The following is a 104,932-nucleotide window of genomic DNA, read 5'->3' on the forward strand; positions in this document are numbered from 1 at the left end:
AGTGAAATTCGTAAAACAATGAAATTCGTAGGAATGTGACTTTTACAGCAGAATATCGATCTTTGAATAAATCCTCCTCAGAAACTTAATGAGGAGGATTTTTCAAAAACCAGTAATATAACATCAGTAATAAGTTGGATAACAGAAGATGAGTCGAATCATTTGATCTACAATTGCTTTGTCAGCAGATGCAATTGTAAGAAAGGAGTGGGTATTGATTCAAGAAAACGCCGAGCAATAATTGAATAAACTCTGTATTTAGAAAAAGGAGGATAACGATGAGAAAATTAAGAATGGGATTTATAGGGTTATTAATAAGCTGCCTTTTACTAGCATTTTCGGGAGTTGCTGCTGCAAGTTGGGCGCCTATACTCGAAGTTTACCCGGAAAGTGACACTAAGATTATTAATGTAAATAAATACCTTGGCAAGAAAAATCTCTATTATGATTCCGGTGCGGATTATGGTCAAATCGATTGGTATGCCGGTTATTATTTTCCAAACGACGAAATATATATTCACAAAGTGTATGTTACTGTCGAGAGTACATCTCCTGGTAGTACGTTTATCCCGTTAGCTGTCTATGATGATAATCACTTTTTAGGATATGCATATAATAGTGCTCAAAGTCAAGCAACGACTTCTTTCACAGTGAATAGCAACACAACTCTAATTTCTGTCAAAGCGAGCTTATTCGAGGGTAAAACTCGCGTAGTTTCTATAAGCTATGACTAATGCTTAACAAAAAATAAGCTGCTATACAAGCTCGGAAGAGTCCTTTCGGACTCTAGGACTGTCGAGAAAGTGTCGATGGTCTTTTTTTTTGTGTATTTTTTATTTGACGTAGCATTACAATAATATTGTAATAATTCAAAAAAAATTGTAACATAAATTACATATCAAAGTAAGAAAAGATAACGATGAGGGGGATGTTGAGGTGGCAGATAAGCGTAAAGTTAATGGGAGTAGAAAAGACGATCACATATTCGATCAAGCCATTCGTACGGCTAATATCTTAGTTAATATGTTTGGTCCACGGTGTGAAGTAGCCGTTCATGATTTTAGCGATCTCCATAGATCGTTAATTCACTTAGCGGGAACAATTACTAATCGTGAAATAGGGGCTCCGATAACTGACTTGGTTTTAAGAGAGCTTAAGAAACCAAGTTCCGAAATAAAGGATATTCAAAATTATACAACCACGACTAATAAAGGATTATTATTAAAATCTTCGACGGTTTTTTTACGTGACAAAGAGGGGGTTATCATCGGTGCGCTTTGCATTAATTTTGATATTAGTTTATTAATGCAGTTGAATGGCGAATTGCAACAATTTATTAATTTTGAAGCCAATCAAACGACTGTTGAAAATTTTTATACTTCCGTCAAAGAAATAATCGAGGGCCTGGTAAGGTCGGTTCTGCAAGAATTTAATAAAGCGCCAGGTCAACTGGATTTGGATGAGAAAATTGAGTGCGTAAGAAAATTAGAACAAAAAGGCACTTTCTTAATTAAGGGAGCACATGAATATATCGCAGCGGTATTAAATGTTTCTAAATTTACAATTTACAATTACCTTCAGAAAATACGAGCTCAAGATGAATATAATCTCGATTGAGGAAGTCAAAGTGTTAAGGAGCGGGTCTGATGAAAACATATCCTATCTCCTTCAATGAGTCTGCGGGAGTATCTCCTTTATATCGAAGGCTGCATTGGCACGATGTCTTGGAGATCAATTTAATCATGAAAGGTACAGGTTACTACATCATCAATGGCCAAATGATAGAATTTCATGAAGGTGACATTCTGCTCATTAATTCCAATGATCTCCACCGGGCGTATGAGCGAAACGGACTGGAAATTCTGGTCGTTTCCTTCGATGCTTCCTGGCTTTTGACTGATTTGCGCTATGATCCCGGAATTTTATCCCCCTTCAAAGAGATGGGTATTCATTATACGAATCTGCTTGATCGCGATCATCCGAGAATGGAAGAGCTCCGTTCCATTCTGTTAGATATGTGGAATGAAAATCTGCGCCGGGAGTCTTCCTATGTTTCCGTAGTCCGCTCGCTTCTGCTGCTCTTTCTGGCTTATATCGGGCGTGAGTTTAGATGTGATGTTATGGCAGGCAACAATAATAAAAGCACTAAGGTAAGCGTCAAACAATTGAAAAAAATAAGTTCCGTAATTACGGTAATGGAACAGAATTATGTTAAAGCATGGGATCTAGTAACCTTAAGCCAACTTGTTTTCCTTAGGCCCTCCCGCTTCAGCGTCATATTTAAAAAAATAGCGGGGGTTTCACCGCTGGAGTACTTGATTCAAATTCGGCTAACTCATGCGGTTAGGTTGCTCGAAGATACAGAAATGAAAATCGTGGATGTCGCTTACGAATGCGGATTTCATAATTTATCTAATTTTAACCGTCATTTCAAGTGTAATTTAGGTTTTTTGCCAAGCAAGGTAAGGGAACGTGGTCTGACATAAAAATAACCCACTCGAAATTTCTTGCACGTCGCCCTTCCGTATCCACGCAAATCTCTTCCACATCCATTCCAATCCCTCCGTTTCCGAAATAACAGTAAAATTACATATATAAACCAGCAATATATCATTAGTTTTTAGTTAGATAACAGGAGTTGAGTCGAATAAATAGATCTACAATTTCTTTGTCAACATTTTCAAGTTGACCGATTGCAATCATTAAAAAAGGAGTTGAAATTGAGCAGATACGATCATAGAGAAGGAGATCAAATAATTCAATTAAGGAAGAATGTATTCAAAAAAATGAAAACGGAGCGTGAAATGGAATGAAAGTATTCATGAAATCGAGACGTTTGATAGGCATGAGTTTAGTCATTGCAATGTTTATGGCAATGCTGAGTCAGATCAATATCAGCGTAACCCATGCAACACTCGCAATAGAAGGCAAGGACAATACGCCTATGCCAACCGGAATGCTAAAGCCAGCCAAAAATGTGCCCTATACGGACCCGACTTACGGCACTAGTATTACGCGTGTGACAAATGCGGCGGCTGATGGAGTAGGCACATTTGCAATTAACAACTATTCCCGAATACAATCATTCAACAGTGATAATACAAAAATATTGATTTATGGTAGTGTGGAAAATCATTGGCATATATATAATGCAGCCGCGCCATATAACATGATTACTACATTACCTTTCAGTTTTGGCGTAGCTGACACAGAACCCCAGTGGCATCCCACGAATCCAAATATCTTATACTACTTAGGTGACTGGGGACTAGATAGAAAACTTTACTCAATTGATGTAACGGCTAATCCAATTACACCAACAGTCGTTGCAGATTTTGTACCTCTAATCGCAAATGGGACACTTCCTTGGCCAACTTGCGCTGGTGTGACAACGAAAACAGAAGGCTCACCTTCTGCGGATGGACGCTATTGGGCTTTCGTTTGTAGTGATGCATCTTGGAATAAACTTGGCTACTTCACTTGGGACAATCAGACCAAAACTGTCATTGCAACCATAACCTCTACGGCAGCCAATGGCTTAGGTGCTGCAGATCACGTCAGCATGTCTCCTTCAGGAAACAACGTAGTCATTAGTGTTCATAATTCTGCAGGAACTACCGGCGCCGTGCAATACACCCGTAATCTTCAATTCGTACGCAAATTAGCAGATAGTGGCGAACACTCCGATATTGCTTTACTTCCAAATGGCAACGATGCTTATGTGAGCATTGATTACGAAAATGGGGAAGTGTATTTTGTAGATATGGGTACCGGTGTCAAGACCGTTCTTTTCAATATCTGGGAGGTTAGTGGCGCTGACACAGCGATACACTTCTCAGGTAAAGCCTATAATAAACCAGGATGGGTGCTTGTATCGACCTATCAGCATGGAAGCCCTGTGCAATGGTTCAATGATAAAGTATTTGCATTAGAGCTTACAGCTAACCCGAGAATATATCCTCTTGCACACAATCACGTTGCACAAATGCCTCAGAGTCAAACTTATTGGATGGCACCAAAGGCTGTACCGAATCGTGACTTTACAAAAGTCTTATTCAATACCAACTGGGAAGTGGTCGACGAGTTGGCCGCTGACACCTATATGATTAACCTGAGCGCGAGCGATATTCCGCCTGCCGGTGGGGGAACACCAACACCAACATCCGTTATTGTTGATAATGCTGATGCAACCGGAGTAACAAAAGTGGGAACATGGACTACGAGTACCTTTGACACTGCTAGATATGGCGCTGATTATTTGCATGACGGGGGTACGCATAGCGTAACATTCACTCCTACTTTGCCGTCGGCAGGAACGTATAGCGTATATATGATGTGGCCTGCAGGTTCCAATCGGGCATCCAATGTTCCGGTTGATATTCTTCATGCAGGCGTAACGTCAACGGTAACCGTAAACCAGACAACAGGCGGAAACCAACAATGGAACTTGTTAGGCACCTATACCTTCAGTGCAGGAACTGGAGGGAATGTGAAAATTCGCACCACCGCCACGAATGGGTATGTCATGGCTGATGCAGTGAAATTCGTAAAAGATACGTCCGTCAGCGTTATTGTTGATAATGCTGCTTCAAGTGGAGTAACAAAAGTGGGCACATGGACTACGAGTACCTTTGACACAAATAGATATGGCGCTGATTATTTGCATAACGGAGGTATTAAAAGCGTAACATTCACTCCTACTTTGCCGTCGGCAGGAACGTATAGCGTATATATGATGTGGCCTGCAGGTTCCAATCGGGCAACCAATGCTCCGGTTGATATCCTCCACGCAGGCGTAACGTCAACGGTAACCGTAAACCAGACAACAGGTGGAAACCAACAATGGAACTTGTTAGGCACTTATACCTTCAGTGCAGGAACTGGAGGGAATGTGAAAATTAGCAACTCCGGCGCAAATGGGTATGTCATGGCCGATGCGGTGAAATTCGTAAAACAATGAAATTTGTAATCATGTAACATCACTTGCAGAATATTGAAATTGATTAAATTCTGTACTTCAAGCGCTATGTGAAAATCCTCCTCAGAAACGAAATGAGGAGGATTTTTCATGGGTGAATGGTATTAGTGCCACTCCGAATCCATGTAAATAAAGGAGATGCTCATTTGCGTGAAAATCTAAACGTTAGGACTTTTATCGGAACACATAGTCACGACTGGGAAGATTCGACGATGTTTCAGCACGCAAACGTGGAGCTCGCGATGATTCTGGAGGGAAGGGGGCTTTTCCGATGGAGGAGTGAGGAGCACACGGTCGAGACCGGGCAGGTTGTCCTGATCCCTGCCAATATCCCGCATTCGTTTCATGCGGTAACTCCGATTCGGTTCGGCGTCCTCTTAATGGATGGCTTGCCTCGCGAACCAAAGGCGATGTTTGATTCTCTTGTACCGGAATCGCATCCCAGGGTCATTACGTTATCCCGGATGGATCAAGAGCAGATTGAAACCCTCTTTCATCAATGGATGAGAATAGCGTCTTCGTCTTTGAAGGACCCGCAGAAAAGCTACTCGGCATGGATTCAAGTCATCCTGTTATTTTTGTGCGAGCATTCCCAGACAGGGCGTGTGGCACTTTCTGTCACTCATGTGGCGGACTATATGCGCCAGCATTTGCGGGAAAGCTTTCTAATCTCCGAGTTGGCGGAGCGGGCGGCTTTATCCGAAGAAGGGTTTCGCAAACGATTTTATGGCGTTTATGGCATGACGCCAAAGCAGTATCAGCAAAAATACAGGTTGTCAGAGGCGAAGTGGCTTCTGAGCTCAACGGATAAAGATATGCAGACGATCGCGGAATCGATCGGATTTGTGCAACTGCACTCTTTTTCTTCATGGTTTAAAAAACGGGAACGGTACTCTCCTAGTGAATGGAGAAAGCAGCAGCGTCTCTATCATGAGTAATAGAAAGTGCGGGTTTGCGTAAATTCCAGAAGCTTTTGGCTAAAGACGTTAAGCGGCTCTCCCGATATGATTAGTCTAACAACAAACGCTAATCTATAAGGGAGGAAATGAACAGATGGGATATCAAATGGGACAAAGCAACTTGGAAATGGGAAGCAAATATTTGACGAAGCTGCGCGATTCAAACGACATTTCAGGTGATTTCGAAGCGCTTGCAGCCCGACTGCAAGAGGATGGTTATTTATTGCTTAGAGGCTTTCATGACCGGGAGCTTGTGCTAAAGGCAAGAAACGAGTTTTTGGCACAGCTGCAGAAGATGGGAAGGCTTGACCCGAATGCCCCGTCTGAACAAGGCGTCATCGGAAACGAGAATAAATCAGCGCTCTGGAGTAATGGAGCGGAAGATTTGAGTGCGGATTTCCCGAGTTTCTTGGAAGTGGTCAACAATCCCGCGGTTATGACGTTTTTTGATCAATTGCTTGGGGGGCCGGCGATGACTTACGATTTCAAATGGCCGCGGGCGATTGCCAAAGGAGGCAATACGGGAGCCCATTACGATATCGTTTACATGGGACGAGGCACGAAAAATGTCTATACGATGTGGACGCCCTTCGATGACATTTCGTTGGAAAAAGGGACGCTAGCCATGTGCCTCGGATCACAGCATTTCGATAAGATTAAAAAGACATACGGCGAAATGGATGTGGATCGCGACAACGTGGCGACCGGTTGGTATTCCGAAGATCCGATCGAGATTGTGGACACGTTCGGCGGACAATGGGCCACAACAGAGTTTCATGCGGGGGACGTCATTATTTTCGGCATGTATATGATGCACGCCTCGTTAAATAATACGACAAATGAATACAGGATTAGTTCGGATACGCGCTACCAGCTTGCTTCTGAACCTGCTGACGAGAGATGGGTTGGCAAGAAGCCGAAGGGGCATTATGCATGGGGGAAAACGAAGGAGAAGCCGGTTGCGCAAGCACGCAAAGAATGGGGCATATGACAACGAAGAATGACGGAAAGGCCTTAATATGGATTAAATCGCTTTGGGGTATGGAAGGGTCTCTGGAGGAGCAGTTCGAACGCATTCATTTAGCCGGCTATCAAGGAATTGAATCCGGGCTGCCTACCCATGAGGATACGAACCGTTTTAAGGAGCTGCTGCACCGGTACCGAATGGAATATATTCCTCTGATCGGTACAACTGGTGGCGATCATTTGTCTTCATTTTGTCACCAAGCAGAGCGGGCTGCTCAATTCAAGCCAATGCTGATTAACTGTCATAGTGCGAAGGATTCAATGCCTTTCCGGGAGCAAGTTTTCTTTTTCGAGAAAGCGGTCAAGGTCGAATCGGAGTTGGGAGTCGCAGTTGGTCACGAGACGCATCGCGGTCGGGCTCTGTTCAACCCCTGGGCTACATCCTCCATGCTTCGGGAAGTTCCGGATTTGAAGCTGACCGCCGATCTCAGCCATTGGTGCTGCGTATGCGAGTCGCTATTAGAGGATCAACTCGAGTACCTGACGCAAGTCTTTGAACGAACGATATACATTCACGGACGCGTCGGTTATGCGCAGGGTCCACAAGTTCCGCACCCTGGTGCTCCCGAATATGCTTCAGAACTCAGAAGTCACCTCATCTGGTGGAGGCAAATCTATCGCATGCATGCGGCCCGCGGCCAACAGTCCGTTCCTTTTTGTCCCGAATACGGACCGCCGGGTTACATGCACACGCTCCCTTTTACGAACGCGCCGGTTTCCGATGCATGGGAGGTTTGTCGATGGATGATCGCTTGCATGGAGGAAAACATTCAGAGCTGATGAACATTCCAATGTTCCGGTCAGCTCGGCTATTCGTTCGGAAGACCGCCGTGAAAACGACTTCGAGATAGATAGGCTTCTCGGTCCGCATGCAGTCCGCGCTTTCGCGGGCTTTTTTGTTTTTTTATGTGTTATTATCGATCAACCTTGATCAAAAAATCGTAAATTCGATCATGTAAAGCGATGCGAACGACGGTTATTCTAAAGTGGCAAAGAAATTCTAACTAAGAAAAGGGGAGCAGCAACGGTGAACAAGAAAAAATGGTTATCGGGCACGGTATTAAGCACGGTTCTACTGACGACGGTATTAACGGCTTGCGGACAAAACGACAACAATTCGAACGCCGGCGCTTCTTCCGGCGCGGTCGCGAGCCCGAGCGCATCGGCATCCGCGTCGCCTTCCGACAGCGGAAGCAGCGGGGAAAAAGTAAAGTTGACGGTCGCGGTGTTCGCCGAAGAATTGGATTTCTGGCAACAACAAATCGCGGCCCCTTCGTTCGCGGCGGCTTTGCCTAATGTGACGGTGGACTTGCAGTCTTTCGCTAACGCGGACGAATTGACGAAGACGATGAAGATCCGGCAAGCGGCCAATGAGTTTCCTGACGTTACCTACCTGAAGGCTGCGAATCTGATTGATTTTCAAAACACGGTTGCTCCTTGGAAAAAGGATGATCCGCTGGTCACGAGCAACAAGTTCGTTGGCGTATACGACAACAACAAAGCAACGGGAGGCGACTACTACGGTCTTCCGATGAAAGTAATGAGCGACTGGGTTTATTATCGCAAATCCGTCTTCGAGGAACTGGGTCTCCAAATTCCGAAAACGTGGCCGGAGTTCGTTGAATTGGCGACAAAAATCAAGGATAGCGGCAAGTATACGCCGATCGCGATGGGCGGCAAAGATAAGTGGCCCGTCTACCCGTTCGTGGAGTGGCTGCCGGAGGCGATCGGGAAATCGCAACCGACGTTGTTAAGCGACTTGGCCAAATCCGACAGGCCGTTTACCCCTGACAGCCCGTTCTCGAAAGCATTCGGAAAGTTCGAGCAATTGATTAACGCGGACGTCTTGGGCAAGGCGCTTGATACGAGCTGGACGGATGCCGAGAATATGCTCGTGAACAAGAAAGCGGCCATGTTCGTTGCGGGTAACTATTTCTATCCGGACTACGTACGCCTCGGCGGCGACGTAAACGATCTTGGCGTGTTCCCGATTCCCGACGTTGATACGGAGAGCGAAACGATCACGCAAGTCGGGCAGGTCGATTTGTTCTTCGTGCTCGGTAAAAACTCCTCTCACCCGAACGAAGCGCGCAAGCTCGTAGAATGGTTCTTGAGCAACGACGTATACGGTCCTTATATCGAGAGAACCGGAATGGTTCCAACGGTAGACGTTCAAACGACCGGCAAGAAGACCGTATTCCAAGAAGCGGCGGACACGTTGAAATACGAGCAAAAGATGCTGATCCCGGGCGACGAGAACTTCAATAAAATCCGCAACGAAGTCCAATTCGACACTCATGTGATCGGTCAATACATGCTCACGGGCAAAGATTACCAGAAGCAATTGGACGCCTTAAACGACAAATGGGAAAAGGCGCGCAAGAAGCTCGGCATTCAATAAGGACGACCGGTAATCCGGCTAGCGGGGCCGCGCTGCGGGTACATAGCAGCGCGGCCTTCTTCGTCACCATAACAGAGAGGAGATGCCGGCATGAGCTACAAAACGCAGAGGAAAATCATCATTACCGCGTTCCTGCTCGTCCCAATGGCATTGCTGCTGATGTTGCTCGTCTATCCGACTCTCAAATTGTTGCAAATGAGTTTTACGGACTGGGACGGGCTGACAAGCGGCCTTCATTACGTCGGATTGGATAATTACAAGGAATTAATGCATTCCGACGAAGTATGGGTATCGCTTAAGAACAATGCGACTTATTTCGTCATCCACTTGTTGGCGATCCCCTTGGAGATCGTCGTGGCGTCCGTGCTCGTTAGTCGGTTGAGGGCGGCGAAGTTCTATAAGGTCGTCACGTTTATGCCTTACATCATCAACGGCGTGGCCGTCGCTTACATGTTCACCTTCTTCTTCTCGCCGGAAGGTTCGATGAATCAGATTCTTCATTTATTCGGATTGGACCGGTTAAGCCAAAGCTGGCTCAGCGATAATCATGTGGTTAATTTTACGCTCGTGTTCATCTCGTTATGGAAGTACTCGGGTCTTCATGTGATCTTGTTCATCGCCGCGATGCAATCCATTCCCGCCGACTATTACGAAGCGGCGACGATCGACGGCGCGAATCGCTTTCAGCAACTACGGCATATCACGGTACCTGGAATTATTACGGTCATCGAGCTGATATTGTTCCTTAACGTCAGGGGAGCCCTCCAAGTATTCGATATTCCTTTCCTCGTGACGAACGGCGGACCGGGTTATGATTCTTCTACCTTTATGGTGTATACGATCAAAACGGCATTCCAATACAATCACTTCGGATTAGCGGGGGCTATGGCGATTACCTTAATGTTGCTCATTGCCATCATCAGCTTCGTGCAAAGTAAATTGATCACGATAAGAAGGTAAGGAGGGAACGCTATGAGCAGCTTGAAAATCGAGATCAATGGACGTTATCGCAGGCGATTGCCGGTAGCCTTTACGAAACATGGCTTGTTGATCGCGATCGCGGTAATCGTACTCGTTCCGCTCGCCACGCTATTATTCGCGGCGTTCAAGACGACGTCCGAAATTACGAGCGGCAATCCGTTGGCGTTGCCGAACGGCTTCTATTTCGATAACTTGATTTCTTCCTTCCGCAAGGCCGACGTCATCCTGTCTTTGAAGAATACTTCCATCATCGGCATCGTCAGCGTCCTCGCGAACATGATTATCGGCTCCATGTTGGCCTACATTATCGCCAGATTCGACTTTAGGTTCAAGAGGGTCGTGTTGGCGCTGTTCGTCTTCGGCATCATCGTTCCCTTCTATACGACCGAAATCGCGCGGTTTGGATTGATTAAAGATCTGGGGATCTATAATTCTCTATTGGCGCCGATTCTAATCTACACCGGCGCGGATATGGTCCAAATCTTTATCTACAAGCAGTTCATGGACAAGATTCCGGTCGAGCTGGACGAAGCGGCGATGATGGAAGGAGCTTCATACTTCAAGATCTATTGGAAGATTATATTCCCGCTCGTCTTGCCGGCCTCGGCGACGCTGGCGATCATTAAGTTCGTCGATATCGCCAACGATATGTACATTCCTTACCTGTACATCCCTTCGGAGAAATTCAGGACGTTATCGACCTCGCTGATGTTGTTCTACGGAGACAGGACGCTCAATTGGGCGGGCATGAGCGCCGGTATCCTCTGGATCATGCTGCCGACGATAATCGTGTACTTCTTCTTGCAACGGTACATTTTTGCCGGGTTGGTAGCCGGCGCGGTGAAGGAATAGCTCGTCGCTCAACGCCAAAAGCCTCGATCGCATGCGATCGAGGCTTTTTAGGGAGTTCTAATTGCGGTATGCGCTAGGGGACTGGCCTTCGACTTTTTTGAATACGCGGCTAAAATGCTCTTGGTTGGCGTAGCCGATCGCTTCGCTGATCTCCCCGATCGGAAGATCGGATTGTTTCAGCAACTCCTTCGCTTTCTGTATTCTTGTACGGGTTAGGCAACTGATGAACGATTCTCCCGTTTCTTTAGTGAACATGCGGCTCAGATGATTTTCGCTCAGCTGTAGATGTTCGCTTAATGAACGAAGCGTGATTTCCTCGGCGTAATGGGCTCGAATATAATCGATCGCTTTTTTGATCTTGCTCGAAGTGCCTTCGTTGTAGGTTTTCATATCGGACATGTGTTTGAGCAACAGTTGCTCGATGTAACCGTTGATCTCGTGTATCGTATCCATCCGGTTGAGGGCATGGAAGGCATTGCGTTGACCGATCGTGTCATCCGTGCCGAAGCCTTTGTCGCGCAGGAACGTAAAGATCAAGTACAGCAATTCGTAGTACAACCCGTGAACGTTGGAACTGCCGGTAGGACGGCTGCGGATGATGTCCTTCATGATCAGCTGCAATTCGGCTTTAACCGCGCCTTCATCCATTCGTTCGATGGCCTGCAGCAGCTTCTTTTCCCTTCCGAAAATCGTAAAGTCCGATATCACCTCCATTTGACGTGCTTCATTCTCGGTAATGAGCGATCCTTTGCCATACAGCAGCTTTAAATCAGCGAACTTCAGCGCTTGCTGATAAAGGGAGTGGAGCGCTCCGAAATCTTGTTTGAAGGAGCTCACGCCGATCGTGACGGACAAATTCAGCATACGTGCGAAAGCGCTCTGCAATTGCTGGAAGAACATCGCGCGTTGTTGCAATAAAGCGGATTCGCCGTGCGCGTCGGGGAAATGCAAAATAAGGGCGTAACGGTCTTGCGAGAGCGCCAGGCACTCTCCGAGCTTGAATTCGTTCAGCTTCTGGTTGATCAGTTGATGGGAAGAATCGACGATATTCATCAGAATGACGGGATCGAATTTGTCTTGCAGCATTCGGAAGTCGTCGATGCACAGTAAGGCAACGGCTAAATTACGGGCTTTAATGCGAAGTCCCAGTTCTTGAACCGTTTGGGTGACGTCGCCCTTCAGGACGCCGAACAACAGCTTCTCTAGCGCTTTCGATTTGTCGGGGACGAGCGTAGACGACTCGGAAGGGTTAGCAGGCTCCAGCCGTTGTTTCTCTTTCATGAATGAGCCGAGCTGAGCGACCAGCGCTTCGAAATTCATATTGGATTTCAGCACGTAATCTCTGGCTCCGAGCCGAAAGGCTTCCCGGACGAATTCGTAATCCTTGAATCCGCTAAGCATCAGGACGACAAGGTCGGGGCGACGGTTTTTGATTTCGCCCAGCAATTCGATGCCGTTCATTTTGGGCATGTTAACATCGGCAAGCACGATATCGATGTCCGGCGAGTCGCTCAACCATTCGAGCGCTTCGAGTCCGTTGGAGGCTTCGCCGACGATGCGGAACCCGCAAGAGTCCCAGTCGCCCAATGCGCGAATCGACATGCGAATGAGCGGTTCATCGTCGACGATCAATAGGTTAGGCATCCGCATCCTCCTTCGATTGACGCTCTAAATAAGGCAATTCCAAGCTGACGGTCGTTCCCGAACCCCATTCGCTGCGAATGCGAACGCCGTACCTCTCGCCGTAAGTCAGACGAATGCGACGGTGGACGTTATGAATGCCGATTTTGTTGAACGCGTCGGATTGATGTTGCGAACTTTCGAGCAACGTATCGACTTTATCGGCCGTCATGCCTTGCCCGTCATCGGTAATTTCGATCAATAGCGATTGATCCGCACGATGGACCCTCACTTGGATATGCAGTTTGCGGAACGGATCGTCGGAAGCATGAATGATCGCGTTTTCCAGCACCGGCTGCAGCAGGAACTTGAGGATAACTGCATCCTGAAGCTCGACCGGCACGTCGAAAGCCACTTCGAACTTGTCTTGATAACGAAACGCCATGAGATACGCGTAATGATTCAGCAACTGCATTTCTTCCTCGATCGTGATGACGTGATCGCCCTTGTCCATGGTGTTGTGCAACAAGTTCGTCAGCGATTCCGTCATCAGCCGAATATTGTATATGCCGAACGTCTTCGCCATGACCGAGATCGAATGAAGCGTATTAAACAGAAAGTGGGGATTGATTTGATACTGCAAAGCGCGGATTTCCATTAACAGCTTTTCTTGTTTTTCGTTCTCGATATTGCGAATGAGCAATTGGATTTCGGTAACCATCGAGTTGAACGCGCCATGAAGATGAGCGAATTCGTCGTTACCGTTGATCGTCAGCGCGGCTTTGAAATTGCCTTGTTGCACTTTGCGCATCTGACGGATCAATCGTTTGATCGGAACGAGCACGGTCGTCGTCGCCGATATGACGAATACGATCAGGTAAAGCAACGTCACGGCCAGCAGGACAAGCGAAGTGAGTCCTACGATCTTCTGAACGCTGTTCGTTAATTCCCCGTAAGCGATCGTACTGACGACTTTCCAGCCCGTGTTCTCGACCGTGTAGTAGTTAATCAGCAAATCCCGTCCGCCGCTCCGATAGCGGAACGAACCGTATTTGCGCTCCCAGACGGGCGAATCTTTCAACAGTTCCAGCATGGGATCGCTTCGGTCGCCGCGCGTCAGCGATTGTCGCTCGGACGTGAAAATATCGACTTGGCCGATGTGGGAGAGCTTTAAGTCCGTGTATGCGGTTTCCAACCAATCCGTCTTGAACGCGAAATAGATGAAATCGATATTCTGATTGCCGGTATCCGGCGGATAGGCGGCTACTCCGATCGTATATTCGCCTTGCGTCAGCGGGTTCAGGGTGTTGCGGACTTTGCCGGCGACGGATACGCTGCCGGGACTTCCGCCTTTGAGCTTCCCGTACCATTCCATCACGCGCAGTTCATCCGGCTCGTTCGGAATGGAGTTGCGATAACCGTAATACCGGTTATCGGGGAAGACGAAGAACGCGCCGAGCAAGTCGGTCGTGTAATTGAAGTAATAGTTCATTTTTTTATTGATCTGGTCGGAGAGCTGCAGCTTCTCGTATTCGTCCTTGGCATCGTGCCATCGGTTGAGGGCTGGAATAATCGTATCCTCGTAATTTAATCCTTCGCTGTCGAAGTTGACGCTGGCCGCGGTGAAGATGAATTTGCGCATCGTTTCCTCGATGTTGGCCGCGATTTGTTCGGTTAATTGAAGGTTTTTGTTTTGGTTCGTTTTCACGAGCTCGTCGACGATTTTGCCGGACAAATAGCTTTTGGCCAAGAACATCGGCAACGGTATGAACAGCATGAAGATCAACAGAAACTTGAACATGAAGCTTTTACGTAATATCGGCATGATGTCGAACCACGCTCCCCTTGCGATAAAACGCTTACATTTACGTATGGAATCATTTTATCACACAATATAGCGTGCCAGCAGGGTGAGGTCATAATACATCAAATATTCGTAAGTTAGATCATGTCGCCGTATGTCCCTCGCCGGTATCCTTAAGTGGAAGTCGCGACTAGAGCATGCGGGGAGAGGGATTAAATGCAATTAGGAGCTTGTTATTATCCGGAACAATGGCCGCGAGAATTTTGGGAACGGGATGCCCGGATGATGAAAGAAGCGAATTTCAACGTTGTTCGGATGGGCGAATTCGCTTGGGCGAAATTAGAGCCGGAACCGGGACTATACGATTTTGCATGGCTCGATGAAGCCATCGGATGCATGGATAAGGAAGGGATTAAAGTCGTATTGGGTACCCCGACGCCGACGCCTCCCAAATGGCTGATGGATCGGTATCCAACGATTTATCAGAAGGATAAGTTCGGCAGAACGAGGGGCTTCGGCAGCAGAAGGCATTACTGCGTCAATCATCCGGACTACCTGGCGCTGACCAGAACCATTGTCCAAGCTGTCGCCGTACGTTACGGCAAGGATGAACGGGTTAAAGCTTGGCAGATCGACAACGAATTCGGGTGCCAAGACACGACGTATTGCTATTGCGAAAAATGTCTTGCAGCGTTTCGCGACTGGTTAGAGGATAAATACGGCACGATCGAGCGGTTGAACGAGGAGTGGGGGACGGTGTTCTGGAGCCAAACGTACCGCGATTGGTCCGAGCTTATCCTGCCGGCCTACAGCGTATGCGACGGCGCGGATCCGGACTACCACGGACACAATCCTTCGCTCGTGCTCGATTACAAGCGGTTCTCGTCGGATGCGGTCGTCCGCTATCAGCAGCTTCAGATCGACTTGATTCGAGAGCTGAGCGATAAGCCGATTACGCACAATTTAATGGGGCATTTTCCGGAGATCGATTATTATAAGTTATCGGAGCCGCTCGATTTCGTATCGTGGGATAACTACCTCGATTACCCTTGGGATGTACCGTCCTATCGGAAGGCGGCCATGGCGCACGACTTGATGCGAGGAGTGAAGAACCAAAACTTCTGGGTCATGGAGCAGCAAAGCGGTCCTTGCGGATGGAACGTGCTCGCGGATACGCCGAAACCGGGACAGCTTCGCCTATGGACCTACCAAGCCGTCGCCCACGGCGCGGACGGCATCGTCTATTTCCGGTTCCGCGCCGCCCGTTACGGCGCCGAACAATACTGGTACGGCATTCTGGATCATGATTCGGTACCGAGGAGAAGATACCGGGAGATTCAGACGACTTGCGGGGAGCTCGCGCGATTATCTCCGGTATTGGAAGGCGCGAGAGTGGTCGCCGATATCGCGATCGTGAAATCTTATGATCATCTGTGGAGCCATAGCATCCAAGGACATAATCGGAATTTCGACTATACTAGGCTGTTGCAAGAGTACTACGATGCTTTCTCCGCCCATGGATTCAACGTCGATCTGGTCAGCGTGAAAGGGGACTTATCGCCTTACAAAGTCGTCGTGCTTCCCGCGTTCCATCTATCTGATCCTTCTATTAAAGAGTGGATCACCCGGTATGTCGCCGGCGGAGGAACCGCCGTCTTCACGTTCCGTTCCGGCTCTCGTACGTGGAATAACGCCATGACCGATCAAACGTTGCCGGGAGACTTCCGAGAGTTATGCGGCGTAGAGGTGGAAGAGTTCGATTCGCTGAATTATGGACGCCGAGTGGGGTTACGCGTTAACGATGGCGCGGCATTTGCTTCCGTGTGGTGCGACGTCTTGCATTCGATCGGAGCACAGACGGTGGCAACTTATTCCGATGAATATTACGATGGCGAGGCGGCGATTACGGTCAATGACGTCGGACAAGGACGCGCCTATTATATAGGCTGCGATCTCGACGAGAAGGCGTTAAGAGAATTGATGGGTTCAGTGGCCGGCTCGGCCGGCATTCAAGCTTCTCCGATATCCGGTTCGGGCGAAGGGATCGAAATCGTGAGAAAGCGGAAGGACGGTCGGGAGTTCTTCGTGGTTATGAATCATAGCATGCATGAAGCTCAAATCTCGTTGAACGGTTTATTCGCGGAACTTCTAACGGGGAGTTCGGCGAACGGCGAATTCACGATAGATGGTTTCGGCGTTGCGATATTTGAGTAAGGAAATCTGGTTCTTATTTGATGCACATGTAGAATTTTCGTTTTAGAACTTCAAATGATTAACCCCGGATATCGTCATGAATCGGGGTTTTTTTCTATTTTAAAGGAGGGAAACGATAAAAAAAGGGTTTGACAGTATTTTCATATCCGCATAACATAATAATATGAACCAAATATATACCACAGATCATTAAAGAGAACAGAGAGATCGGACGCAGAGGAGATCAGATATAGATGAAAACAGTGATTTCACGGAAAGGCAAGATTGAAATAATGGAATCGGAAGAACCCTCCATCGAAGCGAACCATGTGTTGATCGAAACGCGATATTCCGCGATTAGTTCGGGAACGGAACTGCTGCTGAAAAACTTAAACACCGAGAATGCCATTCCTCTCGGTTACAGCGCGATGGGGATCGTACGGGAAATCGGGGAGGGCGTATCGCAATTGCGGATAGGACAGCGGGTCGCCTGCTACGGTTCTCCTTACGTCAGACATGCGGAGACGTTGTCGGTGCCGAAGAACTTAGTCGTTCCGCTGCCTGATACTTGTTCTTCCGATGAAGCAGCTTTCGTCGGAATCGGCTCGATCGCCATTCATGCGTTGCGGCAGGCGGATTTGCGTTTTGGGGAATCGGTCGTCGTGGTCGGGCTCGGTATCTTGGGTCAAATTGCGGCCCAGGTCGCGGATGCGGCCGGTTACCGGGTCATCGGATTCGATCTGTTGGCTGAACGCTGCGCCAAGCTTTCGGAGACTTGTAGGGCGCAAGCTTACAGCCGGAAGGAAGATATCCGCGATGCAATCGATTCCATCTCCTCGCGGCAAGGCGCGGACGCGATCATCATCTGCGCGAACGGCGCCAATACGGGCATTATCGATCAAGCGCTCCGCTGGATTCGCGATAGAGGAACCGTCGTTATCGTCGGCGATGTCAAGATGGAATTCGATCGGGAGCTGATGTTCTCCAAAGAAGCGAGGGTACTCATTTCTCGCGCGGGCGGTCCCGGACGGTATGACGACAGCTATGAACGCATGGGAGTCGATTATCCGATCGGTTACGTACGGTGGACGGAAGGCCGCAATATGGCGGAATTTATCCGTTTGCTCGAAGAAAAACGAATTTCGGTCCAAGCGCTCATCTCTCACGAGATGAATTTATCTACTTTGGCGGAGGCTTACGAAATGCTTGGAAAATCTCCGCGAGACGTGCTCGGCGTTGTAGTCGATTACGGAAAGGAGGAGCCTCATTCAAGTTTTCCGCTTAGTTACGCGCATTCATCAAGTCTGAATTTACTTTGAAGAAGGGTGATGAGATTGATGACGTCAACGGTAGGAAGAAATGGGCTTCGCAAAGAGTTGTTGGTGTTTCTGTCTTTATTATTATGCTTAACGTATTTCCAGCCGCCGGTCGCAAATGCCGCCGAATCCACGGATTCGATCGCGGTAACCAACGCGGGATTCGAACAAGATTTGGTCTCGGGAAAAGTCCCCGGGTGGGGTTATTTCAGCGCGGGCATCCAGAGCGGAATCTCCTTGTCCAATACGATTAAATTCGCCGGAAATCGAAGCATGCAGCTATTGAAGACAACGGCCGGCGGTTTCGGGGCGGAAAGCGTAAAGCTGCCCGTCACGCCCGGCGAATCCTACGAAGCCGCGGTCAAGCTATATGTTGAAAGCGCTATCGGAAATCCGGCGCTTTGGATCCGCTGGCATAACGCGGCAGGGCAACCGTTGAACAAGCAAGCGGTTAGTACGGTCAACACTCCTCCGATAAACAAGTGGCTGGATATCCGGGTGAAGGGGACGGCACCTGCGGATGCCGCCTTCGCGACGATTTTCATCTATGCATCTTCGGGCGTCACGATGAAGGTTTATGCGGACGAGGCGCAATTCAACCGCCTGCCCGGTCAGATCATCCCGGTTAATCCCGGCTTCGAAGAGCCTCTCGTCGGCACCTCCATACCTGGATGGGGATCGTACTCCGGAACCCCGTCCGGATCCGTGTCCGTAAGCCAAGCGGAGCAGACCGGCGGAGTATCCAGCCTCATGATCAATGACGACAGCACGACGCTCCCTGCGGGGGTTATGACCTCAGCCATTAGCATCGATGAGGACGGCTTGTACGAAGCGAAAGCGAACGTGCGGTTAATCTCGGGCGGAAGCGTAGTCCTGTATATTAAATATTACGATTCTTCGAATATTGAAGTAGGGACGCCCTCCGTCCAGTTTGCCAGCCCGCTGAATGTTTGGAGCACGATGAAAGTGGAAGGAATAGCTCCTATTGGCGCGAGGACCGCGAAGATATTGCTGTACTCCGGCGCAGGGGCGAAAAGCAAAGCGTATTTCGATGACGTCACGTTTACCCGGAAACCGTACGATCCGCTTTACTTGCCGTTTGCATACGGCAAACCCCTTAATTTAGGCAAAGCGACGCTCACCGCGTTAACCGCGGGAGGAGCCATTGGAAACGGCGAGATCTATTTCGTGGCCAATGGCGCTCCGGGAACTTTTTATGCGGTCGATGCGGTAACCGGAAACATCAATTACTCGGAAGTCGTTCCCGGAACGACGGAAACTTGGGCGGTGACGGTCGGGTCGGATCATAAGGTTTATTTTGCCGCATCGAACAATCGCAGCTTTTGGAAGTACGACCCGACTGCGACCGTTAATAAGATCACCTTGGCGGGGGATAATCCTTCCGAGAATTTCGTATGGGATCTGGACGCGAGTTCAGACGGCCTTATCTATGGGTCTGCCTATCCGAACGCCGAAGTGTTCACCTACGATACGAATACCGGTTTGTTCGCCGACCTGGGCAATATGTTCGAGGGTCAGGACTACGTCAGGGGAAGCGGCGTGACCGACGACTATTTGTATGCCGGAATAGGCTCTTTCAAGCATTTGATGAGGATCGATAGAAGAACCGGAGCCAGAATCGAAATTCCGCTTCCCGGCGTTACGGGAACGGATGGTTTCGTAAGCAACGTATGGGTTTACGGCGGTCTCCTCTACGTCGCGCACGGCACGGGACTGATCGTCTTGGACGAGCAGACGTTCGATGAAAAATTCCATTTCGACTACACGCAACCTCAAGCCTTCGATGGCGTTCTTTCTCCGCCGTCCCCGTATGACTCCAATATTCTTTATTACCGCAATAAATTTTCGAACAATATATGGGCGTATAACGTCGCCACGAATTCGGTAGGACCCGTAACTTCAGAAAACACGCTTCCGGAAGCAGGGAGCAAGGCGTCGAATTGGGTCGCCTTGCCTAACGGTGATCAAGCGCTGGCTATCTTATACGACAATGGCCAATACACGCTCTTTAATCCGCAGGATCACTCTTTGCAGACTCGTCAAATCACGATGACGAGATCCGGAGTCAATATCCAAAGCATGGCGATGGGTTCGGACGCCAAGCTATACCTCGGAGGGTTCATCGACGGCCTCAGCATCTTCGACGAGGCTTCGCAATCCTATGAAATGCAAATGTCCATTCCGAATTCGCCGCATCAAGTCGAGGAGATCGGTTTTCTGAACGGTAAAACCTATTTCGGCGCCTATTCGGGAGCTCGTATTTATAGTTACGATTCAAGCCAGCCTTACCGCTTCGGAAATTCCGCGACGGATAATCCGAGACTCGTTTACACGATACCCGATGGCCAAGACCGGCCGTACGCATTCGCTTCCGGAAATAACAAGCTTTTCGTGGGAACGATACCGGTCTATGGACATCTCGGCGGCAGCTTGGCCATATTCGACGATACGAACGATGAATGGACGTCCTACCCGAACGTCGTGCAGGATCAAAGCATTATCGCGCTCGCCTATAAGGATGGCATCGTATACGGAGGAACTTCGATCGAAGGGGGACTCGGTATCAACAGCACGGCACCGGCGGCTAAATTGTTCAAATGGGACATCGCGGCAAACGCGAAGCTTGACGAGTTCTTACCGGCTATCCCCGGTCTTCCTACGCCCAAACTGCTCGGCGGCTTGATCTTCGGTCCGGATGGATTGCTGTGGGGCGCAGCCTGGGGGGAAGACGGTCAAGGCGAGACGATCTATGCGATCTATGCCATGAATCCCGTCACGAACGAGATCGCGAAGAGCAAGTTGGTATATCCGAACGGGAGTCGCGGCAGCGGATGGCGTGCTTTTTATTTGCATTGGGGGCAAGACGGCCTCCTCTATACGACCATCGCGCGCAACATCACCGTGTTCGATCCCGACACGTTGAAATACCGCAAGCTTTCGGAAACCCAGACGAATCTGATGGACCTCGGCTCGGACGGAAGCATTTATTACACATCGGGACCAACGTTGTTCAAGCTGCCTGTACCCTTAGCGACTTCCGCTATAACGATGGAAAAAACAGAGTTGGCAGTAGGGGAAAGCGAGCCTGTCCTAAGCTCGGGCGTTCTGGCTAACAATCGGGCAGCCATATTGGCAGGGCAGGGCTACGCGATTACGTACGTTAGCAGCGATCCAGCCGTACTGACCGTCCAGAATGGGCAGGTTCAAGCTATTAAGGCTGGAACGGCGAATATTTACGCGGATATCACCTTGGGAGGAAAGAAAATCCGTTCGAATACGATCGAGGTTACGGTTAGCCAAGATATTACGGCGCCCGTAACTACCGCTAACGCCTCTCCTTCGCAGCCGGACGGCCCGAACGGCTCTTATCTGAGTCCCGTTACGGTTACGTTGGAAGCAACGGATGATGCGTCGGGCGTGCAGAGCACGGAGTATAGTCTGGATAACGGGACGACGTGGCAATCCTATACTTCGCCCGTCACATTCAATAAGCAAGGGCAGATTAATCTGCTTTACAGATCAACGGATAAAGCGGGAAATGTTGAGCCTCCGCAATCGTTAAGCTTTACGCTCGCGGTCACATCCGTCAGCGTGCAACTCAAAGACAGCAACGGAAATCCGTTAAGCGGCGGAGTCGTGTCTTATTATGACGGCGGATGGAAAGACTTCGGCGTCACGGACGCGAACGGTCAGGTTAGCAGATCGCTTCCGGACAAGAGCTATGACTTCGCGATGACTTACGAGGGAACGCGTCAGCAATTCAAGCAAAATACGGGGACGGACTCGGCGGTCGTATTCCGGACGGTCAACGTAAGGGTGCAGCTTAAGGACAGCGAAGGAAATCCCTTGGATACGGGATCCGTAGCCTATTATGCGGGAGGCTGGAAGACGTTCGGAGACACGGACGGGGGCGAGATCGGCAAGGAATTATTGTCCGGATCGTACGATTTCGCCATGACTTACGAGGGGACGCGCCAGCAATTCAAGCAAAATACGGGGACAGACTCGGTGGTTGTATTCCGGACTTTCAACGTAAGGGTACAGCTGAAAGACAGCGAGGGAAATCCCTTGGACACGGGATCCGTAGCCTATTATGCGGGAGGCTGGAAGACGTTCGGTGAGACTAATGGGGGAGAGATCGGCAAGGAATTATTGTCCGGATCGTACGATTTCGCGATGACTTACGAGGGAACTCGCCAGCAATTCAAGCAAAATACGGCAACGGATCCCGTCGTGGTCTTCCGGACGGTCGGCGTTACCGTACGACTCAAGGACAGCGAGGGAAATCCGATAGACGGGGGCATAGCGAGTTATTACGCAGGGGGCTGGAAGACTTTCGGCACGACGGTCGAAGGAGCGTCCCGGAAGGAGTTGTTGCCGGGTTCTTATACCTTCTCCATGGCATACGGGGGAACGAACAGGAATTCGGTTAATAACGTCGCAACCGATCCTATTATCGAATTTCAGGCATGAGCAGAGGGGTTAAACAGGGTTGAAATGGTCAAACACGATCCAATATATTGGAAGGGATGATGAAACCATGATAGGAAGAGCAGATCTTCGAATCGGGTTGTTATCTGGCGTGTTGGCATTATTGATCACCGTTTTCCTGTTTCCTGCCGTCGCTAGCGCCGGCGATACGTTGACGAGAAAGGATGTTCCGAATTCCGAATTCGAGAGCGAACAGACATCCAGCGCGATTCCGGATTGGAATTATTGGAATCCTTCTTACGGCATGCTCACGATATCGTCCTCGAAAAAATTCGGCGGCAGCCAAAGTCTGCGGTTCGTGAAGACGGTGACGGGAACGAACAAATCGTTCGGAGCGGAAAGCGCTCTGTTGGACGTAGACCCGGGAGAAACCTACGAAGCATCGATTAAATTGAATATTGAGAGCATGGAACACGGTTCGGCGCTATGGATTCGATGGTTCGGTACGAGCGGACAGCCGTTACAGAAACAAACCGTGTATTCGATTCCGACGAATTCCCCATTAAACGTTTGGCTGGATATTAAAGTCAAAGGGACGGCGCCGCTCGATGCCGAAAAAGCGACGATTTTCTTGTATTCTACGTCGAACGTAAAATTGACGGCGAACGTAGACAATGCTCAATTCTTTAGATTAGCCGACTACAACTTTGTACTGAATCCGGGATTCGAGGAATCGACGTTGGGTACGACGCTTCCTCAGAAATGGAGTTTATTCGATGACTCGCAACCGACCAATACTCAAACCTCGATCGTCACGGATCCCGGCGGAAGTTCGAAAGTGCTCAAGATTTGGGACAACAACGATACGAACCCAGGGGGAAGCGTAGGGGTAAACAGCGATACGATCTACGTGGAGGAAGGCCTTACCTATGAAGCGAATCTGAAATCCAAATTGGTGTCCGGCAACCAAATCGCTTACATCAAATTTTACAATAATCCTGATGGCAAGAGCGAACACGAAGTCGGATCCTTTTCCACCGGGATAACTAACGCGAATAGCGCTTGGAACACTGTCACCGTGACGGGAACGGCTCCGCCTAAAGCAATCAGAGCTAGAGTACTGTTATATTCTTCGACTGGCGCCAAGAGCGAAGGGTATTTCGACGACGTCTCGTTCTATTTCAAAGGTCTGGATTCCTCCCACTCGCGCAAATCCCCCATCGATCTGGGCGAAGCGACGCTTGGCAGGCTTACGAAAGGCGGAGCGATAAAAAACAACAAGGTGTATTTCGCGACGAACGGTTCGCCAGCGACTTTCTACGTGTTCGATGCCATTACGAGGACGCTTATCGATTCGGAGCGCGTTCCCGGCACGGACGTCGTATGGGGGATAACGGTCGGCTCGGACAACAACGTGTACTTCGCCAGCACGGTAGCCAATAACCAGAAGCTGTACAAATACGACGTATCGGCTGGATCCGTCTCCTCCGTCGGCCAGTATCCGGGTTCCAATCATTTCGTCTGGGACCTGGAGGCGGTGGGAAACAAGATATACGGGGCTACTTCGGGAGCTACTTCGGGAGCTAACGGAGAAGTGTTTTCTTACGACATCGCTGCTCCTTCGAATCCGATCGTCACGATTGGTTCGATCAATTCCTGTCCGGGAACGCTTCATCCGTGTCAGGGATACGTTCGGGGGCTTGGTTCTTCGGGTAATTATCTTTTCGCCGGAACGGGTGCGGTTAAATATTTGACCAAAATGAACCAGACTAACGGCGTGACGGAAGAAATCGAGCTTCCCGGAATTACGGGACAAGACGGATTTATTTCCGATATCTTATCTCGCAACGGATTCTTGTATATCGCCCAAACGTCTTCGCTGATCGTCATGGACTCGGTATCCGAGTCGGTAGTGAGAACGATTTACGGGCCTGATAGAATCTCGACTCGGATCCCTAACGGATCAAGCGCGTTCCTGTTTTATCAGAACGTTTTCGACCGCAAGCTGTATGCCTACAACTCGGCGAATCACGTTTCGAATCCGATGCTAGTGACGACGGTAACCGAGTTCCCGGATTCAGCTGTTCGCGCAATGGAATGGATCAACGTCAACGGCCGTTACAAGCTCGCCATTTTGTTCGAGGACACGCGGTACGCGCTCTACGATCCGAAATTCGATACTCCTACCGACGACGATACCTTGGAGATTTATCAACTGAATACTGAGATAAGTGCACTTAATATCCAGAGCCTGGCCAGAGCGCCGGACGGGAAATTTTATCTTGGCGGTTTCTTGGGCGGAATGAGCGTGTTCGACGATGCGAGCGGTCAATATCTTGTGCAGGCTCCCGGACCTCATCAGATCGAAGAGATCGGGTTCTTGGGCAACACGGCGTATTTCGGCGTCTACTCGGGAGCCAAAATCTATCAGTACGCTTATGGGGGGACGCCGAATCTTATTCATACGATCGGTTCGGAGCAAGATCGCCCTTATGTCTTTACGTCCGGCGAAAACAAGCTGTTCGTGGGCACGATTCCGACTTACGGGAAGCTTGGAGGCGCCTTGAGTATTTACGATGGCGCAAATTGGTTGACTTTCCGCAACGTCGTTCAGGATCAAAGCGTCATCGCGCTCGCTTATCGCGGCCCACAACGCATTCTGTACGGAGGTACATCCGTCGAAGGAGGTTTAGATTCGACCCCGAATCCGAGTGCGTTAGCCAAAATATTCAAATGGAATGTAGCGACCAACGCCAAGATCGGCACGGAGTTTACGCTGAACATACTCGGCATGGCGGAGCCTAAGATGATCGGGCATCTGTCGATCGGGCCCGACGGAAAGCTATGGGGCTGCGCTTGGGGAGTTCTAACGGCTGGAGGATCCGACACAGGGTACGTTCTCTTCAAGATAGATCCCGACGCTCCGGATCCCGCTAATTCCGTTCTGGATAGCGTAATCGTCCACAAGAATGCCGAAAGCGGTAGTCCTTGGCGAGGATTTTACTTGTATTGGCACGACGGCTTGCTGTACACGACGATCGGCCGTTATCTAACGGTATTCGATCCTAACAATCTCGCGGACAATACCAAAATCCTGAATTCGAAAGTCACTCTGATGACGATGGACGCGAACGGCAATATTTTCTATGCGATAGAATCCAATCTTTACAAGCTTCCTAAGTAGAGCGGGGCAAAAATAAAATCGGGTAAGGGAGCCTCAACGCTCCCTTACCCGATTTTGCGGTCATGTCTATCTATAGGGCATCCTTCAGCCTTCGGAAAACCGTCTCGAAATCGTCCAGCCGCGCCCAGTAAAGCTTGAATATGCGTTTTATCGTTTCCAACTCGCGGTAGGTTACGTTCATGTCGGAGTAAAACCGAAAGGTCGGGATAATGTCCCTGTACAACAGAAAGCGGGAAGGACGCTTCAAAGGCTCGTTGCCCGTCCATTCCGCCATCGGTTTGACGCTCGGAATGCTCAGCGAATGTTGGCGAATATGAAGCTGCGTCTCGTCCGAGGATAGAAAGCGGATCAGCGTTCGGGCCGCATCCTTCTGCTTGCTTGCCTTATTGACGGCCAGACCGATAATCAGCAGTTGGGTGCTTGCTTCCCGCGAAAAGGGAAGCGGCGCGATATCGTAATCGAATTCGGCGTGGCGCAGATGGTTCAAGCTGTAATAGCTCGCGACGATCATGGAAGCCTTTTGCCGCATGAAATACATCTCGCAATCGGAGTCGTTCTCGGACATGTACGAGGTTTCGGGATTCATGCCTTCGAAGAGGCTCAAGCTCATTCGCATCGCTTCCCGGAAATTCTCGTTGTCGACGATCAGTTTGCCGTGCTTGTCCCGTTCGAAAACGACCTTATTCTGAAGCAGGAAGAGCGGCCATCGGTTGATCGACTGCAAATGAAAGAACAAGCCGATTCTTTCGTTTCTCTGCGTTAAAGCGTTCGAGGCATTCTGCACGTCGTTCCAGTTCCAGCTGCTATCCGGCTCGGGCAAGCCCGCTTCCCTGAAGTGCTCCTTGTTATAACACAAGACGATGGGCGAGAAGGTAAAGGGCTGAACGTAAAGCCTATCGCCTTCCGTAAAAGGCCGCAACAGAAAAGGATAGGTATTATCCTTAGGTTCGAGCGGTTCGAGGATGTCGCCGACGGCTCCGTTCTCCATGCACGACCCGTAATGATGAGCGTTCAAGGTGACGAGGTCGAAGACGTCGCTATCCATCGATTGTTTCAAATGGGAAGAAAAGAAGGAATCCGAGATCGGAATCATCCGGACGTCGATATGGGGATACCGAATTTGAAAGTCGTTAACCAACTGTGCTAAATTGGCCTCCAGCAGAAGCGTAGGATAATAACCGAATTTCAGCGTGACTCTTTCGTTCGCGCCCGGTCCGACGACTCTCGTGCCGATTCGAGGAACTTTTTCGATCATTTCTTGCTCTAGCAACGTTTCCAATCCTTTGCGAACCGAGTTCTTGCTAAGTCGAAACTGTTCGGTAAGCGTTAATTCCGATGGCAGGAAGTCGCCGGGCTGAAGCTTTCCGGTTATGATGTCATTACGTAAAGCCGTGATCATCTCTTCAAGCCTGTTTCGAAAGGTCGATCGTTTGGGCTTGTTCGCCATTGATCCTAGAACCCCCAAATGAATGAATGGGTGTGCGTTTTTTTTGGTATCTATCTGGATTATATTATAGGATATTTATGTGCGAAAAGTCGACAATTCTGTATTAAGACCACTATTTCTTGTTTTCGTCAGCTAGTTTTGGCCCATCAAGCCATCTACAATAAAGTCGAGAAAACGTTACAAATAGGAAGGGGCCATCTCATTGAAAAAGGTATTAGGGTTTGGATTGGCAGCTATGTTTGCGCTTTCAGCATGCTCGAACGGCAACAACGGCAACAACGGCAACAACGCATCCGAAGCATCAGGTACGGCAAGCGGATCCCCTAGTTCGACGGCAAGCGCCAAGCCGGAAAAGTTGTCGCTGAACTGGTCCGTCGCAAGCGGGTTACTGGCGAATGTTACGCTGCCTTCCGCGGACAAGGATTTCGTCAAGAAAACGATCGAAGAAAAGTTTAACGTGGATTTGAAAATCGATTATATGGTGTTCGGAGAAGAGTATCACGCCAAGCTGAACGCGGCATTGGCCGGCGGCAGCGCGCCCGATCTCTTCATCGCCGGAGGAGCGGAGTCCCAGAAGTATATCGTCGACGGTATCGCTTCGGATCTTGGCGCTTATTTCACGGAAGAGGCAATGCCGAATTATTTCAAATGGGTGAGCAAATCGGAACTGGATGCGTTCCAGCTCAAGCAGGGTGAATTCTACCGCGCGATCCTGCCTTTCCAACGCAACTCTTACGCCTCCTGGTATATCCGTCAGGACTGGCTCGATAAGCTTGGACTGGCCGCGCCGAAAAATTACGACGAACTGACCAACGTCATGACTCAATTTACGAAGGGCGATCCGGATGGCAACGGCAAACCGGATACTTACGGATTTACGGCTTCAGGAAACGGGCTAAGCTTGCCGTTCGACTTCCCGCAATGGCTGAATAACGGCTTCGTCGCGGACTTCATGATCCAAGGCAATACTTATGTAGACAACCGTACAGATCTTAAGGTAGAAGGCGTCCTTGACCAAGTGGTGCAATGGATCGATGCCGGCGTCGTAGACCCGGACTGGTTCTTGAACAAGTCTCCGGCCAACTTCGACAAAGCCGCTCAAGGAAAAGCAGGCATGATCTTCACGCCGTTCGACAAAACGGTCGCGTTGGAAAGCGTTCCTACAAGCGTGCAAAGCCGTGCGAAAGCGTTGGATCCGAAGGCGAACTGGCAACCTATTTATCCTCTGGATAAACCGGTGATGTGGAAATACAACGTTCCCGAAAGCACGATTCTCGTCAGCAAAACAACGGCCGACGATAGTCCGGATAAAGTAAAACGTTCATTGGAAATTGTCAACTGGCTTACGAGCGAGGAAGGGTTCCTATTGACTCACTACGGGCAAGAAGGCACTCATTACGCGAAAGCCGGCAACGTCATTACTTTGAACGTCGAAGCTTTCGAAGCGGATATCGCCAAATCGGGCAACTGGTTAAACGTGTACTCCGTATTTACGCCGGATGAGCCGAACGTGCTCAGTCTTGAACTGATCGATTCCCGTATTTCCGACCACGATCGCGCCATTCTGAAGACGGTAGAAAGCTTCCCGAAACACAATGCCTTGCCGCCGGTCAGCTTGGTTCCGCCGGAAGGCATCAACATCGGCGATTTCCGCAAGGAAATGAGCAAATTCCATATTAAAGCCATTCTTCAGGACAAGAGCGGCAAGAACTGGCCGCAATATCGCGAAGAGCTCATGACGAAGTTCAAAGGAAGAGAAATCTTCACCGAGTACACAAGACTGCTGAATATCGCTTTGAAGGATAAGCCGTTAAACGAATTTAAGTAACCGGGAAAAGGCGTCGAGGGAACCCTGGATCATTCATGGGTTCCTTCTGACTTCCACCGCGGATACAGCATAGGAGGATATGGCGATGGCGGAACCCGTAGCTGCAAGCAAAGAGAACGTTAGCGTGCCACGCCCGATCAGGCCGCATACGCTGCGCAGCATATACCGCAACAGATGGTTCTATCTGATGATGGTCCCCGGACTTGTCTATTACGCATTGTTTCATTACGCGCCGATGGCGGGAACGCTGATCGCTTTCCAGGACTATAACCTCATGAAAGGAATTTGGGGAAGCCCTTGGATTGGCGCGGATAATTTCAAGCTTATTTTCGATAATCCCGAATTCTATCAGCTCATGAGAAACACGCTATTAATCAGCGTTTATAAAATAATTGCTAGTTTACTTCCGGAGATCATCCTTGCTCTATTGCTTAACGAAATAAGGGTTCGCTGGTTCAAAAGCTTGGTTCAAACGATTACTTACGGCCCCTATTTTCTATCATGGGTTATCGTATACGGCTTGGTGTTTTCGTTTCTCGCGCCGGGTTCCGGATTGATCAGTACGTTCGTACGCGATTCGGGTTGGGGACAAATCGATTTAATGACGAGCGAAAATTTCTTCCGGCCGCTATTGGTGATGACGGAAATATGGAAAAATACCGGATTCGGAGCGATCATCTACATGGCGGCGCTGGCATCCGTTAACCAAGAACTTTACGAAGCCGCCGTCGTGGATGGCGCAGGACGTTGGCGTCAGCTCTGGCACGTGACGTTGCCGGGCATCCGCGATGTATTCGTGCTCATGTTGATATTGAAAATCGGCGGAATCCTGGATGCGGGATTCGATCAAGTATTCATTTTCCTGAATGCCCGAGTCTACGAAGTCGGGGACATCGTGGACACCTGGGTGTACCGTTACGGTTTCGAGCGTCTGGAGTTCGGCGTCGCCGCCGCGATGGGCGTGTTCAAATCCGTCGTCGGTCTCGTCTTGGTCATCGGCGCGAATAAGCTGGCCAAGAAAGTCGGAGGCAACGGCATCTGGTAAGCGAAAGGGAAATAAAGGAGGAGGATTCAAATGTCTTTCGCGCTCCATAAAAAAAAGGGGGACAAGGTCGCGGATTCGATCATTTACTCGGTCCTGACGATTTTCGGCCTCGTTACGTTATTTCCGCTGTATTACGTTTTTATCGTCTCCGTAACGCCATACATCGAAGTGATGAAGAACGGCGGCTTCGTCATCTGGCCCGAGCATTTCACTTTGCAAGCCTATAAAGAAATATTCGGTAGTCCGCGTATTCCGCAAGCGTTAAAAATTACCGTGTTCATCACGGTCGTCGGCACGGCTCTTAATCTGATCGTAACGACGCTTCTGGCTTATCCGTTATCCAAGAAATTTATACCCGGCCGGAACTTTATCCTGATGGCGCTCGTGTTCACGATGATGTTCAGCGGAGGGATCATTCCTCTTTATATCATGGTTCGGAGTCTGGGGCTGTACGATTCGGTATGGGCGCTCGTCGTTCCGGGAATGGTATCCACCTTTAATCTATTGATCATCAAAACGTATTTCGAGAATCTCCCGGCCGAAGTGGAGGAAGCCGCCCGGGTGGACGGTTGCGGAGAATTCTCGACGCTTCTTCGTATCGTCCTTCCTTTGTCGGCCCCCATTATGGCCACGATCGGTTTGTTCTACGGCGTCACCCACTGGAATGAATATTTCAAAGGCATCTTCTATATTTCCGATAAAACATTGATGCCGATGCAAGTCGTCCTGCGAAGCATGATTCAATCGCCGAACGTCAGCACCGAGTTGTCGGTGAATTCGCTGGTCTTGGACGCGCTCCCTCCGGAGACGATCAAGATGGCCGTCGTCGTCGTCGCGACGTTGCCTTTATTGGTTATTTATCCGTTCCTTCAGAAATATTTCGTTAAAGGGGCGTTGCTGGGCTCGGTCAAGGGGTAAGGGAGGAGCCAACCCCGCCGCGCTCATGCTACAATATACGTTATGATAGCCAAGAGGACGCAGAGGATAGGGGCGAGCTAGAATGAGCGGTCGTTTACGAGGAACACGTTTCACTTCCAGCGTCAGCGCCAAGCTGTTCATTCTGACCTTCCTGTCCGTTGTCGTTCTTTTCCTTATTATCGGCTTCTTCGGGTACCGGAGATTGTTCGAGCCGCTTAAGCAGAACAACGAGAAAGCCTTGCAAGGCTCCGTCGTTCAGATCGAGAATTATATCAAAACGTTGATGAACTCCTTGGAGAGCCAATTGATCTTTCTCTCCAATCCGGTTCTCTACGACAAAATGGAAGAATCCGACTTCACGAAGCTGATCGACAATATCATGACTTATCATCGCGACCAGATTCACAGCATTTATTTGATCGACCGGGATGAGGTGCGAAACAGCTCCCCGTACGGTTATCGATTTTTCATTACGGCCGACCGGATCAAGGAAATTCGGAACAACACGGACAAGTCGGGCGTTCACTGGACGCCTCCCCATGCGGTTAGCGAGCGCTTCGTGATCACGGTTTCCAAGCAAATCGACAAAAACCGATTCATCGCGCTCGACTTGGACTTGAACGCGTTGACGGGGCCGCAGATTATCCAAGGCGAACAGCGGAGGATCTATTTGTTTACCGGCGATGGCCAATACTTGTCCTCGAATACGTATCTTGCCTACCCGGAGACGTATAAGAACCATCTGGAGATGAAAGACGCGCTGCAGAAGTTAACCCGGACAAGCGGAACTTCTTTCAATAGCATCCGCACCTCTTACGGAGACTACACCGTGCTTAGCAGCAAGCAGAATCGTTGGGACTGGGTCGTATTCTCCGTGATCGAGGAGTCGCAAGCGTTTCCGTTAATGGATTCGCTGAAGCGTCAATTGGTTTTGGTGCTTCTGATCGCGATCGTTCTTGCGGCTATCGTCTCCGTATGGATCACGAATTATATCCGCAAGCCGGTGATCGTCATTACGCGGCAATTCAAGGCGGCGGCGCGCGGCGAGCTTGATTCCCGGATCAAGCTGAAGCGCAATGACGAGTTTACGCATATCGCCGACGGGTTCAATCGCATGATGGGCAATATCCAATCGTTATTCGATGACTTGCGGGTAGCGGAAGAGAAGAAGCGGCATCACGAGCTGAAGGTTCTGCAATCGCAAATCCATCCCCATTTTCTCAACAATACGTTAAATGCGATCTATTGCTTGGGAGAAACCGGGCAAACCGAGAAAATGTGCGAGATGATCCGTTCCCTTATGGGCTTATTGCAGTATTCGACGGATAAGGTCGGAGATATCGTGACGGTAGAGGACGAACTGCAACAGTTGGAAGACTACGTTCAAATCATGAATCTCAGGTACGGCGACGTGTTCGAGATGGATATCGCCGTTCCGGAAATCTATTACGGCACTCCGATTCCGAAGCTGACTCTGATCACGTTGGCGGAGAACAGCATTTTTTACGGGTTAACCAAAAAAGGAACGAATCACATCATCGTTACCGCGGGAGATAGAGCCGACGGGATCTGGTTGGAAGTGTCCGACACGGGGCCGGGGATCGATCCGAGTAAACTGGCCTCGATGACGGAAGAAACGAGTGCCCCGAATCCTTATAAGGGGTTAAACAATCTGGGGTTGCGCAACGTCCAAGACCGGATTCGCCTGACCTTCGGATATCCGTACGGCCTTCATTTCAAGAACGAGCCGGATGAAGGATTAACGGTGGAGGTTCATCTTCCGGCAAGAGAGACGCGAGCGATCTGATATCTCATCGGAGGAGAGACGCGCCATGCTGAAATTGCTGATGGTAGATGACGAGAAGTGGGTTCGCGAGCGATTCTCCGATAGAATTCCTTGGTCGGACGCGGGGTTTACCTTCATGGGCGCGGCTTCCGGCGCCGACGAAGCGATCGGTATGATCGAGCGCGAGATGCCCCATTTGCTATTGACGGATATTACGATGCCGAACATGAACGGATTGGAATTGGCCGCGTACGTGCGTAAGCGGTGGCCTAGAATTCGGATTGTCATCCTGACCGCATACGGCGAGTTCGAATTCGCGCGCCAAGCGATCGAGCTTGGCGTGGACCATTATTTGATCAAGCTGGCGCAGACCCCCGAGATCATTCTCGACATTTGCCGCAAGGTAGCCGCGGACATCGAGCGGGAGATGGATGTGGATCACAAGCTGAAGATGCGGCTCAAGCTTGAAAAGGAGAATGAATGGACAAAAAAACAACAGTGGACGAAACGGCTTCTGAATGAAGAAGGAAGCGATAACGTCCTTGCGGTTCCGACGGAATGGTTCGGACATATGGAACGCGCCGGCTCATGGGCAAATCTGACGTTGGGCTGGTCGATGTCGGGAGGCTCCTCTGAAGCCATGCCTTCGGAAGAGGAATTCGTACAGCTCCAAATTCGAATAGGCGAAACGTTGGAGAAACGATTGGACGGTCATGCGATCAGCGTAGGGTGCCAATTCGTACTCATGCCTCTGCCTCTTAACCGAATGGGGTTGCTGGTTGCTTCCAATCGCCCGTTGAGCGCCTTGCATATGAACCAGTTAGCGACGATCGCGCTGGAAGTATTGAAAGCTTTCGCTATCTCGAGAAGCTTTATATATGGAAGTCCGGTGCGGGAATCGGGTAAGGAGCCGGTAACGGCCAAGCGGATCGCCGATCGCTTACGCGAAGGCCTTGAAGGATTGGCCGGTTATTTCTACAAACCGGAATCGGCGATCGTCGGCAAGAACGCGACTCCCTATCGGAGATTGGATACGGAACAAGCCCGCGAGAGAGTCGCGGCTATGGTCAAAGCGCTGCAGCGCGAGAATAGCGAAGCGTTCGAGGAAAGCGCATCCGTTATGACCCGGCTTTACGATCCTTTGATTCTTCCTTCGGATCTGCTGCGCCTGACGAAGCAAATGTTCAATCCCGACTTCGTCCATCTACCGTCTTCGGTTATCGCGCGATTAAGCGCCGTGAATCTGATCGAAACCTGGGCGGATTATATCGAATGGTGGACGGAAACGATTAATGCCATTAAAGACATGTGGAGCAGCCGAGCGAATCAGAATCCCCACGTGCGCAAAGAGATTCAAATCATTCTGCGCCATATTCGAGAGCACTACAAGGAAGACGTACAGGTAGCGGAACTGGCCAAACTCGTTCAAATGCACCCCTCGTACGCAGGTCAAATGTTCAAGCAGGAGGTCGGAGAGAATTTCTCCGATTACTTGAACCGGGTGCGCATGGAAAAAGCGAGCGAGCTGTTGGAACGGACGACGATGAAAATTTACGAAGTATCCGGTGCCGTCGGCATATCCGACTATCGTTATTTTTGTAAATTGTTCAAAAGCCAAACTGGCTTTACGCCTACGCAATACAAAAACAAACAACCGTAAACGCCGCAGGCCGTCAGGATGAGAGATCCTGGCGGCCTTTCTAAATTTAAATTTATTGAATGAGTGGACATTTTGTTGAAATGGATGCCTATTTTCCGACCTTGCACGGATTTTATAATGGATGGTGACCCTATATGTAAGCGCTTTATCTTTCGTCGATATTCAAATTTGAATAGGAAGGGGAATGAATTAATGATGAGTAGAGTAAAAGGTTTGCGGGTTCTATCGATTTTCATGTCTTTTGTAATGATGCTTTCGGGAATTATGGTATCGCCTAGCAGAACAAACGCGGATCCGCTGCCGGTTCTTCCTAACAGCGGCTTCGAAGAAGTAGCGAACGGGAAACCTCTCAATTGGTCCGTGATCAGCGGGACAGTGACGTCTTCCACGGCGGTGGTACGCGGCGGAACTTATAGCGTAGTTATATCGGATTCGAGCACTACGGCATCGGCCGGACTGCGCAGCGTGAAAATGCCGGTTACGCCGGGCAAGGAATATGAGGCTTCGGTGTATTCTTTCAATGCGAGCGGCAGCTCGGCCTTTTATCTCGAGTTTTGGGACGCGAATAATACGCTTCTACCTTCGCCGAACGTTAGCAATAATACGACAAATCAGTGGAAGCGGCTTGCGATGACCCAAACTGCCCCGGCAGGTGCCGTTAACGCAAGCTTGAGGTTATATTCGGGACTTGGCAACGTCGGAACTTTATATTTTGACGATGCGGAATTCCAAGAGCTCGCGGTGGATCCGAACGCGCTGCTAAGGAACGGGGATATGGAGACCACGATCGATGGAACGCCTCGTTACTGGGACTCTATTTTCGGCGGTGACATTACGTCTTCCCAGGAAAGAAAGCGGTCAGGACAATTCAGCGCGAAATTAAACGATCCGAGCGCGACGGCAGGCATCGGACTTCGAAGTCTGCGAATGAAGGTTACGCCTGGAGTGAAGTATGACGCGGACGTATTCGTTTATGTCGAATCGGGCACATTCAACCTCTTTCTCGAGTTTTGGGATGCCGCCAACAACTCTTTGCCGATCGTGAATACAGGCAGTACGATCAGAAACGAATGGAGTCAAATTCGTTCGTCCGGCATTGCGCCCCCTACGGCGGCTTACGCCACGGTAAGATTGTATTCGGGAGGCGGCAACCAGGGTATCGCTTATTTCGACGATGCCAGATTCGCCGAAACCCCGCCGGAGCCCAATCGGGATTTGAACAACGGTACATTCGAGCTGCTGGAGGGCGGCAAACCCAGGGATTGGCGCGGGGTGGACGGCGAGGTCGCCGTATCGGAAACGCAAGCCTACGACGGAGTCCGCAGCATCCTGATTACGAACGCCGAAAGCATGTCAGCCGGACTTCGCAGCCATCTGCTTCCGGTTTCGCCGGGCGTCGAATACACGTCCAAGGTTTATGCTTTGACGAGCGCCGGGGCCGCCGAGTTGAAGATGGAATTCTGGAATGCGGATAAGGTCTTTCTTTCATCGGTTTCCCAAGCGGGTTCTACCAGCCAGGTATGGGAGGCGATCGCTCTCGCCGCCGAAATCCCCGACCAAACCGCCTATATCACCCTGCGGCTAGGCACTTTGCAACCGGCCGGGGGTACCGTATACTTCGATGCCGCCACTTTCAAAAGCTCGGGCAATCCCAGCAAAACGCGAACGACGCTGTACACCCCGGAGAAAGTGGCAACCGCTAGAATGAACGTCCAGGAAGAGCAGTGGGCTAAGAACCTCAAAGACACGGCGGTATCCAAAGCGGATCATTTCTTAAGCAAAGGATTGGACTTCCTGTGGAATTCGGTTCCGAATCAGTCGCTCCCCCGGAGTTATGCGGTCAATCAAGCGTTAGGGAGCCCCGTTTCCACCGCGGAACAGCTCCGGCCATTCGGAAATTACCCTTATATCATGGATCCGATCAACGACCCTTGGAAAATCAAGGATCCCGTAACCATGACCAGGTTTCCGTCGAACGACTTCGAATCTTTCTACCGCAGCGGCCTGGACGAACACGGAATGTTCAAGCCGGAGCTCGCGGATCGAAGCAAATTAATAAATGAGCTTTACCCCGATCAGGCAGTTGCCTGGGGAGTCGACGATGGCACCGGTTGGGTGAACGGCGATAACAAACGCTTTACGATGATGGCATATTATGTCCACTTTATGTGGTATGGGGATAATTCCCTCATTCAGCGTGCCCTGAACGCGTTCCGCGATGCCTACTTGTATACGGGGGATATCCGATACGCCCGTGCAGGAACGGTATTGCTCGATCGGGTGGCGGATGTTTATCCTGACATGGATATCAGTAAATATAACGTGAATACGTATCTCAATGCATCGGGGAAATCCTTCGGCAACGGCAAAGTGTTAGGCGGCATATGGGAGACCGATTTGGTGAAATCGTTTATCAGCGCCTACGATGCTTTCTTCCCGGCCATGGACGACCCTGAAATCGTGCAATTTCTCGAAGCGAAGTCGACGCAGTACCGCATGACGAACGGGAAGAACTCCGGAGCCGACATTCGGCGCAATATCGAAGACGGGATTATCGAGCAGATCTATCCGGGTGTGAAGAAGACGCAAATCCTGGGCAACGACGGGATGCACCAAAGTTCTCTGGCGATGGCGGCCGTCGTATACGACACATTGCCCGAAACGAAGGAATGGCTGGATTTCATTTTTCAGACGGGCTCCGTCCTATCCAATCCGGCTCGGTTAACTGGCGGGAATATTCTGAATTCCATCGTTTCGAGTGTCGACCGGGATGGAAACGGAGATGAAAGCTCGGCCTTCTACAACTCCTTGTGGCTGCAAGCTCATCGGATGACGGCCGATATTCTGGATGGGTACGATCTATATCCGGAAGCGGATCTGTACAAAAACGTGAAGTTCCGCAAAATGTTTTCCGCTTTGAGCCCGCTCATCCAGATCGAAAATTATACGGCGAATATCGGAGATACGGGCTCTGCCGGGAAACCGTTTATCATCGATAAATTAACGGACGCGGTAAAAGCGTACGAAAAATTCGGCGATCCGTATTATGCGCAGTTTGCTTACTTTCTGAATAATAACACGTCCGACGGCATTCATTCCGACGTGTTTGCCCCTAACCCTGACGCGATCGCCGATCAAATTGACGAAGTGATAAGGACGAAGGGTCCCTTGCGATGGGAAAGCGTGAATCAGACCGGGTACGGTTATACCGCGCTTCGCGACGGCAGCAATCCGAAAGCGGATTATGGCGAGAGACTTAGCTTCACGGGCATGAATGTGTCCGAACAAAGCGTGCAGACGAAATATAATGAGGCAACGGGTTCCATTCAGCTTATGGCATCCCAAGACGGAGAGTCGGCAACGTTCGAGTTTCACGTTCCGGCTGCCGACGACTACGAGCTGGAGTTGCTGCCCTTGAAATCAGCTTCTTCCGGCATATACCGAATTTCCGTTGACGGTCAACCCGTGAAAGACATGGATTTCTACGGAGCGGACTTGAAACGATACGAAAGCATAACACGGATGAACCTAACGCAAGGAAACCATACCATTACCTTCGAGGGTATCGGCAAAAGCTCTTTGTCCAGCGGATTTGCCATGGAAGTACGCGTGCTGAACCCGTTGAATGCGGAAGCACGCGCCCTGCGGGACGCGCAGACAGGCGCGAAGAACACACTGCGAGATACGTGGATGTTCTACGGACGCAACTTGCACCATGGTCACCGGGATACTTTGAATATCGGTTTGCATGCTTTCGGTCTCGATTTGTCGCCGGAGTTAGGCTATCCGGAATTCGCGGACAACAATGACAAGCACCGGGCCCATTGGGTCAACAATACGGTCAGTCACAACACGGTGGTCGTGGATAAGCAGAAACAGAAGCAGAACGAATGGGCAGCCGAGATCAAGCATTTTGACGATTCGGAAATGGTGAAGCTCATCGATGTGGAATCGACCAAGGTTTATCAACAGACTTCGTTGTATAAGCGTACGACGGCGATGATCAAGGCGGATGAGGAAAACTCCTACTCCGTGGACCTGTTCCGGGTAAAGGGCGGCAACGATCATTATTTCAGCTTCCACGGTGCGGAAGGAACGGTCACCACGGAAGGATTGAACCTGATCCCGCAAGAAACGGGGACCTATACGAGACCCGACGTGGAATGGGGAGTTACGCCCCCTGATGATGACCAAAGAATCGCGTTATACGAGGGCAGCGGATTCCATTATTTGAAGAATGTAGAGACGGATGCGTCCCCCATGGATTCGTTCAGCGTCGACTGGCAGGTGAAGGATACATGGAATGTCCTGGGGCAAGGAGTCGGATCGGCAACGGATATTCACCTGAAGTTGACGATGTTAGGCGGCGTGAACGACGTTGCGCTGGCCGACGGCATCCCGCCGCGTAATAGGCCGGGCAACCCTGCATCGCTTCGGTATCTGATCGCGCAAAATACGGGCTCTGCGCTGGATAGCTTATTCACTTCGATCATACAGCCGTATAAAGGGGAAGAGTTCATCAGCGCCATTACCCCTTTGACCGTTCGCGAGAACGGGCAGAACGTGACAAGCAACGACGTTCGGGCGGTAAGCGTGAAATTGAAAAACGGCAGAACGGATTATATATTCAGCGCTTTGGATACCGGTAAAATCTATACGGCACAACTGCCCGATTCCGCGGATTCCTTGGAATTCAAAGGTTCCTTCGGCCTATATTCGGTGCAAGAGGATGGCAGCGTAAGCACCTATCTGCACGACGGTTCTTATATCGGCAAAGCAGATGAGTTCCGGCTGGTTCGGAATGGGGCCGTGACGGGAACCGTTGCGGACTTTACGAAAAGCTTGTCGCCGCAAAACGAAATTACCGTCGATGTATCGGAAGGCTTTTCCGAGAACCCCGCGGATTTGATCGGGAAGAGCATCCTGATCCAAAACGACGGAATCCGTTATGCGGCTTACCGCATCAAGGGCGTAACCGTGTTGGACGGCGGCCGCTTGAAGCTTGATATCGGGGACATTACGCTTGTGAGATCCTTTAAGGATTCGAACGATTTCAGCAAGGGCTATATTTACGATATAGCAGAAGGCGCAGCTTTCCGCATACCGCTGACTTACGTGACGCAGCCATTAGGAGATGCCTCTTTTTCAGCGGATATCGCGGCACCGACCAACACCGACGTCATCGTAACGATCAGTTATCCGAGCGAGGCGGCGGTTAAAGAATACAAAGCGGGTGCCAGCGGCGAATGGACGGCATATACCGCCCCCGTTGCCATTTCGGTGAATGAATCGGTGTATGCAAGAAGCATGGACGCGGAAGGCCAAGTATCGAAGGTGACGAGTTTTGTCGTAAGCAATATAGATAAGACTTCGCCGACGACAACGGACGATGGCCCGGCAAGCGCGGCCAATCAAGACGTCACGGTAAACTTGAGCGCAGGCGATAGCGAATCGGGGGTTGCGGCAACCTATTACACGGTAGACGGCGGCGCCGTTCAAACCGGCACATCCGTCGTTCTTACGGATGAGGGCGTGCATTCGCTAGTCTATTGGAGCGTCGACCTAGCTGGCAACATAGAAGAGCAACATACGAAGACCGTTATCGTCGACAAAACGGCGCCATCCCTAACCGTGCAGTTGGATCCAACGTCGATATGGCCTCCGAATCATCAGATGGTGACGATCCATGCGACATTGGGTTCAAGCGATGCAACATCGGGCGTTGCTTCCGTGGTTTTAACATCCATAACGAGCAATGAACCGGACAGCGGCAACGGCGACATCGATGCCGCAATCGGAACGGAAGCCGATTCCTTTCAGCTGCGCGCGGAAAGATCGGGCAGCGGACCAGGACGGATTTATACCGTTACCTACACGTCAACGGATCGGGCAGGCAATCATTCGGTCGTATCCGAAACCGTCACCGTGCCTCATGCCGAGTCCGGAAATTAGCATCTTCATCTTATAGGCGTCACCGATCATGCAGGAGGATGGCAGATACGCGCTATCCTCCTGCTGACTAAATGCTAGCGTTTCCTGATACGTTCGTGAAGTCATTTTCATTAACCTTAAGAGGAGCGATGATGATGAAAAGATTAACGTTTAAGAAATTGCGGTTTGGCATGATGGCTGTTTTGCTTAGTTGTTTCATGATGGCGCCCGTTATCCGGCAGGACGAGGTTCAAGCGGCCGGCATTCCCCTAAGCGTACCCGGCACGGCCAATTTAACGTTTGAAGCTGCAGTTACAGATCCCGCAGTAGTTCCAGGTTGGAGTACTTACTCCTTTTATGGCGTAGATACTGCATCTGTATCCACGGAGCAGGTTTATGCCGGTTCCAAGAGTATGAAGTTCGTGGATTCGAGCTCTAGTGCTTCGTTAGCGCGAATTAGCCAAAGATTCGCCATTACGCCTGAATCGACGTATACAGTTTCCGCGTTTGCCTATCTCGAGGATTTAGTAGCTACAAACAGCGGCGTTATTCAGATGTGGCTCATCCTTTACAAACCTTCCAGCCCTTCCGGCCCCGATATCATTCAGAAAACCGAGATTACGGAGACTGCTGCCAATGTTGGCAAATGGATAAATATGTCTGCAACAAGATATGCGCCGGCTGGATATACGGAAGCGGCGATTTTGTTTTATAGTCCGCTTAGTAACAAAACCACTGCCTATATCGATGAGGTCTCCATCGGAAGAACCTTGCCGAATGCCGGATTCGAGGAAGAACTGGGCACGAGTTGGACGGTCTCCGGCGCGGAAGTTTCAACGGAACTGGAAGGTAAAAGGACCCTTAAGCTTATGGACGCCAGCACGTCGAACATCAGTTCCGCGGAGAGCTCGCCGTTGCCGATTACTGGGAATACGAGAGTGGGGGCATTGGCCCGGGTATACTATGACTATGCTACCCCTATCCGTATGAAGCTTAAATTCATAACCTCGGGCGGAACAGTGACCGGAACAGAACCCGTCAAATATAGCGGTGCTACGGATGAGTGGGGCTCGATTTCGATTTCGGCGAATGCACCTGCCAATGCTGCATTCGTCTCCGTGTATCTGGAGACAGTCACATCAGATTATTCTACCTCTTATATTGACGATGTAACTTTATCTCTTCCTATCGAATACGATCTGGGTGTGCCCATTACGAACGATTTCATCGAAACGGCCGTATTCGGCAGGGCGCAATGCCCGGTCACGGAACAGTGCGATCTTCTGTATGCAGGGGTAAGCGGTTATCCTTCCAAATTGGTCGTTTACGATGCCCATTCCGGCGAATTATTGGAATCGAGGGAACTTGCGAATACGGAAGCCGTATGGGATATGACGGTTGCTTCCGATAACTCCGTCTATATAGGTACCGCCAATAAAAAAAGGTTGTTCCGATACATTCCCGGCAGCTATAGCGGAGGTAATTTTACTAACGGGACATTAAACGAGATCACCTTGGAGACCGGCATGGAAATCATTTGGGCCGTGGCCGCGGGGAGCAACGGTTCCATTTACGGCGGGACGTCCAACAGCGGCAAAGCTTTCCGGTATGACGCGAATGGAACGAAAACGAACTTGAACGGCGATGCGCCGATTGTCGCAGACCAAATCGTAAGGTCGATTGCCTATGCCTCCGATTCCGAAATTTATATGGGCGTTGGAGGATCGGCAGGACAAGTGATTCGGTTTAATCCGACATCTTCGGGACCGCATCCCAATATACTGCCAAATTCCGCTACGACGAGATACGTTATGGGATTGGATTATGTTCAATACGGCGGTTTGAAAAGAGTGTTCGCCAAACTCGGGAGCGGCTCCACCGTCGTATTGGATCCGGCGGAATTGAATCTGAACCTTCCCCCGATTGCCACTTTAACCGGCATCGATTCCGAAGGGATCTCGAAGCCATATCCGGGAGGCGACAATGTATATTATACAAAAGGAAATCATTTGTACCGATATGATCTCGAGGCCAATGCCGAAGCACCGGTAGGAGATGTAGGGGGAAGCGCGCGCGGATTCGCCTACTTGAAGGATGGCAGTGACACTTACCTGTATGCCGCGCTTTCTTCCGGAAGAATATTAAAATTTAACTCCCCAAGCATTGATATCGATACGTCTTTTGTCCTTCTCAAAGCGCCGTCCAAAATTCGTTCGCTTGCGAATGGTTCGGCGAATAAAATTTACGCAGGCGGATTCATGGGAGGAATGGGAGTCTACGATGCGAATACAGGATTAAAAGATCTCCATGCGTTCGACGATCAAGCGGAGAATATAACAGTCATGGGACAGGATCTTTACCTTGGCATCTATCCAGGCGCTCTTATTAAAAAATACTACACCGCCGATAGCTGGAATCCCCCAACGAATCCTGCAACTAAATACCAGGATTTAACCGCTCTCGATCAGGATCGTCCCTTCGGCATGCTGGCCGTACCCGGGCTTAACAAATTATATGTAGGCACCGTACCAAAGTCAGAAGAAAACGGAGGCGTCTTTTCCGCTTATCGTTTGTCGGATAATTCGGTCGTGCACCATACAAACATCGTTCCCGATCAAAGCGTCATCTCTCTTGCCTACTATCCGGATAACAACAAAGTATTCGGAGGCACTTCCATTCATGGCGGCATCGGCTCGACGCCCCCCAGCGCGGATGCGCGAGTATTCGTGGCGAATGCCGCAACGGATGCGAAAATAACGGATTTTGTCCCCGTAATCGGAAGAAAAGTCATATCCGATCTTATGGTCGTGGGAGATACGATATGGGGCCTGGCCGAAGGAGGAGGAGCGACGCCCGCCAAAGGCGATTTATTCACCATAAACCCAATAAACCATACAGTGACGGCAGTTTACGCGGATAAATTTGATTCCTTGGCCGGAGTGTCCTGGCAGGGTGGGAAGATGGCCGTCGGCAATGACGGGAATGTTTATGTGTCCATCGGCGGTAAACTGTACGCGGTTAATATCGAAACCAAAGCAGCAACGGTAGTGGCGGCGGGGGGAGTGACCCTGCTAACCCAGGATCAGGATGGGGATCTTTATTACGTTAAAAACGATACCAAGCTTTTCAAGTATGATAAATAACGATCGCTTCTAAACTTACGGGCTGACAGGATGAAATTTTCCTGGAGGCCCTTTCTGTATATTGACCACTATTTCTTGTAATCGTCAGCTAGTTTTGCCAGTGCAACGAAACTATAATTCAACAATAAGCATCTAGACTTTTGACACTCCACACGGCTAAAGCCGTGGGATTCTTAGCTAGTTGTTGCGTCCGCAGTCCGTTTCCGGTTTGGACAACTGCTAAGTTCGGGGCTGCGCCATCAGCCCATCCTAAGACAGTGCGTATAGCATCTCAGGCTGACAGACTGTTACCATCTGCCACAGGTTGTCTCATGATATTGATTGCGCCAACCCGGTCACGGTGTGCGTGAAATCCGCATGGACACCTATATGTCCGGTCAATTGCTTTGTTTCGTTTCTCGCATACGGGGCAAGTTTGCGAAGTGTAGGCAGGATTTACTTCTACAACCCGAATACCTGCTAATGCAGCTTTGTATGCGATCAACATTTGCAATTGATAGAACGACCAGTTGTGCAGGTTTTTGGCGTTTTTACGACTTGTTCTTGTCGTCTGGCGAATGTTCTTTAGTTTCTCGAGCTTGATGACCGATACTTGATCATCTATCGCCATGTTCACGATCTGCCGGCTGATTTTATGGTTTTGGTCTTTCATGTAGCGGTGTTCCTTGTTTTGTTGCTTGCGGATGGCTGACAGCTTCTTAAGTTTCCCCATCTTCCTTCGACGCGAACTATACTTACGACGGATGTACTTAGTTTGTCTGCCATTACCGACAAACTTGGTTTTGCCTGTGGATGTGACAACGACTGCCGGCACTTTCAATCCGAGATCAATACCCATTGTTGCCTCGCCGGTCGTTTGTCCGGTTTGTATTTCGACGGATATTTGAACGTACCATTTGCCCGATTTCTCGACGACCTTGAGCAGTCCGAGTTTTCCGCTTGCCAGAATATTCTTCTCTCGTTCCGTGATACGGGATGCGACCCTGAGTCGCTGTACTTTCCCATCCATCATCACTGGAAATGCGACTGCGTTGCCGTCAATCGAATAATTTTGATTGTTCACGTAGTAGGCTCTGCGCCTTAGTATCGGACGTTTGCCTTGCTTATTCGCCTTCTTATGTATGCTTCTTGCATCGCGAATGATTTGATTCCGTACCGCTGAAGGCAGGTTCGTTTCAATGTCTTTTGATGTTAGATTGGCGAATGTTCCTGCTCGTTCTGCTTGCAGAGTGAGTCGGTTCACGGCTTCGATATAGGCTCTCCCATGTTCGCGCAACAATGCGGGAAGGCTAGGAAATAGGCGAATCTTAACGGTTACGGTTTGCATCTGTTCACCTCCTTCACGAACATTATACCAAACAAATGTTTGCGTTAAAAGGCTTGTGTCACAATGAACTTCGATGACCGTTGAACTAAACAGGAACAGCAGCGATGTAGGACAATTAGGGTGTCTAAAGACAGCTTTTGTCCTAAGCCGATTCATCCCATGCCTGAAGACAAGGGCTTTCTCGGCTTGATTCTATAATTTAAGGGGAGTATGGAATGAAAACATTAGATGAATCGGGTATCTCCCATCTGCTTGAAAAAGAAGTTTACCGCAGAAAATTAAGCTTTAATCAGGATTGGAGATTTTTCCGAGGGGATTTGCAAGGTTCGGAAGTGGCGGATTGGGATGACTCTGCCTGGGAGGTCGTTCACCTTCCGCATACCGTGAGGGTAGAACCGGCGAATTGTAGCGGAGGCCGCAACTATCTGGGCATCGCCTGGTATCGGAGACATTTCTATGTGGATAAGGCCTATAGCGGTCGGAAAATATTCGTAGAATTCGAAGGCGCCAAGCATACCGCGGACGTATGGATTGACGGAAAACATCTGACGACGCATATCGGCGGTTATTTGCCTTTTACTTTAGATATTACGGACTACGTTGCCGCCGATGGGGAAACGGATCATGTGATCTCGGTGAAAGTAGACAACTCCGACATGCCGGATGTTCCGCCGGGCAAACCTCAAGGAGAATTGGACTTTTGTTATTTCGGAGGACTTTATCGTAACGTATGGCTGCATACGACGGATAAATTGCATATTACGGATGCCATTTACGCGAATCGACAAGCGGGCGGGGGATTATTCTTCACCTACTCCGAGGTAAGTACGTTTCAAGCTCAAGTCACGATCCAAACGCATATTTTGAACGAGTACGGTATGCCTAAAGCTTGCTCGGTCACCCATTATATCGTAGATTCCGATGAAGAAGTCGTTGGTATGGATTCTACTAGTTTGCGCACCATTGATCCTCATAAGGACCATACTTTCATTCAGACGGTTACGGTATCGGAGCCTAAGCTCTGGCATCCGGATCATCCCAATCTGTATACCGTGTATACCGTCGTTAATGATGGCGCGGTAACGGTTGACGCCTATCAAACGAGAATAGGCATTCGGCACATCCGATTCGACGAAGAGGGCTTCCATATCAATGGGTCTTCGATGAAATTAATCGGCGCAAACCGGCATCAGGAATACGTATACGTAGGAGACGCGTTATCCGATTCGATGCATAGAAGAGATGCCATCAAGCTCAAAGAAGGCGGATTTTCGATCATTCGAACGGGACATTATCCTCAATCCGCGGCTTTCATGGATGCCTGCGACGAATTAGGCTTGATGTGTATCGTGCCAACGCCCGGATGGCAATGGTTCAGGGATAACGATACGTTTACCGAAAGATCCTATCAAGACGTACGAGAGATGGTTCGATATCATAGAAACCGCCCCAGCGTCGTGCTCTGGGAGCCCATCTTGAACGAAACCGATTATAGCGAACAATATGCAAGAACGACTTACGAGATTACGCATGCCGAATATCCGGGCGATCAATGTTATGCCGCTTGCGATCACTATAAGATAGCGGCATCCGCGTATGATGTCGTTTACGGTCAAGCCGTTCGCGAGCATCAGGGAGCTTTTATCAGGGAATGGGGAGACCATTGGCTGGAACAAGCAGGTCCAAGGCAAACCCATCTTCGCTGCTCAAGGGGAACCAAAGACTTCTATCCGGGTGGCGAGTCGGGCATGCTGCAATCTTCTAAAGAACGCGCCGAAATTTTGAACGGTATTCTCGCTACGAAGGGACTTAGCGGGGGAGCACTGTGGACGGGCATCGATACGAACAGGGGCTACTATGATCATATCGCAGCCTGCGGCGCATTGGATATCTATCGTCTGCCTAAATATAGCTACTATTTATTGCAAAGCCAAAGCGTTAACGTTCCAATGGTATTCATTGCTAGTCATTGGACATCGTCCTCATCACGGGATATTACGATATATAGCAACTGTCAGGTCATCAAGCTTTATCTGAACGGAAGGCTCCTCGGCGTTAAGGAACCCGACTCCGTCTATGAAAGCATGCCTCATGCGCCTTTCCTATTCGAAAGGGTATCATGGGAACCGGGGAAATTAGTGGCGGAGGGCATTATAGAAGGGGTTGTCGTGGCAAGGCATTCCGTTCGGACGCCGGGGACTCCGGAATATCTCACTTTGTCCGTGGATGATTGCGGCGTTGATCTTCAAGCGGATGGCTCCGATTTAATTATGGTTCACGCCTATGTAAGAGATGCCAACGGAACCGTTATTCCGGATGCTTACAATCGAATCGCCTTCCGTTTGACCGGACCTGCTGAAATTGTCGGCGATGGAGACGACAGAGTGGGGTCAAACCCGATTGATGCGGAAGCGGGAGCGATCGGCGTCCTCATTCGCGCAACGAAGGAGCCCGGAACGATCATCCTGCACGCGGAGTCGGATGGTTTGAAATCGGTGACCGTAGAGATGATATCGAAGATCAGCTCTACGAAATATGTACCGGGAAAATCGCAAATACCGCCAGTGGGGAAACCGGAATACGATGCGGATCTCACAGCCTTTTTCTCGCCGCCGCCATCTAGGAACTGGGTGCATTGGAGCGATATCGCGATCAATAAACCGGCGACTGCCAGCTCGGAGCTTCCGGGATGCAACGCCAATCAAGCAACTAGCGACATCGTCGCCGATCGTTGGAGCGAACGCTGGAGCGCCGGCAATAACGAGCTGCCTCAATGGTGGAAGGTCGATCTTGAAGGGTTCTACGAACTGGATGGCAGTAAAATCTTTTGGGAAAGCGATAATACCGTGTATGACTATCGAGTTGAAGTTTCCGCCGACGATATCTCTTGGAAAACGGTAGCTTCCCGAAAACAAACGGGCCAGGATGAGGGCGTCGATGAATTTCATGAAACGGGAATCAGGTATGTACGCATCGTCGTGAATCCCGTATCCAAAGGGATGCCCAGCTTCTATGTAGTGAAAGTATTCGGGAAAGAAATGGAATAGGGAGGCGGGGCGGAATATGACCGGGAAAAAGCTTCGAATAGGCATAGTAGGCCTCGACACCTCCCATGCTTCGGCATTTACCCAATTGCTGCACGATAAGAACCACGCGTACCATGTGCCCGGCGGGGAAGTAGCGGTTGCTTTTCCGGGCGGTTCGGCCGATTTCGAGATGAGTTATTCGCGAATAGTCGGGTTTACGGAGCAAATACGCAATCAGTACGGCGTTACGATCGTCGATTCGCCGGAAGCGGTAGCGGAGAAGTGCGATGCCGTTCTTCTATTGTCGGTTGACGGACGGGTCCATCTCGAGCAGTTTCGTCGCATCGCCGCTTATCGTAAGCCTGTTTTTATCGATAAGCCCATGGCCGTATGTTCCGCCGATGCGAGGGCAATCGCGGAATTGGCACGGTTGCATGGCGTACCGCTGATGAGCTGTTCCGCTCTTCGTTATGCGGAAGGATTGACGGAGGCCTTGCAGGAATCTGAATCCGGCAAGGTCATCGGTATGGATTGTTACGGCCCTATGGCTCTTCAACCAACGCAGCCGGGTTTATTCTGGTATGGGGTTCATACCGTTGAAATGCTATATCGAACGCTGGGTAAAGGCTGCAAGAGGGTTTCGGCGGTTACGAATGAGGAACATGATTTCGTTATCGGCGAATGGGAGAATGGAATGATCGGAACGATTCGCGGCAATCGAAGAGGCAACTCTCAATTCGGCGTGCTGCTGCATAGGGAAAACCATACGCGGTTTATCGATGTCTATAACCATCCGAAATCGTATTATGCCAGCTTGCTGGAGAAAATCATGAGTCTGTTTACGACGGGAAAATCGGATATCGATGTGGAAGAGACGTTTCAGATGATTCGGTTCATGGAAGCGGCGAATGAAAGCCGCGTATCCGGTCTAGCAGTAAATTTGTAACTTATGGCTGGATAAAAGGAGAACTAAGATACATGCCGATGCTGGATATGCCGTTAGAACAGTTAAAGCAGTATGCGGGGCGTAATCCGAAGCCCGCGGATTTCGATAAATACTGGAGTCGCGCGCTTGACGAAATGAAATCCGTCGACGCGAACGTACAACTGGTCGAGAGTGACTTTCAGGTGCCGTTTTCGGACTGTTTCGATTTATACTTTACAGGCGTACGCGGCGCAAGAATTCATGCGAAATACGTGCGGCCGAAACATATCGCTTTACCTCACCCGGCAATCCTCCAGTTTCATGGTTATACCGGACATGCGGGAGATTGGAACGATAAGCTGATCTACGCTTCTCTCGGGTTTTCAGTAATTGCGATGGATTGTCGCGGGCAGGGCGGATCGTCGGAAGACACGGGCGGGATAAAAGGAACGACGCACCACGGGCACATTATTCGCGGGCTGAACGATACGCCGGACAATCTGCTATTCAGGCATATTTTCCTGGATGCGGCGCAGCTGGCGGGAATCGTCATGGAAATGCCTGAAGTGGATGAGAATCGCGTCGGGGTTACGGGACCCTCTCAAGGCGGTGGGATTACGTTAGCATGCGCGGCGCTAGAGCCGCGGATAAAGAGAGTTGCGCCTATTTATCCTTTCTTATGCGACTACCAACGCGTATGGGAAATGGATCAAGCGAAGGATGCTTATCAGGAGCTTAGAACGTTTTTCCGTTATTTCGATCCGCAACATACGCGGGAAGAAGAAATTTTCACGAGGCTGGGTTATATCGATAATCAGTTTTTAGCATCGCGAATCCAGGGAGAGGTCCTGATGGGCGTAGGCTTAATGGACAGCATTTGTCCGCCTTCGACTCAGTTCGCCGCGTATAACAAGATAACCGCGAACAAGAAATTGGAAATTTACCCCGACTATGGACATGAGGGAATGCCCGGCTTGCACGATAAAATCGTTCAATTCATGCTGAAGCTTTAAGGTGGGGGAGTTATCTTCGAATTGGAGAAGGGTGAAACGAGCATGCCGAATGAGGAATTAAGAGTCGCGGTGCTTGGCGCGGGAGCGATTGCCAATCAACATTTTGACGCGATCCGGGCTACGGAGGGATTTGCCGCTTGCGCGGTTGCCGACATCGATTCGGGCAAATCGGGTGAGATCGCCCGACTCTATGGAATAAAGGCCTATCGTGATTACCGGGAATTGATCGAACAAGAAAGACCGGACGTGGCGGTCATCGCTTTGCCTCACTTTTTGCATAGAGAGACAGCCGTATTCGCTGCCGAGCATGGATGTCATTTGATGCTGGAGAAACCTATGGCGTTGTCCGTATCGGAATGCGACGAGATCATCGAAGCCGGACGCAAAGCCGATATTCGCATCTTGGTCGGACATACCCAGCATTACATCGCTGAAAATATACTCGCCAAAAGCATCATCGAAAGCGGGGAATTAGGAAAGCTCGTCATGATTCAGGATGCCAGACATACGAACTATTTCCATGAATCGCGCCCGCAGTGGTTTCTTGATAAAGAAAAATCAGGCGGCGGTATTCTGGCTAATCTGGGTACGCATTCCATCGATAAAATTCAGTGGCTGACCGATCGTACCGTTCGTAAATTAACTGCATCCGCCAGTTATTACGGTAGCAGGGGAAACGTAGAAGGCAGCGGCATGATTTATTTGGAGCTGGATGACGGAGTTCCCGCTACGATCGTTCAGTCCGGATATCTGGGCGCGCCTCGCAATGAAACAGAGCTTATTTTTACGGGGGGCATGCTGAAGCTAGTAACCGGCGAAAGTCTATGGATCAGCCGAGGCGGAAATTATGAGAAGCTGGGTGCTACGGAATCGGCAAATCCATTCGAATTGCAATATTCCGACTTGCTCACGGCCATAAGAAACCATAGCGAAACTAGCTGCACTCCGGAATATGCCCGTAACGTCATTGCCGTCCTAGAAGCGGTATATCGTTCCGCGGAAACGGGTTCCGAGCAAATTCTGCGAAGGAGAAGTTAGCGATCGGACATATAATAAAACCAAGGCAGCCTCATCGGTTCAAGAGGCGGTCTTGGTTTTTATTAATGGGCAAGGCCACTCATCATACCGTGGCTTTACTTGCCGCTTCGTGCTCTGATAGACGTTTCAGTAATTCCTGTAACGCCGTCATCCGGCGACCGCGACGCTGCCCTTCCGCAAGGGAATTTTGCATAGATTCTACGTCCTGAGTACGAACCTTCCCACCATGATGGAAACGGTTGAATGCCTGATAATCTAGCGGCAGCATGTCCCGTTCCATTTTAATGTGTACTTTTGCCATCATGCTCGGCCTCAAGAACAAAGCCATCAACCTACCCAACAAACCATGTTGCGGGAGTGCCGATATTTCGCCTTGGGCACGGATGGCAAGCCGCCAAAGTTCCTTGTTCGCCACAACCTTCGAGAAGTCAGGCCAGCCCATTATGTCGCACGCTGCGTATGCAGGAAAGGCAATGCAGGAGAAAATGTTAAACAACGCCGGGCTTATTTGACCACAGCGCGAGACCTCACTGCGGTTGTAAATCTTGGCGAATTGATTTGCTGCAGCTTTGTTATTGGTTTCGACTTGGAAACCGACCCTGTTCGCTGTGTGCTTGTAACAGACAACGGCCATTGCTACCTGTGCAGGATCCGTTGGTGCATGTACAGGCAAGTTGGCGTTTCCTTGGTGACTTAGCATGCCGGAGAGAACTCCTCGCAGCAAGCGATCTTCCGCAATCTGCATGACCTTGAGATAATGCTCGCGAAGGCCAATCCCGGCACCGCACATAATGACGGTAGCTTTAGAAGCGCGTACCGTGCCGCCGAGCTTACGCAACAAGGCTATGCCTTCTGTCGTTAGGCTAGCATTTCCGTCAAGCGTAATGATGATAAACTGGAATGATTTATCCGCCAGTTCAGCGACATTCTCGATGACGCTGAAACCGGCAAAGTTTTTCAGCGTAGCATCGTCATAACAATAAAGCTGTTGAGGAGATTGGAATGCGGCTTTTCGTCCTTCTCGCACGAGGAAGGTAATGTCGGCACCGGACAAACTGAGATGGTATCCGACAGAGAGTCCTACTGCCCCCGCTCCTACAATTAGGATATTGGGTTTGTTCATGCCTTAACGACCTGGCCGTTGAAGCCATCTGCCGGTAAGGTTGCCAAAGTAACGATTTTATCGACTACCGTTGCAGGATCGCCCGTTCCATGAGGATTCTGTTCGGTCTTCAAGTTGCCTGGGTCGAACAGATTCACGAGGATGCCATTTTTGGCTTCTTCCACGGCCACCGTTCTCATTAATGCCTCCAAGCCCGCTTTCGCAGCGGAATAAGCCCCGAATCTTTCGTAAGCAAAATTGGCCAATCCCGAAGTAATCGAAACGATGCGACCAAATTGTTGTTCTCTCATAATAGGGAGGATGGCATTCGTGACCACGAATGCACTATATAAGTTGAGACGAAGGATCGAATCCCATATCGGATAGGTCATGTCATGAATCAAGCTGTATGCGCCGGTTCCACCGGCATTGTTAATTAACACGTCGACCCGTCCCGAATGGGCGAGAACTTGTTCCCGCAGACGCCCAACCTCATCTGGATTCGTTACATCGGTAGGAATGACAATGGAACGACCATTGGATTGCTCTATAATCCGAGCTACTTCATCAAGTTTCTCTCTACGTCGTCCGACTAAGACGACTTCAGCTCCTGCCGTTGCCAATTGGATGGCCGTCGCTCTGCCCAGACCGGTACCTGCACCGGTAACGATGGCGACACGATTTTTAAGTAAACTCATCTTTAACACTCCGTTTCGATTATTTCCATAATATAAACACCTGTTGATTAAATGCCACAGTGAAAGTATAATCTCATATGATCCTGAACCACAATAATCAATAAACGATTGAATGTTATCAATTCAACAAATCGACTTGAGTTTGTTCAAATGGATGGGGAAAGAGGGGAGCTTATGGTCGGAATAAAGAACAATAGAAGAACCAAGTATACGACAGAATTCATCAAGAGGAGTTTCCTTGCACTGTTGGAAACGAGAAAATTGCCTCAAATAACGGTTACCGATATATGCAAACTAGCAGACATTAACCGCGGCACCTTCTATCTGCACTTCAAAGATCCTTATGAATTATTTGAAGTGATTCAGCAGGAATTTAATCAAGAAATATTGGAGACGCTGCAAAAGGATCAAAGTCCGTGCACGGCAGATGGATCGTTAATCAAGCTTTTGAACATTATCCAAGAGAAGAAATCGATCTATCGAATCATGATTTCGGAGAGAGGAGAAATGAACTTCTTATCAGAAGTCTTGCTTGAGGTTTATCAAGATTATCTGCAAAGAATGGGAGACGAACCAATCAAGAAGAACCCGTCTGCAATGGACTATTCTTTTACTTATATGGTTCACGGCTCTATGGGAATTATTAACCAATGGCTGGAATCGAATGGGGAGGAAAGCGCGCTTGTTATTGCGGAAATCATCTCTTCTTTAACTCATAACACTATGAACGTAAACAGGGCATAGCAACGGACGATCTCTTGAAAACCTTCCGGAAGGAAGGTTTAATTTGGTTTGGAGATTTCATTATTTTTTTGAAATCGTTTTCATCCATTTATGGATAATGAAAATGTACATAGCCTACTGACTCCGTCGGTACGCTTTGGGAGACATGCGATAGATCTTGGTAAATTGCCGAGTGAAATAGTTGCTGTCGTTAAATCCGCTTTCAAACGAAATTTTCGTAATGGGAAGATTGGTCTTCTTCAATAAGGCGCATGCGTGTTCCAAGCGCAGTCTCTGAAGATAGGAGAAGGGGGTCGTTTGGTAATAGGATTGGAATATCCGGTTCAAATGCCTCACCGAGATTCCCGATTTCGCTGCGACCCCCTCAAGCGTCAGTGGCTCCAAATAATGGTCTTCAATATAGGAAATCGCATTCGCCAAGTGCATCAGATTGCTCTGCAACCCTTGCTCTTGTTTTTCGTACTGCCTGGACAAATAGACGACGAGTTCCATAAACCGCGAGCTCAGCATCGTCTGATATCCCTGCAGCTTGCTTTCATATTCTTCGATCATGGAGGAGATTAGGGACGAAACAAACTCAAGATTGGAAATCGGCAAGCTCAGTTTGCTTTCGTAGTGCTGTATATTGCGGAAAAACGGTTCCAAAATGAAAAGCGCCTGAAATCCTTTGGAGGTCCTTAGGTCGGGGCCGGCGGCTCTCAGCATTTCAGGCTTGTACATGATGTTGCAAATTTTAAAATCATGGGGGTCTTTGTACGCATGGGCGGTCGCGCCGTCGATGACGAATACGTTCCCTTTCTTGATGAAGGATGCCTCCGTGTTGACGACATGCGTGGCGTTACCGTTCAACACGATGACGAGTTCGGAGAAGTCCGAATGATTGTGCAAGTCCATGTCTTCGTCGTGCCCGCCATACTGAATGAAGAACGGGAATTGTTCGTCGGTCGTAAACCAGTTCAAATGTACGGTTAACAAACGGACGCACCCACTTCTCAAGATTCTCGTTGGACTGATGACTATATCATGCTATTTCATGACGAGAAAATCAAGGTTTGAAGACGATTTCATGCCTTACAATGCTAGAAGACAACATTGTGCAGAAAGAAGGGAGCGATGCGGATTTGTCTGTCATAACGTCGCGGCGAAGCGGTTCTTCAAAGGCCAACAGAGGAATCTGGCACAGCCTGGTTCAACAGAAATACTTGTATCTCATGTCGATCCCGTTCGTCATCTGGGTTTTCGTATTCAGTTATTTACCGCTATGGGGTTGGACGATGGCCTTCCAGAAGTTTCGGGTGGGCAAATCGTTCTTCGACCAGCAATGGGTCGGTTTCGAACATTTTCGGATGTTATTCCAAGACGACCAATTTTTGAACGCGCTTAAGAATACGCTGGCGATGAGTTCCATGGGTTTGATCGCGGGATTTACGTTTCCGATCCTGTTCGCCGTTCTCTTGAATGAATTGCGCCTGTCGTTCCTGAAGCGATTCGTGCAAACGGTTTCGTATCTGCCTCATTTCGTTTCTTGGGTCGTCGTGACGGGGATCGTCACGAAAATGCTCGCTACGGATAACGGCATCGTCAACCAGATTCTGATGAGATTGGGCATTATCGATGAACCCGTGCAATTCATGGCCCAAGCCGATCTGTTCTGGTATGTCGTCACCGGCGCGGACATCTGGAAGGAAATGGGGTGGAACGCGATCATTTATCTCGCGGCGATCGCCGGGATCGGTCCCGAGCTGTACGAAGCGGCCAAGGTTGACGGCGCCAGCCGGATTAGGCAAATCTGGCATATCACGCTGCCGGGGATTCGCTCCACGATCATCATACTGCTCATCATGTCCATCGGTCACTTGATCAGCATCGGCTTCGAGAAGCAATTCCTCCTCGGCAACAACCTGGTCAAAGAAAAATCGGAGGTACTCGATCTGTACGCGTTGAATTACGGGCTGGGCCTGGGGCGCTATTCCTTCGGCACCGCGATTAACATCTTCAACTCCGTCGTCAGCTTGATCCTGCTCTTCACGGCCAACGGCATTTTCAAAAAATATGCTAAAGAGAGCATTATGTAGGGGGACCGAATGAAAAACAAAATAAAAACGGGAGCTCCTCTACAGGACCGGATATTCGATGTTTTCGTCTATGTCGTCATTCTGCTTATTACGGTTTGCACGCTTTACCCGTTCTTGAACGTGCTGGCGATATCGCTGAACGAATCGACCGACTCGGTAAAGGGAGGCATCACGATCTTCCCCCGCCGATTCACGTTCGAGAACTTTTCGCTCATCTTCTCGTTCGACGGACTGTTGACCGGGTTGAAAATATCCGTGCTGCGGACGGTGGTCGGAACGATACTGGGGCTTATTAGCGCGTCCATGCTGGCGTATACGCTCAGTCGGATCGATTTTAAGGGACGAAAGTTCGTTTCGGTATTCCTGGCGCTAACGATGTATGTATCCGGGGGCCTCATTCCCGTCTACATTCTGATGAGAGATCTCAATCTGATCGGCACCTTTGCGGTATACGTGCTTCCCGGCCTTGTAAGCGCCTTCAACGTTTTCGTCATCCGCTCGTTCATCGATGGACTTCCTTATGAGATGCAGGAATCGGCCAAGATCGACGGAGCGAACGACTTTACGATATACTGGCGCGTCATTCTTCCGCTTACGAAGCCGGCGCTAGCCACGATCGGGCTGTTCCTTGCGGTCGGCCAGTGGAATTCCTGGTTCGACACCTATTTGTACAACGGCTCGAAGGAGCATTTGACGACGCTGCAATTCGAGTTGATGAAGGTGCTGCAGAGCACGCAGATCGGCAGCGGCGGTAATCCGAACGGTCGCGACATCAATCAGGTCATGAATCGAATCTCGCCCGAATCCGTCAAGATGGCGATCACCATCATCGTGACGGTGCCGATTTTGCTTGTTTATCCGTTTCTTCAACGCTATTTCGTCATAGGGATGACGCTTGGAGCGGTCAAGAGCTAGATCGTCTTGAGGAACCGGTATGTGCAGGGCAACCTGTTTATACAATATGAAATCAATAGGGGGAAGTAAGATGGTAACAAGAAAGCGGAAATTTGCGGCTGTATTCTTGGCATTGGTTCTCTCCATCGGTTTGCTGGCGGGATGCAGCGGGAACGGCGACGAGAATAACGGGAATGCGAGCGGAAGCCCTGCAACGGGCAGCGAGAGCGCTAGCCCGAGCGAGAGCGCGAGTGGGAGCGTAGAACCAACGCAAGCGATCGATACGTCTCCGATCTCCTTCTCTTTCTTTAGCGTAGGTTCGAACTGGAATAACATGCAAGATGATATCGGCAAAGAGATGACCATACGGACCGGCGTTACGCTGGATGCCGAAGTTTCTTTAGGGAACCCGGGGGAGAAAATAGGGCTGATTGCGGCCAGCGGCGAATACCCGGACCTCATCAGCCCAACGGGAGAACTGAACAAATTGGTTGATGCGGGAGCGATGATCGACCTTACCGATCTGATCGATAAGCATGCTCCGAATATCAAGAAGCTGTTCGGCGATCAAATCAAGCGTCTTCGCTACAGCAACGACGATAAGTCGATTTACGTCATTCCGACTTTCTCCGGCATGGACCACGTCACCTTCGTCGCGGGCGGCGGATTCGAAATTCAGCACCGCGCGGCGAAGGAAGCGGGCTACCCGCCGATCAAGTCTCTGCAAGACTATGAGAACGTAATCAAAGCCTACATCGAGAAGCATCCGACCGACGAGAACGGGAATAAGAACATCGGCCTCAGCCTTAACGCGGACGATTGGAGAATGTTCATCTCCGTCACGAACCCGGCCGCGGAGACGACCGGCAAATCGGGCGACGGCGAATACTATATCGATCCGCAGACGTCTGAGGCGACCTACCATTTCCGAACCGAAGGGGAAAAAGAATATTTCAAGTGGTTAAACCATATGAACGACATCGGATTGCTCGACAAAGACAGCTTCGTTCAAAAGTACGACCAGTATTTGGCGAAGATCGCCACGGGACGGGTAGTCGGTCTGATCGATGCGGATTGGGACTATCAAGATGGCGAGAGAGCGCTTAAGACGGATGGGAAAATCGACCAAACCTATGGGCATTACTCCGTCATGTTGTCGGATAAGTACAAGGACAATCGACACCAATCGACGGGTTTTATGGCCGGCTGGGGCATAGGCATTACGAAGGATTGCAAAGATCCGATACGCGCTATCCAATTCCTGGACTTTCTGGCTTCCGAGGAAGGTCAGGTCCTGATCAACTGGGGCGTCGAAGGCAAGCAGTACGTCGTGCAGGACGGCAAACGCGTCGTTCCGCCGGAAGTCCAGGACCGCATCACCAACGATAATGCGGCGTACACCAAGGAATCCGGCCTCGGTCTTTACGTAAACCTCGGCGCTCATTACGGCGACGGCGTCAAGGACTCCACCGGCAATTATTTCACGAAGAACTTCCCGGAACAAATCTTAGCGGGCTACACGGATGCGGACAAAGAAACGCTGAAAGCGTACGGCGCGACGACCTGGATGGACTTGTTCCCGAATCAGGACGAATTCCCGATTAAACCATGGGGTGCGGCATGGAACATCGCCATTCCGAGCGACGACGAAGCTAACATTCTCGCCAACAAGATGAAGGACATTACGTGGAAGCGGATTCCGGAAGCGATCATGGCCAAACCGGAGGACTTCGATAAGATCTGGGAGAAGTACCAGCAAGAGCTGATCGATGCCGGCGTCGAGAAAATGGAGAAGGGCTTTACGAAATACGTCCAGGATAAAGTCAAACTTTGGAACGAGTAGGAGAACTGCAGCATGCAATATAACAATCCGGTCATTCCCGGCTTCCATCCCGATCCGAGCATCTGCAGAGTCGAGGAGGACTACTATCTTGTCACAAGCACTTTCGAATATTTTCCGGGAGTGCCCGTATTCCATAGCAAGGATCTCGTGAATTGGCATCAGATCGGTCATTGCCTGACCACGGAACAACAGCTGCCGCTTGCGGGCGCGGGAAGCTCCGGGGGGATCTACGCGCCGACGATCAGACATCATGACGGTTGGTACTATATGACGACAACGAACGTGAGCGGGATCGGCAACTTTTACGTCCGAAGCCAGCATCCCGCCGGTCCGTGGTCGGAATCGATACCCGTCTCTCAGAGCGGTATCGATCCTTCTCTCCTGTTCGACGACGACGGCCGCGTATATTTTCAAACTGCCAGTTCAGGAGATCAGGGCGACGGCGTCTATCAATGCGAGATCGACATCGCGACCGGCGCCAAGCTGACGGAGAGTCGGCTGATCTGGAAGGGAACGGGCGGCGCGCATCCGGAGGCTCCGCATCTCTACAAGATCAACGGCCTTTACTATTTGATCATCGCCGAAGGCGGGACCGAATACGGCCACATGGTGTCGGCCGCGAGAAGTGCCGATCCTTATGGCCCCTTCGAATCATGCCCTAATAATCCAGTCCTATCGAACCGAAGCATGAAAAGCAGCATTCATGCAACTGGTCACGCGGATCTCGTACAGGCGCAAGACGGTAGCTGGTGGGCGGTTTGCTTGGGGATCAGGCCCGTATCCTACCCGATGCGTCATCATCTGGGCAGGGAGGTATTCCTTGCGCCCGTGACTTGGACGGACGACGGTTGGCCGATCTTAGGTAACGGGGCGCGCGTCGCGCCCGTCATGGATGCGCCGAAGCTGGCGGAAGTCCGGTGGCCGACCAAGCCGATCCGGGATGATTTCGATGATTCCCGTTTAGGATTGGACTGGATTTTCTTGCGGAATCCGACGCAAGATTCGTGGTCGCTCCAAGAACGTCCAGGGAATCTTGTGCTACGCGGAAACGGTTCGTCCTTGGATGAAGTCGGTGCCCCCGCATTCGTTGGCCGCCGTTTATGCCATTTCACCTGCGACATAACGGCATGCATGGAATTCGAGCCGACGGTCGAAGGAGAAGAAGCCGGACTGACGGTTAGGATGAACGAAAGGTATCACTACGATCTTGCCGTAAAGCTCATCAATGGAAGAAGGGCAGTCGTATTCCGGCGTACCGTAGGGTCGATGAGAACGGAACAACGCTTTGATTGCGGAGAGGGGCCATATGTTCTCAAGGTGGAAGCTCGACCCGAAACCTTTACCTTCTTCGTTCAACAAGGCCAATCGGATGCCATGGAGGCAGGCTCGGGCGAAACCCATCTGCTCTCTACGGAAGTGGCAGGCGGCTTCACTGGAGTCATCGTTGCGATGTATGCTTCAAGCCCGACGGGAACAGGTACGCAGGCGCGATTCGATTGGTTCGATTATCAACCGCTTGATGGATGATGACCAACAAGAAAATCGATATAATGAATAAAGAGGGACGGCGAAAGCCGTTCCTCTTTATCATTGAATGATGATTCAGCTTACTTAATTCACATGAACGACCACATCTACATTCACTTCTTGATCTCTCGGCCAGAACTTGAACGATAAGACGGTGTCATCATCCATCTTATTTAATAGATTTTTTGAAATATACACATAACTGCCGTCCGACCTGAAATCATCGTTATAATCCAAGCCGCCGTGAAGGCCATCGAACGCATTGTCCGGCATCCAGTTGGTCCATTCGTTTTTCACCGGCATCGGGAGCGGTTTACCCGTTTGGTAGTCGATCGTGTTCATTTCCAAGGCCGTAACGGTTGCCAGGGTAGTGCCATTAAAAGTCGTTGGAATCTTCAAATCCTCCGTTGCGGCTCCTTTGTCGATCGTGACTTCCGTAATGGCCAATTCAGGCGTTTTGTATTTAATCAAGTCCAGCAATTGGTCCGCGCCGTTCGTAAATTTGAATCTCAGCTGATCTCCAACGTCCAAGTGTTGGATGTAAGACGAGACGTATTCCTTTTTCAGAGTTAACGTAGATCCTGACAACACATAATCGGCGCCCTCGCTTAATTCAACTCCTCCATTATAAACGCCTTCCAACTGGTTGCCGTTTAGTTCAAGCTGAAGCACTTGGTCCGTGATTTCCGTACCATCTTTAATGTAAAGCGCGGCTTTGTCAACGAAGGAATTGGAAATCCCCTTGCTTGCATAAAGAATCGTATCTTTGAGAATCGGGTATATCCACGTTTCATTCTCGCGGTCGAATAGGTCAAAACCGATATCCCACAACATGGTTGCCATGCCGTATTTGTGCGCGGCCCGTACAAAGGAGTCGGTATAAATCCACTTGGAGTGGTTCTCTACTGTGCCCAGGGCCAATGTGCCATATTCGCCTATAATTACGGGAAGACCGATATTCCGTGAAAAAGCATCAAGTTGTCCGAACAGTTGATCGAAATAATTGCGGTTATTCCAATTGGTGATTCCGTACCACTTGGATACGAAGCCCCATGGATCATAATTATGGACAGTCATGATAAGATTTTTATCCGCTGGGTCAGGATTTTTGAACCCGTTGATCGTTCTTTCGATATTCGTATTTAATCCCGGCAAAATAACCAGACGTTCTTTGTTGTGACCGCCCGTCGAACGGATGACTTTCAAAATATTTTTGTTCATCAAATTGTACTGCTCTGCATCTTCGCTTGTACTGCCCTGCGGCTCGTTTAACGTTTCGAACATCAGCCTTTCGCTTCTGTTATTAAAGCGATCGGCAATTTGTTTCCACAACACCTGCAGCTTGCGATGTTTCTCTTCCAGGTTGGACGGATCGGACAGATTAGCCCATTCCCAGGAATCGTGGTGGACGTTAAGGACAACGTAGAATTCCCTCTCAAGCGCCATATCGACGACGTCCGATACGCGATCCATCCAGACAGGATCGACTAAATAATCCGGGGCCGGACCGATATGGTGCGTCCAGGTGACCGGAATCCTGACGCTTTGAAATCCACCGGCTTTGATATGATCGAATGTTCTGGCGGTCACGGGCTTATTCCAAGATCCCTCGGTTGGAATGGCGTCCAATGTGTTTCCTAAATTCCAACCGGCTCCCATTTGGATTACCGCTTCGAAAGGGTCAATACGGTGAAACTGGTGTTTTTCCTTACCGTTAGCCGCAAGTGCTCCATTAACAAGAACAGATTCCGCCAAAACCAAGATCAGACCCATTAGAAACATCCTTGAAAGCCTTTTCATAATCTCTCAACCTCCTAACAGAATGATGATTCCAAGATAAATTATAAGGGAGGGAATCATTATCGAACCTTGAATATAAAGTCGCGAACTAGCAGGAAATGGACGAATGAAGAGCATTGTGGACTTTATACAAACGATGAAGGAGCTGCCGCGGGTTGACGCTTACGCCGTTGCACTTGGTAAATTATTTTTGAAACCTTTTCGTTCGTCGTGTGTCATTATGATAGGAAGAAGGTGAGAGCCAATTGGAACAGATGGATCAACTAAATCAATGGGTCCGGGATTACAATGACCGGCTGCGTTATGTCGCTTACACGTATATGCGCGATCACAATAGGGCAGAGGATATTGTGCAGGAAGCAATGGTGCAAGCGTTTCTCTCGATTCGGCAGCTAAGAGAGCCTGAGCGTCCGTACCCGTGGCTGGTGCGCATCGTTATCAACCTGTGTCTGAATACGAACCGCAAATATCGGAGAGAGCAACCGACCGACCTTCTGCCTGAGCAGAGGGGTAGGAGCACGGAAGATATTTACCTGCAGCAGAGCAGGGACAAGGAAGTTTATGCGGCCATCATAGGTTTGGACGAGAAATTTCGAACGCCGATCATCTTGTATTATTTTGAGGATTTGTCGGTCAGGGAGATCGCATACGCCCTCCAGTTAAGTGAAGGCGCGGTCAAGACACGGCTGGCAAGAGGGAGAGAGCAGTTGAAATCAGAGTTTACCAGAGGGGAGTCGAATGATCTTGGAAACACGTATTCGTCAAGCAAAGCCAACCTATATATACGCTGATCCGGAGCGCACGGCAGAGGCGGTTATGGCAAGACTGAGGGAGTTGCACTCGAGCGGTCGCGTACAACCGGTCAGACGCCGCGTGCGTAGAGCAGGCTTGATCACCGCGTCTGCCGTTGTGGCGGGATTATGCATCCTCGGTTCCGGGTTCGTCAATCCGGCAATGGCCAATGCACTGAACAATTTGCCGCTGGTTGGCAGTCTGTTCGAGCAGGCAGGCGATACGGGGCTGAAGACCGCGGCCGAGCAGGGCTTGACCGCTAAGGTGAATGCCAGCCAGACGCATGACGGCGTAACCTTCAAAATCTCGGAAATGATGTACGACGGGACTCGAATGTCCATGGTACTGACCAGAGAAACGAACGATGGCGATAACCCGCCGCTGAAGGAATGGTCGGATGTTACGACCAAGGAAACGATCGCGACGTGGAAGAATCAGGGTAAAGAAGCCAGCAATATCGAACTCCGGGCGAACGGCAAGAAGCTGAATGTGACAACGGCGCTGGCTTCCGATATTTTGCACAACAATTCGTCCATATTGACGGTACAGCCGTACGTTGCGGAAACGCATACGACCTCGTTTGATTTGCCGGATTCGTTTAATCTGGAGGTCGTGATTCGGGACGCGACTATTGGGCGGTATTTTACTCTGTCATTCCCGGTCGAGAAAACAACAAGCCAGACCATCGTACTGGCATCCGCGGAGACGAAATCCTATAACGGACTGGTTATGCGAATCAAGAAGCTCGAGTTGACAGAGGCCACCTCGCAACTGGAAGTATACCTCACCGGCAAAGCGGAAGCAGAGTTGGAGGAGCTGGGGGACTCACTCATGTACGACATTCAGAATGAGCGCGGGGAATCCGCCGACATTATGGGCGGTAGCGGCAGCGCTGGAGCGGACCTCGGGAACTATGTGAACACGATCGAATTCACTCCGTTCCCTAGTCTTCCGAAGACGGTCACGGTCAAACCATTCCTCTGGAAGGGGACGGACAAGGAGTACATCCCGGAACTGGCATTCACGCTGCCGGTGAATAAATAGCCGCGGATTCGGTAACCTGCGAGCGTAATCGAATGCCGCATTAATACCGTGCTAATTATAGAAGGGACCGTTCGACGGCGACGGTCCCTTCTTCATGCGCGCCTTCAGCGCTCAGACGGAAATTTAGTTATTGACTTGGAGTTAACTCCAAGTTGTAAACTCATCAATAGATTCATAGAGAGGAGCCGAATGTACCGCATCCCGTTATGGGCAATCTAAGTTAGAATCACGACGTAACACTGGAGAAGACCATGCGGCGGTTCGGCAACGCGCGTCTGCTCGCCGGCGGCTTCACCGTCGCGCTGATCGAATAAAAATTGAAGGAGTAGATTAATCCTATGTGTAAAACCCATGTTCTTACTGTCTCGAGCGCAAAAGCGCCTTTCGAAAAGTCTACGATAGAACGCAGAGAATTACGATCCGACGACGTCTTAATCGATATCAAGTTTTGCGGGATTTGCCACTCCGATATTCACAATGCTTACGATGAATGGGGGGGCGGAATCTTTCCGATGGTACCCGGTCATGAAATGGCTGGCGTCGTAACCGCAGTCGGAACGGAAGTTAAGAAATTTGCCGTCGGCGATCGCGTAGGCGTCGGTTGCTTCGTCGACTCTTGCGGAGAGTGCGATTACTGCCTCTGCGGCGAAGAGCAATATTGTACGAAGGGCGTTGTCTTATCTTATAATTCTTATGACTACGATGGTCAACTAACATACGGAGGATACAGCCAAAAAATCGTAGTCAAGGAAGATTTCGTTGTCCGTATTCCAGACCGTTTGGATTTGGACGTTGCCAGTCCGCTATTGTGTGCAGGGATTACCACATACTCTCCTTTGAAAAAATGGAACGCCGGCCCTGGCAGGAAGGTTGCCATCGTGGGGATGGGAGGACTTGGCCATCTGGCGGTCCAATATGCGCATGCCATGGGCGCCGAAGTAACGGTCTTGAGTCAGTCCATGAATAAGAAAAACGAAGCCTTCGAATTAGGCGCGGATCATTACTTTGCCACTAGCGATCCCGCTACTTTCACGGAGTTGGCTAATCGTTTCGATCTCATCCTGAACACGGTGTCCGCAAATCTAGACGTGGATGCGTATTTATCCATGCTTGGCGTTGACGGAGCGCTCGTGAATGTCGGCGCGCCAACCGCGTCGGACAAGTACAATGTATTTTCTTTGCTCATGAAACGTCGCAGCATTGCCGGTTCGCTCGTCGGCGGCATTCAAGAAACGCAAGAGATGCTCGATTTCTCCGCCCAACACGGCATTGCTCCTAAAATCGAAGTCATTCGCGCCGACCAAGTCAACGAAGCGTATGAGCGCGTTCTCCGAAGCGATGTGCGTTATCGATTCGTAATAGACATTTCTACCTTGTAACTTAGAAGGCGAGGCGTACCCGCATGGCGATGACGATAGCAGATATAAGCAGAAAGTTTGATATTTCTCAGGATACGCTCCGCTATTATGAACGCATCGGACTCATTCCTCGCGTGATGCGCAACAAAGGCAGAATCAGGGAATATACGGAAGAAGACTGCATGTGGGTCGAATTTATCCTATGTATGCGCAATGCGGGTCTTCCGATCGAAGCGTTGATGGAGTACGTCAAGCTGTTCCAACAAGGAGACGAAACGATCGAGGCAAGAAAAGAACTCTTGAACGAACAGCGCATGAAACTCCTGGCCAGAATGGAAGTCATGAAGAATACGTTGGAACGCCTGGACTATAAAATCGCAAGTTATGAACAAACGGTAGTCGAAAAAGAAAAATCGCTAAAAAGACCAATGAAGTGACACGTTAAAACATCGGCTCGCAGCAGAACGAAACCCGCCATTTACCGGAATGGCGGGTTTCGTGCATCCGTAAAGGATAGGCTCAGACGCATTCTAGACCGGATTCAAGAAAGAGTCGCGCCATTTCCTTTTCAAATATAGGAATTTTTCGGCTGGTTGAAGAAATAGATATGAAATGACCCAACCATAAAGGGGGAGAAATGATGCCGTTTGACGTGCCGGGAAGAGCGGACGAGCACAGCACGCTGGTCGTGGACAAGTAGAATGAGAAGATCGGTGAGACATTCGACAAGTTTACGAGAAGTTTCGGAGAGAGCCGATTCATGCGGTTGGAAGCATCCTCGTTCCATAATCCCGTTCGCGCACCCATGAAATGGTTCGGAGATCCGCTTCAGCCAAGGCGCTGTATCGGCGATGAATGGACGCAAAGATTGGCCGATTGGGGAGATATCGGAAGACAAGGATTGCATCATGAATATTGCGAATATACCGTGATTCATATACCGGATTCTTCCGGGCGGCTGCGTCCCAAAAGAGTTCAAGTGACGACGGAATTGCGAGAATATTGGGTATGCGTCGCTATTCACGATCCGCACCGATTGAGCGCTATGGCCCAAGAAATTCTAGGACGGGAGCCTTCTTGGGAAGAACTTTATGGCATTAAAGATCCATTCGCATTAAACGAAAAGCAAAGAGAAATCGCCTTCTCTACCTACACGGCCGGACACGGAAACGATAATACGCTCATTAACAACAAGGTTCCGTCTCAGCCGATCGGCAAGCTGAATACGGAACAGGCGCTGTTCATGAAAAGCCCGATTAACGGGTTGGACGATCTGATGTATATCGTTGTGTTCGGCGCCAAGCCTTATGGGGTGGAAACGGACCAAGGTATCCGGCCTGCGACTCGTGATGAAATTCTTCACTATTATAAAGTGGAGTATTTGGCTTGCCATCATGCGGATCCCAATGTTGTCCTGGGAGGGCAGTCGGCCGCCTTGGAAGGGAGAACGGCGGCATTCGACAATCCGATGGGCATCTACCTTCGTTCTTTCGCCCAGCAGTTGTTCCGCTATCAGAATGCGCCAGTTCCCGATCGTTGGATTCGTTGGAGTCGAGGAATGCCGGGAATGTATCAAAGATTGGAGTTCGGTCCGGACGATGAAGAGGAGATCTACTTGGATGACATTTCTATTTGGATTGGCGCGAATAAAGAATCGTTGACTGGCGGTTACCAGCTGCTGCGGCACCTGGAAATCGGGCCTCTTGTGCTTCTAAGCGAACCAAGCGCGGTGGACGAACAAGAGTGGGTCAGGCTAAAGCCTTACAGCGGCGCCATTCATTGCGTTAAACCGGAGGATTGCCTTAGCTTCCGCAAACTAATCCTTCAATACGAAGCCGCGAAACAGCCCAATAACGGTTAAAAGGGAGTTGCGATAGAATGCCAAACTTGCAGGAGGGTATTTATTACGCTTCCGGAATGAAGCCCGGAAAGTTCTTCGCTGTTCTTTTCCTTAGTACGGTAAAGGGAACTAACGCCGTCAAAGCGGGGGAAGCTCTCGGCCGACTGTGGAAGCTCTATGAAAATTTGAAAAAAGGAATCGTGCCGGATCTGTCGGGAGAGACCGTTCCTGACGGCAGCATGACCGTTATGGCCGGATACGGTCCGAAGGCATTCGAGTTGGCAGGCTGCCGAAGAAGCATTCCATCGGCTTTACGAAGTTTCGGGCGATTCGCGGCACCCTTGAGTAAAGGGGGAGGACCTATTTTGCAAGGTTCAGGTCTATCCTTCAGACATAGGACCTCGCGCAACGCCGGAGATGAACCGTTTGTCTTTCAATTCATTGCCGATACTCCATTAGCCGTACATCGGGCGGTCGTGGAGACTTGGAAACTTCTTGAAGATTGGAAGCGGCAGAAGGGGCATTCGACTTTGAAAATGGGGAGATGCTACAGCGGATTTCAACGGGACGACCGCAGAAGCTGGATCGATTTTCACGATGGGATATCGAATATGAAAAGCGAACAGCGTTACGACGCCATCGCCGTCAAGCCGGCAGGTTACTCCGAGGAACAGTGGACGGAGGGCGGTACCTATATGACGTTCATGCGAATTCATACCGATCTGTCCAAATGGCGAAAGCTTTCCCGGCAGCAGCAAGAAATCATTATAGGCCGCGCTAAGTTATCCGGGTATCCACTTGTCGCTGTTGATCCTTCCGGCAATCCGATCGTCCAGGCGGGTTGTCCATTCACGAGCAAGAGAATAACCGATCCGGGACAGCAGGCGTATTTCGAACCGCCGAACGTATCCGATTCAAGCGCGATGAGGCACAGCCATGTCCAGTTGGCAAATCATCATCTGCAACCGATTAGCGATCCGAGTTCTCTGCGCATCTATCGGCAAGGCTACGAGTTTTTCGATGAGGTTACAGCTCCGCCGTATTTCGAGGTGGGCCTCAATTTCGTGAGCTTCCAAGATACGCCCGAGCGCGTGTTCAAATTGTTGACGCAGGGCAGTTGGCTAGGTGGTACTAATCTGGGCGGTGATCCTGCACAAGCGATTCCCGGATCCGAATCGCTTCTGTCGGTAGAAGCTGCAGGTTCCTATCTGGTGCCGCCGCTTCGAGCGGATGAGGTTTTCCCGGGCTCTACCGAACTCTTACAATAAATTCGTCCGAGCTGTTCGTTGCCGGACTCGTAGATAACCAATTCATCAATCAGTTCGTTATGATCCCGTTAATCCCGTTCTCCGGCTTGTCCGAGAAACGGATTATGCCAACGGGATTTTTTTGTAATTCTAAATTGACAACTTTAATCGTAATTATTACAATTAAACCCGAAGGTCGTATCCTTGATTGTAAATATAGGAGGTAAAGCATGAAGAGAAGATTAGGATTATCCATGTTTATGGTGTTGGCAATCGCGTTAAGCGGCTGTTCAAATGAGGAGAAAATTCAACCGACGGAGCCTTCATCCGATACTTCCTCCGATGAAATCGTCGTATCGATAAAGGGCGAGCCGGCCAAGGGCTTTGATCCGGCCTTTGACTGGCCAGGTTTGGGAGAAGCATTGTTTCAAAGCAAGCTGGTCGTCTTTGATAAAGAGATGAATTTGGTCAACGATCTAGCATCAGAGAGAACAGTTAGTAAGGACGGTAAAGAGGTAACGGTCAAGCTGAGGGAAGATGTGCATTACTCGGACGGAGAAAAGCTTACGGCCGGCGATGTGGTGTTCACTTTCGAGAAAGTGAGGGAAACGACCTCGTATATCGATCTTTCCAATGTAAAACAGGTCATCGCCGAAGACGACTATACCGTGCAATTTATACTCGAGCATCCGGATTCCACGTTCGAATATACATTAACCCGAATTGCGATTATTCCGGAGCATGCGTACGGCGACAATTATGCTCAGAATCCGATAGGTTCCGGCCCATACAAGTTTGTAGAGTGGCAAAAAGGGCAGAAGCTCATCATTGAAGCAAACCCGCTGTATTACGGGAAAAAGCCGAATATCAAAAAAGTAACCTTCTTATATCTGGATATGGACGCCAGCTTTGCCGGAGCGAAGAGGGGAGAAATCGATATCGCTCGAGTAAGCATGGATTATATCGGGCAGGAAATACCTGGTTATACCCAGAGAAGCATAGAAACGATGGATATTGTCTCTTTGAGCTTGCCTACTGTTAAGAGAGGCGCCTACGAAATGGAAGGAACACCGATTGGGAATGACGTAACATCCGATCGAGCGATCCGAAGAGCACTCTCCTATGGAATGGATCGGGAAGGGATAAGCCGAAATGCCTTAAACGGCGGAGCGCGCCCGGTTTATTCGCATAATCCGGGAATGCCTTGGGATAATGAGGCGAATAACATGAAGAACGCGGATGTGGAAACGGCAAAGAAAATTCTCCAAGAAGGCGGTTGGGCGGATACGGACAATGACGGTATTGTCGAGAAGAACGGGCAGAAAGCAGAGTTCACGCTTTTATATACTCCCGGAGAAGTGGAGAGACAGGCCGTCGTATTAGGCGTTCAGGAAAGCGCCCAGAAAATCGGGATAAAAATAAACCTCGAAGCCAAAGTATGGGATGAAATCAGTAAGCAAAAGTTGATATACAAAGAAGCGTATCTCTTCGGCAAAGGCGCCGATAGTCCATTCGAAATCTATACCAACTTCAGTTCGGACCGAATTACTAAGGGTACAACCAATTCTCCCAGCTATAAGAATGAATTCGTGGATGAATACTTGAGAAATGCCATTCAGACGACGGATCAGGAAGAAGCAATGGAAATGTGGAAGAAAGCGCAGTGGGACGGGGAGCACGGCGCCAATTCCCTTGGAGATAGTCCGTTCGTGCCTATGGTCGCTTTTCATCATACGTTCTTTATCAAAGACGGCGTAGAAATTGGAGATTTCAGACCAGCCCCCCATAGAGGCGCTTACTGGATCACGGTAGAGAATATTAAAGACTGGGTGAAGAGCCCTTCCAGATCATGAACGCCTCTCGGTTTATAGGAAATAAATTGTTGCGGTTGTTTCTTTTGTTATTTGCCGTTACTTTAGTCTGCTTCATTCTTATGAAATTTTCCCCGATTGATCCGATAGAAGCCTACATAGGCGGAGAACATGCATCCTTGCCGCCGGAGCAAATCGAGCATCTGCGAGAGTACTGGGGACTTAACGACAGCTTTGCCATGCGTTACGTGAAGTGGATCAGGGGACTGCTGAGCGGCAATATGGGGACCAGCATTGTATACAATCAGCCGGTTAAGGACGTTATTATGGAGAAATTCCAGGCCTCTCTGCTGCTCATGGGAACTGCGTGGATATTATCCGGGGTTATAGGCTTTGTTATGGGAATCGTAGGCGCGCTGAACAAAGGCAGGTTTATCGACAAAATGATCAAGATGTACTGCCTGACTTTGGCATCAGCGCCTATCTTCTGGGTGGGGATTCTTCTCCTGATTGTATTCTCGGTAAGATTAGGCTGGTTTCCTATTGGATTAAGCGCTCCGATTCATTCAACGGCCGCCGATACAAGCTGGGGAGACAGGGTCTATCATTTATTTCTTCCTTCCCTAACGTTAAGTTTGACCGGGGTAGCGAGCATCGCGCTGCATACCCGGCAGAAATTCATGGATGTGCTTGAAAGCGAATACGTCCTCTTCGCCAAAGCGAGAGGAGAGAGCAAGTGGCTTCTCGTGAAAAGGCATGGTTTAAAAAACATTCTGCTCCCGGCCATAACTCTACAGTTTGGTTCCATTGCAGAATTGTTCGGTGGTTCTACGCTCGCCGAAGGGATCTTTTCTTATCCGGGACTCGGCAAAGCGGTCGTAGAAGCCGGAACCAGGTCGGATCTGCCGTTATTGGCGGGAATCGCGCTGTTTGCCGCCGCGTTTGTCTTTGCAGGTAATTTTATCGCAAATCTATTGTATTCCTTGGTCGATCCTCGCATAAGGGAGGGATATGAACGTGAACAGTAATACCAGGGGTTACTCTATGCGGCAAAAAACCTTGTTTTACATTGGTTTCTGCATACTATTGCTCCTGACCATTCTATTTTCCGGAAACCTCATAACGGATGGCGCATTGAGGGTCAATTTTATCGATAAAAACCTTCAACCGTCGTTCAATCATATTTTCGGGACGGACTGGTTCGGACGGGATATGTTTCTGCGTACCCTGAAAGGCCTTTCTCTCAGCATTATCATAGGAGCTTTATCTACGATTGGGAGCGGACTCATTGCCATCATGATGGGAACGGCAGCTGCTATAGGCGGTAAAAGAATCGATTTCATTATCAATTGGCTGATTGATGTCGTTATGGGAGTGCCAATGCTCATTTTTCTGATTTTGATCTCTTTTAGTTTCGGCAAAGGGCCTCAAGGGATCATCATCGGTATGATCCTTACGCATTGGACCTATCTCGCTAGAGTTATCAGGGCGGAAGTATTGCAGATGAAGTTCAGCCAATATGTAATTGCATCAAGAAGCGTTGGAAAAAGCAATGGATATATTGTACGACATCATATACTTCCCCATGTATATCCGCAATTTCTGGTGGGGTTGATCCTCATGTTTCCGCATACCATTCTGCACGAGGCCTCTCTGACCTTTCTTGGATTCGGCTTGTCCCCACATCAACCGGGTATCGGAGTGATCTTGTCGGAATCTCTCAATTATTTAAGCACGGGTCAATGGTGGATTGCTCTTATGCCAGGCTTGTCTTTGCTGGTCATTGTCAGACTGTTTGATCTCTTGGGAGAAAGCATACAGGCTCTCTATAATCCATACAAGGCTCACGAATAGGAGAGATAGCGTGGAACAACAAACACCTCTTTTGGAAGTGAAGAACTTTAGCGTGAGCTTTAAGCAATACGGGAAAGGCTTGAAGCAGAACGTTACCCAAGTGATTTCCAACTTCACTCTGGATTTGTATCCAGGCGAGATCATGGCCATCGTCGGAGCCAGCGGCTCTGGAAAAAGCCTGCTCGCTCATGCGATTCTTGGAATTCTGCCCTCCAATGCCTACATCAATGGAAGTATCAAATATAAAGGCGAAGAACTCACCCAGAAGGATAAAGAACAACTGAGGGGGAAGGAGATCTCTCTTATCCCTCAGTCTGTGGGTTATCTGGATCCTCTTATGAAGACGGGCAAACAGATCGATAGTCCCCTAAAGAGCGTAAAAAGTACCGTCAAGAGTATTATGAGTCGTTTTCACATGGCGGACGGTGTAAAGAACAAATACCCGTTCCAATTATCGGGAGGCATGGCGAGAAGGGTTCTTATCGGCACCGCGTTAACATCGGGAGCCCATCTAATCATTGCGGATGAACCCACTCCGGGCTTGCATAAATCTATGGTTGACGAGACGTTGAGCACCTTGAAGGAATTGGCTGGCAATGGTCGAGGCGTTCTGATGATTACCCATGATATCGATCTTGCCTTTATTATCGCGGACAAGATCGCGGTGTTTAACAAAGGGAGATCGGTCGAGGTGGTGGATGCCAAGGCATTCGAGGCTTCTCCGGACTATGTGAAGCACCCTTATAGCAAAGCGCTGTGGCATGCTTTGCCGCAAAACGGATTTCATTCTATCCGGAGTAAGGATTACGGAGATGATATTGATGCCATACAGGACGCGCAAGGCGGTGAAGCATGATGCTGGAGGCAAAACGTATTCATTATAGATACAACAGAAGCAAAGAATGGGTATTGGAAGACATTTCCCTCGAAGTCAACGCAGGTGAAACGGTGGGCTTAGTTGGAAACAGCGGACGCGGTAAGAGCACGCTAGGCAAAATATTTGCCGGACAAATCGAAGGGTACGAAGGAGAAGTCATGCTGGATGGCAAGCCTATTCCGAGGGGAGTCTATTGTCCGGTTCAACTGATTTATCAACATCCCGAGCTTGCCGTAAATCCAAAATGGAAGTTGGGCAAGACGTTAGCGGAAGCGGGAGAGTATGACGATGGACTCAGAAAGGAAATGGGAATCCGGGAACAATTTCTGAACCGCTGGCCTAATGAACTTTCGGGCGGGGAGCTTCAAAGGATTTGCGTGATGAGAGCTTTGAAGCCGCAAACGCGTTATATCATTGCGGATGAAATCAGCACGATGCTGGATGCGATCACTCAATCCCAAATATGGAACATTGTCCTCGACTATGCAAAGCGGAACAACATTGGCATTCTAGTCATTACCCATAACGAGAATTTGGCCAAAGTGATTTGCAGCAGAATCATCCATTTGCACTAGGAGAGTTGGGATTCGGTTCCCGGCGTCGCCGACTCAAGAATACTAAGAACAATGAAATTACCGTGAGAATAATCCCAAGCGCTCGCAAACCCCCGGCGCTGAACTGATCTCCCATTACGATGCCTATTAACAATGAAGAGAGAATAGTTCCCAGGTATCTGGATGTATTAAATATTCCGGATGCTACGCCGATGATTTCTTTTGGAGAATTGTTGAACAGGGCCGCCTGCAAACCGACATTGTTCAGTCCGTTACTAATACCGAATGCCGCTAAAGCCAAACACACGCTGATAACAGGTGAATTTTGATTCAAAGTCACGATCCAAACCGACCCAAATGTCATTAGAATCGCGGATACGAGCAATGCGGGTCGAGGTCCCGATTTGTCGATCCATCGTCCCGCTATTGGAGAAACAATGAGCGAGCACAAGCCTAAGCTTAGCATGAGAATCCCCGTATGGAATTCGCTGACATGACGTACCGTTTGCAAGTAGGACGGAAGCCCGAAAAAGAGCGAGTAAAAAAGTACGTTAACGAGCATGAATTCGACATTAATCCAAGTCATCGCAGGATATTTGGCGAATGCGCGCAAAGGAATAAACGGTGACGTCGCTCTTAACTCATGTCGTACGAAAGCCGCAAGTAGCACGAGGCCTATTAGCCCGACAACGACATACCCGGATGAGACATGCCCGGATGATTTGGCTGACAGTAATCCGACGAGCAGGGCAACGAGACCCGCTGCGAAGAGCAGAATTCCTGATGCATCGATCAAATTCAACCATTTTCGAATGCTCATGTTACGTGCGACTGAAGTAGGCGGTTCGTCCTTAGGGATCGTCCTCCATGATAAAAGAAAGCTCGCCACCATGAACGGAATATTGACGAAAAAGATCGCAGACCAATCCCACCAGTGAATCAAGACCCCGCCAATAAAGGGGCCAATTGCTGCCGCACCGGATAGGAATATGGACAATACAGATATTGCGGTCGCTTGTTTCTCCGTAATATGAATTCGCACGAGAGCCATGCCAACCGCAACCATCATGCTTGTTCCGATAGATTGCACAATGCGGAACACGATGAGCCACCCAAAATTCGGTGATAGCGGAGCAAAAAACGATGCAACGAAGGCGACGACAAGGCCGGTAAGAAATATTTTCTTGCGCCCGAATAAATCGCTGGCCTTTCCCATGACAGGTTGAGCGATAGCGCTCGCAATGTAGAAGGAAAAAATAATCCAGGAAACAACGGTAAAGTCAAGGCGGTACACATGTTGCAGCCTTGGAATTGCAACAGAAATCATTGAAGAATTTAATGGGTTCAATAGTACCCCCAGTCCAACGGAAATCATCAACCGCCTGCTGCGAACATCCATTTTTGGTCCTCCCCAAAGCGTCATGATGTCATCGTACCCGAATACATACATTCATTCCAACGCATTTGATGTTATAATTTCATTGACATGAAGGAATGATTGGATGGAAGTGGAGGGGACAAAATGGAGCTTCTTCAGCTTCAATATTTTCTTGCGGTAGCTCGGGTGGAACATGTGACCGAAGCCGCGCGGAGTCTGCATGTAACGCAATCGTCGCTAAGCAAAACGATTCAACGTTTGGAGGAAGATCTAGGGGTTCCTCTATTCGATCGAATAGGGAGGAAGCTGCGATTGAATGAGTTCGGAAGCAGCTTCCTTCGCCGTGCGGAGAGGGCTTTGTTCGAATTGGAACAGGGGAAGCAGGAGCTTAGCGATTTGTCCAGCCCGGAACAAGGCACAATCGAGTTGGCGGTGACCAACGCAAGCACATTGCCGAATATCCTTCGAGAGTTTCGGAAAAAGCGGCCCCATATTCAATTTCATGTGCAAATGCTGACTACGCAGGAGATGGATACGCTTCTTCATCGTGGAGAGGTCGATTTCTGCTTGTCCTCGCCTCCTATGCAAGGGGATGACATCGAATGTCAAATCGTGTTCATCGACCCTATCCTCGTAGCGGTTCCGGAGGGGCATCGGTTGGCAGACCGAAGCAGCGTAACCTTGACAGAACTTAAGGATGAATGGTTTGTCGGCGTAAAGAAAGGCTACCGTACTCGCGATTTAGTAGATTACGTATGCGAATCGGCTGGATTTGCACCCAAATATGCGTACGAAGGAAATGAGCCTACCAGGCTAAGCGCTCTTGTGGAAGCCGAGATCGGCATCGCCTTCATTCCGAGCACGGCAATGAATTCACGGGAACGTATCAAATATCTCCAAGTAGAGAATCACGAATTGGTACGGGAGATCGCTTTATTATGGCATAGGAGTCGGTACTTTTCGCGGGCTGCTCTGGAATTCCGCGAGGTCGTCGTAGAATATTTCGAGGCGCTATCCAAACAGACAAAATCGTAGAATTGTAATTCAATCATCGTTGCTATTGTCTATTGATGTCGCATGAAAGCAACTTTGGTCCCAGTTTGTCATATGGCGGTAATGTTGGTAATTAATGATGTCGGACACTGTTCATGTTACATCCCGAAACGGTACATTTTCATTGTCGAGAAGAAAGCGGGAGGAACAATAGGCACAAGCTTCCTGTTCCTCTTTCTCGCAAACATTCCGTAAAGGGGACCATGATGATGTCAAGCAAACAAGAACCGATGATCAAGCTTCAGCCCGGCGGCACAGCTCCTATTCTCAGCTACAATGTGCCGGAACCAACCTCGTACAGCGGACGGAATTTTATCGATCTGCAATTTCCGGACAATTACTTTACCCCTAGCACAAGCGCAAGCTCGTTCAGCGCTAAGGCTGCCGAGGGAGACTCGTCTTCTGCAATGGCTTCGCTAGCCGTGCCGGAGGGGGCGAGCGCAGTCAAGGCGCTGAACGCGCTCGCCTCCATTTCCCCTGAAGAAAGATTAAGCCCGAGCTTGGCGAAACTCACCGATGACGAAGTGCTCCGCATGGAAGCGGCAGGCAAGAAGCTGAATCTGTACAAATCGATGACCGGCGCGCTTACCTACAACTTCATTGACGCCTCGATCGGCAATGAGCTTACGTTCTCCGCGGGAGCGCAGCCAACGGACGAGACAAGCTTTGCAAGTCTAGCAGCCGCGGAACCCGTTCCGACGATGTTGCCTATTGACGATGGCGGTGGCGGCGACCTCCCTGATCCGATCGTTATCTCGGTCGACATTACGTCGCCTGCCGCGAATGCGACGATTAACGGCCCGCATACCGGAGCGGTGTTCAACATCCACGGTTTCGCCTCTAACACCGGCGACGGGAATATCTCCAATGTGCAAGTAAAGATAGGCGCAGGCTCGTATCAGAATGCGCAGTTAAACGACGACGGCAGTTGGGTATTCCCGAACGCAACCGTAACCGTTGCCGGTACAATCCCGATCTACGCTAAAGCGTATCACTCCTTTGGAACAAAAAACGCGACCCGTTCAATCAACGTCAACGTGACGATCGCCGAGGCTCCGGACGTAACACTGCCGACACTCGCGGTTACCGCTCCGGCGCCAGGAAAATTTTTCTCGACGAACGGCGCACCAACGGTCAGCATTAACGTCGAAGGAACGGCCTCCGACAATAGATCGCTTTCCAAAGTCGAAATTTCGTTGAACAACGGCGCTTTCGTCATGGCCGAAAGCACCAACGGCTGGGCGAATTGGAAGAAGTCGCTGTCGGTCGCGCCCGGTAACCATTCTTTTGCGGTGAAATGCACCGACGGAGCCGGCAACGTCGCGACGACAAGCCAAACGTTCGTCGTCGACGCGACTCCGCCTAGCTTGAACATTACAGCTCCGCTGCAAAACGCGCAGATCGCCGGCACGAATTCAAAAGGCGTGTTCATCGAAGTGACGGGTACGGCTTCGGATGCAGGCGGCATCAAGCAAGTCGAGGTGTCCCTCGATCTGAATCCGATGTTCATGCGCGCTACCGAGAAAGCGCCAAAAGACTGGTCGACGTGGAAGGCGTCGATTCCCGTAACCGAGCCGGGCATTCATATTATCACTGTGCGTTGTACGGACCTCGCGGACAATTATATCGAGAAGACGGTATCGGTGAACGTGACGATCCTGCCCGAAGTCAGCTCCAGGCTGAAGAGAATCATTTTGGTCGAATCGTATAGGCTTTCTTCCTTCCTTGGCAATTACGGCGCTAGCCGCACGCTCAAGACGTTCTCCTTGCTCCCCGGCGAGAAGTCGAAAATCAGCATTCGCTCCTATACTCAGAAGGAAGAGACCTTCAAATCCGCTTCGACGATCGTCGATTCCGTGACGGACGAAATCGCCGACGAGTTCGAGAAATCTATGGGCAACGAGCAGACGGATAAGAAAAATTACGACGAGAGCTTCAAATATAGCGTGAGCGCTGAAGCCGGCGCAAGCTGGGGGTGGGGCAGCGCTTCGGTGAGCGCAAACGCAAGCGGAGGGACGAACGCGGCCCGCGAGCAGTTCGCGCGCAACATCGCGAACAGCACGCATAAACACATTGCCAAGGCATCTTCGCGCCGCTCCATGGAGGTCAACACGAGCTACGAAGTGAAAACGACGTCAGGCGAAGAGACTTCGATCGTTCGCGAAATCGAGAATATCAACGTCGGCCGCTCGCTCAACTTCGTTTTCCGCCAAATGAACCAAGAGTTCATTACGCTTCTCCATCTCGTCGATTTGCGCATCGGATATTTCAAGGTAGACATCGTGAACGGCGTGGATACTCCTACGTATAAGGAAGTAACGCTGCCGCAGCTTGATGCGCTTCTCTCGGAAATTATCGTGTCCGATAAGCTCAACGAGGTTCGTAATTCGATTATTAATCAATTGATGAATATTTTCGATTACCAAGACCGCCATCACCGGTTCGTAGAAGATAAGCCGTTCAAGGACGCGAACGGCAACGACATTCCGAACACCAACTACTTGCGGGTCAAGAAGGAATACGTTTCCGCTTACAACGACGAAGCTAGCGGAACGAGCATTTCCGTGCCTGGCATCATTTTGGCCGCGAACCGTCATGTACTGCGGACAGAAGGCGTCATCGTTGAGGCGCTCCTTGGGCAAGGCGAAGCGCTCGACCACTATTCGCGTGGCTTGCAAACGGAAACCGTCCGCGAGAAGGCGCTGAAGAACGAACTGCTCGAACGGGAGATCAAAATGAAGGAAATGGCGCTCGATATTCTTGAATCGCGCGACGAATTGGCCGCCAAGCTCTACGGTATGATCAATCTACCGCCTGTCGCCGAGCAAGATGAAGAGGAAGTCGCGAGCGGCGCAGCTACCGGCAGCAGCGGCGTACTAGCCGGGCTGAGAACCTAAGAGACGAGTCAGGAAGTTCTTACGAAAAAAGTCCGCATAACCTGCGGACTTTTTCTTCTCAGATCAGTGAACAAAGGAGAGGAAATCATGGATAAAGCTTTACAGAACACCTCCAAGTTATCGAATGCTTCAGCCATATCCAACAGCAAATCGCTAGTCGGCGACGCATTCACGCTCGGTAACGACAAAGCTCGCGTTAATGCCGCCGACATCGAGAAAGCCGTCGCGCTCATTGAGCAGTCGTTCGCCGTCCAGCAAGAACGCATCCAAATTGTCGTGGACGCGGCGGTCCTTGCCCTTGAGCAAATCCAAGACAAACGGCTCGAACTGTCGGAAAAAGGGAAAACGGTCACGATTTACGACGTCATTTTCGACATGTTGTCTTTGTATCTATGGGAGGTAGGGTTGATGGGCCATGTGTTGGAGCCTCTCGTCAAAGAAGTGACGCGAGCCATCTGTTCCAAATCGCTGAAATATAGCGCCGTATACAATCAGTTATCCAAGTCCGACTACGGCGCTGAATTGATCGGCTATGCCCGTCAGGAAAAAAACAGCAAGGAGTTGCTCCAAGAAATCATAGGCGATCATGTTCGGAACGCGAAACAATTCAACAGCGATGAGTACGCCATCTTCAGCAAAGAAGCTCGGCAAATGGTCTCGTCCGCGCCCGATGTCGTATGGAAGAAAGCAACCGGCGCAATAGCCAAGTGGAAGGATACACAAGAAAAAGTCAAGGAAATGAAATTGGAGATGACCGATACGCCGGGGGTTTCGATGCTGAAGGCCGCCCAATCGTACGTCAGCTCGCACCGGTTTGCTTTGAAGCTGCAGCAAGCTCGCATCGTGGCGTTTATCCGTTCTCAAACTTCGATTACCGTCAAAGAGCTAAGAGACCTATTGTCCATATTCGTAATCGAAGAATTGCCAAACACCGACTTCATCCGCGACCAGTACCAATGGACGTTCGAGTTGATCATTTGGGCAAGGATGTACGGGTTCCAAAAAGACGAATGGAAATCGCCTGAAGTCCACACCAACAGCGATAAAGGTTTTGAGGGGATCCGCCAAGAGGTGACGTATTATTGGTTTGAGCGATTTCGCGATATATTGGCTGCTTTTGGCGAAGGTAGGGGCAAAGACTGGGAAAGACTGACTATAGCCGAAAAAACATGGGAAGTGAGAAAGTATTTCTCGTTAGTACTGAAAAAGATGGATGAAAAATCGAAAAAAACAGGGCCTATCGAGGCGGCGTTCCAAGTTTCGAATAGCAATAACTGAATCTGGGACGGCTTAACTTGACGAGTAAAACAACTTCTGATACCATTGCCTAATGGTAATAATTACGTTCAAGCGTTCGCTTGGACTTAATTATTCATCTAATATCGTAATTATTACGTATTAACAACGGACTACGGCCATCGTTTAGATGGGGTGATCGAAAGGAAGGCATTAGTCATGCAGTTGGTTTCTCTTAGCAATGTGACTTTCGGATACGGCGACGTGCCCTGTTTGCAGGATGCTTCATTGGAGGTTCGTGCAGGCGAATTCATTGCCGTCACCGGGCCGAACGGTGCCGCCAAAACGACCATTTTGAAGCTTGCGCTTAAGCTGCTTAGACCTTGGCAAGGAGAAGTCAGCTTATCGAAGTATAATGCGAACGGTCAGAAGCTTGTGATCGGTTATGTTCCTCAGCAGATTTCGGCGTTTAACGGCGGATTTCCGAGTACCGTCATGGAATTCGTTCGGAGCGGACGTTATCGACATGGCTCCTGGCTCAGAAGATTGAATGCCGCCGATCGGGAAGCAACGGAACAGGCGCTTCGCCAAGTCGGAATGTGGGAACTCCGTAAACGAAGAATCGGGGAGCTGTCCGGCGGACAGAAGCAAAGAATCATATTGGCCAGGGCTTTCGCGATGGAACCCGATCTTCTGGTGTTGGACGAACCGACGACCGGTATGGACGCGGAAGCCAGATACGAATTTTATCGGTTGTTGAAGGATCAGGTAAGACGTCTCGGAAGAACGGTCATGATGGTCACTCACCATCCGATCGAGGTCGAAGATGAATGGGATCGAATGATCATCCTCGAGCGGATAGAGGAGGGCGGTTGGAAATGCTGCACTACGACTTCATGCAGCGGGCATTTTGCGCCGGCGGGATAATCGCTCTTCTGGCATCGGCTCTCGGCGTCTATTTGTTGCTAAGAAGACAAGCGTTGATGGCAGACATGCTCTCGCACGTTTCGTTGGCTGGCGTGGCTGGCGGTGCGTATCTTCATTGGAATCCGACATTAATGGGATTCGCCGTCGCCGTACTGGGCGCAATTGCCGTGGAATACGTTCGGAGATCCTATAAGTCGTTCGGCGAAATATCCGTAGCGATTATTATGGTCGGCGGATTGTCCGTCTCGGTGATCGTCATGAGCTTAAACCAAGGCATCAATAAAAGCTTTACCTCTTACTTATTCGGTTCCGTCGTAGCGGTGAATGCGACGGAGCTCCGATTGATGATCGTGGCTGCCGCTATCGGGGGGCTGTTCCTGTTCCTCTTGCGAAGACCTCTCTATCAGATGTCGTTCGACGAAGAGACGGCTCGCACGAACGGTTTGCCCGTCGGTTGGATCTCGCTAGGCTTTAGCGTCATTACCGGTATGATTGTAGCAGCCGCAATGCCGATAGTCGGCGTGTTGCTTGTCTCCTCTTTGATTGTTCTGCCCGCATCCTTAGCCATTCGAATCGCTCGAAGCTTCACCGTGGCTATCTTCATTTCAATGTCCATAGGTTTAATAGGTGTTTTTACCGGAATTACGGCTTCCTATTCTTTCAGCACGCCGCCGGGAGCTACGATTTCTTTCGTGTTATTGTTAACGTTGCTCGGGGGATTGGGGCTGAAAAAAGCCTGGAAGTCTTGGGGCAAAAGCAGATTGACATTTTAATTTACTCTATTGGAGGTCTCCGATCATGAAATCATTGCATGTCAAATCATTATTTCTAACCGCAGGCATTGCGCTCGTATTGTCCGGGTGCGGTAATAACGGCGAATCCTCGAAAGCGAGCTCGTCAGACAAACTTAATGTTGTCACAACTTTTTATCCGATGTATGAATTCAGCAAACAAATCGGCGGAGACCATGCGAATGTCGTTGCTCTCATTCCTCCGGGCGTTGAGCCGCATGATTGGGAACCGAGCGCGAAAGACATGGCGACTTTGAAAGAAGCTAACGTCTTCGTGTACAACGGCATCGTTGAGGGCTGGGCAGAAGATGCGCTTTCAAGCGCGTCGAATGACAACAGAATCGTTGTAGAGGCGATCGATGGGATTACCTTAATGGAAGGGTTGCCTGAAGAAGAGGAAGAAGGAGAAGAACACGAACACGAAGAGGGAGGAGCGATTCTAGATCCTCACGTATGGTTAAATCCGGTGCTCGCGCAGCAAGAAGTGTCAGCAATTCAAGCGGCTTTCGAGAAGGCCGACCCTGCCAACAAGGAAGAATACCGCAAGAATGCCGAGGCCTATATCGCGAAACTCAAAGACTTGGATGCAGCCTATCGAGAAAGCTTGTCCGGAACGAAGAAAAAGGATTTCGTAACTCAACACGCGGCTTTCGGTTATCTGGCTAAGGAATACGGATTAACTCAAGTTCCTATTTCCGGACTATCGCCGGAGCAAGAGCCGTCTCCCGATAGAATGGCGGATATCGTATCGTTCGCGAATCAGCATGAGGTCAAGACGATCTTCTTCGAGACGTTAGTCGAACCGAAAGTCGCCCAGGTCGTGGCTAACGAAATCGGCGCGAAAACGGACGTCCTGAATCCTCTCGAGGGATTGACTGACGATGACAAAAAGAACGGTTTGGATTATATCGGCATCATGAAGAAAAACTTAACAGCATTAACAAAAGCGCTTAACGAGTAGATGGTCGTACGGAAGCCGACGAAGATGTCGGCTTCTCAAATCCATCAATATCGTAATAATTACAATAAGGGTGAACTGACAATGAATAAAATACCTGTAACCGTCTTGAGCGGCTATCTAGGATCGGGAAAAACTACGCTTTTGAATCATGTGCTCAATAATCGCCAGGGCCTAAGAGTTGCTGTCATCGTCAACGATTTGAGCGAAGTCAACATTGACGCGGATTTGATCAAGCAAGGCGGGGGGTTATCCCGTACGGACGAAAAACTTGTGGAAATGTCCAATGGTTGTATCTGTTGTACGCTTCGCGAGGATTTACTCCGCGAAGTCGAACGATTGGCGCTCGAAGGCAGGTTCGATTATATCCTGATCGAATCGACCGGCGTCGGCGAACCTATCCCCGTCGCACAGACGTTTAGCTATGTCGACGAAGAACAAGGGATTGATCTGACGCGGTTATGCCGGCTTGACTGCATGGTGACCGTGGTAGATGCTTATCGATTCTGGCATGATTTCTCTTCGGGAGAATCGTTGCTGGACAGAAGGCAAGCCGTAGGCGAAGAGGACACGCGCGAAGTGGTGGATTTGTTGATCGACCAGATTGAATTTTGCGACGTGCTCGTCCTGAACAAGACCGATTTAATCGAGGAAGAGGAACTCGGCCAACTGGAAGGCGTGCTTCGGAAGCTGCAGCCTCGGGCGAAATTCATTCGAACTTCGCATGGAAAAGTCGATCCCGTCGAGATCCTGAACACGGGACTCTTCGACTTCGATACGGCGAGTCAGTCTGCCGGGTGGATGCTCGAAATGGAGAAGGCGGAGCACGTTCCGGAGACGGAGGAGTACGGGATCTCTTCGTTCGTGTATGAACGCCGCGAACCCTTTCATCCCCAAAGGTTGATGGCTTGGCTTGAGAATTGGCCGGCGGAAATCGTCCGCGCGAAAGGGATAGCCTGGGTCGCTTCCAGGAACGACATGGGACAAAGCATAAGCCAAGCCGGGCCCTCGATTCAATTCGGGCCTTCCGGCTATTGGGTCGCTGCTCTGCCTGCCGCGGAAAGAGAGATGTACCTTCAGGAAGATCAGGAACTCAGGGAACAATGGCACCACGTGCATGGTGATCGTATCACTAAGCTCGTGCTTATTGGTATCGAGATGGATCGCGAAGCGATCTCGCGCACATTGGATGACTGTTTATTGACGACCGATGAGCAATCGCAAGATTGGCATCAGTTCGCAGATCCGCTTCCTAACGCAGGTCATCAAAGGTGATCCGGTAATGCGTAAACATGACCAATATCAAGAAGCCATTCGGGAATTAGTCAAACACGGATTACGCGTAACGATGCAGCGCAAATCATTGATTGCGCTAATTCTGCAGTCTCGTCGACCACTTACCGCAATGGAGCTTTATCAAAGGATGGAACAAAGCTTTAAGGGTATGAGTTATGGTACCGTCTACTTAAATATAAAGCTCTATAAGGATCTTGGTTTCATCGAACCTACGCTAGTCGACGAAGAAGTCTGTTATCGTACGTCCTTTCGCGAAGCGTCGCCGCCGAGCGATTTGTTTCCGAAAAATAACCTTTAAGAGGGAATGCAGTTCAGATGTCAAAAACGAACAACAACGTCAGGTTGCCACGTGCCAAAGGCATGGATATGGCCACCTATTACACGCCCAAAGAATGCGCGACAAAAGCAAAACGCATCGTATTGGAACCGAGCAATTTCCAAATCATAGAAGAGTTTATTAGTATCGCGGGAATGAAAGAGAAATTCGAATCGTTTATGGTGCCCGTCCCGAATAAAATGATTTTGTTCGGTCCGCCTGGAACCGGCAAGACTTTAACGGCTTTCTATATAGCAGACCGCCTTCGTCTGCCGCTTATCCTGGTCCGATTGGATACAATCATTCACAGTCACTTGGGTGAGACGGGTAGCAACGTTCGCAAAATATTCGATTACGCGAAAAGCAATTCGTGCGTGTTGTTTCTGGACGAATTCGACGCGATCGCCAGAACGCGAGATAACAACGACGAGGTGAAAGAGATGTCGCGCGTTGTCAATACGCTCTTGCAGTGCCTAGACGATTTCGGTGACGAAAGCATCTTTATGGCTGCGACCAATCTGGAAGACCAGCTCGATCAAGCCGTTTGGCGGCGATTCGACACCAAGATGCACTACGTTATGCCGGATGACGATCGACGCCATGCGTACATTCGACTTCTTTGCGATGACTTCAAGTTGGAAAATTCGTCAATCCTATCGCGAGCGACCGAGATCATGGCAGGCTGCAGTTTTGCGGAGATCGAACAAATCATCCTTAAAGCGAAACGCAAAGCGATTATCGCGGACATGCCTTTAAAGCTGAATCAAATTGAAAGTTCGTTACGGGAGTATAACCCGCGAAGCGGATAAAACGAGAGAAAAGCCTTCGGATTAATGATTAATGTCCGCAGGCTTTTTTCCGTTTGCCGCTGCCGATAAAGCAGCTCAGAATCCAAACGGGAACTTTGTGCAAACGATTGATCGCTGTGTTGACTCTCATGGCAATACCTATTGTAACCTGTTACAATTAAAGCAATATTGAGGTCAAGGAGAAGGTACAAATTAATGACAACGTCACACAGCGTACATGAAATGCTAAACATCATGTCCAAGAACGGGTGGAGAATCACGGACCAACGAAGAGCGATGGCTCAGATCTTCTCGGACCATCCCGGCTACCTTTCGCCTAAAGACGTGTACGATCATATGAGCGAGAAGTATCCGAGCGTGAGCTTCGATACGGTCTATCGCAACTTGCGAATGATGAATGAAATGGGCGTGTTGGAGCAGTTTTATTTTATGGATGGCGGTTTGAAGTTCAGGGCAAATTGCTTGGATCATCATCATCATCATTTAATTTGCATTAATTGCGAGAAGACGCTTACGTTCGATTATTGTCCCATGGATAACGGAGTCGACCTTCCCGGAAACTATAAGATCGTGAATCATCGCTTTGAAATCTATGGCTTGTGCGAAAACTGCCAACATTAATCAACCAAATTGACAGGGTAACGGGCTTCCTGTTATTCTCATCTCATATCGTAATTATTACACAAAGGTGCGGGTGGTCAGGCTGAAAACATCTTCTATTGCGAGCACATGGAAGATGAACGCGACATTCGGCGGCGTTATCGCGATCATCGTTCTGGTTTCTCTTCATCCAACTCTTCTAAGCGGCTTTTCCTTACATTTGGGGGCGGAGGTGCATACGTTTAAGACGATGTTGATCAGCATCGTACTTGAAGCCCTTCCGTTTTTGTTGCTGGGCGTGTTCGTCTCTTCGTTTATGCATGTATTCATTCCGGAAGCCTGGTTTCGCAAATTGATTCCGAGAAATCCGATCTTAGGCGTAGTCGTTGCATGCTTATTGGGGATTATTTTCCCGATTTGCGAGTGCGGGCTCATTCCGATCGTTAGGAGACTCGTAGCCAAGGGAATGCCGCTATACGCGGGCGTCGTATTTATCCTAGTCGGACCGATCGTGAACCCGATCGTATATTCGGCAACATACACTGCGTTCAGGACGAAGCCGGAGATGGTGTACGCGCGGATGGGACTGGCTATCGCTGTCGGCGCGGTTATTGGCTTGATTATCTATTACTTCGTGAAGAGTAATCCGATTCGTAACACGAGGGAAGCCGTCATTAGCTCATCACCCCATACGCATTCACGAAGTCGCTTCGTCGAAATGTTTGAACATGCCGGCGGAGAGTTTTTCGATATGGGAAAGTACTTAATTTTGGGTTCATTCATTACGGCCGCGATTCAGGCGTTCGTATCGCGATCCGATCTCGTAGGCGTCGGTCAAGGAGAGTTCGGCTCGCATTTCTTTATGATGGGATTTGCGTTCATTCTTTCCTTGTGCTCAACTTCGGATGCCTTTGTGGCTTCCTCGTTCGCAAGTACGTTCTCCGCAGGATCTCTTCTTACGTTTCTTGTTTTCGGACCCATGCTGGATTTCAAGAGTACGCTCATGTTATTGTCCTTGTTTAAGACCAGATTCGTGCTGTATCTTGCAGCACTGATCGCCATTCTCGTATTCATCGGCGCATGGATGCTTGGAAATCATTATTTGAGTTAAGTAGGAAGCGAAGGGGGCGTCTTGATGGAAGAAAAGCGTAGTTTGTTACCGCATTATTTAATTCGCGCGGCCATATTAGGTTGTTTCTCCTGGTACATCGTACATCTCGTCAAGGCGGACAAGCTGCAATATTATATTGTTCCCAGGATGATTCCTTACGTCAAATACGGGGCGATGGCCTTATTCCTGCTTGCAGGTTTCTATCTCTATTTAGCCATACAAAAAGGCGGCAGCAGCAACGAGGAGGATTGCGGTTGCGGACACGAGCCGCCGAGGTCCATCTTCCGGAACGGGTTGATTTATGGATTGTTTGCCATTCCATTGCTTCTAGGCGTAGCGTTACCCGATCGTATTATGGGTAGCGAAGTCGTAGCGGTCAAAGGCATGAATTTGAACGTAGCAAATGTATCCGAACGACCTTCCGTTACAGCGGACTCAATCCCACCTTCAGCTTCTACGGAACCGCTCGTAGAAGCGAACACGACGCCCGAAGAGCTGAATCGGAATGTTCTTGAACAATCGCCACAAGCGGGCAATAATCGAAATATGAACGACGAACTGGATAAGCTGTTCCCTGCGGACGAGTTCAGCATCGATTACGCGGAGTTGGGCAAAAAACTATATAAACGGGATGTTATTAACGTCAAAACCGTCGGATACCTTGAATTGCTAACGATGCTTGATCTATTTAAAGACAACTTTATCGGAAAAGATATTCATATCAGCGGTTTCGTATACCGGGAGAACGACATGAAGATAGACCAGTTCGTCGTGTCGCGGATGGCCATGCAATGTTGCTCGGCCGATGCGATGCCATACGGCTTCTTGGTCCAATCGCCAAATGGCGCATCTTTGAAGAAAGATACGTGGATAACGATGACTGGAAAGTTATCGACTACGAATTATAGGGGAAACGAAATTATTCAACTCGAAGCCCAAAAAATAACCGTTATTGAAGCACCCAATGATCCTTATGTGTATCCATATTATGACGATTTTGATGATTTGGCCAAAGAATAAATAATCGAGGTCTCTATAGCTCTAACGAGTCAGTTCAATGAAGGGCTTAATTGATATACTTAAAATTAGTCATTCAAGCTGAAGATGAGGAGAGTCGCTCCATGTCAGGCAAAGCCAAATCAAAGCCCAAAGCGATCGTACAAGCGAAGAAGTCAAATCCTGCAAAAGCGCTTGTCCTGTATACGACTACGATTCTTGTTCTGTTCGCGGCCATCTTCTTCATTAACCGTGCGAATAACGGACCAGAGGAAGCCGCTCGATTAACCGAACTTCCTTCGATCGTTGACCAACCCGTAATCGGTAGCGAGCAGGCTAAAGTCTCAATCATCGAGTTCGGAGATTACAAATGCCCGGCCTGCAAACAGTGGAGCGCCAACGTCTATCCGATTTTGAAATCCCAATATATCGACTCGGGTCAAGTAAAGCTTGCCTTTATCAATACGTTGTTCCATGGAGCAGAATCGACCCTGGGCGCCATTGCGGGTGAAGCCGTGCTTAAGCAAAATAAAGAAGCTTTCTGGGAATTCAACGAAGCGATGTTCGCGGCGCAACCGACATCCGATCATGATTCCGAATGGATAACCGAGCAGAAAATAGCGGAGATCGCAAATTCAATTCCGACGAATATCGATATAAAGAAGCTAGCCGATGATGTAACGAATCGGTCGACATCGCCACAACTCGATATCGACACGGGTATCGTCACGAAATACCGGATTAACCAAACGCCTACGTTGCTTATTAATGGCATTAAAGTCGTAAATCCGTTCGACCTCGAAGAGATTAAGTCTATTATCGACAAGGAAATCGGCGGTGCTCGGAATGAGTAGAAGGTTAATCGCCCTGCAGCCTTACCTGCTATATTTCGCTTGGGTCGTGTCAGTCATCGCAACATTAGGAAGCTTATACTTCAGCGAAATTCGGGGGTATGTTCCTTGCGAGCTTTGTTGGTACCAAAGAATATTCATGTACCCTTTGAGCATCCTTCTGGGAATCGCCGCATATAGGGGAGAGACGTCCATAAAGAAGTACGTTCTTCCTTTAAGTATCATTGGAAGCACGATCTCCATCTATCATTACATGTTGCAAAAGATACCGGGCTTTCATGAGATTAAACCTTGTACGAACGGAGTGCCTTGTAACGTTGACTATATGGATTGGCTCGGATTTATTACGATTCCATTGCTAGCGTTGATTGCTTTTGTGCTCATTATTGTATTCCTGCTTTTCGTTAGGCAGCATGAGACTGAATAGGTACGAAGTTACATCGGACGATGTCGGCAATGAATATTGGTCAAGCGCCTATACATACTCTAGGGAGAAGAGCGAATTTCAAGGGGGGAATGCTAGTGCCCGATGAATTTGTCGCGCGATCTTTAGAAGAGCTTAGGTTTTGGTCGAGAATAATGAAGGAACATTCATTATTTCTTAGATTGGGATTTCGATGTGAAGATACGCAATTAATTAATGAGGCTAACCAGTTTTATGCGCTTTTTGAATCAATCGAGAACAGGGCAAATAACTTTACTATAGGAACAGATCCTAACGTGATCAAAAGGTTTAATGAAGAAGTTCATCAAGCGGTATCTTATATTTGGGTATTCAAGCGAAAGGTACTTGGATTAATTCTGACATGCCAGCTTCCTGGCGCCAATAATTTCCCTTTATTAGTGGATCATGTAAGCAGAGAAGCAAACTACTTCAGGAATCGATTGATGGAATTAAATCAGGGCAGATTGGAACCACTGCCTGATGCCATTATTGACGAGAATGTGTTTTTTTTGAGAATTATGGCCGATCATGCGAAGTTTATCAGCCATTTACTTGACCCTTCTGAACGAAAACTGGTTGAACAGGCTAACAATTTTAGTCAAGAATTCAACCAATTGTTATTCCAAGCGAAGGATCTGGAATCTATGCGTCCCCAATCGCAAACGAAACCGCTTCTTGATCAATTCCTGGATCAGAATAGAGTTTCGGTAACCTCTCTTCGCGACTTTAAGAAAACTGCACGCGATCTAATCGAAGCTTGTCGAATTAAGAGTATCATTCATCCTTTATTGGCGGATCATGTGTTTCGCGAAGCCGAACATTTCTTATTCATTATTGATATGTTTGAGAACAGTCTCACAACAGGAAGACCCGCGCAAGCAGTACATCGCTTGTAAGACGTTAGAAAGAGGTACAGTCCGGAACCGCTCGACATGGAAATCAGTTCCTCCGAGGACGCGAATTGCCAGTATCGAAATTAAAGAAGTAACTGAACAGCGCGGAATCCGGGATTCATCTGGGATTTCGCGCTTTTTTCTTGATCAGAGAATGACAAGAACAAGTTTTATAAAAGAAAAGGTGGTTTCGCCCTGCAAATTAGTCCAAGCCTTTCCTCGGAATCAATCATAGAATATATCAATTCTAAAGAAAGGGTGGATATAATGGCAAACACTGATGTAAGGCTCCAACTTTTTTCGGGCTTTAATTTTACAAATCGTCGGATTGTTCTTAGACGTGGAGGTGTAGCCATTCGAGATTTGGGAGCATTTCGTTTTAATAACGTCCTTTCCAGTTTCCGTCTAAGAAATGTTTCAACCACAGATTCCGTGACGCTAGTTTTGTTTTCACTAATTAACTTTCAGGGATCCATTCGCGTATTTCGCGGAGCCCAAAGCGTGTCGAATTTGGGTAATTTCAATAATTTAACTTCTTCTTTAATTTTAGTAGGACGCAACCTTACAAATTCCCAGATTCAACAAATTCAAATTACCGGTATCCCGCCTCGTGATGTTTTAGTTATCAGACAATAAAAGATAAGTTAAAAAGGCACTGGTATGTGCCTTTTTTTCATACATGTAGCAGGACCCCCGATATAGGCATATGTTGTGGTATCAGAACATCCAGAATTCTGAATGCAATGAATGCTGAAGGACGGGATATCGTGAAACCCACTTACGGAAGTTATACCGAATGCGAATCGATTCCGATTTACTATCCTCCGCAGTATCAGCCGCAGCAGCCCGGGATCGAATCCATCATGGTCCCAAGACCCGTATCCGAAAACCCCGCTTATGTCGGAAGCGGGAAGCTGCGCGATAAAGTAGCGATTATCACGGGCGGGGACAGCGGGATCGGTAGAGCCGTGGCATACGCGTTTGCGAAAGAAGGAGCGGACCTCGTCGTTGTCTATTACAACGAACACGGAGACGCTCAGGAGACGCAGGCGAGAATCAATCAATTGGGCCGGAGGTGCCTGACGATCGCAGGCGATATCGGCGAAGAGACGTTCTGCAGTCATGTTGTCGAACAGACCATCCGAACTTTCGGGCGAATCGACTGCCTAATCAACAATGCGGCGGTGCAATATTATCAGGAAAGCATTGAAGGCATTACGCGCGAACAGCTTGAACGGACTTTTCGAACAAATATCTTTGCGATGTTTTATTTGACCAAGGCGGCGCTTCCTTACTTAAAACCGGGAAGTACGATCATCAATACCTCTTCCGAAACCGCCTATGTCGGATTCAAAGGGTTGATCGACTATTCGGCGACAAAAGGCGCGATCACCACGTTTACGCGTTCATTAAGCATGTCGATGATCGACCGCGGAATCCGGGTTAACGCCGTTGCTCCGGGCAGAGTATGGACGCCGCTTCAACCGTCATCACTGCCTCCGGCGCTATATATGTCGGCCGGCTACGATCATCCTATGGGAAGGGACGCCCAGCCGTGGGAACTTGCGCCGGTATACGTCTACCTCGCATCTGACGATTCGACCTATGTGATGGGGCAGGCCATTCATGTGAACGGGGGTTCGTATTTCGGTCAATGAAGAAGCTCGCTCAATCTGAGCGGGCTTTAAAACTTTGCATCCGATACATTTCAAGTTGACAATAATTAACCTCTTATTATATAACATGTGTATTATACATCAATTGATTCATACACGATGAGGGGTGAACCTTGTGCAGAGGGATCAAGTTTTGCAATTAAGAGATACCGTTCAACAATTCATCAGGTCTTTCGGACTTCTGGAACAAACGACAACACCCTGCGGTTTTTCGATGTCTTTATCCCAAGTGTTTGCTATTCAAGAGCTGGAGAAGCAAACCTTAACGATTACGGAACTCGCGGAAAGACTGCGACTGGAGAGAAGTTCGGTCAGCCGATTGGTTGATGGACTTGTTAAAGGCGGATTTGTCAGCAGGGAATTAAACGAGAATAATCGCCGAGAAGTTCTTCTTGACTTAACGGAAAAAGGAACGAGTTCTATTCGAAGAGTGCGTGAACAGTCTGTACAATTTTATAACGACATCCTTGAGAACCTTTCTGAAAATGAGCAAATGATGTTTTATAACAGTTTGAAAAAATTTACGGATTCACTTATTAAAGTGAGGAGAGCTTAGAATGAATCATCAACATGATCATAAGAATGAAGCTGCCTCAGCGGTAGCAACCTCCATTTCCTCGATTATTTTCTCGTTTTTAGCGTCCTCTCATCACTGGCTTCACACAGGGATTCTAATTATTATGGGAAGTTCAACGAATATGATGGCCACCATGTCCGGGGTTATATGGCTGAGAAGAACGATGATACTAGTTACCCTTATAACGTTGGCTTATTCCGTTTATCGACTGCCGAGACATAAGTACATGCCGATATGGATGAAATGGCTGACTGTTTTATCATTAATCGTTTCTTTTGGTTTGATTGTATACACCTTAATAAACTTTGGTTGGTAAGGGAGGTTGGAGAAGATGAAGGTAAAGTCTTGAACAAAGACACCATCGCAACCTGATATTGACATCTCCGTCCCCTTTATTTATTATTCAATTAAATAATTGAATATAGAGAAAGAGGAGATTTCTTGTCTCGAATAAACGGAAGGGCATTTAAGGACGCATTATATCCTCAGTTCGCGCGAATCGGGAAATGTTTATCCAGCGATAAGCGTTTGGAATTACTGAACCTGTTGTCCCAAGGTCCCAAATCAGTGGAAAAACTCGCGCAGGGAACCGAAATGACAATCGCCAACGTATCGCGTCATCTACAAATCATGTCCGACGCCAGGCTGGTTAAACATCGAAAAAAAGGGACGTTTGTATTTTATGAACTTGCCGATTCTTCGGTTGCCGATTTTTTACTTTCGCTTTGGAAACTGTGCGAACGTCAACTTGCGGATGTTCAGAAAATCAAAGAAGATTTTCTAGATCGCTTTGAGGATACGCATACCTTGACGCTAGAAGAATTCGTCGAGAAACGGGATCGCGGTGAAATTGTATTGTTGGATGTTAGGCCAGTAGAAGAGTATGAAGCCGAACATATCCCGGGTGCCATTTCATTTCCCATTGATGATTTAGAATCCGAGCTTAATCAACTAAACAAGGATGTCGAGATCGTTGCTTATTGCAGAGGACCCTATTGCGTGTATTCCGCTCAAGCGGTTTCCAGGCTTCGAAGCGAAGGCTATTCTGCCTACCGGATCGAGGAAGGAGTGCATGAATGGCGCCAATACAGCCAGAACGTTCATTAGATCGGATTTACCTGGACTACAATGCAAGTACGCCGATTGATCCTGAAGTATGGAAGGAAATGGAGCCGTGTTTCGTTGACTACTTTGGCAATCCTTCATCGGCTCACTGGGCTTCCGAAGGGCTTCACGATTCCATTGAATCGGCCCGTTCGAAGGTTGCCGCACTGTTAAGATGTGCTGCAGACGAAATTGTGTTTACTAGCGGAGGCAGCGAGGCGAACAATCAAGCGATAAAAGGAATCTTTTTCGCCCTGCGAATCCGCGGCAACCATATCGTCACCACGAAAATAGAGCACCCGTCCGTGACGGAGCCCATTGCATTTCTCGAGAAATTAGGAGCCGATGTGACCTATGTCGATGTAGATGAGTATGGGTTCGTATCGCCTGAAGCTATTGAAAAAGCGATCACGGACAAAACGATTTTGATCACCGTGATGCATGCGAACAATGAAGTCGGAACCCTTCAACCGATCGCGGAAATTGCCAGGATCGCACGCGAGTACGGCGTTTATTTGCATACCGACGCGGCCCAATCCATTGGAAAAGTTCCCGTCGACGCGGAAGAACTAGGCGTCGATATGCTCTCCATTGCCGGACATAAGATATATGCTCCGAAAGGCGTCGGAGCGTTATATATTCGCAAAGGAACCGCCATTGAACCTTTCGTGCATGGTGCCGGACATGAATCCGGCCGAAGAGCCGGCACGGAAAATGTTCCTTATCTCGTCGGTTTAGGAAAAGCGGCGGAGCTTGTGCATGTTCGTAAAGCTTCAGGGTACAATGGCGAATTAGGGAAACGCTTCTGGAGAGAGCTCAAAGACCATTTTCACAGCCGCGTGTCTCTAAACGGTCATCCGGATGATAGGCTTCCTAATACCTTCAACATTAATTTCCACGGATTCAGCGGACAAGAAGTGCTCCGTCTACTCCCTGAAATCGCCGCATCCACCGGTTCGGCCTGTCACACCGGTATAACCGCATTATCTCCGGTTCTGAAAGCGATGAAAGTTAAAGAGGAATTCGGAAAAGGCGCAGTCCGTTTCAGCCTCGGGAGGTACACGACCGAGAATGAAATCATGACCGCTATACGACTAATTTTCCGGTGCGCGTGCACTTGCCGAAAAAACAGGAGCTAAATATATTCTTCATCGTTCGGCACATACCGCTTTTGATTTCGTGCCGGTCGAAGACGGAGATGAGATCACTGCCGGTAATACCGTTATCAAAGTGCTGCATACGCCCGGTCATACGCCGGAACACATCAGTCTTGTCGTGACGGATCGAGCCAGAGGGGATGAGCCTTGGTTTGTTCTAACGGGACATACGCTTATGGTCGGTGACGTAGGGAGAACCGAACTGGCTTCGGAAAAAGAAGTAGGAGCAGGGCAGCTGCATGCCAGCCTTTTCACTAAGATCCTTCAGCTACCGGATGAAATTGAAGTGTACCCGGGCGCTTATTCCGGTTCTGTCTGCGGAAGAAGTTTAAGCGGTAAACCATCGTCGACGATCGGGTTCGAGGGAAAATACAATAAGGCTCTTCGGATAAAAGAAAAAGATCGATTCGTATCGTTCATGACCGAAAACATCCCTGAACCTCCAGAGGGCTTTCAAGACATCCGGGCATATAATTCCGGACATCGAAAGGATCGGCCATGAATCGAGTTGGAATCGCTCCGATTCACGGTATTCGGCAAAATGCTTTGGCATTTACGATGCTTATCGCGGTCAATCTGTTCGTCGGTTCCATGGTGGGAATGGAAAGGACCATTCTGCCGCTGATCGGCGAAGAGGAGTTCCAGCTTGCATCGGCAAGCGCAACATTGTCCTTTATTATTTCATTTGGATTCTCGAAGGCGATCGTCAATTATTTTGCAGGGGCACTGGCCGAAAGATTCGGCAGAAAAAAGGTTCTGCTTACCGGCTGGATGATCGGTTTTTTGGTTCCGCTGCTTGTCATTTTCGCGCAATACTGGTGGGTTATCGTTGTTGCCAATATTTTTCTGGGCGTTAATCAAGCCTTGACCTGGTCCATGACGGTTAATATGAAAATCGATTTGGTAAAACCGAATGAAAGAGGACTGGCCATCGGGCTTAATGAAGCAGCCGGTTATATCGGTCTTTCCGCAGCGGCGGCAATATCGGGATATGTAGCGTCCATTTACTCGTATCGACCGGAGCCTTTTATTTTAGGCCTCGGTTTTGCTTTTATCGGGTTTATTTTGTCAATAGGAGTAAAATCAACCGAAGCTTATTTGAGCTTGCAACGCGTTTCTTCGATACAACCGGTTTATCACTCTAAAGGTACGATTTTCAAAATGGTCACTTGGCGTAATCGTACGCTTTCAAGCTGCAGTATTGCAGGAATGGCCACCGATTTAAAAGACGGATTGGCTTGGGGGCTGTTTCCGTTGTTTTTATCCGATCGCGGACTAAACATTGGCGAGATAGGCTTAGTTGTCTCCGTTTATCCGACAACGTGGGGAGCCTTTCAACTGGTCACGGGATACATGAGCGATCGATGGGGAAGAAAGCCGCTAATCGTTACAGGAATGATTCTGCAAGCAATTGCTCTGATTTGGATAGCTTGTTCCGATGCGCTTGGAGAATGGATCATAGGAGCTTTCGCATTGGGGCTCGGAACGGCATTGGTATATCCGACATTGCAAGCCTCCATCAGTGATGTAGCAGAACCTACATGGAGAGCATCGGCTATGGGAGTGTATCGATTCTGGAGAGATTGCGGGTATGCATTTGGAGCTCTGTTGGCAGGTCTTATCGCGGACATCGTGAGTCCTCAGTGGACCATTGCTATCTTGGCTTCGATCCCCTTGGCTGCAGCTTTCCAATCCATGATAAGAATGAAGGAAACGCTTATGTCGGAGGACGAGAACATACATCGTATGGGAACCGTGTAATCCGCGGCACCCGCGGAACCTGTATAATGAGAACAAGAGCCCTGAGAATTCCAGGGCTCCTTCATTCATTTACTGCATGGATCTGAAAGGTGCGTTCATTCCGGCGTTAGTCGTGTTAAAGTTGTTGTAGGGTTGAGTAAAGCTTGGATTAGCAGCATGGATTGGATTGCTGCTTTGCGCGAAGGAAGTGTTGAATTGGACTTGAATCAACTGTTCGACTTGTCTGCACATATTGGAAACTTGCTGTAGTTGCTGGATTGCAGTTTGATGTCCTTGCAAAGCAGTTTGAATCAATTGAGAAGCTTTTTGTTCTCTTTGGGCTAATTCTTCTAGGCGTTGAGCATTTTGTTGTTCCTGCTGGAGAAGCATTTGGTAATTTTGACTGGCTTGTTGGGTTTGGCTTACAAGCTGTTGAATGATTTGTTCGCATTGATGTAGAGATTGGCTGATCTGGCTGTTTGCAAATTGCATGTTTGGTTCCTCCTTTAATTTAAGAACAGAATTTATAATCCCTTAGAGGAGGAACATTATGCATAGAACGGTTATTTTATTTCGGACGCTTGATAAAACAACACCTGACAGGTGACAAGATCTTCCGATTGTCGACGGTTCCATCATTCAGCAGCCACTTTAGCGATACATTATCCTAGGTTTAATTTCATAAACTTATGTAGGAAATAAACAAGGGGTATGCCCATGACAAATGAAGATCTCGCAAAGTCTTTTCCCGTCACTTTTGAAGATTGGGAGAACAGGGCACGTACGATTTTACCCGTAAGTTCGTTCGATTATATCACAGGCGGTGCAGGCTCAGAGGAGACCATGCGTGCGAACAGGACTGTATTCCTCCGTTGGCATATTCAACCCCGGGTACTTAGTGATGTATCCAAACGGGACTTAACGGTCACATTATTTGGTCGTACATTCCCTGCCCCATTTCTCCTCGCCCCCTTGGGTATACAGGGTGTTACTCATCCCGAAGCGGAATTGGGTTCTGCAAGGGCGGCATCACGCTTGGGGATACCGTTCATACTGAGTACAGTTGCATCACGAACGATTGAACAGGTGGCTTATGTTATGGGCGGTGCGCCTCGCTGGTTTCAACTGTTTTGGCCAACAGATAATGACGTTATGGTGAGTTTGGTTCGCCGGGCGGAAAAGGCTGGATACTCAGCTATCGTCTTAACGGTCGATACTGCTGCAGGATTTGGTTGGAGGCCAAGGAGTATCCGCAACCATTTTTATCCCTTTCTCTTCGGTGAAGGCATGGCTAATTTCATATCAGACCCTGTCTTTCGTTCCAAGTTGAAACAACCGCCGGAGAAGGATATGTACGCCGCGATTATGCAATTCCTTAAAATCATTTGGAATCCCGCTTTATCTTGGGAGAACCTAACTTTCCTGCGCAAACTAACAAAACTCCCTATATTGCTGAAAGGAATCCTTAATCCCAATGATGCTGAACTGGCCCTGCAACTTGGGATGGATGGAATTGTGGTGTCTAATCATGGAGGTCGACAGCTTGATGGAGAGATTGCGGCTCTAGAGGCGTTGCCAATGATTTGCGATTGCATCCAAGGAAGGATTCCAGTACTAATGGACAGCGGAATTCGCGGCGGCGCTGATGTCCTCAAAACTATAGCGCTTGGGGCAACGGCGGTTCTGATAGGGCGCCCATATATCTACGGATTGGCTGTTGCAGGAGAGAAAGGGGTTCATCAAGTGATAAGAAATCTAATTGCCGATATCGATATATCGCTAGCAAACACGGGGAGAAAATCCATAGCTGAAATTGATCGATCTCTGCTAGTACAGGCTCAAATAGGTAATAAAATTTAAGCCGAGAATCGACTAATCAAGAACGGAAGTAGGTAAGGAGCATTGAAATGGACTATACTTGCGTCTTATTTTATTACAGCCGGAATTCTCGTTCTTAAGCGACAATCGATATTACATTGGCTTCAGACGGATACTTCATGGATTGATGAATTCCTTTTGTTCTTGATCGCTTTTCTTGTCGCTCTTGTTCCTGCGATTCCATATGGAGTCGTAGCTGCATTGTTCGGTGCCAAGTACGGCTTGCTTGCCGGGAGCCTTATCAACCTGAGCATTTCGAGTTCAGCTGCAATTAGCTTATTCTTGTTGGTTCGCTACGTTTTCAGCCCTAGGAAACGAGAGAAAGCTTCTAATATGAAAGGCTTCTCGAGATTAACGAAGTTAACGGAGCGGACTCCATTCGTAACGATCATGATTGCTCGAATGTTGCCTGTCGTTCCCGCTCAAGTCGTAAATGTATTTGCAGCACTTACCCGTATGAGCATCGTTACTTATTTAGCGGCAACGATTGTAGGAAAACTCCCTTTTATCGTAATGACAACTCAAATCGGATATCGACTATCCGGATCGTTCCATTGGAAAGATATCTTATACATAATATGCATTTATGGCGGTTTTCTGCTGATCGTAGGCGCAATCTATAAATTGTGTTCGCCAACGGCTATCAAAAACAGATAACGAGCAACTCCTTTAAAGAAAAAGGCCCGCAATTATGCGGGCTTTATGACGTTAGAGTGATTTTAACTTTTTCAAACTACAATACGAACGATCCGATAATTCCGCCAAGGATTCCTGTCAGGATGACCGATCCAAGAATAATGGCCAAGATTTTGCGCGGGAACGATTTGGCGACCATGAGCAACGAAGGCAGGCTGATGGCAGGAAGCACCAGCAGTAGTGCGGCAACGGGACCCGTACCGATGCCGGCCGACAGGAATGACTGCACGATCGGGATTTCTGCGGCGGTTGGAATGACGAAGAATGAACCCGCAACCGCGAATAGAACGAGTATCGCAAAACCGGATCCTTCCGTAACGGGGAACATCCAAACCTTCATGGCCCCCAACAACAGAACGGCCGCCAAATACGCCGGTACCACTTGTAACACCATGAGGCCCAAGCTCTTTGCCCATCGGGTCACGAAGGAACCGGATTCGCCGGCAGGCAGTTGCAGCAGCGACTGCATTTCCTTCGGCGTCTCATCTTCATTGCCCCTCATCAATCGGTTGACGAGATAGCCGGTTCCGAACGTCAGCAAGACGCCGAGCACGATCCGTAGAACGGTGAATTTCCAAGATAACACGAACGTCATGAAGACTAGAGTCGCCGGGTTCAGCAGCGGATTTCCGAGCCAGAACGCGATCGCGGCGCCTGCCGATATATTTTTGCGACGCAATCCCGCGGCGACCGGGGCGGCGCAGCACGAGCACATCATGCCCGGCAGGGAAGCGAGTCCTCCGTAAAAAACGCTTTTGAATCGATTGCCTCCGAGCACGCGCTCTAGCCAGCGCACCGGGATGAGCACCTGTACAAGCGATCCCAGAAGGATTCCCAGCACGGCGGCTTTCCATACGGACTTAAAGTACTTCTTCGCGTATTCCGTGGCGCCGCTCCACGTCGGAGTCCCGGCTTGGCCGACCGGGTCGCCGAGAATCGAAGAACCGATCGAGTGCGTATCCGCCGATGTCAGCGCTTTATGGTAATAGGGCCACCATTTGACGTACATCAATCCCGCGGCCGCAATCAGGAGGAAGATCAAGACCAACGCGATCGTTTTCGCGATATTATTGGTTTCGGGCCTTATGCTTAGCGCGCTCATTTCCGACATGCGTAAATTCCCTCCTACTTATCAAATTTTAAATGTTGTATTGTTCATTTGAGATTCAAGAACATCATAGTCACTTCTTTAATATTTATCATGTGTTTTTAGAACCTCTCTATTCTTTATTTTAGGCTGAGTTCAGCGTGAATGTTGCTTAGAAACAACGTAGTTGGAATATTTAACTGTAAAATGTGCATGAAAAAAGATACGTGGTAAGGCCTTTGCATGAATTATATGCAAAAGGTGCACTTCATTTTGCGGATTTCAACTGATGCAGGATGAATCTGGTGAAATTAATGTATGTATTACATCTATTTCACCAGATATCTGATTTTTAGCCGAAATAACTGCATGTTTTATAGTTCATTTGTCTGTCATTAAGCCACAACAGAGTGGAACTCAGCCATATTTTATTTAAGTCAGCTTTAGAAATTGTTAACCTTCTATAGAGGCAGTGCCTAACAATTATATATGGTCAATAGAATAAATAATACTCTTGACTTAAAGTGCACTATAACATTTGAGCTTTGAAAGCAATCAAATGTTTACATCTGGAGGATGAATAAATTGAAAATCAAAACGATTCTCATTGAGCCCGGAGCATTCCGTACCAACTGGGCAGAGATTGCACTGAAATCATCCGAGACGGATTCTTCCGAATACGACGCAAACCGGAAGTGAATATAACTGCAATCCGATTAAGACTCTGCTCATTCATATGCAGAGTCTTTTTCTTTTTCCGACAGCGCCGACGAATGAAGACATATTATACAAGCATGTAACATATATCGAACATAACGGCATTTAATGAAAATTCGAATGATGCGAAAAGCAGACGGGTTATCTCGCAAACGAAGGGATTTGGAAGAATGAGAATCTATATCGGGAATAGCCCGATGAAAATTCCTATGTGCCCACCTCCGCCAGTATATAGGAATGAACAGTGGATACCATTAACTTCGCTTGAGGATATGCAGGAAACGGATTACGATGTGCTCATCGTTGGCAGCGGTGCAGGAGGGGGAGCCGTTCTCTGGAGATTGATGAATCAAATCGGCGGCAGCGGCAAACGTATAGGGATCGTCGAAAGAGGCGGACTGTTATTGCCGACGCATGCGCAGAATATCGCGACAATGAACGGAGAACGGTTTGATAAATATTTTTCAAGCGCCGCCGCAATCCCTCCTCGGTATCCATCCCCGCAAATATACGCCCTTGGGGGAAGAACCTTGTTTTGGGCAACGGTTAGTCCACGGATGCATGCTGCCGATCTCGCAAGCTGGCCAGTCCCGCTTAAGGAAATGGACATTTACTACGGCATTGCGGAAAAGGTGATGAGCGTCACCCAGAACTTTACGAAACGAGCCTCTCTCACGCAGATCCTTCTAAATCGTCTTCAGAAAGACGGTTTTCCCGATGCGACGGATGAACCGTTGGCCATCAATCTCGAATCGATCAACCAATATGGAGTCGTTAATTCCAATCCCTATTTCAGCTCTCTTGTTTTTTTCGCCCAGGCTTTGAATAGTCCTTTCGATTTAGCGGTTAATGCCCGTGCCGTTGAAGTGCTTACGGAAAAAGACAGAGTCGTCGGCGTCAAGGTCATGTCACCTGAGAAGAAATCGTATTTTCTTAAAGCCAAAAAAGTGGTTTTGTCGGCAAGTACGTTCGGAACGACGCAAATCTTGCTCAACTCAGGCCTTAGAAACAGCGCGATCGGTCATTATATGACGATCCATTCCAGGGTGTTTGGCAAGGGGATCGCGAACCGGAACGAGTTCCCGGAGGCTCTTGGACCGCTTCATATTCTGATTCCGGGCACGGAGGATCGTTCCTATCAAATCCAGATTTGGGGGCCGGGGGCATACCCTACGGTTCAGTATCAAGTCGAACCCTTGAAAAGGGAATGGGAGATCTCTTTTTACGCTTCAGGCAGGGTCGAATCCCGGTTCGGTAATCAAGTTACGCTGCATCCATTCAAACGTGACGAGTACGGAGTACCGGAAATCCAAATCGATTTTTCTTTCAACGAACAGGACGAAGCCGTTATCCGACAAATGGGAGAAGGCGTAAAACGTGCTGCCAAAGCGATGGGAACCCCTTTGGTTTCAAAGGATGGCCAGCCGCCCATATGTCTATGGCGTCCCGGAATGGAGCTTCATGAAATGGGAACGTGCCGCATGGGCGAGGACCCGTCTGACTCATCGACTGACCGATACGGCCAGGTTTATGGCGTACAAGGACTTTACGTGGCGGACAACAGCGTCATTCCGACCAGCGGCACCGCCAATCCCACGCTTACTACCGTAGCATTGGCGATACGCACGGCGGATCATATCATCCGACAGTTGAAATAACGTTATGTCGGCAAGGAGAGAGCCCATGCGATTCATTCGATTTGGCAGTGAATGGTGGGACGTAACCAAGATGCCTCCAGGGTTGGAGCTGTACACTGTTCGCGACGAGCTCAAGCGAGATTATTGGGGAACACTCAAGAAAGTAGCGGACATGGGGTATCAATTGGTGGAATTCGCTATGGGTTATGGCGGCATTCCAGCCAATCAAATGAAGAGGGGTCTGAATGACCTCGGTTTGAAGACGGTTTCCACTTTGGTGCTAATTGAGGATCTGGAAAACGACTTGCACCATCAGCTTGATTATGCCGATACGATCGGCGTCCGTTACATCAGTACGTTTCTTCCTCCGGAAAGGTTCAAAGATGAAGCTGCGATTCAAGAGTCCGTCTCTACTTTGAAGAGGATAGGACGGGAGGTTAAACGCCGAGGAATGAAGTTTCTGTATCATCCCCACGCTGAAGAATATGAAATCAGAAACGGAAAACGAGTGATCGACCGATTGCTTGAAGGCATCGGCACTGATTTGATGCAGTTGGAGCTGGACCTGTACTGGGCGAAGAAGGGGGGCTTGGACCCTAAGGAAGCCCTGTTGACTTACAAAGGCTTATCGCCCCTTATTCATGTTAAGGATATGGATCGAGAGGGCGGCTTCACGGAGGTCGGCCGCGGCACAATTGACTGGCCGCCGATTTTCCGCATTCTTCATGAAGTAGGAGTGGAATATTTCTTCGTAGAGCAGGATACGAGCCCGCATCCATTGGAAAGCGCGAAAGCGAGCCTAGATTATTTAGTTTCCATGCAAGCGATTACTTCAACTATGCTTAAAAAAGCTTGAAATATCAGGCTTTTTTTTATGTGGGAAGATTTGTGTCACAAGAAAATGCACATTTGGGTGGAACGCAAACGACGATTTGTCAACAAACTTTTTTGCCTAAGCAAACTGTCAATGCCATCATAAAGACTTTCCTGGAGAAAGGAATCATTGTGTTGACGGAGATGGATTCTGATCGTCGAAACAAGGTAATCCGACTCACAGAATCCGGGAAAGAATATACCGAGAAAATCATTCTCAAGACGAAAAATGCGGAATATTCGGCGGTAGAGAAACTGGAACCTGAACAAAGAAGATCTCTAATCGAGAACACAAAACTCTTTAGGGACAATCTCCGAGATTGTATGCGCGGGGAGTGACTGGTTACCGCAAGTGACGAAACGACGAGCACTCGCGGGATCTCTTCGCATTAATTGAACGAGCATAAGGGGAATGCAAAATGGAAATGAAATCAGTTAGGACAGATAAGCTTGATATTGCTTACTTAGAGAATGGCCCCAAAGATGGTCCTACAGTTTTATGCCTGCACGGCTTCCCCGATACGGCTGAGTCCTACCGAGAAGTGATGGAGCTTTTAGCCATCAAAGGATACAGAACGCTAGCACCTTTCGTGCGCGGCTTTTTGCCAACGAAATTCCTAAGCGAGAAGACTTCCAGAGCGGGAGATTTTGCAGCCCTCGGACAGGATGCACTCGATTTTGTCGACGCTCTTGATTTGAAGGACCTTATGGTTATTGGTCAGGATTGGGGATCACCAACGGCCGAGGTCGTTGCAAGCTTCAGACCCCAACGAATAAAGAGGCTTTTAAAGTTAAATTGGCACGGCGTCTTTTCTATGAACGAAATGATGATGGCACAAGAATTTAAATATTCTCAGTTTAAAACTCTTTGGTACGTCTTTCTTCTCAATACTAAAATGGGCGAAATGATTCTGGACTACGACAGGCAAGGATTTGCTAAAGCTCTTTGGGCGGAATGGTCATCGAGTTGGAGTCGAGAAGAGAGAGAAAATGCTCTCCTTGCTGTTTCACGGGCCTTCGAGCATGATGATTTCAAAAAAGTCACACTTAGTGCTTACCGCGCGAACATTTCAGAGTCGGAGATAGATCCAGATCACATTGAACTGCGAAAGGCTTTAATGAATATGCCTTCCGTTCAGTGCGAAACGAGAATCTTGGTCGGTGAAGATGACGGAATTGATAGAAGTCCACTATCCGACACGGCGCTCGCAATGGCGTTTAAGGGTGGATATTCTGTCGCACGTCTAGATGGAGTGGGGCACTTCCCACAGCGTGAGGCACCACAGAAGGTTATTGATGAGCTTCTGCGATGAATGATTTCTTAATCCAAATGAAGGAGATTAGAACATGGAAAATCAATCGAAGAAAATCGCCCTTATTACTGGCGCTAACAAAGGAATCGGTTTTGAAACAGCAAGGCAATTAGGAAAAAGGGGCTTCACAGTCTTGGTTGGCGCACGGGACTCGGGAAGAGGCGATGAAGCCGTGCGCAAATTAATCGAAGAAGGCATCGATGCCCGGTTTGTTCGTCTTGATGTAACAAATCTGGAGTCGATTCAGGCTGCTGCCAATCTTATAGAAGAATATGATGGCAAACTCGATGTACTGATTAACAACGCAGGGATTTTTATTTACCCGGATGAAGCTCCTAGCGAATTGGAGATATCCGTGTTAAGAGAAACCTTCGAAACAAACTTTTTTGGCGTATTTTCGGTCACAAAGACTCTGTTGCCGCTTATTCGCAAATCGAGCTCTGGACGCATCGTTAATGTATCCACTTCATTAGGTTCATTGGCATGGCATAGTGATCCTATCATAGGCAGTCCGATTAATCCGGCGTACGCTGCCTCCAAGACAGCTTTAAATGCACTTACCGTTCTATTTGCCCGGGAGCTAAAAGAAACAGATATTAAAGTAAATGCAGCAGACCCAGGGTACACGGCAACCGATCTAAATCAACATCAAGGTTTCCGAACGGTTGAACAAGGGGCTGCCATTGTGGTTCAATTGGCTACCTTATCGAACGATGGTCCATCTGGACAATTTTTTAATGAAGATGGTCCAGTGAATTGGTGAACGGTACTCCAGTAGACGTTTCGAATTAGTTGATTTAAAGGCTATTTAAATCGCCCTTATTACTGGCGCTAACAAAGGAATCTAATGAATGAAGTCCGCGGAAACCGCGGGCTTTTTCTATCTAGTCAGTTAGAGGTCCAACATCAGTAGCATTGCATTAAAATATCAACAATTTGTCAAGGTGTTTTTCCGTAAGTAAAATGTGCTAAATTTGTATTATTTTATTTAATCATGCAATAAAAAA

Annotated in this window: 80 protein-coding genes; 69 read left to right on the forward strand and 11 right to left on the reverse strand. The window is 49.1% G+C overall.

Translation table 11 applies throughout. The annotated features are described in order from the left end of the window. Positions 1–278: 278 nt before the first annotated feature. From ACFPPD_RS20990 to ACFPPD_RS21035, 10 genes are all read left to right on the forward strand, one after another. Complete coding sequence (locus tag ACFPPD_RS20990) at positions 279–734, forward strand: hypothetical protein (RefSeq protein WP_209746185.1); 456 nt, start codon at positions 279–281, stop codon at positions 732–734. A gap of 202 nt (positions 735–936) precedes the next feature. Further along, positions 937–1,617 carry a helix-turn-helix transcriptional regulator gene (locus ACFPPD_RS20995; protein WP_378083182.1) on the forward strand — a complete coding sequence of 227 codons (681 nt, stop codon included), beginning with the start codon at positions 937–939 and terminating at the stop codon, positions 1,615–1,617. Positions 1,618–1,646: 29 nt separating this feature from the next. Continuing rightward, positions 1,647–2,486, forward strand: coding sequence for an AraC family transcriptional regulator (locus ACFPPD_RS21000; protein WP_209746186.1), 840 nt, complete (start codon positions 1,647–1,649; stop codon positions 2,484–2,486). Positions 2,487–2,809: 323 nt separating this feature from the next. After that, entirely contained in the window at positions 2,810–4,960 is a 2,151-nt protein-coding gene (locus ACFPPD_RS21005; RefSeq protein ID WP_209746187.1) for a golvesin C-terminal-like domain-containing protein, read from the forward strand. A 230-nt stretch (positions 4,961–5,190) separates the two neighbouring features. Next, positions 5,191–5,916: an AraC family transcriptional regulator gene (locus ACFPPD_RS21010; protein WP_378083187.1), complete on the forward strand. Its 726-nt coding sequence runs from the start codon at positions 5,191–5,193 to the stop codon at positions 5,914–5,916. A 163-nt stretch (positions 5,917–6,079) separates the two neighbouring features. Further along, a complete protein-coding gene (locus ACFPPD_RS21015; RefSeq protein ID WP_378083190.1) occupies positions 6,080–6,928 on the forward strand; it encodes a phytanoyl-CoA dioxygenase family protein in 849 nt (282 codons plus the stop codon). Beyond that, a complete protein-coding gene (locus tag ACFPPD_RS21020; RefSeq protein ID WP_378083193.1) occupies positions 6,871–7,743 on the forward strand; it encodes a sugar phosphate isomerase/epimerase family protein in 873 nt (290 codons plus the stop codon). The genes ACFPPD_RS21015 and ACFPPD_RS21020 overlap by 58 nt, the downstream gene beginning before the upstream one ends. A gap of 247 nt (positions 7,744–7,990) precedes the next feature. Continuing rightward, on the forward strand, positions 7,991–9,364 hold the full coding sequence (locus ACFPPD_RS21025) for an ABC transporter substrate-binding protein (protein WP_209746193.1): 1,374 nt from the start codon (positions 7,991–7,993) through the stop codon (positions 9,362–9,364). A gap of 90 nt (positions 9,365–9,454) precedes the next feature. Continuing rightward, the gene (locus ACFPPD_RS21030; RefSeq protein WP_209746195.1) at positions 9,455–10,324 is read left to right on the forward strand and encodes a carbohydrate ABC transporter permease; all 870 of its coding nucleotides are present in this window, start codon (positions 9,455–9,457) and stop codon (positions 10,322–10,324) included. Between the two features lie 12 nt (positions 10,325–10,336). Beyond that, positions 10,337–11,197 (forward strand): carbohydrate ABC transporter permease, encoded by an 861-nt coding sequence (locus ACFPPD_RS21035; protein WP_209746198.1) that lies wholly within the window; start codon positions 10,337–10,339, stop codon positions 11,195–11,197. A gap of 57 nt (positions 11,198–11,254) precedes the next feature. Here the strand turns inward: ACFPPD_RS21035 and ACFPPD_RS21040 are convergent, their stop codons facing one another. Next, positions 11,255–12,841 (reverse strand): helix-turn-helix domain-containing protein, encoded by a 1,587-nt coding sequence (locus ACFPPD_RS21040; protein WP_209746199.1) that lies wholly within the window; start codon positions 12,839–12,841, stop codon positions 11,255–11,257. Beyond that, entirely contained in the window at positions 12,834–14,642 is a 1,809-nt protein-coding gene (locus tag ACFPPD_RS21045; protein ID WP_209746202.1) for a cache domain-containing sensor histidine kinase, read from the reverse strand. Before ACFPPD_RS21045 ends, ACFPPD_RS21040 begins: the two co-directional genes overlap by 8 nt. A 195-nt stretch (positions 14,643–14,837) precedes the next feature. Here ACFPPD_RS21045 and ACFPPD_RS21050 point away from each other — a divergent pair, with 195 nt between their 5' ends. The 4 genes from ACFPPD_RS21050 to ACFPPD_RS21065 all read left to right on the forward strand — a co-directional run bounded on the left by ACFPPD_RS21050 (position 14,838) and on the right by ACFPPD_RS21065 (position 25,766). Continuing rightward, complete coding sequence (locus ACFPPD_RS21050; RefSeq protein ID WP_209746204.1) at positions 14,838–16,835, forward strand: beta-galactosidase; 1,998 nt, start codon at positions 14,838–14,840, stop codon at positions 16,833–16,835. A gap of 233 nt (positions 16,836–17,068) precedes the next feature. After that, a complete protein-coding gene (locus ACFPPD_RS21055; RefSeq protein ID WP_209746206.1) occupies positions 17,069–18,133 on the forward strand; it encodes a zinc-dependent alcohol dehydrogenase in 1,065 nt (354 codons plus the stop codon). An 18-nt stretch (positions 18,134–18,151) separates the two neighbouring features. Then, entirely contained in the window at positions 18,152–22,624 is a 4,473-nt protein-coding gene (locus ACFPPD_RS21060; protein WP_378083245.1) for an OmpL47-type beta-barrel domain-containing protein, read from the forward strand. Between the two features lie 67 nt (positions 22,625–22,691). Further along, on the forward strand, positions 22,692–25,766 hold the full coding sequence (locus ACFPPD_RS21065; protein ID WP_209746209.1) for a hypothetical protein: 3,075 nt from the start codon (positions 22,692–22,694) through the stop codon (positions 25,764–25,766). A 70-nt stretch (positions 25,767–25,836) separates the two neighbouring features. Here the strand turns inward: ACFPPD_RS21065 and ACFPPD_RS21070 are convergent, their stop codons facing one another. Next, positions 25,837–27,213, reverse strand: coding sequence for an extracellular solute-binding protein (locus ACFPPD_RS21070; RefSeq protein WP_209746211.1), 1,377 nt, complete (start codon positions 27,211–27,213; stop codon positions 25,837–25,839). A gap of 202 nt (positions 27,214–27,415) precedes the next feature. On the opposite strand from ACFPPD_RS21070, the gene ACFPPD_RS21075 reads away from it, so the two are divergent. The 7 genes from ACFPPD_RS21075 (at position 27,416) to ACFPPD_RS21105 (ending at position 43,524) form a co-directional block, all read left to right on the forward strand. After that, on the forward strand, positions 27,416–29,041 hold the full coding sequence (locus ACFPPD_RS21075; protein ID WP_209746214.1) for a type 2 periplasmic-binding domain-containing protein: 1,626 nt from the start codon (positions 27,416–27,418) through the stop codon (positions 29,039–29,041). 85 nt (positions 29,042–29,126) lie between these two features. After that, entirely contained in the window at positions 29,127–30,086 is a 960-nt protein-coding gene (locus ACFPPD_RS21080; RefSeq protein ID WP_209746216.1) for an ABC transporter permease, read from the forward strand. Positions 30,087–30,116: 30 nt separating this feature from the next. After that, positions 30,117–31,004: a carbohydrate ABC transporter permease gene (locus ACFPPD_RS21085; RefSeq protein WP_209746217.1), complete on the forward strand. Its 888-nt coding sequence runs from the start codon at positions 30,117–30,119 to the stop codon at positions 31,002–31,004. Between the two features lie 82 nt (positions 31,005–31,086). Beyond that, positions 31,087–32,811: a sensor histidine kinase gene (locus ACFPPD_RS21090; protein ID WP_209746219.1), complete on the forward strand. Its 1,725-nt coding sequence runs from the start codon at positions 31,087–31,089 to the stop codon at positions 32,809–32,811. A 25-nt stretch (positions 32,812–32,836) separates the two neighbouring features. Next, positions 32,837–34,450 carry a response regulator transcription factor gene (locus ACFPPD_RS21095; RefSeq protein WP_209746221.1) on the forward strand — a complete coding sequence of 538 codons (1,614 nt, stop codon included), beginning with the start codon at positions 32,837–32,839 and terminating at the stop codon, positions 34,448–34,450. 195 nt (positions 34,451–34,645) lie between these two features. After that, complete coding sequence (locus tag ACFPPD_RS21100; protein WP_209746223.1) at positions 34,646–40,402, forward strand: OmpL47-type beta-barrel domain-containing protein; 5,757 nt, start codon at positions 34,646–34,648, stop codon at positions 40,400–40,402. A gap of 134 nt (positions 40,403–40,536) precedes the next feature. Beyond that, positions 40,537–43,524 (forward strand): ligand-binding sensor domain-containing protein, encoded by a 2,988-nt coding sequence (locus ACFPPD_RS21105; protein WP_209746225.1) that lies wholly within the window; start codon positions 40,537–40,539, stop codon positions 43,522–43,524. Positions 43,525–43,795: 271 nt separating this feature from the next. On the opposite strand, the gene ACFPPD_RS21110 is transcribed toward ACFPPD_RS21105, so the two are convergent. Further along, entirely contained in the window at positions 43,796–44,851 is a 1,056-nt protein-coding gene (locus tag ACFPPD_RS21110) for an RNA-guided endonuclease InsQ/TnpB family protein (protein WP_209746227.1), read from the reverse strand. Positions 44,852–45,066: 215 nt separating this feature from the next. On the opposite strand from ACFPPD_RS21110, the gene ACFPPD_RS21115 reads away from it, so the two are divergent. The 4 genes from ACFPPD_RS21115 to ACFPPD_RS21130 are packed head-to-tail and all read left to right on the forward strand — an operon-like array spanning position 45,067 to position 50,853. Beyond that, a complete protein-coding gene (locus ACFPPD_RS21115; RefSeq protein ID WP_209746229.1) occupies positions 45,067–47,898 on the forward strand; it encodes a glycoside hydrolase family 2 TIM barrel-domain containing protein in 2,832 nt (943 codons plus the stop codon). Positions 47,899–47,914: 16 nt separating this feature from the next. Then, the gene (locus tag ACFPPD_RS21120; protein ID WP_209746231.1) at positions 47,915–48,823 is read left to right on the forward strand and encodes a Gfo/Idh/MocA family protein; all 909 of its coding nucleotides are present in this window, start codon (positions 47,915–47,917) and stop codon (positions 48,821–48,823) included. Between the two features lie 32 nt (positions 48,824–48,855). Then, positions 48,856–49,815, forward strand: coding sequence for an acetylxylan esterase (locus tag ACFPPD_RS21125; RefSeq protein ID WP_209746233.1), 960 nt, complete (start codon positions 48,856–48,858; stop codon positions 49,813–49,815). Positions 49,816–49,857: 42 nt separating this feature from the next. Continuing rightward, complete coding sequence (locus tag ACFPPD_RS21130; RefSeq protein ID WP_209746235.1) at positions 49,858–50,853, forward strand: Gfo/Idh/MocA family protein; 996 nt, start codon at positions 49,858–49,860, stop codon at positions 50,851–50,853. An 82-nt stretch (positions 50,854–50,935) separates the two neighbouring features. Here ACFPPD_RS21130 and ACFPPD_RS21135 read toward each other — a convergent pair whose 3' ends face one another. Together ACFPPD_RS21135 and ACFPPD_RS21140 are read right to left on the reverse strand one after the other, a co-directional pair. Then, positions 50,936–51,976 (reverse strand): ketopantoate reductase family protein, encoded by a 1,041-nt coding sequence (locus tag ACFPPD_RS21135; protein WP_209746237.1) that lies wholly within the window; start codon positions 51,974–51,976, stop codon positions 50,936–50,938. Continuing rightward, positions 51,973–52,653, reverse strand: a complete 681-nt coding sequence (locus ACFPPD_RS21140; RefSeq protein ID WP_209746239.1) for an SDR family NAD(P)-dependent oxidoreductase — start codon at positions 52,651–52,653, stop codon at positions 51,973–51,975. The genes ACFPPD_RS21135 and ACFPPD_RS21140 overlap by 4 nt, the downstream gene beginning before the upstream one ends. 246 nt (positions 52,654–52,899) lie before the next feature. Between ACFPPD_RS21140 and ACFPPD_RS21145 the strand changes: the two genes are divergently transcribed. Next, on the forward strand, positions 52,900–53,397 hold the full coding sequence (locus ACFPPD_RS21145) for a TetR/AcrR family transcriptional regulator (protein WP_209746241.1): 498 nt from the start codon (positions 52,900–52,902) through the stop codon (positions 53,395–53,397). 114 nt (positions 53,398–53,511) lie between these two features. On the opposite strand, the gene ACFPPD_RS21150 is transcribed toward ACFPPD_RS21145, so the two are convergent. Next, positions 53,512–54,372 carry a helix-turn-helix domain-containing protein gene (locus ACFPPD_RS21150; RefSeq protein ID WP_209746243.1) on the reverse strand — a complete coding sequence of 287 codons (861 nt, stop codon included), beginning with the start codon at positions 54,370–54,372 and terminating at the stop codon, positions 53,512–53,514. Between the two features lie 236 nt (positions 54,373–54,608). Between ACFPPD_RS21150 and ACFPPD_RS21155 the strand changes: the two genes are divergently transcribed. The 4 genes from ACFPPD_RS21155 to ACFPPD_RS21170 all read left to right on the forward strand — a co-directional run bounded on the left by ACFPPD_RS21155 (position 54,609) and on the right by ACFPPD_RS21170 (position 59,736). Further along, a complete protein-coding gene (locus tag ACFPPD_RS21155) occupies positions 54,609–55,472 on the forward strand; it encodes an ABC transporter permease (protein ID WP_378083247.1) in 864 nt (287 codons plus the stop codon). A gap of 9 nt (positions 55,473–55,481) precedes the next feature. Beyond that, positions 55,482–56,387, forward strand: a complete 906-nt coding sequence (locus ACFPPD_RS21160; RefSeq protein ID WP_209746247.1) for a carbohydrate ABC transporter permease — start codon at positions 55,482–55,484, stop codon at positions 56,385–56,387. Between the two features lie 70 nt (positions 56,388–56,457). Beyond that, a complete protein-coding gene (locus ACFPPD_RS21165; RefSeq protein WP_209746249.1) occupies positions 56,458–58,209 on the forward strand; it encodes an ABC transporter substrate-binding protein in 1,752 nt (583 codons plus the stop codon). 12 nt (positions 58,210–58,221) lie between these two features. Then, positions 58,222–59,736 carry a glycoside hydrolase family 43 protein gene (locus ACFPPD_RS21170; protein WP_209746251.1) on the forward strand — a complete coding sequence of 505 codons (1,515 nt, stop codon included), beginning with the start codon at positions 58,222–58,224 and terminating at the stop codon, positions 59,734–59,736. Positions 59,737–59,820: 84 nt separating this feature from the next. Here the strand turns inward: ACFPPD_RS21170 and ACFPPD_RS21175 are convergent, their stop codons facing one another. After that, positions 59,821–61,509 (reverse strand): cellulase family glycosylhydrolase, encoded by a 1,689-nt coding sequence (locus tag ACFPPD_RS21175; RefSeq protein ID WP_209746253.1) that lies wholly within the window; start codon positions 61,507–61,509, stop codon positions 59,821–59,823. Between the two features lie 281 nt (positions 61,510–61,790). Here ACFPPD_RS21175 and ACFPPD_RS21180 point away from each other — a divergent pair, with 281 nt between their 5' ends. The 11 genes from ACFPPD_RS21180 to ACFPPD_RS21230 all read left to right on the forward strand — a co-directional run bounded on the left by ACFPPD_RS21180 (position 61,791) and on the right by ACFPPD_RS21230 (position 72,934). Then, on the forward strand, positions 61,791–62,327 hold the full coding sequence (locus ACFPPD_RS21180; RefSeq protein ID WP_378083249.1) for an RNA polymerase sigma factor: 537 nt from the start codon (positions 61,791–61,793) through the stop codon (positions 62,325–62,327). Beyond that, positions 62,281–63,372, forward strand: a complete 1,092-nt coding sequence (locus tag ACFPPD_RS21185) for a DUF4179 domain-containing protein (RefSeq protein ID WP_209746257.1) — start codon at positions 62,281–62,283, stop codon at positions 63,370–63,372. Before ACFPPD_RS21180 ends, ACFPPD_RS21185 begins: the two co-directional genes overlap by 47 nt. 338 nt (positions 63,373–63,710) lie before the next feature. Beyond that, positions 63,711–64,751 (forward strand): NAD(P)-dependent alcohol dehydrogenase, encoded by a 1,041-nt coding sequence (locus ACFPPD_RS21190; RefSeq protein ID WP_209746259.1) that lies wholly within the window; start codon positions 63,711–63,713, stop codon positions 64,749–64,751. 29 nt (positions 64,752–64,780) lie between these two features. Next, the gene (locus ACFPPD_RS21195) at positions 64,781–65,167 is read left to right on the forward strand and encodes a MerR family transcriptional regulator (RefSeq protein WP_209746350.1); all 387 of its coding nucleotides are present in this window, start codon (positions 64,781–64,783) and stop codon (positions 65,165–65,167) included. A gap of 323 nt (positions 65,168–65,490) precedes the next feature. Next, a complete protein-coding gene (locus ACFPPD_RS21200) occupies positions 65,491–66,591 on the forward strand; it encodes a hypothetical protein (protein WP_209746261.1) in 1,101 nt (366 codons plus the stop codon). A 17-nt stretch (positions 66,592–66,608) separates the two neighbouring features. Then, on the forward strand, positions 66,609–67,838 hold the full coding sequence (locus ACFPPD_RS21205) for a Dyp-type peroxidase (RefSeq protein WP_209746263.1): 1,230 nt from the start codon (positions 66,609–66,611) through the stop codon (positions 67,836–67,838). Positions 67,839–68,047: 209 nt separating this feature from the next. Then, positions 68,048–69,670 carry an ABC transporter substrate-binding protein gene (locus tag ACFPPD_RS21210; RefSeq protein ID WP_209746264.1) on the forward strand — a complete coding sequence of 541 codons (1,623 nt, stop codon included), beginning with the start codon at positions 68,048–68,050 and terminating at the stop codon, positions 69,668–69,670. After that, the gene (locus ACFPPD_RS21215) at positions 69,667–70,656 is read left to right on the forward strand and encodes an ABC transporter permease (RefSeq protein ID WP_209746266.1); all 990 of its coding nucleotides are present in this window, start codon (positions 69,667–69,669) and stop codon (positions 70,654–70,656) included. The genes ACFPPD_RS21210 and ACFPPD_RS21215 overlap by 4 nt, the downstream gene beginning before the upstream one ends. Beyond that, a complete protein-coding gene (locus ACFPPD_RS21220; protein WP_378083210.1) occupies positions 70,646–71,482 on the forward strand; it encodes an ABC transporter permease in 837 nt (278 codons plus the stop codon). Before ACFPPD_RS21215 ends, ACFPPD_RS21220 begins: the two co-directional genes overlap by 11 nt. Positions 71,483–71,492: 10 nt before the next feature. Then, positions 71,493–72,338: an ATP-binding cassette domain-containing protein gene (locus ACFPPD_RS21225; RefSeq protein WP_209746269.1), complete on the forward strand. Its 846-nt coding sequence runs from the start codon at positions 71,493–71,495 to the stop codon at positions 72,336–72,338. Continuing rightward, complete coding sequence (locus tag ACFPPD_RS21230) at positions 72,335–72,934, forward strand: ABC transporter ATP-binding protein (RefSeq protein WP_209746271.1); 600 nt, start codon at positions 72,335–72,337, stop codon at positions 72,932–72,934. Before ACFPPD_RS21225 ends, ACFPPD_RS21230 begins: the two co-directional genes overlap by 4 nt. On the opposite strand, the gene ACFPPD_RS21235 is transcribed toward ACFPPD_RS21230, so the two are convergent. Then, positions 72,918–74,312 carry an MFS transporter gene (locus ACFPPD_RS21235; RefSeq protein WP_209746273.1) on the reverse strand — a complete coding sequence of 465 codons (1,395 nt, stop codon included), beginning with the start codon at positions 74,310–74,312 and terminating at the stop codon, positions 72,918–72,920. The genes ACFPPD_RS21230 and ACFPPD_RS21235 overlap by 17 nt on opposite strands. 123 nt (positions 74,313–74,435) lie before the next feature. On the opposite strand from ACFPPD_RS21235, the gene ACFPPD_RS21240 reads away from it, so the two are divergent. The 22 genes from ACFPPD_RS21240 (at position 74,436) to ACFPPD_RS21345 (ending at position 95,745) form a co-directional block, all read left to right on the forward strand. After that, positions 74,436–75,326 (forward strand): LysR family transcriptional regulator, encoded by an 891-nt coding sequence (locus ACFPPD_RS21240; RefSeq protein WP_209746275.1) that lies wholly within the window; start codon positions 74,436–74,438, stop codon positions 75,324–75,326. 227 nt (positions 75,327–75,553) lie between these two features. Then, the gene (locus tag ACFPPD_RS21245) at positions 75,554–78,241 is read left to right on the forward strand and encodes an Ig-like domain-containing protein (protein WP_209746277.1); all 2,688 of its coding nucleotides are present in this window, start codon (positions 75,554–75,556) and stop codon (positions 78,239–78,241) included. Between the two features lie 87 nt (positions 78,242–78,328). Next, positions 78,329–79,519 carry a hypothetical protein gene (locus ACFPPD_RS21250; RefSeq protein WP_209746279.1) on the forward strand — a complete coding sequence of 397 codons (1,191 nt, stop codon included), beginning with the start codon at positions 78,329–78,331 and terminating at the stop codon, positions 79,517–79,519. 177 nt (positions 79,520–79,696) lie between these two features. Next, a complete protein-coding gene (locus ACFPPD_RS21255) occupies positions 79,697–80,404 on the forward strand; it encodes a metal ABC transporter ATP-binding protein (protein WP_209746281.1) in 708 nt (235 codons plus the stop codon). Then, the gene (locus ACFPPD_RS21260) at positions 80,350–81,177 is read left to right on the forward strand and encodes a metal ABC transporter permease (protein ID WP_209746283.1); all 828 of its coding nucleotides are present in this window, start codon (positions 80,350–80,352) and stop codon (positions 81,175–81,177) included. Before ACFPPD_RS21255 ends, ACFPPD_RS21260 begins: the two co-directional genes overlap by 55 nt. 25 nt (positions 81,178–81,202) lie before the next feature. Further along, positions 81,203–82,156, forward strand: a complete 954-nt coding sequence (locus ACFPPD_RS21265) for a metal ABC transporter substrate-binding protein (protein WP_209746285.1) — start codon at positions 81,203–81,205, stop codon at positions 82,154–82,156. An 81-nt stretch (positions 82,157–82,237) separates the two neighbouring features. Further along, positions 82,238–83,428: a GTP-binding protein gene (locus ACFPPD_RS21270; RefSeq protein ID WP_209746287.1), complete on the forward strand. Its 1,191-nt coding sequence runs from the start codon at positions 82,238–82,240 to the stop codon at positions 83,426–83,428. A 7-nt stretch (positions 83,429–83,435) separates the two neighbouring features. Beyond that, a complete protein-coding gene (locus ACFPPD_RS21275; RefSeq protein WP_209746289.1) occupies positions 83,436–83,747 on the forward strand; it encodes a Fur family transcriptional regulator in 312 nt (103 codons plus the stop codon). Positions 83,748–83,764: 17 nt separating this feature from the next. Continuing rightward, a complete protein-coding gene (locus tag ACFPPD_RS21280; RefSeq protein WP_209746291.1) occupies positions 83,765–84,574 on the forward strand; it encodes an AAA family ATPase in 810 nt (269 codons plus the stop codon). 195 nt (positions 84,575–84,769) lie between these two features. Continuing rightward, complete coding sequence (locus ACFPPD_RS21285) at positions 84,770–85,195, forward strand: Fur family transcriptional regulator (protein ID WP_209746293.1); 426 nt, start codon at positions 84,770–84,772, stop codon at positions 85,193–85,195. 115 nt (positions 85,196–85,310) lie between these two features. Next, complete coding sequence (locus tag ACFPPD_RS21290; protein ID WP_209746295.1) at positions 85,311–86,285, forward strand: permease; 975 nt, start codon at positions 85,311–85,313, stop codon at positions 86,283–86,285. 24 nt (positions 86,286–86,309) lie between these two features. Then, on the forward strand, positions 86,310–87,305 hold the full coding sequence (locus ACFPPD_RS21295; RefSeq protein ID WP_209746297.1) for a TIGR03943 family putative permease subunit: 996 nt from the start codon (positions 86,310–86,312) through the stop codon (positions 87,303–87,305). A gap of 50 nt (positions 87,306–87,355) precedes the next feature. Next, positions 87,356–88,135: a thioredoxin domain-containing protein gene (locus ACFPPD_RS21300; RefSeq protein WP_209746299.1), complete on the forward strand. Its 780-nt coding sequence runs from the start codon at positions 87,356–87,358 to the stop codon at positions 88,133–88,135. Continuing rightward, entirely contained in the window at positions 88,119–88,559 is a 441-nt protein-coding gene (locus tag ACFPPD_RS21305; RefSeq protein ID WP_378083223.1) for a disulfide oxidoreductase, read from the forward strand. The genes ACFPPD_RS21300 and ACFPPD_RS21305 overlap by 17 nt, the downstream gene beginning before the upstream one ends. Positions 88,560–88,648: 89 nt before the next feature. Then, complete coding sequence (locus ACFPPD_RS21310; RefSeq protein WP_209746352.1) at positions 88,649–89,473, forward strand: DUF2935 domain-containing protein; 825 nt, start codon at positions 88,649–88,651, stop codon at positions 89,471–89,473. A gap of 764 nt (positions 89,474–90,237) precedes the next feature. Beyond that, entirely contained in the window at positions 90,238–91,128 is an 891-nt protein-coding gene (locus ACFPPD_RS21315; protein ID WP_378083225.1) for an SDR family oxidoreductase, read from the forward strand. 151 nt (positions 91,129–91,279) lie between these two features. After that, the gene (locus ACFPPD_RS21320; protein ID WP_378083228.1) at positions 91,280–91,702 is read left to right on the forward strand and encodes a MarR family winged helix-turn-helix transcriptional regulator; all 423 of its coding nucleotides are present in this window, start codon (positions 91,280–91,282) and stop codon (positions 91,700–91,702) included. Position 91,703: 1 nt separating this feature from the next. Beyond that, entirely contained in the window at positions 91,704–92,039 is a 336-nt protein-coding gene (locus ACFPPD_RS21325) for a hypothetical protein (RefSeq protein ID WP_209746307.1), read from the forward strand. A gap of 134 nt (positions 92,040–92,173) precedes the next feature. Beyond that, the gene (locus ACFPPD_RS21330) at positions 92,174–92,830 is read left to right on the forward strand and encodes a metalloregulator ArsR/SmtB family transcription factor (protein WP_209746355.1); all 657 of its coding nucleotides are present in this window, start codon (positions 92,174–92,176) and stop codon (positions 92,828–92,830) included. Further along, positions 92,800–93,966, forward strand: coding sequence for a cysteine desulfurase family protein (locus tag ACFPPD_RS21335; RefSeq protein ID WP_209746309.1), 1,167 nt, complete (start codon positions 92,800–92,802; stop codon positions 93,964–93,966). Before ACFPPD_RS21330 ends, ACFPPD_RS21335 begins: the two co-directional genes overlap by 31 nt. A 40-nt stretch (positions 93,967–94,006) precedes the next feature. Continuing rightward, entirely contained in the window at positions 94,007–94,486 is a 480-nt protein-coding gene (locus ACFPPD_RS21340; protein ID WP_209746311.1) for an MBL fold metallo-hydrolase, read from the forward strand. Further along, positions 94,483–95,745 carry an MFS transporter gene (locus ACFPPD_RS21345; protein WP_209746313.1) on the forward strand — a complete coding sequence of 421 codons (1,263 nt, stop codon included), beginning with the start codon at positions 94,483–94,485 and terminating at the stop codon, positions 95,743–95,745. Before ACFPPD_RS21340 ends, ACFPPD_RS21345 begins: the two co-directional genes overlap by 4 nt. A gap of 69 nt (positions 95,746–95,814) precedes the next feature. Here ACFPPD_RS21345 and ACFPPD_RS21350 read toward each other — a convergent pair whose 3' ends face one another. Then, a complete protein-coding gene (locus ACFPPD_RS21350; protein WP_209746315.1) occupies positions 95,815–96,216 on the reverse strand; it encodes a hypothetical protein in 402 nt (133 codons plus the stop codon). A gap of 225 nt (positions 96,217–96,441) precedes the next feature. Here ACFPPD_RS21350 and ACFPPD_RS21355 point away from each other — a divergent pair, with 225 nt between their 5' ends. Next, the gene (locus ACFPPD_RS21355; RefSeq protein ID WP_378083233.1) at positions 96,442–97,584 is read left to right on the forward strand and encodes an alpha-hydroxy-acid oxidizing protein; all 1,143 of its coding nucleotides are present in this window, start codon (positions 96,442–96,444) and stop codon (positions 97,582–97,584) included. A 42-nt stretch (positions 97,585–97,626) separates the two neighbouring features. Beyond that, positions 97,627–98,259 (forward strand): TVP38/TMEM64 family protein, encoded by a 633-nt coding sequence (locus tag ACFPPD_RS21360; RefSeq protein WP_209746319.1) that lies wholly within the window; start codon positions 97,627–97,629, stop codon positions 98,257–98,259. Positions 98,260–98,335: 76 nt separating this feature from the next. Here the strand turns inward: ACFPPD_RS21360 and ACFPPD_RS21365 are convergent, their stop codons facing one another. After that, positions 98,336–99,400, reverse strand: a complete 1,065-nt coding sequence (locus ACFPPD_RS21365) for a permease (RefSeq protein ID WP_378083253.1) — start codon at positions 99,398–99,400, stop codon at positions 98,336–98,338. Positions 99,401–100,272: 872 nt separating this feature from the next. Between ACFPPD_RS21365 and ACFPPD_RS21370 the strand changes: the two genes are divergently transcribed. From ACFPPD_RS21370 to ACFPPD_RS21385, 4 genes are all read left to right on the forward strand, one after another. After that, a complete protein-coding gene (locus tag ACFPPD_RS21370) occupies positions 100,273–101,760 on the forward strand; it encodes a GMC oxidoreductase (RefSeq protein WP_378083236.1) in 1,488 nt (495 codons plus the stop codon). A 25-nt stretch (positions 101,761–101,785) separates the two neighbouring features. Continuing rightward, positions 101,786–102,595 (forward strand): sugar phosphate isomerase/epimerase family protein, encoded by an 810-nt coding sequence (locus tag ACFPPD_RS21375; protein ID WP_209746323.1) that lies wholly within the window; start codon positions 101,786–101,788, stop codon positions 102,593–102,595. 436 nt (positions 102,596–103,031) lie between these two features. Then, a complete protein-coding gene (locus ACFPPD_RS21380) occupies positions 103,032–103,925 on the forward strand; it encodes an alpha/beta fold hydrolase (RefSeq protein ID WP_209746325.1) in 894 nt (297 codons plus the stop codon). Positions 103,926–103,959: 34 nt separating this feature from the next. Further along, the gene (locus ACFPPD_RS21385; protein ID WP_209746327.1) at positions 103,960–104,688 is read left to right on the forward strand and encodes an SDR family oxidoreductase; all 729 of its coding nucleotides are present in this window, start codon (positions 103,960–103,962) and stop codon (positions 104,686–104,688) included. Positions 104,689–104,932: the final 244 nt, after the last annotated feature.

This window comes from Cohnella suwonensis, assembly GCF_042655365.1.
In the GTDB taxonomy this organism is placed as follows: domain Bacteria; phylum Bacillota; class Bacilli; order Paenibacillales; family Paenibacillaceae; genus Cohnella; species Cohnella suwonensis.

What these genes read in the sequence shown, in the direction of transcription:
- ACFPPD_RS20990 (WP_209746185.1), top strand. Translation starts at nt 279, where the DNA reads ATGAGAAAATTAAGAATGGGATTTATAGGGTTATTAATAAGCTGCCTT.
- ACFPPD_RS21000 (WP_209746186.1), top strand. Translation starts at nt 1,647, where the DNA reads ATGAAAACATATCCTATCTCCTTCAATGAGTCTGCGGGAGTATCTCCT.
- ACFPPD_RS21005 (WP_209746187.1), top strand. Translation starts at nt 2,810, where the DNA reads ATGAAAGTATTCATGAAATCGAGACGTTTGATAGGCATGAGTTTAGTC.
- ACFPPD_RS21010 (WP_378083187.1), top strand. Translation starts at nt 5,191, where the DNA reads ATGTTTCAGCACGCAAACGTGGAGCTCGCGATGATTCTGGAGGGAAGG.
- ACFPPD_RS21020 (WP_378083193.1), top strand. Translation starts at nt 6,871, where the DNA reads ATGGGGGAAAACGAAGGAGAAGCCGGTTGCGCAAGCACGCAAAGAATG.
- ACFPPD_RS21030 (WP_209746195.1), top strand. Translation starts at nt 9,455, where the DNA reads ATGAGCTACAAAACGCAGAGGAAAATCATCATTACCGCGTTCCTGCTC.
- ACFPPD_RS21035 (WP_209746198.1), top strand. Translation starts at nt 10,337, where the DNA reads ATGAGCAGCTTGAAAATCGAGATCAATGGACGTTATCGCAGGCGATTG.
- ACFPPD_RS21040 (WP_209746199.1), bottom strand. Translation starts at nt 12,841, where the DNA reads ATGCCTAACCTATTGATCGTCGACGATGAACCGCTCATTCGCATGTCG.
- ACFPPD_RS21045 (WP_209746202.1), bottom strand. Translation starts at nt 14,642, where the DNA reads ATGCCGATATTACGTAAAAGCTTCATGTTCAAGTTTCTGTTGATCTTC.
- ACFPPD_RS21050 (WP_209746204.1), top strand. Translation starts at nt 14,838, where the DNA reads ATGCAATTAGGAGCTTGTTATTATCCGGAACAATGGCCGCGAGAATTT.
- ACFPPD_RS21055 (WP_209746206.1), top strand. Translation starts at nt 17,069, where the DNA reads ATGAAAACAGTGATTTCACGGAAAGGCAAGATTGAAATAATGGAATCG.
- ACFPPD_RS21060 (WP_378083245.1), top strand. Translation starts at nt 18,152, where the DNA reads ATGACGTCAACGGTAGGAAGAAATGGGCTTCGCAAAGAGTTGTTGGTG.
- ACFPPD_RS21065 (WP_209746209.1), top strand. Translation starts at nt 22,692, where the DNA reads ATGATAGGAAGAGCAGATCTTCGAATCGGGTTGTTATCTGGCGTGTTG.
- ACFPPD_RS21070 (WP_209746211.1), bottom strand. Translation starts at nt 27,213, where the DNA reads ATGGCGAACAAGCCCAAACGATCGACCTTTCGAAACAGGCTTGAAGAG.
- ACFPPD_RS21080 (WP_209746216.1), top strand. Translation starts at nt 29,127, where the DNA reads ATGGCGGAACCCGTAGCTGCAAGCAAAGAGAACGTTAGCGTGCCACGC.
- ACFPPD_RS21085 (WP_209746217.1), top strand. Translation starts at nt 30,117, where the DNA reads ATGTCTTTCGCGCTCCATAAAAAAAAGGGGGACAAGGTCGCGGATTCG.
- ACFPPD_RS21090 (WP_209746219.1), top strand. Translation starts at nt 31,087, where the DNA reads ATGAGCGGTCGTTTACGAGGAACACGTTTCACTTCCAGCGTCAGCGCC.
- ACFPPD_RS21095 (WP_209746221.1), top strand. Translation starts at nt 32,837, where the DNA reads ATGCTGAAATTGCTGATGGTAGATGACGAGAAGTGGGTTCGCGAGCGA.
- ACFPPD_RS21100 (WP_209746223.1), top strand. Translation starts at nt 34,646, where the DNA reads ATGAGTAGAGTAAAAGGTTTGCGGGTTCTATCGATTTTCATGTCTTTT.
- ACFPPD_RS21105 (WP_209746225.1), top strand. Translation starts at nt 40,537, where the DNA reads ATGAAAAGATTAACGTTTAAGAAATTGCGGTTTGGCATGATGGCTGTT.
- ACFPPD_RS21110 (WP_209746227.1), bottom strand. Translation starts at nt 44,851, where the DNA reads ATGCAAACCGTAACCGTTAAGATTCGCCTATTTCCTAGCCTTCCCGCA.
- ACFPPD_RS21115 (WP_209746229.1), top strand. Translation starts at nt 45,067, where the DNA reads ATGAAAACATTAGATGAATCGGGTATCTCCCATCTGCTTGAAAAAGAA.
- ACFPPD_RS21120 (WP_209746231.1), top strand. Translation starts at nt 47,915, where the DNA reads ATGACCGGGAAAAAGCTTCGAATAGGCATAGTAGGCCTCGACACCTCC.
- ACFPPD_RS21125 (WP_209746233.1), top strand. Translation starts at nt 48,856, where the DNA reads ATGCCGATGCTGGATATGCCGTTAGAACAGTTAAAGCAGTATGCGGGG.
- ACFPPD_RS21130 (WP_209746235.1), top strand. Translation starts at nt 49,858, where the DNA reads ATGCCGAATGAGGAATTAAGAGTCGCGGTGCTTGGCGCGGGAGCGATT.
- ACFPPD_RS21135 (WP_209746237.1), bottom strand. Translation starts at nt 51,976, where the DNA reads ATGAACAAACCCAATATCCTAATTGTAGGAGCGGGGGCAGTAGGACTC.
- ACFPPD_RS21140 (WP_209746239.1), bottom strand. Translation starts at nt 52,653, where the DNA reads ATGAGTTTACTTAAAAATCGTGTCGCCATCGTTACCGGTGCAGGTACC.
- ACFPPD_RS21155 (WP_378083247.1), top strand. Translation starts at nt 54,609, where the DNA reads ATGTCGATCCCGTTCGTCATCTGGGTTTTCGTATTCAGTTATTTACCG.
- ACFPPD_RS21160 (WP_209746247.1), top strand. Translation starts at nt 55,482, where the DNA reads ATGAAAAACAAAATAAAAACGGGAGCTCCTCTACAGGACCGGATATTC.
- ACFPPD_RS21165 (WP_209746249.1), top strand. Translation starts at nt 56,458, where the DNA reads ATGGTAACAAGAAAGCGGAAATTTGCGGCTGTATTCTTGGCATTGGTT.
- ACFPPD_RS21170 (WP_209746251.1), top strand. Translation starts at nt 58,222, where the DNA reads ATGCAATATAACAATCCGGTCATTCCCGGCTTCCATCCCGATCCGAGC.
- ACFPPD_RS21175 (WP_209746253.1), bottom strand. Translation starts at nt 61,509, where the DNA reads ATGGGTCTGATCTTGGTTTTGGCGGAATCTGTTCTTGTTAATGGAGCA.
- ACFPPD_RS21180 (WP_378083249.1), top strand. Translation starts at nt 61,791, where the DNA reads ATGGATCAACTAAATCAATGGGTCCGGGATTACAATGACCGGCTGCGT.
- ACFPPD_RS21190 (WP_209746259.1), top strand. Translation starts at nt 63,711, where the DNA reads ATGTGTAAAACCCATGTTCTTACTGTCTCGAGCGCAAAAGCGCCTTTC.
- ACFPPD_RS21195 (WP_209746350.1), top strand. Translation starts at nt 64,781, where the DNA reads ATGACGATAGCAGATATAAGCAGAAAGTTTGATATTTCTCAGGATACG.
- ACFPPD_RS21200 (WP_209746261.1), top strand. Translation starts at nt 65,491, where the DNA reads ATGCGGTTGGAAGCATCCTCGTTCCATAATCCCGTTCGCGCACCCATG.
- ACFPPD_RS21205 (WP_209746263.1), top strand. Translation starts at nt 66,609, where the DNA reads ATGCCAAACTTGCAGGAGGGTATTTATTACGCTTCCGGAATGAAGCCC.
- ACFPPD_RS21210 (WP_209746264.1), top strand. Translation starts at nt 68,048, where the DNA reads ATGAAGAGAAGATTAGGATTATCCATGTTTATGGTGTTGGCAATCGCG.
- ACFPPD_RS21215 (WP_209746266.1), top strand. Translation starts at nt 69,667, where the DNA reads ATGAACGCCTCTCGGTTTATAGGAAATAAATTGTTGCGGTTGTTTCTT.
- ACFPPD_RS21230 (WP_209746271.1), top strand. Translation starts at nt 72,335, where the DNA reads ATGATGCTGGAGGCAAAACGTATTCATTATAGATACAACAGAAGCAAA.
- ACFPPD_RS21235 (WP_209746273.1), bottom strand. Translation starts at nt 74,312, where the DNA reads ATGGATGTTCGCAGCAGGCGGTTGATGATTTCCGTTGGACTGGGGGTA.
- ACFPPD_RS21240 (WP_209746275.1), top strand. Translation starts at nt 74,436, where the DNA reads ATGGAGCTTCTTCAGCTTCAATATTTTCTTGCGGTAGCTCGGGTGGAA.
- ACFPPD_RS21245 (WP_209746277.1), top strand. Translation starts at nt 75,554, where the DNA reads ATGTCAAGCAAACAAGAACCGATGATCAAGCTTCAGCCCGGCGGCACA.
- ACFPPD_RS21250 (WP_209746279.1), top strand. Translation starts at nt 78,329, where the DNA reads ATGGATAAAGCTTTACAGAACACCTCCAAGTTATCGAATGCTTCAGCC.
- ACFPPD_RS21255 (WP_209746281.1), top strand. Translation starts at nt 79,697, where the DNA reads ATGCAGTTGGTTTCTCTTAGCAATGTGACTTTCGGATACGGCGACGTG.
- ACFPPD_RS21265 (WP_209746285.1), top strand. Translation starts at nt 81,203, where the DNA reads ATGAAATCATTGCATGTCAAATCATTATTTCTAACCGCAGGCATTGCG.
- ACFPPD_RS21270 (WP_209746287.1), top strand. Translation starts at nt 82,238, where the DNA reads ATGAATAAAATACCTGTAACCGTCTTGAGCGGCTATCTAGGATCGGGA.
- ACFPPD_RS21275 (WP_209746289.1), top strand. Translation starts at nt 83,436, where the DNA reads ATGCGTAAACATGACCAATATCAAGAAGCCATTCGGGAATTAGTCAAA.
- ACFPPD_RS21280 (WP_209746291.1), top strand. Translation starts at nt 83,765, where the DNA reads ATGTCAAAAACGAACAACAACGTCAGGTTGCCACGTGCCAAAGGCATG.
- ACFPPD_RS21285 (WP_209746293.1), top strand. Translation starts at nt 84,770, where the DNA reads ATGACAACGTCACACAGCGTACATGAAATGCTAAACATCATGTCCAAG.
- ACFPPD_RS21290 (WP_209746295.1), top strand. Translation starts at nt 85,311, where the DNA reads ATGAACGCGACATTCGGCGGCGTTATCGCGATCATCGTTCTGGTTTCT.
- ACFPPD_RS21295 (WP_209746297.1), top strand. Translation starts at nt 86,310, where the DNA reads ATGGAAGAAAAGCGTAGTTTGTTACCGCATTATTTAATTCGCGCGGCC.
- ACFPPD_RS21310 (WP_209746352.1), top strand. Translation starts at nt 88,649, where the DNA reads ATGCTAGTGCCCGATGAATTTGTCGCGCGATCTTTAGAAGAGCTTAGG.
- ACFPPD_RS21325 (WP_209746307.1), top strand. Translation starts at nt 91,704, where the DNA reads ATGAATCATCAACATGATCATAAGAATGAAGCTGCCTCAGCGGTAGCA.
- ACFPPD_RS21335 (WP_209746309.1), top strand. Translation starts at nt 92,800, where the DNA reads ATGGCGCCAATACAGCCAGAACGTTCATTAGATCGGATTTACCTGGAC.
- ACFPPD_RS21345 (WP_209746313.1), top strand. Translation starts at nt 94,483, where the DNA reads ATGAATCGAGTTGGAATCGCTCCGATTCACGGTATTCGGCAAAATGCT.
- ACFPPD_RS21350 (WP_209746315.1), bottom strand. Translation starts at nt 96,216, where the DNA reads ATGCAATTTGCAAACAGCCAGATCAGCCAATCTCTACATCAATGCGAA.
- ACFPPD_RS21355 (WP_378083233.1), top strand. Translation starts at nt 96,442, where the DNA reads ATGACAAATGAAGATCTCGCAAAGTCTTTTCCCGTCACTTTTGAAGAT.
- ACFPPD_RS21365 (WP_378083253.1), bottom strand. Translation starts at nt 99,400, where the DNA reads ATGAGCGCGCTAAGCATAAGGCCCGAAACCAATAATATCGCGAAAACG.
- ACFPPD_RS21370 (WP_378083236.1), top strand. Translation starts at nt 100,273, where the DNA reads ATGAGAATCTATATCGGGAATAGCCCGATGAAAATTCCTATGTGCCCA.
- ACFPPD_RS21375 (WP_209746323.1), top strand. Translation starts at nt 101,786, where the DNA reads ATGCGATTCATTCGATTTGGCAGTGAATGGTGGGACGTAACCAAGATG.
- ACFPPD_RS21380 (WP_209746325.1), top strand. Translation starts at nt 103,032, where the DNA reads ATGGAAATGAAATCAGTTAGGACAGATAAGCTTGATATTGCTTACTTA.
- ACFPPD_RS21385 (WP_209746327.1), top strand. Translation starts at nt 103,960, where the DNA reads ATGGAAAATCAATCGAAGAAAATCGCCCTTATTACTGGCGCTAACAAA.